Raw genomic sequence first — 115,343 nt, forward strand, 5'->3', positions numbered from 1 at the left:
CGTTCTGGCCATCGCTGCCTGCACAGATCAGGCATGCGTATGGCCGGCCGTTGATACGGTCGAGCACCGGGTAATAGCAGCGGTCGAAAAAATCCTTGAGCTGTCCGCTGATGGCGGCGAGGTTTTCCGGTGTCGCGAAGAGATAGCCGTCCGCCGCCAGCACATCGTCGGGGTCAGTCTGCGCCGCGTGCAGCAACCGCACGGCAACGCCGCCCTCTTCCGTGGCACCCGCCTGCGCGGCCTCGGCCATCTGGCGCGCACCGCCCGTCATCGAGTGGTAGACGATCAGCAGGGTTTTGGGCGTCATGAAGGCTTAGGCCAATCCCAGGATCACGCTCGATGCCTCAAAGACGGCCACGGCTTCCACGCCTTCGGCGAGTGCCAGTGTTTCCACAGCGGTACGCGAGAGCGTGGCCACCAGCACCGTTTCCCCCGCCGACGCGGCGTTCGCATCCAGCAGGCGCAGGCGCACTTCGGCTTGCACCGCGCCATCGCGGATTTCCGTGACCACGCACGGCAATTGGTTCTCTGCCGAGACGCGCCACGCGCCGGCGCCACGCATCAGCATCACGGCAGGCGCCTTGATGAGCGCGACGGCCTGCACGCCCGGCACCAGCCCCAGCACGCGCGTGCTTTCCTGCGTGATGGTGGCGGCGACAGCCTGGCCGCCGGGCAGGCGCAGCGTCACCACATCGTTGACGGCGCCCGGTGCGACCGATTCGACCGTGCCGAACAGCGTATTGCGCGCGCTCGTGCGCAGCATCAGGCGGCGCAACAGGTTGACGTCTTCACTGGCGGCTTGCGCGGCAGCATCCAGGCGCTCGACGAAGCGGCGGTGCTCGGCTTCCAGTGCGCGAAAGCTCTCGATCAGCCGTTGCGCGCGGGGCGTCAGCACACTGCCGCCACCGCCCTTGCCGCCCGTGGTGCGCACCACGAGGGGCTCGCCGGCTAGGTTATTCATGGTGTCGATGGCGTCCCACGCGGCCTTGTAGGAAAGACCCACGGCTTTGGCGCCTGCCGTGATGGAGCCGGTCTGTCCGATGGCAGCCAGCAGTTCGATCCGGCCGCGCCCGCCCCAGTTGTCTTCACCGGCGCGCAGCCAGATGGTGCCGTCGAGTTCCAGCATGTCGTCTCGTTTTGGATGGAGATTGCAACATGCAGGATGTTAACGCTGATTTATCGGCTCAAGCCGCCGCCAGGCGCGGCGTACGCACATGCAGCAGCACCGAGCGCGAGAGCAGCAGGCCGCCCAGAAAGCCGAACAGCGCGCTGAACATCGCCATGAAGCTGGCGGAGTGCGAGACCTCCGGGTGCATCGCCAGCATCACGTTGTAGGCATAGCGGGCGGCGAACAGGCCCACGATCACCACCATCGGCACCCAGCTTCCGGGCACGCGCACGGTGTCGGCGGTTTCAGACACGGCACCGTTGGGCGGCGACATGTACGTGAGCAGGAAAGCCACCAGAACGGCGACCAGCCACATCGTCAGCGCCAGCGCGCTGCCGTGGCTTGCCATCGACACGCCATAGAGCGAGTACGCGGCCACCACCAGCGGCAGCACGATCAGGCGGCGGCGCGAGACGATGCGGGGCTGCATCTGACGCACCCCAATGGCGATCAGCACGGCAAACACGACGAACACCCAGGCGGGCGTATGCGACACGATGGAGGCGATCGATTCGAGCATGGCGGTCTCCCTGTTGGAATGACGCCAGCTTAGGTGCCGGCCCCCGCACGCGGGAGCGGATTGCGACGAACGGCAGAAACGCCGGTGCGAACGGCTCAGTCAGCCATGCAGCCTGCCGGGCGGTCAGCCCAGCGCGGCGCGTACGCCGGCATCCACCACCGACAGGTGCGCCCGCAGCAAGCGGTCGAAACCTTCGGCCGTGACTGGCTTGCCGATGTAGTAACCCTGGATTTCCTGGCAGCCCGCCTTGGCGAGGAACTCCACCTGGTCGGCGTCTTCCACACCTTCGGCGGTGACCGTCATGCCCAGGGCGCGCGCCATGGCGACGATGGCCTCCGTCAGCGCCACGGAATCCGGATCGCCCGGAATGCCGGTGATGAACGAGCGGTCAATCTTCACGTTGCTGATCGGGAAGCGCTGCAGATACGACAGCGATGAATACCCGGTGCCGAAATCGTCGATGGAGATCCGGATGCCCTGCGCGGTGAGCGCATCGAACATCGGGCGGACTTCATCCGCACCGCCCATCAGCAGGCTTTCGGTAATTTCGACTTCGAGCGCGGTGGGCGGCAGGCCGGTGTCGGCCAGCGTCTGCTCGATCATCGGCACCACGTCGCCGGCCTGGAACTGGCGCGCCGACAGGTTGACCGCCATGCGGAAGTCGTAGCCAAGCGCCTCGTACCAGATCACGGCCTGCTCGCAGGCACGCCGCAGGACCCATGCGCCAATCGGCACGATCAGCCCCGTCTCTTCCGCCACCGGGATGAACTCCACCGGCGAGATCGCCCCGAGCTTGGCGCTGTTCCAGCGCAGCAGCGCCTCGGCGCCGACGATGCGATGGCTGGCCAGGTCGTACTTGGGTTGATAGACGAGCTGCAGTTCGTTGTTCTCGCGCGCGTCACGCAGCGCGTTTTCCAGCATGTAGCGGCGTTGCAGGCGGGCGTTCAGTTCAGCCGTGTAGAACTGCGCGCGGTTGCGGCCGTTCTGCTTGGCGCGATACATGGCGGCGTCGGCCGAACGCAGCAGGTCGGAACCCGAAATACCGTCGTGCGGATACAGCGCCACGCCAATCGACACGCCCAGGTAATACCGCCCGTTGACGGTATCGAACGGCTCGCGCATGGCCTGAAGCAAACGTTCAGCCAGCAGCGCGATGCGCTTTCCTTCGACACGCTGGTCGATCAGGATGACGAATTCGTCGCCGCCCAGGCGGGCGATCATGTCGCCAGGGCCGATGCAATCGGTCAGGCGGGCGGCGGCGCTTTGCAGCAGCGTGTCGCCGCAGGCATGGCCGGCAGTGTCGTTCACGCTTTTAAAGCGGTCGAGATCAAGGAAGAAAAGCGCCAGTTCGCGGCTCTCGTCGCGTGCGCTTTCAATGGCGCTTTCCAGGTGTGCGATGAAGAAGCTGCGGTTGGTCAGCCCTGTCAGCGCATCGTGGGCGGCCAGATGGCGCAGGCGCTGCTCGGCGCGCTTGATGTCGGTGATATCGGCAAACGACAGCATCACGCTGCTGGGCGTGGGCTCGGCGTGACGACGGATCGGAATGATGTTCTGCCGCACCCACATCAGTTCGCCCGTCTTGAGCAACAGCCCATACACGCGGCCGAAGATGGGTTCGCCAGTGCGCAGAACCTGCCCGGACGGCATCATGGTCAGGCCGACTTCCTTGCCGTCTTCATCCACGACGCGTTGAATCGGGTCGAGCCGGTTACGCCCGACAAGCTGCCCTGGACGCACGCGCAGGATGCGCTCGGCGCTGGCGTTGGCGGCCTGCACCACACCGTCCGGCGACATGATGACGACGCCTTCATGCAAGTTCGAGATCGCCAGGCGATAGCGTTCTTCGCTTTCGGCCAGGCCGCGCTCGACGTTGTCCTTCTGAATGGCAACGCCTGCCAGGTGGGTGACGTCGTCGAGGAAATGCTGTTCTTCTTCCACGGGCATGCACGGTTGTCGATAGAACAACGCGAGCACACCAAGCTTGTCCCCGCGCGATGAACGGATCGGCAACGCCCAGGCAGAAACAAAGCCCGCTGCCAGCGCGGCCGTGCGTTCACGCTGCCAGCGCGGGTCGGTCGCAATGTTGTCGATGAGGACGGTGTCGCCCAGGTACACGGCGCAACCGCACGCACCGGCGTCAGGGCCGACAGGGTTGTTCTCCAGTGTGGCGGCATAGGCCGCGGGCAGCGTGGGCGCAGCGGCCACACTCAGGGTCTGGGAGTCGGCGTCCAGCAGCAGCAGCGCCGACATGGCATTCGGGTAGACCTGCTCGACGTACAGACACAGGTGGCGCAGCACCGTCGACAGTGTCGCATTGGAGGCAAGTTGCGCAAGCACGGCATTCTCCGAAGCGAGCAGGCGGCGCGCATGCAGTGCTTCGGCGCGAGCCTGTACGGCGTGGCGCTCCAACGCATGGCGCGACACGGCTTCGCGCAGCACGATCATGACGGCGGGCTGCCCCTCGTGCTCGCACGCGGCGGCTTCGCTGGCAACCAGCACGTGCGTGTAGTCGGCGCGCACCAGACGGTGTTCGACCGGCTGTGCAGAGACGCCGCTGCTCACCATGCCCGCCAGGCGTGGAACCACCTGGGCAACGTCATCAGGATGAATCAGGCCGGCGAGTTGCAAGTCCGCCAGTTGCGCAGGATCCTGCGCGCCCAGCAAGCGGGCGGCGGCCGGGTTGGCTCGCACCACGCGCCCATCTACCGTCAGCAATACCGCGTCGGACGAAAGCCGCGACAGCGCGTCGAAATCGGTACCGCGCGCCTCAGTCATTGCGCCAGCCATGGCCGCCGGACGTTGCACGGCCCCAGGGCCCGGCGCAACGTCTGTAGGAGAGGCTCCAGCCTGGGCCGGAAGAAACTGGGTCATGGGCAATGCGATGGCTTGAGCAATAACAGCAACAGCAACGGCAATGGGAAAGCGAGACGTGAGATTACGCGTGTCTCGACCCTAACCACAACGGCGCGCCGGCAGAAAACTGAAGGGTGCTGCGTGCGATACCCCTGACGGGCGTGTGGCGGCCGTCCTACGTTGCATGCCCCAAGAAAAAACCCGCGCTCAGTTGACGAGGCGCGGGTTGAAATCTCTGGACCGTGTCGATCTGTTCCAGAGAGGAGAACCGACCCATGAGGCAAACGATGCAAAGTTGCATCGCATCGCCATGTTGTGAATCATAGTTGCCCCCTTGGAAAAACAAAGGGCGGAAAAGACCGGATATTTCGTCCCATTTTCATTTCCGCCGACCCATTTGTTTTGGCACTGCACGAACCCCTGTGCTGCTTGTCCCGTCTGCTTACATCGTCTGCATGTGCGAGCCTTATGGGCGGTTCGTTTCACGATGCCGACGATGCCGGAAAAATCTCCCCGGCATATCGGTTGGTCGCTACATTGGCGAGAATGTTCCAAGCTGCCCGATTATGTCGGTTCACGGGAAGTATTTTGCGCAGGCAAAATCACGCCGGAGTGGCTCATGAGGCAGATTGCCGCGTCAAGTTCGGGCGCGGCGTGCCGTTACTGGTCGAAAGAGCGCGCCTGTCCCGTGACCTAGCAGGCGCAATTTGGATGCCCGTGCCTGGACTGTCATGCCGTCTCTGTCTCCCCCCACTGGATCGCTTTCACGGCGCACGACGCGGTTGCTGATTGCCGTGAGCGTGCTGGCCGCCCTTGTTGCGTTGCCGCGCGCACACGCTTCAACGCCGCCTGCGGCCGCAGCTGCACCTACCTCCGGCCGGCCACCCGTTGCTGCTGCCCCGCCCGCACCGATTCCGGCCGCCAAGATGACCAAGGCGACGACCGTTGCCTCTACCGCCCCGACTTGCCAAGCGATCATGCGGCGCCTGTCGGGCAGCCTGGCTGCCACGCCGAGCACGGCCGACAAGCCGGGCACCGTGATGATCGACGTCGACAAGGCGGGCGTGATGATGGCCTGCAGCCATTCCGACTCCATTGCCATCCCTGTACCGGGTGGCAAGCCGCGATGACACCCATCGTCTTCGCACACCGTGTCATGGCCGGCATGCTGGCGGCGCTGGCAGCGCTGTCCATGCCGGCAGCCGGTGCTGAGCGCTGGATCAGGCTGGCCGATCAGCCGGACAGCTACGCATCGCTCGACGTCGGAAGCATCCAGCGCATGCCCAGCGGGCCGGTCAGCGCATGGGTGCGCGTAGAAGCGTCGAACCGCTCGGGCATGCGCTCGCTTCAACGCATGTTCGGCGCCTTTCGCGGCGACATGGCCGATTTTCTGTACACCATCGATTGCCGCAGCCGGCAGTTCTCTGTCTCGCAAGCCAAGCTGTATCAAGGCGCGCTGACCGTCAGTGAACGGCAGCTCGCCAACGATGCGGGCTGGCAACGCGTGGATGCCGTGGGCCTGGCCGGCGAGGTGGCACGCCAGCTCTGCAGCGGATAGCGTCCAGGCTTCTTGCATCGCATCGCAGTGCCATCGTTGGTAACATCGACGCGTGCGCCCCGCCCCCAAGTCCCCTTCGCCTCAACCTGCCGACCCTCGCGTAACCGCAGACGCGAGCGTCTTCGGCACGCTTGCACGCGGCTCACGCGCATCGCTCGAGCGCGTGACGAACCTGGGCGATGGCGTGACTGCCGCCATCTGGCGCAACGAGCACGATGAGGCGCGCTACATCCAACCCGAGCACCACACGCTGTCGGTCTATCTGCAAGGCGGCTACACCACGCACCGGCAAGATCTGCCACACCTGTTCGGCGCACCGGGTCGTGTGTGCATGCTGCCGGCCGAACATCAGTCAAGCTGGGTGATCGAGCAGCCGATGCGTTTCGTTCATCTGTATTTCACGCCTGACGCGTTGGCCGGGCACGCCGTACGTTTGCTCGACGCAGAGCCCCGCCTGTTCACGCTGCACGATCGCACCTTCATTGAAGATGTTCATCTCGCACAAGCGTGCGCGAACATCGCTCAGCTCGACTGGACCGACCTGGACGAGCGCATGCGCGCCAACGCGCTGGCCAACGACACGCTGTCGTATCTCGTGCAGACCCAGGGCCGCACGCGGGCGCTGGCCGTACGCGGCGGACTGGCGCCGCACGTATGCCGGCGCATTGCCGCGCGTATCGACGCCGAGCTGCATCTGCCCCTGTCGCTCGGGCAACTCGCAGCAGAAGCAAACCTGTCGGAGTTCCATTTCGCACGGATGTTTCGGGCATCGTTCGGGGTGGCGCCGCATGAGTGGGTGATGCAGCAACGCATGGCGCGCGCGCAAACGCTGTTGCGCACCACGACCCTTGCGCTGGCGACGATTGCCGAGCGCTGCGGCTTTGCCAGCGCCAGTCATTTCAGCCGGCGATTTGCTCTGCAGCTCGGCGCGTCGCCGTCGCGCTACCGGCAGGCGTGGCACGGGGCTAGGCCGTAGCCTGCCTCGTCAATATGCGAACGACCGTGCATCGCGATCGCCCGGTTCTCCATATCAGCCGAAAAGCTGCGCTGGACTAGCGTTTTCCACGATAGAGGCGCATCGGCGGGCGCAGTAACGTGGAGATGGGTTCCCCATGGAGACCGCCATGTTTACCCATATCCTCCTGCCGACCGACGGCTCCGAACAGTGCCGCAAGGCCATCGACGGCGCGCTCAAGCTGGCGCGCGCCACAGGTTGCCGCCTCACCGCCTACACGTGCATTGAAGAATTCCCCAACATGGCCTATTCGGCCGGCGTGGGCGAGTGTCCGCATGCGCACTACATGGAAACGGTGCAGGGCCACGCCAAGGCCTGCATCGACCGCATTGCAGAGCGCGCCCGGGAAGAAGGCGTGCAGTTCGACAGCGATGTGTCGCAGTTTCCCGAGCCCTATCTGGGCATCCTGGATGCGGCCAAGCGGCACGCGTGCGACGTCATCTTCATGGCATCGCACGGGCACCGCAGCCTGATGGGACGACTGTTGATCGGCAACGAGACGCGCAAGGTGCTGACCTACGCGCATGTTCCGGTGGCGGTCTACCGCTAGGCATCCGTTCACGGGCCGCCCGCTGCGGACCGAGAACCGATTCCATCTTTGGGTCAGTCCCGAATTACATCATCGGCGCAGGTTCCAACCCGCCTTCTCCGGGCTCGAGCTCGGCCACACGCTGAGCCTCACGGTCGGCGATCTGCTTACGCTGCTCCGGCGTGAGCACCTGCATGATCTTGGCGCCAGCCTGCGCGCGCAACTGCGCTTCGCGAGCCACGGCGCGGCCCAATGATTCAGTCAGGCTGCGCGCACGCGCTTCGTCATACTGACCCGAAGCCACCATCTGATGCAGATCGCGCCGGGCGTGCTCGATGGCCTTGCGTTGTTCGCGCGCTTCGGGCATCTGCGCATATTCGATGGCGAAGATCTTGTCACGCTGCTCTTCGGTCAGCTTCAGGCCGCGCAGGAAGGGCGCGCCGCCATGATGCGGGCCCATGCCACGCGGGCCGCCGGGGCCCATGCCTGGCCCGCGCTCCATCATGCCCGGACCATGTGGTGACATGGGTGACATGGGCGAGAGCGGAACAGCGCCGGGCCCAGCGGTCTGGGCCAGCGCGGCGCACGAAAGCAAAAGTCCGGCGGCAATACCGGCCACGCGGGAAGTCACAGCGGTCATGTTGAGGCTCCTGATGAGATCGTCGGCCGGACATGCCAGCCATACGCTCACTGTAGCCATCGACATCGCACCAAAGGTGGGCAAACAGAGGAGTTTTCTTGAACCTCAGGCGTCAAGGCGATAACCCACGCCATAGACGGAATGAATCAGATCGGTGCCCGGGCTCACCTGCTCCATCTTGCGGCGCAGGTTCTTGATGTGGGTATCGACCGTGCGGTCGGTCACGATGCGGTGGTCGTCGTAGATCTGCTCGAGCAGGTTCGAGCGCGACAGAATGCGCCCCGGTGCACCCGCCAGCGCGGCCAGCAGGCGAAACTCCACTGGCGTGAGGTCGAGGCGCTGCCCGCGCAGCGTGGCGGCATAGGCGGCACCGTCGATCTGCAAGGCGCTTTCCGGCATGCCGCCACCGCGCTGTACGCGGCGCAGGATGGTCTTGATGCGCGCCACCAGTTCGCGTGGGCTGAAAGGCTTGCAGACGTAATCGTCGGCGCCCAGCTCCAGGCCGAGCAGGCGGTCGATTTCTTCAACACGCGCCGTCACCATGACGATGGGCACCTCGCTGAAGGCGCGTACCTCGCGGCAGATTTCCAAGCCGTCCTTGCCGGGCAGCATCAGGTCGAGCAGCACGAGTTCGGGTACCGTCTCGCGAACGCGCTGCGTGGCATGCGTGCCATCGGCCAGCCACTCGGTCTCGTAATGAGCGGCGCGCAGATAGTCGGTCATCAATGCGGCCAGCTTGGGTTCGTCTTCAATGATCAGAATCATGGTCGGCTAGCGGATCAAGCACATCAAGAACAGGCAGGCGGATGGCGATCCACAGCCCGCCCAATGGCGAATGTCTGGCTTCAATGGTGCCGCCGTGTGCGGCAACGATGGTCTGGCACAGGCTCAGGCCCAGGCCGGCCCCGCCCTGCGCCCGGCTGCGCGAGGCATCCACGCGGAACAGGCGGTCGAAAATGCGCGGCAGCATCGCCTCGGGCACGCCCGGCGCGGTGTCCTGCACGTCGATCTGCTGCCAGTCACCGTCCTTGTGGACATGCACGCGCAGCGTGCCGCCGGCATCGGTGTAGCGCAGCGTGTTTTCCAGCAGGTTCTGCATGACCTGCCGCAGGCGCTGCGCGTCGCCCTTGACCAGCGTCTCGTGCGACGGCGCCTCCGGCAAGTCCAGCTGCAGCGCGATGCCCTTTTCCATCAGACGCGGCGTGAAGCCCTGCACGGCGCTGCACACGGTATCGGCCAGGTCGAGCGGCTCCATGTGGAAGGCGAGCGCGCCCACATCGGCCAGCGAGAGTTCGTACAAGTCGTCGATGAGCTTGTTGAGCGTCGCCACCTCCGCCTGCAATGAGGCGAGCGAGGTGGCCGTCAGCGGGCGCACGCCGTCTTCCAGTGCTTCCAGTTCACCGCGCAGCACGGCCAGAGGCGTGCGCAGTTCGTGCGAGATGTCGGCCGTGAGCTGACGCCGCATCTTCTGATTGGCCTCCAGCGATGCGGCAAGGTGGTTGAAATCCGCCGCGAGCCCGCCGAGTTCATCGCGCGAATGCACGTCGACACGGGTGGCGTAGTCCCCATCGGCCATGCGGCGTGCGGCATCCGTCAGCCGGCGCATCGGAGCGAGCAGACCGCGTGCGAGCAGCACCGCCACCAACGCCGCCAGCAGAACCGACAGCCCCGCGATGATCCACGTCGCGCGCAGCTGCTGCGCCTGGAATGCCTGGTCGGCGCCCTCGGGGACCCGCACGCGCGGGGGCATGGCCAGCCAGCCGATGGTCTGGCCGTTATGGTGCAGTTCCTGCCATCGCGCGTTCGGCCCGAGCGGCGGCCCGTCTCCAATGACGACGTTGCGCTGCGCATCAAGCAGCCAGATTGGCGAGTGCGGCATCGGCGGCTCGCCGGGCGGGTGCGAGGGCATGCTCCCTGCGGGAGGCGGCCCGGGCGGCGGCGGCATGTCTCCGTCGATGCCGCGGTCCGGGCCGGGAGGGAGCGGATCAAAGCGATGGCCCGGTGGCAGGTCGAAGCGGTCGCCGCCCATGCCGTTGGCGCGTGCCCGGGCGCCTTCGCGGCGCAGCAGGCGGAACCACGCCATGCGATCGTTGCGCAGGAAATCCCAGTTGCCGTGCTGCGTGTAGGCGGCCTCCACGCCCTGCGCGAGTACGGCCATGCGCTCGGATTCGCGCGCGTTCACGTAGTCGAGAAAATTGGCGTCAAAGCGCCAGCGCACCGCGGCGCCCATGGCGAGCGCCACAACGATGCTCAGCATGAACAACGCGACGAACAGCTTGGAGGTGATACCGAAAGACGGGCGCATGGATCAGTCAGGGGCTGCCGGGCTCCGCTAGCGGGAGCGGTTCCCGCACTGCCCCGGCAGCAGGCACGGCCTCATCTTACCGGGCGCGCTGCCGCAGAAAGCGCCAGCATACCAACCGCCTGTGGGCAAAAAATGAGCGAAATGCGAAGAAAGCGTATGCTGCTGCCACGCTACAGATCCATATATTTGCGTATCTCCCTCACAAGGAACCGCCCTTGCCCAGCCGGTCGGCCAACCTCGCGTTTTCGATGCATCGCTGCGCCATGCGCGGCGTGGAAGCCGTTGCAGCAGATTCCGGCCACGCCTTCCCGCGCCACACGCATGGGCAGTTCGGCATCGGCATCGTTGATCGGGGGGCGCAGAGATCCTTCAGCGGACGCGGCACGGTAGAAGCCGGCGCAGGCGACGTCATCACCGTCAATCCATTCGAAGTGCACGATGGCACACCCATTGGCGATGCCGGCCGCGCTTGGCGCATGCTTTACCTCGACCCCGGCGTGGTTGCCGAGTTGGCAACGGACCTGCAGCCCGGCCACTGCGGCGACGCCGAGTTTGACCGCCCTGTCATCCACGACGCAGACCTCGCCGCCCGCATGCGGCCGCTGTTTGCGCAGATGACGGTGCCCGCCGCGCAAAGCGATGCACTGCTGCGCGAGCAGTTGTTGCTGTCCGTCCTGGCAGACGCGCTGCACGCCTCCAACGACCGCACCAACCACCACGCCGACGCCGCCCCCGACGCCATCCAGCTTGCCCGCACCCGCATCGACGACGACCCCGCGGCCGCCATCTCCCTGCTCGACCTCGCGCACGAGACGGGCCTCAGCCGCTTCCAGGTATTGCGTGGTTTTGCTCGCGTGACCGGTCTCACGCCTCACGCCTATCAGGTGCAGCGTCGCGTGGCGCTGGCGCGCCGGCTGATCGCCCAAGGCCAGCCGTTGGCGGAAGTTGCCGCCGCATGCGGTTTTGCCGATCAAAGCCACATGACGCGGCAGTTCGTGCGCAAGTACGGCGTGTCGCCGGGCATGGTGGCAGCGGCGCGCTAGCCGCATCCTCCGCACCCTAGCGCTGCAATTTCGTTCAAGACGCGCGCATCGCGTGCGCCCATCCTGCGGCTTCCACCCACGCAGGATGCGATATGTCCAAACGACTCGAAGGTTGTCTCTACCTTGCCCTGGCGATGGTGCTGGTGGGCAGCACCGTGGCAGCCAGCAAGATCATCGCGGCGGGCCTGCCGCCATTTACGGCGACAGCGTTGCGCTTTGCGACGGCGCTGCCGCTGTTCCTGCTCATCATGCGCATGACGCGCACGCGCTGGCCCGTGCTCGCACGTCGGGATTGGGCGCTGCTTTTCGTGCAAGCGGCTGCCGGCAGCGTGGGCTATACAACGCTGCTCATTTCGGGGCTGCGGCACACGTCAGCGGCAGATGCGGGCGTCATCATCGGCACGCTGCCGGTCATGTCGGCGCTGATCGCCATCGTGCTGCTGGGCGAACGGCCTGGGCGCGCGGTGCTGGGGGCGATTGGGCTGGCCACCGCCGGCGTGCTAGCCATCGCCCTGCAGCCGCGCGGCGACGCGACACATCCGCTGCTGGGCAATCTGCTGGTGATGGGCGCAGTGGTGTGCGAGGGGCTCTTCATCCTGCTCAACAAACGCCTGCGCACGCCCGTACCGCCGCTCGCGCTATCGGCATTGATGAGTGCATTCGGTTTGCTGACAGCGCTGCTGCCCGCGCTGTGGGAAGCGCCGTGGCAGTTGCACGCATCGGTGCAAACCACGCAAGCACTGATGGCCGTGGCGTATTACGCCATCGTGCCGACGGTCGGTGGTTTTGTGCTCTGGTATGCCGGGGCCGCGCGCGTGAGCGGTGCAGAGGCATCGTTGTTTACCGCGCTGGCACCTGTGGCAGCCATGGTATTTGCAGCAACGCTGCTCGGCGAGGCCGTCAGCACGCGCCAGGTGGGTGGCATCGCTTGCGTGCTGGCGGCTGTGCTCAGCCTTGGCTTGGCGCGTGCACCACGGCCGGTCACATCGACGACGCCTTAGGCTTCCGCCTCGGGTGCCGTCACATCTTCCATGCGCTCGATGCGCACCCGCACGATGCGGCGGCTGGCGGCTTCGAGGATGACGAAACGCAGGTCGTGGCGCACCAGCGTATCGCCCACCTCCGGCAGGCGGTCCCATTGGTTGAAAAGGTAGCCACCGAGGCTGGTGGCGCCGCCGCCTTCGTCGAGCAGCCAGTCGACATGCAGGACATCTTCGAGCTGGCGCAGGTCGGCCTCGCCAGCGACTTCCCAGCAGCCATCGCTGACTTCCACCACGCCCAGGCGTTCGTCCTCATCGGGGAATTCACCCGCAATGGCTTCGAGCACGTCGATGGGTGTCACCACGCCTTGCACCACGTCCAGCGGGTCGGTCACCAGCAGCATGCGCCCGCGCGCACGCTTGAGCTGATCCATCAGGCGCAGGATGCCGATGTTGTCGGACACCTTGAGCGCAGGCTTCACGCTGCGGTCTACGTCGATCGAGCCGCGGGTGTCGAGATCGCCCATCAGATCCTTGGCGCGCGCAACGCCCACCAAGTCATCCAGACCGCCGCGGCAGACCGGGAACTGGTTATGCGGCACGGCCAGCAGCAACTTGCGCGTGACGGCCGCATCGGCGTCGATATCCACCCACGAAATATCGTGGCGCGGCGTCATGATCGAGCGCACCGAACGTTCGGCCAAATCCAGCACGCCGCTGACCATGCTGCGCTCTTCCGGGCGGAACACGGTCTCGGGCACGGACTTGCCGGTCTCGTGCGAAGCCGCCTCGTGCGATTCGGACTCTGCCGGCGCGCCACGGCGGTCGCCCAGCAAGCTCAGCACGGCATCGGCAGTGCGTTCGCGCAGCGGGCGCCGGCGCTCGTAGCGCACGGTATTGCGCTGGGCCACCTGGTTGAAGAACTCGATCAGGATCGAGAAGCCGATGGCGGCATACAGATAGCCCTTCGGAATATGAAAGCCCAGACCCTCGGCAACGAGCGAGAAGCCGATCATCAGCAGGAAGCTCAGGCACAACACCACCACCGTGCGATGCGCGTTGACGAATTCCGTCAGCGGCCGCGAAGCAAACAGCATGGCGCCCATGGCAATCACCACGGCCGCCATCATCACCGGCAAATCGTTGACCATGCCCACGGCGGTGATGACGGAGTCGATGGAGAACACCGCATCGAGAATTACCACCTGCGCGATCACGTTCCAGAACTTGCCGTGACCGCTGCCGTGGCTTTCGTCCTGCGGCTGGCCGTCCAGACGCTCATGCAGCTCAGACGTGGCCTTGAACAGCAGGAAGAAGCCCCCCAGCAGCAGAATGATCGATCGACCCGACAGGTCAACCGGCCCCAGCGTGAGCAACGGCTTGGTCAGCCCGATCAGCCACGACATGGCTGCCAGCAGCACCATGCGCATCAGCAACGCCAGGCCCAGACCGATCATCCGGGCACGATCGCGCAGCGCTGGCGGCAGCTTGTTGACCAGGATGGCGATGAAAACGAGGTTGTCGATGCCGAGAACAATCTCGAGCACCACCAGGGTGAACAGGCCGATCCAGATGGACGGGTCAGCAAGCCAGGTCATAGCGGGAAGTGGAAGACAGCACAAAGACGATCCGCCGATGATAACCGCAGCGCACGCGCGGCCTTGCGGGAATCCCGCGTTGAGTGTTGCAACAAACGGGCCGGGGGCTTGGAGCCGGCGGTTCAGCGCTGTGCAACGCGGCTGCCGCCCTGGGCGCCAGATTGCGCTGTCCGCACGGGGCGGTAGCCGTCGGAGAGCGTCTTGAGGAAGGCAACGATGTCGCGCACATCAGCTGCGGACAACACGGGCTTGTCGCCGGGCTTGCCGCCAAACGGCGGTTCCATGTTGACGTTGGCGCGGTATTGGGGCGGCAGGTCATCGAACTTGTCGACCGCACCGTCAGCCTTGCGCGGATACCACTTCTGCGGTTGCGTGTCGCGCTGGGCGTAGAAGCGCACCGCGTCTTCCAGCGAATGGATGGCACCGTTGTGGAAGAACGTCTTGCGCAGCGCCACGTTGCGCAGCGAGGGCGTGCGGAAGCGGCCGCAGTAGTCGGCGCGGTCTTTCAGATCGGTCCGGTCAGGCCCGCACAGGCCCAGATCGAAGAACTTCGGATCAGCATTGGCGGCCAGCGTGCGGTTGCGTGGAACGCCCACGGCAATGTGGCCGAAATCGGTGAAGGCCGGGAATGCACCGTCCTGCTTGATGGCGCTCACGTGGCATGAGGCGCAATTGCCCTTGGCCGGATCGGCAAACGCCTGCAGCCCGCGCATTTCCTGCGGTGAAAGCTTCGCCTGCTTGCGCAAAAACGCGTCGTACTTGCTGTCGTAGGGATAGAACTCGGACGGCGTTTCCTGGAAGACCTCCAGCACCATCAGTGCGGCGCGAAAGGCGGTGTCTTCGTTGTCGAGGATGTCGTTACCGAACACCTGACGGAACGTCTGTGCATGACGGCCATTGCGCAACTTGGCCACAACGCTGGCCTGCGTGCCATTGGCCATCTCGTGCCCCGACAGCAGCGGGATGCGCGCCTGGTCGTGTGTGGACGACACGCGGCCGTCCCATGTGTAGCCGCCGGTCGGGCCCTGGTCTTCAGAGTCGTTGCCGTCGCTTTCATAAAAGTGTTCGGAGAACGACGGCACGTTCTGCAGATAGCGCAGCGACGGCGCGGCACGCACGCCGGTCTTGTTCATGCCCGTGCCGCCAAGCTGCACCGACAGATCGTTCGGCGGGCCATAGGCATGCGTGGGGCTGTGGCAACTTGCGCAGGCCAGCTTGCCCGAGGCGGACATGGCCGGATCGAAGAACAGCGCCTTGCCCAATGCCGTCATCGCCGGAACCGACGGGTGTCGTGTCGCCATCATCGTGTAGAAGGCTCTTTCGTAAGCGGGCGACGCTGGTGCCTTGGCGGCCCGTGCTGCTGCCGCCGATGCCGCCACTACCGGTGCCGTTGCTGCATGTGCCGCCGCTGGTTCGCCTCGGTCGCAACCGCTCAATCCGGCCACCAGCCCGACAAGCGCAAGCGCAGAAACGGCGATCACGCGAAGAGTAGCTGCAGACAGAAGGCGGCGCATTTGCGATAGGCGAAATTTTGGGAGCCTTGCAACTTAGCATGACTCCCATGACACTTTCATGTCGTCAAACATGTGTCATGTCAGCCCTTGGAGAGGTCCCATGGTGGCAAATGTCTTCAAACGTTCGGTGGTGCCCCTGCTCATCCTGATGATGGTTATCACGCTGAACTGGGGCGAAATCGGCGCTACGCCTGCGTTTTCATCATCAACTTGTCACACACAAAGCACAGACTCCGGCTCGCTTTCGTCCCCCACACAACAATCCAGGGAAATCATGAGCCGAGCGCTTCGTCTTTTGCCGCTGACCGCGTTGGTTGCGGCCAGCATGTCTGCCTGTGGTGGCAGCGATTCGAACAGCAATGCCTCCGCGTCCACCTCGGGCGTCGTGACGGGCAGCTACTTCGAACATGCCAAGGTCTGTATCGACGCCAACAACAACGGCAAGTGCGATTCGGGTGAAACCAGCACCTATACCGATGCGAACGGCGCTTACACGCTGGCGGGCTCGGGCGCCATCACCGTGGAAATTGGCACGGACGCCTTCCGCAACGACCCGGACAAGGGTACGCACACAGCCATTACGCAACCGCTGGTGTTCCGCGCACCGGCCGGTGCCAACGCCGTTGTCAGCGCCATCTCGACCGAACTGGCCGTGCTGATGGACAGCAACGGCGGCGACATCAACGCTGCCAAGACGGCGCTCGCCGCACGCCTTGGGGTGACGATCGACAAGCTGCTGGAAGACCACAACAAGGAAACCGACGCCGGCACGAAGGCTGCCCTGCAGGCTGAAATCGACCAGGCCATCGCCCTGATCGCCGACGCCATTGCCAACGGCGGCGACGTCGGCAAGAGCCTGCGTGACGGCGTGGCCAAGCGCGTGGCGCTGGCCAACAACGTCAAGACGATCGTGGTGATCTACGCAGAAAACCGCGGCTTCGATAACCTTTACGGCCTGTTCCCTGGTGCCAATGGCATCCCTGGTGTGAACCCGACCTCGACGGGCACTGCCGTTGCGCAGAAAGACTTCGATGGCTCTGTGCTGCCGACGCTGCCGCCCACCTGGGGTGGCGTGACCGCAGCCGGCCAAAGCGTGCAGATCACGCAGGCGTCTACGGCCAACATGCCCAACCAGATGTTCCAGATCGACAGCGCGTCGGGCTTCGGCAGCACGGGCACGGTCGTCGGCCAGAACGTCATCACGCGCGATCTCTGGCACCGCTTCTACCAGAACCAGATGCAGATCAACGGCGGCAAGAACGACAAGTTCGCCGCCTTTGCCGATGCCGGTGGCCTGACCATGGGCTACTACGACGGTAGCAAGATGACCATGTGGAACATCGCCAAGCAATACACGCTGGCGGATAACTTCTTCATGGGCGCATTCGGCGGTTCGTTCCTGAACCACCAGTACCTGATCTGCGCGTGCGCACCGGTCTATCCGAACGCCGCAAACTCGCCGGCTTCGGGCAGCATCGCCTCGGTTACGACCGATGCAAACGGCTCACCCACGCTCACCCCGAGCGCCAGCTCGGTCATGGCGGGCGCCCCGACGTCATACACAGGCGGCACGAAGGACGGCAACCTGACACCGCTGGACAGCAACGGCAACTCGTACGCCGTCAACACGATGCAGCCGCCGTACCAGCCGTCGGGCAATGCCGTTGCCAGCGGCAACGCGGCTTACGCTGACCCGACCAAGGCCACCACCCTGCCGAAGCAGTCGAGCACCAACATCGGTGACCTGCTGACCGCCCGTGGCGTGGACTGGGCCTGGTACGCCGGCGCTTGGAACTCGGCCCTTGCTGACGCCCCGAACGCCACGCGCAGCGTGATCTACAGCGGCTCGATCCAGTTCCAGCCGCACCACCAGCCGTTCAACTACTTCAGCCGCTTCGACCCGGCCACGACCGCCGGCGCTGCTGAGCGTGCGGCCCACCTGCGCGACTACGACGCCGCCTTCCTGCAAGACGCAGCCGCAGGCAAGCTGCCCCCTGTCACGTTCTACAAGCCGCAAGGCAACCTGAACCAGCACCCGGGCTACGCCAACGTGGCTGACGGCGACGCGCACATCGCCAACGTGATCGCCCAACTGCAGAAGAGCCCGCAGTGGAAGAACATGGTGATCGTCGTGACGTATGACGAAAACGGCGGCTTCTACGACCACGCCACGGTGCCGAAGGCTGACCGCTGGGGCCCGGGCACGCGTATCCCGGCGATCGTTGTCTCGCCGTTTGCCAAGAAGGGCTTCGTTGACCACACCCAGTACGACACGGCTTCGGTGCTGCGCCTGATCACGCACCGCTTCGACCTGCCGACGCTGCCGGGTATCAAGCAACGTGACGACGCGCTCGTCTCCAACGGCAACAAGCCGATGGGCGACTTGACCAACGCGCTGGACTTCACGCAAGCGCAATAACGCTGCAACGCAGTCCTCACGAAAAAGGCGGCCGGAGCAATCCTGGCCGCCTTTTTCTTTGACCGCTATTTGCCCTTCTTCTTGCCGGCGGGCTTTTCGCTCTCCAGCGTTTCAAGCCGCATCCCCACCTTGATCGTCACCTGCCAGTGGGCGATTCTGCCGTCCACCAGGTGGCCGCGTGTTTCCAGCACTTCAAACCAGTCCAGATGCTTGAGCGTCTCGCCCGCTCGCGCGACGGCGTTGCGGACGGCTGCATCGCTGGAGTCGGGTGAAGAACCGACCAGCTCGATCATCTTGTAGGTATGGGAACCCATATCGCCTCCTTGTTGGCATGGTTGGAACGTCGGCAGGGTGCCTGCAAGGCGCGATGTGCATGCGATGCGCGCGCCATGGCACTTACCAGAATGGCACCTGTCCCTCCGCCTTGATAGCCCGGATTTGCACGGGGCCAAAAAATCCTGGCGGTTAATTGCGTTTACAAAGTTGACAAATCTCGTCAACGGACCGACGCGTGGCGTCAAACCCGCTCGCATGTCGAGCGCCTGACTGCAGTTGAGGTGCCACTTTTCGGGCGACCGCATGGCATGCCCGGGCCAAACGGAGCTGGTACGGAACCTGCGTTGGAGTGCACACCCGTTTCCCCCCAAGAGGAGGCGCCATGCGCCACCCAGAACAACAAGCATCCGCCTCATACTCGCCGCTGTCGGCCGTACCGCCCACGCCGCCGGCCACACAGGAAACCGCGCGCCTAGTCGCCGAGACCATCCCTTTCAATCTCGAGCGCGGCGGCCGGAGCATCGAGGCCACCTATTCGACCCGCAACGGCATCGTGACCGTCAAATACCGGGGCAAGACGCTCTCCACCTATTCGCCGCAGGGTGACGAGGCCAACTACAAGGCGGTCGCCCGCCAGCTGCTCAGCGTCATGCTGACCATCTGAGCCGCGCCGCACCTTCCCATCAATCCCGGGCCTTGGCCGCGCTATGCGCAGGGCGACCGAACTCGGCACGCAGCGCATCCTTGGCACGTTCGAGAATCCGGCGCCGGCCGGCGCTGAGGTTGTGCCCCGCCCGATTGATATAGAACGTCAGCATTGACATGGCCGATTGGAATGCCGTCCCCTTGCGCCGCCGGCTGTGCTCGGCCGATGCCTTGAGCGACGCTGCAATCCGCGCGGGGCTGCGCGACTTGAAGATGTCGGGTTCGATGTCCAGCGCGTCACTGGTTTCCATCACATGGTGCGACCAGCGCTGGGGCTTCGGTTTGGCCTTCGATTTGGCCGGCGCCGGCCTGGGCCGGGCGTGGTGGGTGGCCATGATGAAATCTCCTGTAATGGTGTACCGGCAGTTCCGCAAGCCACGTACCCGCGCGGGCAGCTACAAAGGGGCGACTTCCGTTACGATGACGGACGCTTCACGCCTCTTTTCCGCCTCCTTCATTGATCGCCGGGTTCCGGCGCACATCCAACGTGTCTGGCGACGCCGGTCTTTCTCCCGCTTCCTCTTCCGCATCCGCGCAAACGCTTTCACATGCGCCGTTTTCCTACCCCGCTTTCAGGCTGTTCTGGTTCGCCCGGCTGTCCACCACCTTCGCGTATCAGATGTTCGGGGTGGCCGTCGGCTGGCAGATCTACGACCTGACGCGCAGCGCCTATGTGCTGGGGCTGGTCGGGCTGGCGCAGTTCCTTCCGTCGGTGGTGCTGGTGCTGGCCTCCGGCCATATTGCGGACCGGTACGACCGGCGGTACGTCGTGCGTGCCTGTCAGGCCATCGAAGCCCTGGTGGCCCTCGCGCTGGCTGTGCTGGCGGCCAATGGGCACGCCGGTGTGCAGCCGATCTTCCTGTGCGTGGTGGTGATTGGCGCCATGCGCGCCTTCGAGACGCCGACGCTGCAAGCGCTATTGCCGACGCTGGTGCCACTGCAGGCATTGCCGCGCGCAGTGGCGCTGTCGAGCTCGGCCGGGCAGACCGGCGTCATCCTGGGGCCGGCGCTGGGCGGCTTTCTGTACGTGGCCGGTGCGCCGGTGGTGTATGCCACGGCAGCCGCGCTGTTTTTGCTCGCTCACGTGCTGCTGGCCCTGGTGCGGATGGAGCGCGCGGCGCCCGTCAGCACGCCGGTGAGCCTCGAATCGCTGTTCGCGGGTATCGCGTTCATCAAGGGGCGGCCGGTGGTGCTGGGCGCCATCTCGCTCGACCTGTTTGCCGTTCTGCTGGGCGGCGCGACGGCGCTGCTGCCGATCTACGCGCGCGACATCCTGGGCACAGGCGCATGGGGGCTGGGGCTGTTGCGCTCGGCGCCGGCGGTGGGGGCGCTGGGCATGGCGCTCTTCCTGGCGCACCGTCCGCTGGATCGGCATGTTGGCCGGGTGATGTTTGCTGCCGTGGCGGTATTTGGACTGGCGACGCTGGTGTTCGGGGTGTCGCGCTGGCTGCCGCTGTCGATGTTGGCGCTGGTGCTGCTGGGCGCGTCGGACATGATCAGTGTGGTGATCCGCACTTCGCTGGTGCAGCTCGATACGCCCGATGCCATGCGCGGGCGCGTGAGCGCCGTCAATTCGGTGTTCGTGGGTGCGTCCAACCAGTTGGGCGAATTCGAATCGGGCATGTTGGCCGGGCTGCTGGGGCCAGTGGCCTCGGTGGTGCTTGGCGGCCTTGGCACGCTGTTGGTGGTGGCAGCCTGGATGCGGCTGTTTCCCGCCCTGACGCAACGCGATCGCATGCGCGATCCGCACCCCAAGCATGCCGGACACCCCTCTTCAGGGGGATAAACCCGCGGGCCCGCGCTGCTGTTGGCCTGAGCAAGAATGGGGCGCTGTCTTGCAAGCGTGTCAGCGAAACCCCGATGGCATCGACGACGGCCAATTCGTATCCTGAGTCACCTTTGGCTGCCTTGTTCCACGCCCGGTATTGCGCCCGACTGTGACGTCCATTCCGCCCTCCTCGTCCCGCCCGTCGGACGCGCGCGCTGCCGCCCCTGCCCCGTTGCCGGACCCCGGGCCCTTCAGCACCAGCGGATTCAACGGTGCGCCGGCCATTCGTCCTTCGGCATGGCTCGTGGCGATCGGTGCTGCCGCAGTCGGCACGATCGGGCGGGTGCTGCTCGAATCGGCGATGGGTATCCATCTGCCGTTCTACCTGGCCTTTCCGGTAGTGACGATTGCCGCGTGGTATGGCGGCTTCTGGCCGGGGATGCTGGCCATCGTCTGCTATGCGGGGTTGTTCATGGCACTGGCCACGCTGCAAAGCTGGCCTGCCGCGATGCCCCTCACGTCAATCCAGATGACGGTGTTTGGGGTGGGCGCATTGCTCATCTGCGCCTTGTGCGAGCAGTTGCGCCGCGCCCGCGCCGGGGCTGAACGGCGTGCGCGGGCCGAAACCCAGCAACGCCTGTCGCAGCAACGCCTGCTGGCCGCACTGCAGGCCTCGCCCATTTCACTCTACGACGTCGACAACACGATGCACTTCACGTGGGTGCACAACCCCGTGTTCGGCCTGCAGCCCGAGCAGCTCATGGGGCGGACGGTGCGCGAAGTGTTCGGCCGCCGCGCCGCATCGCGCCTGACCGAAGCCGGCCAGCGCGTCATCGCAACCGGCACGCCGACGCGCGTGGAGTTCGCGTTCCGCCGACGCCATACGCAGCGCGTGGTCTACGACGTGGTGGTCATGCCGCTGCGCGACGACACCGGAGAGATCATCGGTCTGACCAACGCCGTGATCGACATCAGCGAGCGCCGCCAGGCCGAGGCCCGCCGCACGCAACTGCTCGAAGCCGAATCCCGCGCACGCGAAGAAGCCGAGCGCGCCAGCCGCCTGAAAGACGACTTCCTGGCCACCGTCAGCCACGAATTGCGCACGCCGCTCAACGCGGTGCTGGGCTGGGCCCAACTGCTGAACATGCGCGCCTACGATGAAGCGATGTTCAAGCGCGGCATTGAAGCGATCGAGCGCAGCGCCCGCACGCAAGTCCACCTGATCGATGACCTGCTCGACATGTCGGCCATCCTCTCGGGCAAGGTGCCGCTGGAGATCGGCCCCGTGGACCTGGCTGACGTGCTGGAGCGCGCGCGCGAGACCATCGAGCCCATGGCGCGCCAGAAGAACATCACCATCGATACCGAATTCCTGCCCGTGCCGATGCTGCAAGGCGATGCCGGGCGCCTGAAGCAGGTGTTCTGGAACCTGCTGGCCAACGCCGTCAAGTTCACGCCTGAGGGTGGGCACATCCGGCTCTCTGTGCACCCGTCGCCCGAAGGCGTGGTGGCTACCGTGCGCGACACGGGCATCGGCATCGAGCCGGCCTTCCTGCCGCATATTTTTGACCGCTTCCAGCAGGCCGATCTGTCCAGCACACGCCGCCACGGGGGGCTCGGCCTGGGGCTGGCGATTGCCAAGCAGCTTGTCGAGCTGCACCATGGCCGCATCACCGCCGCCAGCAGCGGTGCGGACCGTGGCACGACCATGGCCGTGTCGCTGCCGCTGCATGCCGCGCAACCGGGCGAACAGGCCAACCGCGCGCCGGGCCTGGTCGCAGGCACAGGCATGCCGACGCTGGATGGCATTCGCGTGCTGGCGGTGGACGACAACCCCGAATCGCTCGGCGTGATTGCGCTGATGCTGGAGCGCTACGGCGCCGAGGTTGTCACCGTACCGAGTGGTGCGGCAGCGCTCGATGCATTGGAGGAGGCGGCTGCCAACGCCTACCCCTTCGACGCGCTGGTGAGTGACCTCGCCATGCCGGGCATGGACGGCATGCAGCTCGTGCGGGCCGTGCGCGAACGCGGCTTGACCGACCTGCCCGCCATCGCCGTGACGGCATTTGCCGACCCGATCCGCCTGAAGGCAGCGAAGGAAGCCGGCTACCAATCCGTCATCACCAAGCCGATCTTCCCAGGCGAACTGGGCCATGTGCTGGCCGCCAATGTGCATCGCAAGACGGGGCCTGAAACGCTGGCATGACACACCGGTAACCATGCCTTGACGGAATGGTTGACCCAACAAAAGTCATTGGCGCAGGTGGCAAGACGTCCGCATACTCATCAGTCTGTGCCGATCGGTGGGCATCTCTCCCCTAGCAGTTGTCAGCACCAGCTCACTCGATCGGCCAGCTTGCCCTTCCCAATCAGCCGCGCTCGCGGTTGTCTGCCGTATCCATAAGAACGCCTGAATCCTCCCTGCCCATCTGGGCTGCGCTGGCATTCCGGGCTCAGAGAGGAGACTGCATCGCCATGCCTATCCGTTCGCTTCCCGTGCTGTTGTCTGCCGTTGCGCTTGGCATTTCTGCGCAGGCCGTTGCCAAAGACGCGCCCAAGGCGGCCACTCAGACCATCGCCGTACCTGGCCTGTCAAAGCCCGCCGACATCCTGATCGACCGCTGGGGCGTGCCACACATCTACGCCAAGAGCGAAGACGACGGCTTCTTCGCGCAAGGCTTCAACGCGGCGCGGGACCGCCTGTTCCAGATCGACCTGTGGCGCCGCCGGGGCCTGGGGCAACTTTCGGAAGTGTTCGGGCCCGCCTATGTCGAACAGGATCGCGCGACGCGGCTGTTCCTCTATCGCGGTGACATGCAGGTCGAATGGAATCATTACAGCCCCGATGCGCAGCGCATTGCCACGCGCTTCGTCGCCGGCGTCAACGCCTATGTCGACTGGCTGATCAAGCATCCGGAGCAGATGCCGTTCGAGTTCCGCAAGCTGAACTACACGCCCGCGCACTGGGCTCCGGAAGACGTTGTGCGCATCCGCAGCCACGGGCTGACGCGCAATCTGCAATCGGAAGTTGCACGCGCCAACGTGGCCTGCAAGGCCAACCTTGCTGAAGACACCGTCCGCTTCGGCCTGCAGCCCGCCTGGCAAACCCAGTTGCCCGAAGGCCTGGACCCGTGCCTGCCGAAGGATCTGCTGAAGGTCTTCACGTTGGCCACGCAGGGCGTGAAGCTCACGCCGGAAGCGCTCAAGGGCGTGGATATCGACAGCACGCGCGTGGCTGCCGCCGCCAACCTCGAAGAGTCGATGGAGGGCAGCAACAACTGGGTGATCGCGCCGGGCAAATCCACCACCGGCCGCGCCGTGATGGCCAACGACCCGCACCGCGCGTATTCGGCACCGAGCCTGCGCTACATCGCCCACGTCAGCACACCCACGCTCGACATCATCGGCGCCGGAGAGCCATCGCTGCCGGCCGTGTCGATCGGGCATAACGGGCACGTTGCGTTCGGCCTGACCATCTTCAACATTGATCAGGAAGACCTTTACGTCTACGAGCTGAACCCGGCCAACAATAGCGAATACCGCTACAACGGCGGCTGGGAGCCCTTCACCGTGCTGCACGAAGCCGTGAAGGTGCGCGGCGGTGAGTCCCGCCCCGTCGACCTGCCGTTCACGCGCCACGGCCCCGTCATCTACATCGATGCCGAGAAGCACCGGGCGTATGCCGTGCGCTCCGCGTGGCTGTCGCCGGGCATGTCGCCGTATTTCGGCTCGGTCGGGTACATGCGCGCACGCACCTTCGCGCAGTTCAAGCAGTCAATGATGAACTGGGGCGCCCCCACCGAAAACCAGGTTTATGCAGACACGAAAGGCAACATCGGCTGGGTGCCGGGCGGCCTCGCCCCGATCCGCCCGAACTGGGACGGCCTGCTGCCGGTGCCTGGTGACGGCCGCTACGAATGGGCCGGATTCTGGCGTGGCGATCAGCTGCCCAGCGCCTACAACCCGAAGTCTGGCTACTTCACCTCGTCCAACGAGATGAACCTGCCGCCGGATTACCCGTACCGCGAGCGAAAACTGGGCTTTGAGTGGACCAACGGCTCGCGCCACGCGCGCATCGACGAAGTGCTAGCCAAGCTCGACAAGGTGTCGATCGAAGATTCGATGCGCTTGCAGAACGACATGGTGTCGATCCCGGCGCGCAGGCTGATGGCACTGCTGTCGCCGCTGTCGTCCAACGACGCCGACACGCAGGCCGCGCTCAATCTGTTCAGGGGGTGGAACGCGACCATGCTGGCGGATTCTCCGCAGGCCGCGCTGCATGAGGTCTGGTTCACGCATCATCTTGGCCGCGCCTTCAAAAATGCCGTGCTCTCCAAGGCCGGCGCCGAGGCGATGACCGCGCCCGATACCGCTGTCATGCTCGACACACTGGAACACCCGCAAGGCAGCGATCGCAAGTTCGGCGAAGACCCGCAGCAGGCCGCTGCCAAGCGCGATGCCGTGCTGCTCGACAGCCTGAAGCTGGCGTGGAGCGACATGGTCAGGCGCCAGGGCCCGAACCCGCAGGCGTGGAACTGGGGCCAGTTGCACCACAACCTGAACGCCCATCCATTTGCCGCCATCGTCGACGAGGCGACGCGCGCCAAGCTCAACGTCGGCCCCACGCCCGAAGGCGGCAGCCCGTACACGCCGAATCAATCCACATATCGCGCGACCGATTTCCTGCAGACCAACGGTCCGTCGTTCCGCACGGTGGTGGACGTCGGCAACTGGGACAACTCCCGCGCCGTCAACCTGCCCGGTCAGTCCGGCAATCCCGACAGCCCGCATTACCGCGACCTGGCACCGCTATGGCTCAAGGGCGAATATTTCCCGTTGCTGTATTCGCGCAAGGCGGTGGAAGCCGCAACCGAGTCGCGCGTGCACCTGGTGCCTGGGAAGTAAGCACACGATGAGCAAAAAGAAGACGCCACCGCAAATACGCGGTGGCGTTTTTTTTTCCAACAGCTGAAACATCGACGCTAGCAACCCATCCACGATGGTGTGGCCGTACCCTGCCCCAGATGGCACCTTGGATTTTTGTTGCGGGGAGGAAAAAGGAAGGAGCCCTGTTTGAGCGCAGCGAGTTTGGCTCCTTCCCCTCCCCGTGACACAAATCCAAGGGGAAGTCGCCATCTCGGGCGCGCCTTTCTTTGCTTACTTTCTTTGGCAAGACAAAGAAAGTGAGTCAGCCCCGGCAGGGGATGAAACACCAGCGCACCAACAACATCCATTCAGGCAGTCTGCGTGGACGCCAACGCCGCCCGCACAACCTCAGCCCGAGGAATCGGCGCCACCGCGCTATACCCCGTCGTAGAAATCGCAGCCGCCACATTGGCATACCGCGCCGCCTCTGCAGGCGAATCCCCGGCAACAATCCGCGCCACAAACGCACCACCAAAACAGTCTCCCGCGCCGGTCGCATCGACGGCATTGACGGTATGACGGGGCACCAGCGTACGGGACTCCGGTGTGGCCACGTAGCAGCCTTCCGCGCCCATCTTCAGCGCCACCAGCTTCACGCCCCAGCCGAGCAGCGTATCGACAATGCCGTCACGGTCATGGCAGTCGAGCAGCACGGTTACATCGTCCCAACTCGGCAGGCACAGATCGCACGTGCGCATCGCTTCCTGCATCACGGCGCGGGCACGCGCGAGCGGCCACAGGCGCAAGCGCAGGTTGGTATCGAACGACACCAACACACCCGACGCCCGCGCATGCGCCATCGCTGCCAAGCCCGCGTCGCACGCGGTGTCGCTAATCGCGAGGCTGATGCCCGACAGGTGAAAGGCCTTGGCAGCCGAAATCGCCTGCAATGGCAGTTGCGCCGTCTGGAAGCGGCTGGCTGCCGAGCCTGCACGCAGGTAGTCGAAGTGGTGGCCACGTGCATCGTGCGAAACGAAGTACAGGCCCGTGGGCGCCTGCGTATCGGTGTGCACGTAGGTGTGGTCGACACCTTCGTCCTGCCACAGCGCGCGCAGCGCCTGACCGAAGCGGTCGGCGCCCACCGCGCTGATGTAGCCCGTGCGTGCGCCCTGCCGTGCCGCGGCAATGCAGAAGTTCGACGTATCGCCGCCGAAGCCGAAATTCCACGACGTGCTGCCGGGATCCGCCTGGTTGAACTCGATCAGCGCTTCGCCGTAGGCGAGGATGTCTGCCATGGGCGCCCCGCTCAGAAGTAGGTCTGCACGACGTCGACCACGTTGTAGGCGTCGTCAACAACTGAGATCTGGCGCCACTTGTCGAACGTGAGGCACGGGTGCGAGATGTCGAAGGCGATCATGTCGCCGACCTTGATGTCGTCGCCGGGAGCGATCTTCAGGTAGGCATGCTGATCCATCATGCCGGTGACTTCCCAGTGCGCCGGCGTGGCCGACGGCGTCTTGTCACCCGGGCGGAAATGCAGCACCGGCAGCGGCAGACCGGCGTCGAATGCGGCGTCACGTTTGCCCATTGCGATGATGGCGCGCTCAGCCTCAGGCACAGATTGCACATAGGCCCAAAGCTGGAGCGCCGGCAGCAGGCTCGAACGCATCTTGTGCGCGATGGGGTTGTTGGCGTCGATACGAGCCTGCGCCGCACGGTAGATGCCCACGTCGTGCGTCAGGTAGCAGCCCGGGCGCAGCACGACATCCAGCGGCTGGCCGATATTGGCCTTGGCGAATTCTTCGGCCACCACGTCGTACCAAGCCGACCCGGCGCCGGTCAGCACAGCCGGCGTGCGTTGCAAGCGACCCGCCTTCGCCAGATCCGCCATCACCTTCACGGCGCGCTGCAGGAACGCGCGGATATCCGCCTCCTCCTTGATCACGCCCTCATAGACTTCAACGCCTGCGAGCTTGACGGCGCCATCGGCACGCGTGAGCGCATCGAGCACCGATTGCAGTTGCGCGTCGTCGCGCACGCCCGTGCGACCGCCTTGCACGCCCAGTTCGATCAGCACCTGGATCGGACGCCCCGCCTTGCCGAAGAAGGCGGCAAGCTGATCGACCTGATCTGCCGCATCCACCAGACAGAAGAACTCGAACGTCGGGTCAGCCAGCAACTCAGCCAGGATGGCCATGTTGCGCTTGCCGACCAACTGGTTGGCCATCAGCACGCGACGCACGCCGTGGGCATAAGCAATGCGCGTCTGGTGCGCCGTTGCCAGCGTGATGCCCCATGCACCGCCGGCCAGCTGGCGCTGGAACAGGCGCGGGGCCATCGTCGTCTTGCCATGCGGCGCGAGCTTGGCACCGTATTCGCTCACGAAGCGCTGCATCCAGGCCAGGTTGTGCTCCACGCGCGATTGCGAGAGCACCGCCGCGGGCAGGTTCAGGTCTTCGTTCAATACATTCCAGCGCTGGGCAGCAATCTGCTCCGGCGCGCATGCGGTTTCCAACGCACCCAAGCCCTTGTCGAGCGGGTTGACGACGGCGTTGGCGTCTCCTTGGTACTTTGTATCACTCATGGGATTCGACTCGTGTTCCTTTGGGGGTAAACATCGGGTTGACACAATGATAGCGGCGAAACTATTCTCCGGGCCAGCCTGTTACAAAGTACCAAAGCACTCTCCAAGCCGCTATCCGGACGACTACCGGGGGCCAGAATGCGTGACCCTAAGCCCGACCCCATGCGTGAACCGATGGACATCGTGACCCGACTCTCCCAGCGTGCCGCTGAACTGCGCCCCGCCGAGCAGAAGGTCGCGCAGACTGTCCTGAGCGACATTGCAGAAGCCGCCGCAGGCAGCATCCAGACGCTGGCCGAGCGCGCTGGCGTGAGTGAGGCCAGCGTCACCCGCTTTGCCAAGGCGATGGGTTGCCGCGACGTGCGAGAACTCAAGCTCAAGCTAGCGCAGGCAGCCGCAGTCGGCCAGCGCTTTCTGGATGGCGGCGCGGACCGCCCACCTTCAAGCGCGGACGGCATCCTGGCCGACATCAGCAATGTGCTGGAGGCCAATCGCGCGCTGGTGCAGCCCGAGGCGTTCCGCACTGCGGCGCTCGCCCTGGTGGCGGCGCGCATGATTGCCGTGTTCGGCATGGGTGGCGGCTCGACCACCATGGCCGACGAAATGCGCTACCGCCTTGCGCGCCTGGGACGGCCGGTCACCACCTATCATGATTCGATGCTGCAGCGGATGGTCGCGGCCACGCTCAGCCCGGACGATGTGGTGGTCGTGTTTTCCGTCACCGGACACGTGCCCGAGGTGATCGACAGCGTAACCATCGCGCGCGAGTACGGCGCCAAGATCGTCGCCATTACGGCCATCGGCTCGCCGCTGGCGGCGCTGGCCGATGTCTTGCTGCCGATCCAGGCCATGGAAACCGATTTCATCTTCAAGCCGTCGTCATCGCGCTACGCCATGATGATGATGATCGACCTGCTGGCCACCGAGGTCGCACTGCAGCAGGCCGATCGCAGCAAGGAGCTCTTACGGCGCATCAAGTACGTGCTCGATGCGCATCGCGGCGGCGGCAATCGCCAGCCGCTCGGAGATTGAGCAGGAGCAGCACATGCAGCAGTACGACACCGTCATCCGCCAAGTCCGCATTGTGGACGGCAGCGGCCACGAACCCGAAGCCGCGCTGTTCGACGTCGCCATCACCGACGGCCGCATCGCCGCCATCGCCACATCGGACTCCACTGCCTGGCTGGGGGATGAGGAAATCGCCGGCGAGGGACGCGTCCTCGCCCCGGGCTTCATCGACGTGCACACGCACGACGATACCAACGTAATCCGCACGCCCGACATGCTGTGCAAGGTGTCGCAGGGTATTACGACGGTGATCGTCGGGAACTGCGGCATCAGCGCGTCGCCCGCCACGCTCAAGGGTGAACCGCCCGATCCGATGAACCTGCTCGGGCCAGCCAGCGCGTTTGCGTATCCGACCTTCGCGTCGTACGTGGATGCCGTCGAGCGTGCGCAGCCGGCAGTGAATGTCGCCGCGCTGATTGGCCACACGGCGCTGCGCAACAACCACCTGGACCGCCTTGACCGCCCCGCCACCGCTGATGAAGTCGAAGGCATGCGCGCACAGTTGCGCGAGGCGCTCGACCACGGCGCGCTCGGCCTATCGACCGGCCTCGCCTATGCCAACGCCTTCGCTTCCACCACCGAGGAAGTGATGGGCCTGGCCGAACCGCTGGCCGAAGCTGGTGCCATCTACACGACGCATCTGCGTACCGAATTTGCCGCGATTCTCGATGCGATGGACGAGGCGTATCGCGTCGGCAAGCACGCACGCGTGCCCATCGTGATCTCGCACCTGAAGTGCGCAGGCGCTGCCAATTGGGGCCGCGCGGGCGAGGTGCTGGAATCCATCGAAGGCGCGCAGCGCTATCAGCCGGTGGGCTGCGACTGCTATCCGTACACCGCCAGTTCGTCCACGCTGGACTTGAAGCAGGTGACGGACGAATTCGACATCTTCATCACGTGGTCGGAGCCCGAACCCAGCATGGCCGGGCAGACGCTCAAGGAGATTGCTGCCGCGTGGGGCACCGACCTGATGGACGCCGCGCGGCGCCTGCAACCGGCGGGCGCCGTGTACCACAACATGTCGGCGCAAGACCTGGACCGCATCATCACGCACCCCGCCACCGTCATCGGCTCTGACGGCCTGCCGAACGATCCGAAACCGCATCCGCGCCTGTGGGGCGCCTTCCCCCGCGTGCTCGGTTACTACAGCCGCGAGCGCAAGCTGCTCTCGCTTGCAGCCGCCGTCCGCAAGATGACGGGCCAGTCGGCCGAGCGCTTCGGGCTGAGCGAACGCGGCCTCGTGCGCGAGGGCTACTGGGCCGATCTCGTGCTGTTCGACCCGGAAACGGTGCGCGATGTCGCCACTTTTACCGATCCGCAGCAACCGGCAACGGGCATTGCGGCCGTGTGGGTCAACGGCCATCTGTCGTATCAGGGAGGCGCCGCGCAGCCCGCTGTGCGGACACCCGGCGCGGGTCGCTTCCTCAAGCGCGGCCCGCGTGCGCCGGCAACGGCGGCCGCCGAGGTCCACTGAATCTAAGTTTTGTTTGAAGGTTTGAAAGAAGGAACGTAGCGATGACGATTACCCGAATTGGCGTTGAAGGCGGCACCGGCACCGGCGGCCAGCACCTCCCCTTTGCTCGTGCAGCGGGCGCAGACGGCTGGCTGTTTGTGTCGGGCCAGACGCCCATGGTGAACGGCGAGGTGGTCGGCAACGGCATCGTCGAGCAATCGCACCAGACCATCAAGAACGTGCTGGCCATCCTGGCCGAAGCCGGCTACGGGCCCGAGCACGTCGTGCGCTGCGGCGTGTGGCTGGATGATCCGCGCGACTTCCAGTCGTTCAACAAGGTGTTCAAGGAGTACTTCGGTGCCAACCCGCCCGCGCGCGCCTGCGTGGTGTCGAGCATGGTCATCGACTGCAAGGTCGAAGTCGATTGCGTGGCCTACAAGAAGCCGTAATCCGCATTTTTCATAAGGGCGCCCTGCACGACGGGGCGCCCAGACAACAAGAGCCGTGAATATCCCTGAGGAGGAAACCCGATGGTCCCGATGCAAGGCAACTCGCTATTGCTGACCGCCGCGCTGGCGGTGGTCGCGCTGATCTACCTGATTGCTGTCCAGAAACTGAACCCGTTCGTCACGCTGATCGTCGTCTCGCTCGCGCTGGGCGTGGTGGTCGGCATGCCGATGGGCAATATCGTCAAGGCGTTCGAAACCGGTGTGGGCGGCACGCTCGGCCACATTGCGCTGGTGGTGGGCCTCGGGACGATGCTCGGCAAGATGATGGCGGAATCGGGGGGGGCCGAGCGCATCGCCAAAACGCTCATCAGTGCCTTTGGCGAGAAAAACGCGCACTGGGCCATGATGGTCGTGGCGTTCATCATCGGTTTGCCGGTGTTCTTTGAAGTCGGTTTCGTGCTGTTGATTCCGATTGCCTTTAACGTGGCCAAGCGCACAGGCACGCCGATCCTGCTGGTGGGCCTGCCGATGGTGGCCGGCCTGTCGGTGGTGCACGGCCTGATCCCTCCGCACCCGGCCGCGCTGCTCGCCGTGACGGCTTACCAGGCGGATATCGGCAAGACCATCATGTATGCGCTGATCGTTGGCCTGCCGACGGCCGTCCTGGCCGGTCCGCTGTGGGCGATGCTGGTCTCGCGCTACGTCAAGCCTGACGAGAACAACCCCCTGGCCGCGCAATTTGTTGAATCCGACCAGAAGCGCGAACTGCCGGGCTTTGGCGTGACGCTGTTCACGATCCTGCTGCCTGTGGTGCTGATGCTGATCGGCAGCTGGGCCGACCTGATCGCCGCGCCCAAGACGCTGGCAAACGACATCCTGAAGCTGGCCGGCAACTCGGTGATGGCCCTGCTGATTGCCGCCATCGTGAGTTTCTACACGTTCGGCAAGGCACGCGGCTTCAACCGCGACACCATCCTCAAGTTCACCAACGAGTGTCTGGCACCAATCGCCACGATCACGCTGGTGGTGGGCGCGGGCGGCGGCTTCGGCCAGATCCTGCGTGACTCGGGCGTGTCGAAGGCCATCGTGGCCGTCGCCACCGATGCACATCTGTCGCCGCTGCTGCTGGGCTGGGTGGTGGCCGTGCTGATCCGTATCGCCACGGGTTCGGCCACGGTGGCCATGACGACCGCCTGCGGTATCGTCGCGCCAATCGCCGCCGCCTCGGGCGCCGCCGTCAAGCCGGAGCTGATGGTGCTGGCCACGGGTGCCGGCTCGCTGATCCTGTCGCACGTGAACGACGGCGGCTTCTGGCTGGTGAAGGAGTACTTCAACCTGACCGTGCCGCAGACCTTCAAGACGTGGACGGTGCTGGAAACCATCATCTCGATCGTCGCGCTGCTGCTCACGCTTGCGCTGGCGACCGTCGTTTAAGCTTGTTCTGTTGAAGTTGATCTAGGAGAACGTTGTGGGTATCGATTCCGTCGTCAAGGCCGGCCCGGTCATTCCCGTGCTGCAGTTCCAATCTGTCGATGAAGGCGTCAAGGTGTGCCGCGCGCTATACGAGGGCGGTATCCGCACGTTCGAGATCACGATGCGCACGCCGGTGGCGCTGGATGTGATCCGTGCGGTGGTGAATGACCTGGGCGGCGATGCCATCGTCGGTGCCGGCACGCTCACGCGGCCGGAGCATTTCCAACAGGCGAAGGATGCCGGTGCGGTGTTCGCGGTGTCGCCAGGCATTACGCCCATGTTGGCCGTGGCGCAGGCCAAGACAGAACTCGATTGGCTGCCGGGCATCGCCACGCCGTCCGAGCTGATCCTGGCGCTGGAGTTCGGCCTGAACACGCTCAAGTTCTTCCCGGCCGAAGCGGCTGGCGGCATCCCGATGCTCAAGTCGATCTATGGACCCTTCGGCGATGTGCGTTTTTGCCCGACCGGCGGCATCACGCCGCAAAGCGCGCCCGACTACCTCGCGCTGCCCAACGTGGTGTGCGTAGGCGGCTCGTGGATGGTGCCCAAGGACAAGGTCGCTGCCGGCGACTGGGCAGGCATCACGGCGCTCGCCAAGGAAGCCGCCGCGCTCAAGCGGTAAATCAACGTCACCTCTTTCGCGCGGCCGGCTGTGGCTTTAGATGAAGCTGACCGCGCGCTCCATCTGCTCCCGATACTGAACGATGTCTTCAATGGTCAGCACCGGCAGGTTGTGCTGATCAGCGAAACGCACCGCTTCGTCCCGCCGCGCCATGGTGCCGTCGGGCAGCATCAGTTCGCATAGCACGGCAGCCGGCGGCAAGCCCGCCAGACGTGCCAGATCGACCGAGCCCTCGGTATGACCTCGCCGCGCCAGTACCCCACCCTCCTTTGCCACCAGCGGAAACACGTGCCCGGGGCTGACGACCGATTGCGTATCCGCATCTGCCGCGATGGCTGCGCGGATGGTCGTGATGCGGTCCGCCGCAGATACGCCGGTGCTCACGCCCGTGCGTGCCTCGATCGACACCGTGAACGCCGTGCCGTACTGGCTGCGGTTGTCTTCCACCATCGGGCGCAAGCCGAGCGATGCGCTCTTCTCCGCCGTCAGGCACAGGCAGACGATGCCGCTGCACTCGCGAATGAGCATGGCCATGCTGGCCTGCGTGAGTTTGTCTGCAGCGACGATGAGGTCGGCCTCGTTCTCGCGGTCGGCATCGTCAAGCACGACAACAGGAACGCCCAGCCGCACCGCATCGAGCGCGGCGGCCATGCGCGCAGGCATGTCGGCCGGATCAAAGCGGGCATCGATGGCGTCAAGCATCACATTGCTGGCAGGCAATGCGGGCGGGTGAACTACAGGGGATTGCTGAGTGGACAACATGGAAACGCTCCTCGCAAGATTGGCGACAAGACGTTCCAGGGCAAGCAGACAAACACGCGCGAGCCATGCAGCGGCGAAGCCCGGCACAAAGCCAGGCGCGCTCCTGTAGCCCAAGCGTGTTGTTCCGCACATCTTCTTCCATCCGGACTCTGACCGTCGGCCCCGGCATCTCACCGGATCTGCTGACCCTTGCATGCAGGCGCATGCAAGGCGCTCGCGGGCTCACGGACGCAAGGTCCGCATACCGCCGGTGGGGAATTCCACCCCGCCCTGAAGACGTACTGAACCGGCAGGATTGCCGGCAAGCGCCATGCTACCGCAACAAGTTGCAACGATTCGACCCTACTGACGGGTCGGGCAAAGCGCTATCTAGGCTTCGTGATGGCTGCGGTCGCTAATACACGGCGTGAAGATCAACGCTGATCCCGCATCGACTAGAATCCACCCTTTCCGACCGTGCCCGCGAAGTTCACCCCTGCATGGAATCCCGCCTTGTTTCCTCCCGCCGCTCGCCATGGATGGCGTTGCTTGTCATCGCGCTCATCGCTGTGTTCCTCGCGCTGTGGACGGATGACCTGTTCCAGCGCTCTACCCTGTTCCGGCCAGATGAAGGCCGCTATGCGGAGATCCCGCGCGAGATGGTGGTCTCGGGCGACTGGGTAACGCCGCGCCTGAACGACCTCAAGTATTTCGAGAAGCCGCCCCTGCAGTATTGGACGACGGCGGCCACGTTCCAGGCGTTCGGCGTCAATGCCTGGGGTGCGCGCCTGTGGCCAGTGCTGTTCGGTCTGGGCGGCATCCTGATGACGGCCTGGACGCTGGCGGTCTATCGCGGCGGGCGGGCCGCGGCAACCGGCGCGGCAATTCTCGCCTCGTCGCTGCTGTATCTGCTGTTCGGGCAGGTCATCACGCTCGACATGGGCGTGGGCTTCTTCCTGACCGTTGGTGCGTGCGGCTTCGCGCTGGCGCAGCGGCCCGGCGCATCGCGTGGCGGGCGGCTCGCATGGATGCTGGTGGTCTGGCTGGCGCTGGCCGGCGCGACGCTCACCAAGGGGTTGATCGGGCTGGTCGTCCCGGGCTTGATCGGCGTGGCCTATCTGCTGATGACGCGCGACTGGGCACTGATCCGCCGCATGCACTGGCTACCGGGCCTTGCGCTGTACCTGATCGCCACGGTGCCGTGGTTCGTGATCGTGCAGCAACGCAACCCGGAGTTCTTCAACTTTTTCTTTATCCACGAGCATTTCCAGCGCTTCCTGACCAATGAGCACCATCGCAGCGGCAAGTGGTGGTACTTCATCGCGGTGGGCGCGGCGGGGCTGCTGCCGTGGACGCCGCTGCTGTTTGCGGCCATCGGCCGGCGCATGGGTCGCGTGGCCGATCTCTTCGTAGGCACGCGACAGTTTGATTTGATGCGCTGGTCGATTGCGTGGGCGGGGATGATTTTCCTGTTCTTCTCGGCGTCCAGCTCGAAGCTGCCGGGCTACATCGTGCCGGCCTTTCCTGCACTGGCGATTGTGCTGGCTCTGGCGCTGGAGAAGATGCCCACGCGCGCCGTCGCATGGTCGCTGGGCGTCAATCTGCTGATCGCCATCGGCCTGTGGTTTGCGGTGCCGATGATCGGCGCCAAGGCCGGCGCGAAGATGCCGGCCGAACAGGTTGCGGTAGCCATGCCTGCGTTGCGTGAAGTCATGGCCATGCTGGCCGTCGGTACGCTGGCTGCACTCGTGGCGCTGCGCTGGCAGAAGCGCACCGTGGCCGTCATCGTGCTGTCGATCTCCGCCTTGTTCTGCTGGGATCGCGTGCTCAACGCCAGCGAGATCTTCCGCGACGCGCTGTCTGCCCGTGACGTCATCGAAAAAACGCTGAACGCAACGGGCCCGATTCCCGCGGAGACGCCGTTCTATTCGGTCGAGTGGCTGGACCAGACCGCCATCTACTACCTCGGTCGCCCGATGACGCTAGTGTCGGGTTTTGACGAACTGGAAATGGGCGCCGGCCTGGAGCCGAGCAAGGTGGTCGCCACCACTGACGAATGGGTCAAGCGTTGGACCGACGGCCCCCCCGCTTACGCATTCATGCGCCGCACCACGTGGCAGAAGCTCCAAGACGCCGGTGTGCCGATGCGCCTGGTGGCCGAATCTGCCGACAAGGTGGTGGTGGCGCGGCGGTAAGTGCCTCTCCAAACCCGTCGCGTCTTCCAAACAAAAAGGGCCGCAACATCTGCGGCCCTTTTTCATTGCCTGCGGCAACTGCCGGCGGTTACCACGTACAACTGCCGCGCAGGAACGCCCATTCCTCGCACTCATCGCCGCCGGGACTGACGCACGTTCCTACGTCAGCGCCGTTGGCACGCGTGGAAAACTCAAGTTGACCGCCGCGCTGCAGGCAATACGTGGATGCCGGGTTCGCCATGCCTGGCGTTGCGCGCGGGGGTTCGGTGTCTGCGGCAGGCGGTGGCGCGTAAGCCGGCGGCTGGGACGGCACCGGCTGCATGGCCGGTGACGGCGGCAGCGTGGTCACCGGCGCGGGTGCCGGTGCGGGTGCCGGCGGAGGTGCGGGCTCGATGGTCATGCGCGGCGGCTGCCACGGAGGCATCGGCGACGAGCAGGCCGCCAAGCCCATCGCCAGCACACAAGCGGCAACGGCGGCGACCATGCGGGCCTGGCCAGCATCCTTGACGAGACAGACAGCGCGATCCATGCGTTTTCCTCCCGGAGTTCTGGTGAGCGCACGCAACAAGCGTGCTTGCGCCGCCTAGGATAGCTTACGCAATCGCTTGCTCATATGTCAGTCGGGCGAACAGTCGAGCGCTCCGGCGATCAAGCCGCCGCAGTTGAGACTGGAAACCGCATCGTGACGCGAAAACCCGGTGATGGCGCGTCCGCAGCCGCCGGTCCGACTGCGAGATCGCCGCCCAGGTGGCGCACCAGCCGATCGACGATCGCCAGGCCGAGCCCGCAGTGCGCATTGCCGCCGCGGGCCGGGTCCAGGCGCACAAAAGGCCGCATGACGCGGTCAAAGTCAGCCACGGGGATACCCGCGCCGTGGTCTTCCACCGTCAGCGTATAGCCGGTTTCGTCCACTGCGGTGCGCACGTTGACAGGCTCGGCGCCATACGCGAATGCGTTGTCGAGCAGGTTGACGACGATGCGCTCCAGATGCGTCGGCTTGAGGCGAAAGCGGTCTCCCGCATGCAGATCGAGCGCGACATGCTTACCCTGCTCGGCAAACGGCTGCACCAGGCTGCGCAGATGGCGGTCGACCGACACCTCGCGCGCCTCGCTGTCGCCGCTTTGCGCATAGGCGAGAAACTGCTCGACGATGGCCGACATGGACTCGACATCGCGTTCGATACCGGCGCCGGCTTTTTGGTCAGCCAGCATTTCGGCACGCAGGCGCAGGCGTGACAGCGGCGTCTTCAGGTCGTGCGCAATGCCGGCCAGCATGGTGTTGCGCTCTTCGTCGGCGGCCGACAGGTCAGCAGCCATATGGTTGAACTGGTCGGTCAACTGGCGGAGTTCGTACGGGCCACGCTCCTTGAGCGGGGCCACATAGCGGCGCCGGGCCAACGCCCCGGCAGCATCGGCCAGCTCGCGCACGGGGCGTTGAATCTGCCACGCCGCAAACAGCGAGAACGCAATAGCAATCGCCAGTACCACCATCACGCCCGGCACCACGGCCGAGATGGTGGGCGGCGCATGCACCCAGACCAGCGGCATGGCGATCCACTTGTTGCGCTGCGGAAAGCGCACGAACACGCGCGGCGTGGGGCCGGGTTCCAGCCGCAATTGCGTATCGGATGGCAAACGACGCGCGAGCTGTCGCACCAGTTCGGCAGACTTGTCCGATGCGGATGACGAATCCCCCGCGGGCGGCTCAGCGGTTTCGGTCACGAGGTCGGGCAGTTTGACCTTCAGATGGCCGTCCATCGCTGCCTGGAAGGCCTGCAATTGGAATGCCATCTGATCGACCGAAGCCTGGAATTGCCGCTCGCGCCGCTCCGCGCGCAGCACGCCCAGCCATGAGAAGTGGCTCAGCACGAGCACCACCACGATCAGCACCGCCAGCCGGCCGAACAGCGTGTCGAATCTAGCCTTGAACTTCATTGACCTCTTCCCGCTCATCCGGCACGAAGGTGTAGCCGCGGCCACGCACGGTCTGGATGTACCGCGGGCGCTGCGCGTCTTCTTCCAGCACGCGGCGCAGGCGCCAGATCTGCACGTCGATGCCCCGGTCGGACACACCGCTGCCCGGCCCGTACATGAGCTCGACGATGTGCTCGCGCGTGAGCACCTGCATCGCATGCCCGATCAGCAGCTTGAGCAGCGCGAATTCGGTATCGCTGATGGACAGTGCGGTATCGCCACGAAACAGCGTGCGCATGCGGAAGTTGAGCTTGAACGGGCCGAAACTGAAGCTGTCGCGGTCTTCCGGAGCCGATGCCGGCACGGCCAGGCGCCGGCGCAGCACCGCGTTGATACGGGCGAGCAACTCGCGCGGCGAGAACGGCTTGCCGAGATAGTCGTCTGCGCCGATTTCCAGGCCGATGATTCGGTCGATCTCGTCGCTGCGGGCCGTGAGCAGGATGACGGGCACGTCGTCGTTGCGGGCGCGCAGATCACGCAGGGCGGACAGGCCATCCACCTTGGGCATCATCAGGTCGAGCACGACGAGTGCCGGACGCTCGCGTTCGAGCCGGGCGCCCAGCCCATCACCGTCGTGCAGCACGGAAACGGCAAAGCCCTGCTGGGTCAGGTATTCGCGCAGAAGGTCGCGCAGGTCGACGTCGTCATCGACGACCAGGATCTTGGTGCCGCTCATCTGTCTGGTGGAGTCTCTGGTATGCGCAGGAAGGTGTGCTCATGATAGCGATTGTGGGCACCACGAATTGCGTGCACTTTCACCATATTGTTTCGCCCGGTAACACCGCGATGGGTTTGTAATCCGCCGTAATAGAAGCCGCTGCGCGACTAATTCTGCGCAAAGGCGTTGCCTTTAAGCTGCGGTCTGACTGGCACGGGCGCCAGCTATCATGTGCGCTCGTCCCCATATTGCTAAGAACAGGAACGCCAACATGTCCGATCCCAAGGACCAGAAGCCCGGCCAGTTTGACGACGCCGGCCGCCGTACGCACGACGGGCAAGAGACGCCCAACGAGGTGTCTCCAACGCTGTTGCCGCCCCCGCGCGAGGGTGGCAAGCGCCGCCGCTGGGGCATCTGGGTGGTGATCATTATCCTGGTGCTGATCGGCTATGCGGTCTATCACGCGAAGTACCGCAACACGGGCGGCCAGGGCGGGCGTGGTGGTCCGGGTGGGCGCGGGGCAGCCATGGCGGGCAAGCCGATGCCGGTGATGGTCGGCACGGCCGTCAAAGGCGACATCAACGTGGTGCTGTCGGCGCTGGGCAATGTCACCCCGGTCAACAACGTGACGGTCAAGACGCGTGTGGACGGCCAGCTCGTGCGGCTGGCGTTTACAGAGGGGCAGACCGTCAAGGCCGGCGACCTGCTGGCCGAGGTCGACCCGCGCACCTATCAGGCACAACTTGCCCAGGCGGAAGGTCAGCTTGCGCGCGATCAGGCGCTGCTGCAAAACGCAAAGCTCGATCTGCAGCGCTATCAGACGCTGCTCTCGCAGGATTCGATCTCCAAGCAGCAGGTGGATACGCAAGCCGCGTTGGTGCGCCAGTACGACGGCACGGTCAAGCTGGACCAGGGCAACGTCGACAACGCCCGCGTGCAGCTTTCCTATACGCGCATCACTGCGCCGGTGTCGGGCCGGGTTGGCCTGCGCCAGGTCGATCCGGGCAACATCGTGCACGCCTCGGACACCAACGGCATCGTGGTCATCACGCAGATCGACCCGATCACCGTTATCTATTCGATTCCCGAAGACAGCCTGCCCAAGGTCATGCCGCGCCTGCAGTCCGGCGACAAGCTGCCGGTGGAAGCGTGGGACCGCGGCCAGACCACGCAGCTCGCGCGCGGCGTGCTCATGACCGTGGACAACACCATCGACAACACCACCGGCACGGTCAAGCTGCGTGCGCAGTTCCCGAACCAGAACGCCATGCTGTTCCCGAACCAGTTCGTGAACGTGCGCATGCGTGTGGATACGCTACGCGACGCGGTAATCGTGCCGAGCGCAGCCATCCAGCGCGGCACGCAGGGCACCTTCGTCTACGTGATCGGCGAAGACAACAAGGTGGCGCTGCGCGTGGTCAAGCTGGGCGTGACCGAAGGTGAGCGCGTGTCGGTGGCGCAAGGCCTGCAGCCTGGCGAACGCGTGGTGATCGACGGCGCAGACAAGCTGCGCGACGGCTCGCCGGTGGAGGTGATCCAGCCGGGCGCCGCCGCTGCAAGCGCACCCGCGGCCGGCCAGGCCCATCAGGGCGGGCGTCATCGCCGTGGCCAGGGTGGCGCTTCGGCACCCGCCGCGAGTGCCCCGGCTGCCAAGCCGTAAGCCCTGAGTCGTGCATTGCGTGCACTCGCCTGACGAAGTCTTCTGTTCCGAGCTGGCATGAATCCCTCCCGAATCTTCATCCTCCGGCCCGTGGCGACCACGCTGTTGATGGTCGCCATCCTGCTCTCGGGCCTGGTGGCGTACCGGATGCTGCCGCTCTCTGCGCTGCCCGAGGTCGACTACCCGACCATCCAGGTCACGACGCTGTACCCGGGTGCCAGCCCCGACGTGATGACATCGTCCATCACCGCGCCGCTGGAGCGGCAGTTTGGGCAGATGCCGGGCCTGAAGCAGATGACGTCGTCCAGCTCGGGCGGCGCGTCGGTCATCACGCTGCAGTTTGACCTGTCGCTTTCGCTCGACATTGCGGAGCAGGAGGTACAGGCGGCCATCAACGCGGCCGGCAACCTGCTGCCGAACGACCTGCCGATGCCACCGATCTACAGCAAGGTGAACCCGGCCGACGCGCCGATCCTCACGCTGGCGATCACCTCCAACACGATGCCGTTGCCCAAGCTGGAAGACCTGGTCGACACGCGCATCGCGCAAAAGCTGTCGCAGTTGCCGGGCATTGGCCTGGTCAGCATCAGCGGCGGGCAGCGGCCGGCCGTCCGCATCCAGGCGAACACGTCGGCGCTGGCGGCGCTCGGGCTGTCGATTGATGACATCCGCACCGCCATCGGCACCGCCAACGTGAACGGCGCCAAGGGCAGCTTCGACGGCCCGATGCGCGCCTCCACCATCGACGCCAACGATCAGCTCAAGTCGGCCGCCGAGTACGGCAAGATGATCGTCGCCTACAAAAACGGCGCGCCCATCCGGCTGACCGACGTGGCGCAGATCGTTGACGGCGCCGAAAACAGCAAGCTGGCCGCGTGGTCCAACACCACCCCCGCGATCATCCTGAACGTACAGCGCCAGCCGGGCGCCAACGTGATCGAGGTGGTGAATCGCGCCAAGGCGTTGTTGCCGCAACTCAAGGACACGCTGCCCGGCAACGTTGAGGTGTCGCTGCTGACCGACCGCACCACCACGATTCGCGCCTCGGTCTCGGATGTGCAGTTCGAACTGATGCTTGCCGTGGCGCTGGTCGTGATGGTGATCTTCCTGTTCCTGCGCAACGTGCCGGCCACGGTCATTCCGGCGGTGGCGGTGCCACTGTCGCTGGTGGGTACGTTCGGCGTCATGTACCTGGCGGGTTTTTCGATCAACAACCTCACGCTGATGGCGCTCACGATTGCCACCGGCTTCGTGGTCGACGATGCCATCGTCATGATCGAAAACATCGCCCGCTACATCGAAGAGGGCGACCCGCCAATGGAGGCCGCACTCAAGGGCTCCAAACAGATCGGTTTCACCATCATCTCGCTCACCTTCTCGCTCATCGCCGTGCTGATTCCGCTGCTGTTCATGGGCGACGTGGTTGGGCGGCTGTTCCGCGAGTTTGCCATCACGCTTGCAGTGTCGATCCTGATCTCGGCCGTGGTGTCGCTCACGCTCACGCCGATGATGTGCGCACGCTTGCTCAAGCACATTCCCGAAGCCGAGCAGTCGCGCTTCTATCACGCTGCGGGCGCGTTCTTCGACAACGTCATCGCGCGGTACGGCCGCATGCTGCAATGGGTGCTTGATCGGCAGAAGACCACGCTGCTGGTGGCCATCGGCACGCTGGTCCTGACGGCCCTGCTCTATGTGGTGGTGCCCAAGGGTTTCTTCCCGGTGCAGGACACCGGCGTGATCCAGGGCATTTCGGATGCGTCTCAGTCCATTTCGTTCTCGGCCATGGCCGAGCGGCAGCAGAAGCTGGCCGAGGTGGTGCTCAAAGACCCCGCGGTCGAGAGCCTGTCGTCATTCATCGGCGTGGATGGGGTGAACACGACGCTCAACAGCGGCCGCATGCTGATCAACCTCAAGCCGAAGGATAAACGCGACGCCGACGCCACCGAGATCATTCAGCGCCTGCAACCCGAATTGGCCAAGGTGGCGGGTATCTCGCTGTACATGCAGCCGGTGCAGGACCTGACGATCGAAGACCGTGTCAGCCGCACGCAGTACCAGTTCACCGTGGAAGATCCGGACCCGAACAACCTTTCGAAGTGGGTGCCGAAACTCGTTGAACGCCTGCAGCAGACCAACGAACTGCGCGACGTGGCGAGTGACCTGCAGGACAACGGCTTGCGCGCCTACGTACAGGTCGACCGCGACAAGGCGGCGGTGTACGGCATCACGATGGCGGCGGTGGACAGCGTGCTGTACAGCGCCTACGGCCAGCGCCTGGTTTCGACCATCTTCACGCAATCGAACCAATACCGCGTGGTGCTCGAAACGGACCCAAAGATGCAGCTTGGGCCGCAGTCGCTATACGACCTGCACGTGGCATCGAGCAGTGGCCAACAGATTCCGTTGGGCGCGTTTGCCACGGTGGTGGAACAACCGGGCTCGCTGGTGGTGAACCACCAGGGGCAATTCCCGGCGGCCACCATTTCGTTCAACCTGGCGCCACGTGCCTCGCTGGGCGCAGCGGTCGACACGATCAACGCCGTCGAACAGGAAATCGGCTTGCCAGCCAGCATGCAGACCAGTTTCCAGGGCGCGGCGCTGGCGTTCCGTGCGTCGCTGTCGAATCAGTTGTGGCTGATCCTGGCGGCTGTCATCACGATGTACATCGTCCTGGGCGTGTTGTACGAAAGCACGATCCACCCGGTGACGATCCTGTCGACACTGCCGTCGGCCGGCGTAGGTGCCCTGCTGTCGCTGCTGGTGTCGGGCAAGGACATGGGCATCATCGCCATCATCGGGATCATCCTGCTGATCGGTATCGTCAAGAAGAACGCGATCATGATGATCGACTTCGCGCTGGAGGCCGAGCGCGAGCAAGGCATGGCCCCGCGCGATGCCATCTACCAGGCGTGTCTGCTGCGCTTCCGCCCGATTCTGATGACGACGATGGCCGCCCTGCTGGGTGCCCTGCCGCTGATGCTGGGCACCGGCGTGGGCTCCGAGCTGCGTCAGCCCCTGGGGATCACGATGGTGGGCGGCCTGCTGGTCAGCCAGGTGCTGACGCTGTTCACCACGCCGGTCATCTATCTGGCCTTCGACAACCTTGGCGAACGCCTGCGTGACTGGCGCGCCCGCCGTGCTGCCCGACGCCACGGCGCCGCAGGCACCAACCAGTCTGGCGGACCGCGATGAATCTGTCCGCCACCTTCATCGCCCGGCCGGTTGCCACGGCGCTGCTGACCATCGGCGTGGCGTTGGCCGGTATCGCGGCGTTCCGCTTGCTGCCGGTATCGCCGCTGCCGCAGGTGGACTTTCCGACCATCTCGGTCAACGCGTCGCTGCCGGGCGCCAGCCCCGAAACCATGGCGGCCACCGTGGCAACTCCTCTGGAGCGATCTCTCGGCCGCATCGCCGGCATTACCGAGATGACGTCTTCCAGCTCGCTCGGTTCGTCACGGATCACGCTGCAGTTTGATCTGTCGCGCGATATCGATGGCGCTGCCCGCGACGTGCAGGCCGCCATCAATGCTTCGCGCAGCCTGCTGCCTTCGGGCTTGCCGAGCAACCCGACGTATCGGAAGGTCAATCCGGCCGATGCGCCAATCATGATCGTGGGGCTGACGTCCGACACCAAGTCGCGCGGCGAGCTGTACGACGCGGCCTCGACCATCCTCGCGCAGAAGCTGTCGCAAGTGAACGGCGTCGGCCAAGTCACCATCGGCGGTGCGTCGCTGCCGGCGGTGCGGGTGGAGCTGAACCCGATGGCTCTGAACAAGTACGGCATCTCGATGGAGACCGTGCGCACCGTCATCGCCAGCACCAACGCGAACAAGCCCAAGGGCATGATGGAATCCGGCGAGCGCGTCTGGACCATCTACGCCAACGACCAGGCCAAGAAGGCTGTCGAATACCAGTCGCTCATCATCGCGTGGCGCAACGGCTCTCCAGTGCGCCTGGCCGACGTGGCGGACGTCACTGACAGCGTGCAGGACCTCCGCAACTACGGCTCGGCCAACGGCAAGCCATCGGTGCTGCTGATCATCAGCCGCCAACCGGGCGCCAACATCATCGACACGGTCGACCGCATCAACGACATCCTGCCGTACCTGCGCAACACCATTCCCGCGCAGATCAATCTCGATGTGATGATGGACCGCACCCCCACCATCCGCGCTTCGCTCAGGGATGTGGAACGCACGCTGGTGCTGTCGATCGCGCTGGTGATCATGGTGGTGTTCCTGTTCCTGCGCAACGTGCGGGCAACGCTCATTCCCAGCGTGGCGGTGCCGGTCTCGCTCATCGGCACATTCGGGGTGATGTACCTGTGCGGCTACAGCCTCGACAACCTATCTCTGATGGCATTGACCGTGGCGACAGGCTTTGTCGTGGACGACGCCATCGTCGTGCTGGAAAACGTCTCGCGCCACATCGAGAACGGCATGCGACCCATGCAGGCGGCGCTCAAGGGCGCGCGCGAGGTCGGTTTCACCGTGGTGTCGATGAGTTTCTCGCTGATTGCCGTGTTCATCCCGCTGCTGATGATGGGCGGTATCGTCGGCCGGCTGTTCCGTGAGTTTGCGGTGACGCTGTCGGTGGCCATCCTGGTGTCGCTGGTGGTATCGCTCACGACTACGCCGATGATGTGCGCACGCTTGCTCAAGCCCGCCGCCGAGGAAGAACACGGCTGGTTCCACCGCAAGACTGAAGGCTTTTTCACCTTACTGCTCGACATCTATCGCAGCTCGCTGGCGTGGGCGCTGCGGCACAGCTGGCTCACGCTGCTGATCCTGTTGGCAACGATCTGCCTGAACGTCTATCTGTACATCATCGTGCCCAAGGGATTCTTCCCGCAGCAGGACACAGGCCGGGTGATCGGCAACATTCAGGCAGACCAGGCCATCTCGTTCCAGGCCATGCGCACGAAGGTGACCGATTTCATCCACATCATCCAGCAAGACCCTGCGGTTGAAAACGTCGTCGGCTTCACGGGAGGCAGCCAGCGTAACAGCGGCTTCATGTTCATCCAGCTCAAGCCATTGGCCGACCGAAAACTCTCTGCCGATCAGGTGATCAATCGCCTGCGGGGCAAGCTGGCGCGCGAGCCAGGTGCGAGCCTGTTCCTGCAATCGGTACAGGATATCCGCGTGGGGGGCCGGGCGAGCAACGCGCAGTACCAATACACGTTGCAGGCCGATGACCTGAATGAGCTGCGCGCGTGGGACCCGAAGATCAAGCAGGCCCTCACGCAGGTGAAATCGCTGACCGACGTGAACACCGATACGCAGGACAAGGGCTTGCAGACCTCCCTCGTCATCGACCGCGATAAAGCGAAATCGCTCGGCATCAATCCGAGCGATGTCGACAACGCGCTGAACAACGCGTTCGGACAGCGCCAGGTCTCGACCATCTACAACCCGCTCAACCAGTACCGCGTGGTGATGGAAGCCGCGCCGCAGTACTGGCAGAACCCCGACGGCCTGCGGGACATTTACCTCATCACCTCGGCGGGTGCGCAGGTGCCGCTGTCGACCTTCTCGCACTACGAGCCGGCCAACACGGCGCTGGCGGTCAACCATCAGGGGCAGTTCGCGGCGAGCACGATCTCGTTCAACCTGGCCCCGGGAGCATCGCTGTCAGGGGCCACGCAGGACATCCAGGACGCGATGAACCGCATCGGCGTGCCGTCCTCCGTACACGGCAGTTTCCAGGGCACCGCCAAGGCGTTCCAGGATTCGCTCTCCAGCCAGCCGGTGCTGATCCTGTTTGCGCTCATCACCATCTACATCGTGCTGGGGGTGCTGTACGAGAGCTACGTGCACCCCATCACGATTCTGTCGACACTGCCCTCGGCCGGTGTCGGGGCGCTGCTGGCGCTGATCATCACCGACACGGATTTCTCGATCATCGCGCTGATCGGCGTGATTCTGCTCATCGGCATCGTCAAGAAGAACGCGATCATGATGATCGACTTCGCGCTCGAGGCTGAGCGCAGCCAGGGCATGAGCCCCGCTGACGCGATCTTCCACGCCTGCGTGCTGCGCTTCCGGCCGATCTTGATGACGACGATGGCCGCGCTGCTGGGCGCCCTGCCCCTGGCGCTCGGCCATGGCGACGGCGCGGAGCTGCGCACGCCGCTGGGCATCTCCATCGTTGGCGGGCTGCTGGTCAGCCAGATCCTCACGCTCTACACCACGCCGGTGGTCTACCTGGCGCTCGACCGGCTGCGCCTGCGTCGCGCCGGCCGCAGCAAAGACGCACCGCTGCCCGCATTGGATTCGCAAGGAAGCTGAACATGACAAGAGGCACTCAAGCCCTTCGTACCTCGTTGCTCGCGCTGGCCGCGTGCGCGCTCGTCTCGGCCTGCGCGGTCGGCCCCGATTACAAGCGTCCCGACGCTGAAGTGCCGCAGCAATACAAGGAAGCCGGCGACTGGAAAGTCGCCGACCCCAGCGACGCCATTGCCCGCGGCAAGTGGTGGGAGATCTTCAACGACCCGCAACTGAACACGCTCGAAGAACAGGTGGCCGCGGCCAACCAGAACATCCTGGTGGCCGAGGCGCAGTACCGCCAGGCCCAGGCGCTGGTGCAATCGGCCCAGGCTTCGTTCTTCCCGACGCTGGGCGCCAGTGCGTCAGCCACGCGCAGCCGTTCCGTGCGCACCTCGGTCAACCCGGACGGCAGCCTGTCGACCGGTAACCCGAGCCTGCTGAATTCGCAAAACCTGTCGCTCAACGCCAGTTGGGAACTGGACCTGTGGGGCCGCATCCGCCGATCGGTGGAGTCGAACAAGGCCAGCGCGCAAGCCAGTGCCGGTGATTTGTCGTCCGCTTTGCTGTCCGCGCAGGCAACGCTTGCGCAGAACTATTTTCAATTGCGTGTCACGGATACCCAAAAGGCTGTCTTGCAACGCACGGTTGCAGACTACGAGCGCTTCCTGAAGCTCACGCAAAACCAGTACGCCGTTGGCGTGGCGCAGCGTTCGGATGTGCTGACTGCGCAGACGCAGCTCAAGCAGTCGCAGGCGCTGCTGCTGGATACTGAAGTCACGCGCGCGCAGCTTGAGCACGCCATTGCGGTGTTGATCGGCAAACCGCCGGCGGAGTTCTCGCTGGCCCCGGCCACCGCTGCCAGCGTGGCCGACTTACCGGCTCTGCCTGCCGTTCCGCTGGAAGTGCCATCGGCCGTGCTGGAGCGCCGCCCCGACATTGCCGCCGCCGAGCGCCGCATGGCCGCTGCCAACGCGCAGATCGGCGTGGCCAAGGCTGCGTACTTCCCCACGCTCACGCTGGGCGCATCGGCCGGTTTGGCGGCCAACACGCTGACGCGCCTGGCAACGCTGCCGAGCCGCGTCTGGTCGATCGGCCCGACATTGGCCGCCACGCTGTTCGATGGCGGCGCGCGCGCGGCCGCCGTCGACAAGGCCGGCGCTGCTTACGACGCGTCGGTCGCAACATACCGCCAGACGGTGCTGGGCGCGTTCCAGGATGTCGAAGACAACCTCGCCGCGCTTCGCTGGCAGACGCAGGAATTTGGCGTGCAGGCCGATGCCGTCAAGGCCGCGCAGGAAGCCGCGCAACTCAATCTGAACCGCTATCGCGCCGGCACGGTGAGCTTTCTGGAAGTCATCACCGCACAAGCCACGGCCTACAGTGCCGAGCGCACGCTGCTGACGCTGCAGGGCAAGCAGTATTCGGCAGCGGTGCTGCTGGTCAAGGCGCTGGGCGGCGGGTGGCACGGCGAAGTGCCGGTGGTCGGCAAAGCGGCGCTGCAACCGGCGTCCGCACCGGCCGCGCAATAACCCTTCTCTTGTTGCCGGTGGCCGACAACGTTTCGCCACCGGCAATGTCCCCTTGTGCGTAAGCCCGCACGCAGTCGGATAGTTCCCCCTATAATCGACGGAATTTATTTCAGACCGCCCCGACCATCCGGGCCGGCTGATGCAGCATCGGGCGCGCAAATTGCGTCGCCCGGTGCCTTGCAAGCCCGCCCGGTGCCGTCCAGACCGTCTGTTTGCCAGCCACCATGTCCGCCGCGCGCGTGGTTGCCGACGCAGTTGCCCCGATTCACGCGCGCCGCCCAACTGATTCTGCTCCCTCTGATGATCCGATCCGCGCTTCCCCGTTCTGCCAAGCTGCTGGCCACCGCCCTGGGCGCCGCCACGCTGTTCGCCGCTCTGCCTGCCCAGGCCGATCCGTCCGTGCGCGTCATCTACGGCAAGGACAACCGCCACGGCATCGAGAAATATGGGGTCGATCTGGATTTCGATTCGGGCTTCCACTGGGGCAACCCGGAAGGCTGGTTCGTGAACCTGGATTGGGAAGTGGCGCTGGGCCAATGGCGCTCGACCAAGGGCACCAACCGCCAGAACCTGACCGAATTCGGCGTGACGCCGCTGTTCCGCATTGAAAAGCGCGGCGGCTCGTGGGTGCCGTTCATTGAAGCTGGCGTTGGCCCGCGTCTGCTCTCGCACACCCGCACGTCGGATGAGCACAACTTCAGCACGGCCTTCCAGTTCTCCGACATGATCGGCGTGGGCGTGGCCTTTGGCAGCAAGCAGCAATTCCAGATGGGCTATCGCTTCGAACACCTGTCGAACGCGTCGATCAAGCGCCCGAACCCGGGCACGGACCTGAATGAGCTGTACCTGCGCTACACGTTCTAAGACTTGAGCGTTTGCGACGCTTGAAGAAAAACGGCCTGCCTTTCGGCGGGCCGTTTTGTTTGGGTGCGCGGTAGCGGATCAGCGTGCGCCGGCTTCGCCATCGAGATCACGATCGCGCGATCGCATGCCCATCAGCCGCTCGTAGTTGAGCGAGGCATGGAAACCCAGGCCGTTGCCGCCGGCACGCTTGACCTCATACATCGCAGCGTCGGCATTGCGAATGAGCGTCTGCGCGTCACGCCCGTCGGGTGGATACAGCGCCACGCCGGCGCTCACGCCCATCGACAGCACGTGGCCTTCCACGCGGAATGGCGCCTGCAATTGCTCGATCAGGCGTTCCACGGTTTGCGTCACATCGTCGCGCGTGGCGCAGTGCGTGAGGACCGCGACAAATTCATCGCCACCCAGGCGCGCTACCGTGTCCGAAGCGCGCAGACCGCTGCGCAAGCGCATGGCCGTGGCCTTCAGGACGAGATCTCCCACGGCGTGGCCATACTCATCGTTGACCGGCTTGAAGCGATCGAGATCAATGAACACGACGGCGACCTGGCCGCGCGCGCGACGTGCCGCCTGAATGGCTACGAACAGGCGATCACGAAGCAAACGCGCGTTGGGCAAGTCCGTGAGCGGATCATGCAGCGCGAGGTGGTGCGCCTGATCCAGCGCCGCGCGCCGCTGCGTCACGTCGAGCAGCGTTCCGCTTACACGCGTGGCCACGCCGCGGGCATCGCGTTCGGTCACGCGCCCGCGCGCAGCCACCCAGATCCATTGGCCATGGCGCGCGCGCATGCGCTGCTCGATCTCAAAGCTGTCGGCATCGCCCCGCATATGGCGATAGATGCGTCGCGCGCTCAATGCGGCGTCTTGCGGGTGCACCATGGCGTACCACGCATCCGGATCGTTGGACAGATCCGCCGCCTCGTAGCCGAGCATGTCGGCCGTCCGCCGGTTGAACGACACATGCCGTGTACGGGTAGACCAGTCGAACGTACCCAGCCCCGCGCCATCGAGCACATAGGCCAACCGTTGCTCCGACGCGCGCAGCGATTCCAGCGCCAGCCGGCGCGCGGTCACGTCCTGCATCTGCACGACGAGGTGCTCGTTGCCTTCGTCGCGCGCCACCGCCACGTCGGTCTGCACCCACACGGTGCTGCCGTCCTGACGGACCAGGCGCGTTTCCATCGACAGCGCATCGCGCTGACCGGCGAGCAGCGACTCCACACCATGTCGTGCGCGTTCAGTGTGATCGGGGTGGCAAAGGTCGAACAGATCGCGCGAACGCAGGGCCTGTGCTTCGTGACCAGTCAGCGCGCACAGCGCACGGTTCACGTCGAGGAAGCGACCCTCCGGCGCGCACAGGCCGATTCCTATCGGCGAATGTTCGATCGCAGCCTTGTACAAGTGGTGGTCCTCAAGCATGGCGATGCTGTTTCGCGAATGCGGCAGTCCCGGGGGCGTGGCTGATGTGATGGCCATCGCGCCTCCGGTGCCCTTTGACGCAATGGTTGCGTCAGGCGCGCGGTGGCGGTTGGCGTGATCCCCGTAACCGGTCTCGTGGTCTGCGTGGCCCAGTTGGCGGCCGGTAATGGCAAACCTTGGTGCGTTACAAGCGCACGAATCGAGGCGGACTATAGAAGCCGCGAGTTAACGGGGCAATCCCTTCCCGCGAGGGGACATGGACCACGTGCCCGCTTTGGGTCCCCTCGTGCGCGAAATGACGCGAAGGAAACGCGCCCCGCGTCATTCCCGTCTGCGTTTGTCGACCTTGATTGTCGACAGCTGCCCGGCGTCGCCGGACACCCGAGCACTCTACACCGGGCCCCGCTGCGAAGCAGCTAGCCGTTTGGCTAGGTCGCGCAGGCGCTGCCGACAAGCAACCGTTTGCTACGTAGGTTGTCCACGATCTCCACATTGTGAATGTCTTAAGGTGAAGACAAGGCCCCTCAATCTCATCCGGAAGGACGAAACGCGCAAACGGGCGGCTCCGTTACTATTCTTCAATATCGCTTCGGGGGGCGAATTCAAACACGGCGAAGCCGCGGCACCAGCGCACGCGGCTGTGGGAGGTCGTATGGAATTGAGTTTTGTCGCCCCCGGCACGCAGACGCATCGGTATGCGCTCAAGCTCGCGGGCCTGCCCGAAGGCGCCGAACCGGGTACGCCAGTCGATCCGGCTTGGGTGGACGATGCCCTGACTGCTGCTGTGCGCGTATTCGATGCGCACCGCGTGCACTTTGCCGACGCGTACTTCGCCTATCGCGCCCGGGAGACCGCGCAGCACCCCACCCGCGCTGCCCACCAAAGCTCGCCCGCACGCGTGGCAGGCGATCTCCATGACGACACGCCGCTGCTGGCGGATACGTTTGCGATTGCGCAGCTGGCCGCACTTGTTTCGCTAGAGGCAGCCGGCGTGGCCGATGTGATCGATGTGCGCTTGGTGGTGGAGCGCTTGCGCGACGATGCCCCCACCCCGCCCGCCGACGGCATCGGTGAAGTGACACTCGTCACGGAAACCGCGACCGGCCTGCAAGGCGTAGCCAGCCGGCATTAACGCGGCGGGACCGCTCAACGCCCGTGGTGCGTGGGCCGCTCCGGCACGATGGTCGGCTGCGGCTCAGTAGGCGCGCCGACTGCGTCGGCGTCACGAAACGTCCAGTACCGGTGCACCACGAAGTTGAAGATTGCCGTGATGGCCGAGGCGAACATCTGCGCGATCAGGTAATACAGGCCAATTCCCAGGCCGATGGCCATGATGGTCGCGTTGCACCCCAGCGCGAGAAAGGCCACCAGGCCGAACCGCACCATCGCGCCCACGTGCCCCCGCGTGCTGTTGAAGACGGCCTGCCGGCTGATGAAGTAATTGAGCGTCGCACCGATCACGCTGCCCGCCACGGACGCGCGCCAAGGCGAGACGCCGACTTGCACCAGTCCGAACAGCACGACATAGTGCGCCAGCGTTGCGCCGCCACCGATGACCACATAGCGCGCAAATTGCTCAACCGCCGCCCAGAAATGCTGCCGAGACGCCATACGCGCGCTCACCCCGTCCACTTTGGAACCGACATTGTGCTCGATCATGGCTGCGAGGCTGCAACTCGCGTGCCACGGTCCCTGCACAATAAGTGCGCTTAAAGTTGTGCAACATTTGGCCGTATAGAAACGTGGGGCCCTGCGCGGCTGTTGGCTCCCCATTGCCATGCTCGAACTTCAACCTCTCGACATTCCGCTTGCGATCCCCCTTCCGTGGCCGATGCTTGACGCCGACGGGCAGTTGCTCATCCCGAAGGGCGACGTCATCCACTCCCCGGAGGAGATCGACCTGCTGTGCACGCTGCACCGCCCGCATCGGCTGGCGGACGGCACGCCCGCGCCTGCGCCCGTGTTTGCAAATACGCAGTTCCCGAACACGATGTTCCCCGACATGGGCGACGACCCTGAGGGCGAGCGCACGATCGCCATGGAGCTGCTGGGCCTGCGCCCCGGCGGCATGCTGACCGTGCGCCTGACTGCGGGCGCCGGCCAGACCAAGGGCGCCGCGCGCGTGATGGGCTACAGCCCGCAGCGCCATCTGCTCATCACCATGCCCACCGAAAGCGGCCGTACGGTCATGCCGGTCAAGGACGAACTGGTGGAAGTGCACGCCTTCTCGGGCGAGGGCATTGCCAGCTTCGAATGCACGGTGATGGCGGTGTGCCGCATCCCGTTCGAATACGTCGTGTTGTCACCGCCGCGGCGGATCAAGAACCGCACGTTGCGCAAATCGCTGCGCGTGCGCGCCAACGTGGTCGGCAAGATGCTGGTGAGCGGCGACCCGCCGCGCATGATCCATATCTCCGACATCAGCACGACGGGCGCGTCGTTCCGCTCCGCGCATCGGCTGGAAGTGAGCGGTGCACCGGCGCGTCTGCGCTTCCGGGTGAAAACGCGCGACTACCACTCCGAACTGGTGGCTGCAGCCCTCGTGCGCAGTGAAAAGCCGGCCGACCTGCCCAACGTCTACCAATACGGCGTGGAATTCGTCGAATTGGTCGCGGCCCAGAAAATGCTGCTGCAATGCTTTATCTATGAACAGTTGCTGTGGGGCGGCCAGCGCATGGTGTAACGTGCCGACCGACCTGATATTCGTAGCTCTTTGATCAGAATTAATTGCTGTTAAACGTTAAAAAGGCCCGCCGGACTCACGCGAAAACATGCCGGCAATCGGCCACTGTGGCCGATTTTCGGCTTATGATGCCGCAGGCTTGCTTGTGACAAAGCTATACAATTGACAACGTATCAAGTGCACGTATATCCGTTTTAAAGGCATTTGCAGGACGATCCCCATTTATGAGCCGCGCAAGGTCTGCCGCGCCATCGAGTCTGGATCCGATCTCCGGATTGCCGGGCCGCGAACGATTCGTCCAACTGCTGGCTGCCATGCCGCAACCCGCACGCCAGGACGCGATCGGCGCCCTCCTGCTGATCAGCTTCGACCATTTTGCCGAGGCGACCAACACGCTCGGGCCGCTCGCCGCGCGCGAGGTCATCGTCGAATGTGCATCGCGGCTTGAAGCGCTGAGCGTGCCGCCCGCGGATGGCATCGCACCCATCGTCGGGCGCGTCGGCCATGAGACCTTTGCCGTTGCCTGCGCAGATTTCGTCTCGGCACAGGATGTGCACGATCTCGCGCGGCGGATTTCTGCTGCGCTCACGCGGCCTTACATCACGCATGGTTATGAGCTGGTCTGCTCGTGCAGCATCGGCATGACGCTTTTCGAGGGCATGCCCTCGGATGCAGCGCGGTTGATCGAACAGGCCGACCGGGCACTTTACGGTGTTCAGCACGGTGCCGAACGAAGCCCGGCGCTATACGCCCCGGCGGCCATGCCTCCACGCAGTGGCGTTCACGTCGCCGAGGACGGTGGATACGACCCCGTCACCGAGCATCCGCGCCTGGCCGCCCAACTACGCCACGCGCTGGCCCGCCGCCAGTTCAGCCTGAACCTGCAGCCGCAACTGAGCCTGACCGACGGGCGGATCGTCGGCTACGAATTCTTGCTGCGCTGGATTTCACCCGAACTGGGGGGCGTGGCACCGGCCGATTTTCTGCCGATCCTGGAGCAGACCGGCGACATCCGGGAGGTGGGCCACTGGGTGCTCGACAACGCCGCCCAGATGCTGGCCGGGCTGCTGCGCGAAGAATCCCAGCGCGCAGGACGCAACAGCCGGCATCAGCCAGGCGTGCATGCAGCCGTCAACTTGTCGGTTGCGCAGTTGCTCGATCCGCAGTTGAGCGACGTCGTGTGCGACATTGCCGCGCGCCATGCAGTGCCCACCACGCGCCTCGTTTTCGAGATCTCAGAACACACGCTGCAGCGTGCCAACGGCTCGGCGCAGAAAGCCGTGGAAGCCCTGCACGCCTGTGGCGCACGCGTGGCGGTGGAAGACTTTGGCGCCACTGCGCACAGCCTCGATTGCCTGGCAACGTTCCGCCCCGATCAAGTCAAGCTCGATCAGGCCGTGGTCAACGCAGTGACCAACGCAAGCGATCACGCGGTGCTGCAACGCCTGGTGACTGCGGCGCATGGTGCGGGCGTGCCCGTCACCGCCACGCGCGTGGAAACCGCCGCGCAGCTCCATGCATTGCGTGCCTGCCGGTGCGACGTGATCCAGGGCTACCTGCTCTCGCAACCCTTCCCTGCCCGCTGGATCGACGACACGCAAGACGTGATTGCCGAGCGCGCACGCAATCTGATGCCGTAAAAGAAAATGCCCTCCAGCCTGCAAGGCGGAAGGGCATTGGTGCTTGCGCTCGTGCTGCTTATGCGTGCTCGACGCGGAAGACCGACACCGCGCTGCGTAGCGCCTCGGCCTGTTCTTCCAGCGATTCCGCCGCAGCCGCAGCCTGTTCGACCAGCGCTGCATTCTGCTGCGTCACCTGATCCATCTGCGTAACGGCTTGATTGACCTGTTCGATGCCGCTGCTTTGCTCTTCCGACGCAGCGCTGATCTCGCCCATGATGTCGGTCACGCGGCGCACTGCTACCACCACCTCGTCGATCACCGTGCCGGCTTCAGCCACCAGCGTCGAACCGTTCTGCACGCGGCCCACCGAATCGCCGATCAGCTCCTTGATCTCCTTGGCCGCCGTGGCGCTGCGCTGCGCAAGGCTGCGAACCTCTCCGGCAACGACGGCAAAGCCGCGGCCCTGCTCGCCGGCGCGTGCGGCTTCCACCGCAGCGTTCAACGCCAGGATGTTGGTCTGGAACGCGATGCCTTCGATCACGCCGATGATGTCGGCAATCTTTCGGCTGCTTTCATTGATGCCGGCCATCGTGTCCACCACGCGGCCCACGACTTCCCCACCCTTGACCGCGATATCCGACGCATTGACGGCCAGCGTGCTCGCTTGACGCGCGTTATCGGCATTCTGCTTCACGATGCTGGTCAGCTCTTCCATGCTCGACGCGGTTTCTTCCAGCGACGATGCCTGCTGCTCCGTGCGCTGCGAGAGGTCGGCATTGCCGGCAGCAATCTGCTTGGTAGCGCTGGCGATCGAATCCGAGCCCGTGCGCACCTGCCCGATGATCTGCTGCAGGCTCGTCTGCATGGACGACACCGCATGCATCAGGCGTGCGGTTTCATCGCGGCGGCCCGCGGCGGTCTGGCCTTCCATACGCGTGGCAAGGTCGCCCGATGCCATGCGCTCGAACACCTGAATGGCGCGCTCCAGCGGACGCACCACCGTACGGCCGAGCACGCCGCGCGCTACCACCGACAGCACCAGCGCGGCGGCCAGCAAGCCACCCGAGATCCAGATGCTCATCGCGTAACGCGACTGGGAATGGTCAAAGCGTTGCTGGCCGTACTTGAAACGCGCCCCGACCAGGGGCCCGAGCGCCGAGTCGTAATCCACAAACAGCTTGGGCACCAGGTTCGTGTTCAGTTCGCGATACGTGGTGAGGTCACTGCGTTCCAGTGCGGCAATGGCCGGCTCCAGCGCCGTTTTGACGAACTTGGTGCGTGCCGCGTCGGCTGCTTGCAACTGGGCGCGGTCGGCTTCCGGAATCGGCAGCTTCATGAACTGGGCCCAGGCATCGTTGGCCGAGTTGACCATGCCATGCGCATCGGACAGCAGCTTCTTCAGTTCTTCAGGCGACGAAACCGAATCGAAATTGGTCAGGTGAATGCGCGCCCACAGCAGGTTGATGGTGTCTTTGGCCAGCAGATCCAGGCCCTTGGCATCTTCCAGATACACCGCACGCAAATCGTCATTGGTCGCCCGCCCGGTGGTGATATCCGCGAAGCCCACCACGGCAATCATCACCGCAAATACCGCGACCAGGAACGTCAGCCGCGTGCGAATGCTCGTATCCATCCACTTCCACATGTGTTTTTCCCCTGCATGGTTGAGCCGTGTGGCGCCGAGATCCTCTTCCCGCACCCCTCTTCAGGCACCCTGTTCACTCCCAAAGGTGCTAACGGCAGGGCACGGCGGAAATAGAGGGCGTGACCGCGAATGTCCGGGATACGCCGCAAGTGATATGCAAGAAGGTAAAAAAGATGCGGCTGACGCACCCCACGTGCGCGGGGTCGCACTAAAATGCGGGTTGCGCCACCGCTCGGGTGGCAATCACGCGAACATCGTGCGGGATACCGCACGGCTCACAAGGGGATCGAGATGAAGAAACTGATCGCACTGCTGGCCCTGGGCTGCGCCGTCCTGGCGGGCTGCAACACGATGGCAGGCATGGGCAAGGACATCCAGACGGGTGGCCAGAAGCTGGAAAACGCTGCTGACAATACCAAGCAGAAGATGTAATGAAGCGACGGCCGGGCGAGCGCCTGGCCTGAGTCAAGAAACGCCGCAATTCGCGGCGTTTTTCTTTTGGAACCGCTACAGCAGTTCTTCCGGGGTAAACGGCGCCAGCATCTGAATCCACGTCCGGCGGCCCAGGCCCACTTCCGGTTCATGATCGACAACGACCTCCTTGCCGTTCTCATGCGTGGTCCAGCGCAGGTGGCCATCTTCCTTGGTCACCCGGTAGGCGCTGTCGCGCACCGAGTCGTCAAACAGCTTGGCCACCGCCTCTGAAAGCACCGGGCTGCGGATGATCAACCCTGTTTCCGTATTCAACCCGATGGAACGCGGGTCGATGTTCATTGAGCCGACAAACAGCGTGCTGCGGTCCACCACGATCGATTTCACATGCAGGCTTGCCTGTGACGAACGGAACGTCCCGATCACCTTGGGGCGATCCCCCAGCGTCGGACGCAGTTCGTACAGTTCAACGCCGTCATCGATCAACTGGCTCCGATATCTGGCATAGCCCACATGCACGATGGGTGCGTCGGTCGCTGCCAGCGAGTTGGTCAGCACCCGCAGGCGCACGCCACGATCCTGCATGCGCTTGGCCACCTCGATACCGCGCTTGCCCGGCACGAAGTACGGCGAGATCAGCACGACCTCCCGCTTGGCCTCGTCAATCAGACGCAGAAGCGTCTGGGCGAGGCGCTCGCCGCCGGGTTCCACCTCATCGCCCGACACCTTGGCTGGACGATCGACGATCACCTGCGCGGGCGCCCATTCCAGGCGCAGACGGCCCCGGGCAATCTGGTCAGCCAGGAACCAGTCGCCCGGTGCGGGCTTGAGCGGCAAGGGCTGCTCCGGCGCCGGGCTGGCGAGATCGGTCTGGTTGCGGCGCTGCTCGAGCTGCGAGATGGTCTTATCGGATGCCGGCTTGGCGGAACCGGAGCCCATGTTGATCGGCCGGGTTGGCACATCGATATGCTGCGGCGGCCCTGCCGGCCGATCCGGCATCGTCACCGGCGGCGGGTAGCTGCCCTCCTTCGGCTCGGGCGGATGTGCCGTGCTCGGCTCGGGCGCCAGCGCCTGCACCGGATAGGCAAATTCGCTATTCCAGTACGCGTCGAACGCCGACGACAGCTGACGCACCGCCGGCCCCGCGGCCAGCACGTCCAGATCGACGAAGTTGGTGGTCTGGTTCTGCGTGAAATACGCGGCGCCCAAGTTGCGCCCGCCCGTCACGGCCAATGCGTTGTCGGCAATGAAGGCCTTGTTGTGCATGCGCCGATTGACGCGGCGGAACTCAGCCGCGCCGCTCAGGTACCGTGTGACGTTCGACATCCGCCCGCCCGGAAACGGGTTGAACAGCCGCACGTCGATGTTCTTGTGCGACGAAAACTTCAGAAATGCCAGATCGCGCCCATCGCTGTGCAGATCGTCCACCAGCATGCGCACGCGCACCCCGCGATCCGCGGCGGCCCGCACATGGCGCATCAGTTCGCGCACGCTGTTGTCGCTCGCAATGATGAAGTACTGCAAGTCGAGCGTGCGCTCGGCCCGGTCAGCCAGCGTAAGCAACGTGGCGTAGGCTTCTTCGCCCGACGGGATCAGCCGAAAGCCGGACACATCGGGCGACGGCGCATTCGTCTGCACCAGGCGCCCCAGCGAGGTGGCCGATTCGGCATTGGGCAGCGCTGTCGTCACAGGCCGATCGACGTGCTCGGGCAGGCTTGCGCAGCCCGTCAGCAGCGAGAAGGCCAGCCAGGCAAACCAGGCGCGCAAATACGCGGTCGGGAAGTTCCTCGGGTGCCCTTGCATATTCGATGTCGTGTTGGGTACAGCGGGTCGAGAGGACGTCGACTTCACACCAGCATGCGACGTGCCTGAACGAACGCCACGGCCAGACTACGCGAGATGTCAGCCGGGGCAGTATCCGTGTTTGTCCGACGCCACGTGGGGCGTGTCAAAATGGCCAACGGTGTGCTGTTTTCCCCCGTTGCTTTCCATGCTGACCAACACCACGGCATTTGCCACCTTCCTCTTTCTTGTGCACTGCGTGGGCGTCCTTGCCGCCATGCATGCTGTGCTGACCGTGCGCACGTCGCAGGGCGCCATCGCGTGGGCCATCTCACTGGTGACGCTGCCGGAGTTCACGCTGATCCCCTATCTGATCTTCGGGCGAAGCACCTTTGCCGGCTACGTGGATGCGCGGCGCTTTCACAACGCCCGCCTGCGCGAAATCACCCTGTCTGACGACTGGCGCCGACTGCGCGACCATGAATCCAGCGTGGTCGCACCGCAGCACACCTGCATGCAGGCCTTGCCGCGCCTGACTGGAACGCCGTGCCTGGCGCGAAACCGCGTGCGGCTGCTCGTCAACGGCGCGGAAACCTTCGATGCCATCTTTGCGGCGATTGCGCAGGCGCGGCGCGTGCTCATCGTGCAGTTCTTCATCGTGCATGACGACACGCTCGGCCGCCGCCTGGCCGAACTGCTGCTCGACCGCGCGCGGGCCGGGGTGCGCGTGTACTTTCTCTTCGACAGCATCGGCTGCCACGCGCTGCCCCGCCACTATGTGCAGCGGCTGATCGAAGGCGGCGTGCACGCCAAGCCGTTCTCCACGCACGCCGGGTTCGTCAACCGCTTCCAGCTCAACTTCCGCAACCACCGCAAGCTCGTCGTGGTGGATGGCGAGCGCGCTTACGTTGGCGGCCACAACGTCGGCAACGAATACATGGGCGAAAAGCCGCCGCTTGCCCCGTGGCGCGACACGCATATCGAGATCGTCGGTGCCGCGGTGATGGACTTGCAGCTGACCTTTGCCGAAGACTGGTACTGGGCCGCGCACGAAGTGCCGCAGCTGATCGTTCCCGAACTGCGGCCCGAAGAAGACATGGTCTGCCAGGTGGTCGCCAGCGGCCCGGCAGACAAGCAGGAAACCTGCTCGCTGTTCTTCATGGAAGCCATCCAATCGGCACGCAAGCGGCTGTGGATCACGTCGCCGTACTTCATTCCAGACGAAGCTGTATTTGCCGCGCTGCGTCTGGCCGTGCTGCGCGGGGTGGACGTGCGCATCCTGATCCCTTCGCGGCCGGACCATCACATGGTGTTCCTAGCCTCCACGCTGTATGCATATCAGGCGATCCGCGCCGGCGTGAAAATCTACCGCTACCTGCCGGGCTTCCTGCACCAGAAGGTCGTGCTGATCGACGACGAGGCCGCCGCCGTGGGCAGTGCCAACCTCGACAACCGTTCGTTCCGCCTGAACTTCGAGTTGATGATCATGACCGCCGATTCGCGCTTCGCCAACGACGTCGCGCAGATGCTCGAAGCCGATTTTGCCGAAGCGGCCCGCGTTGGCCGTGACGAATACGAACACGCACACCCGCTGCGCCGCGTGATCATGCACGTCGCCAAGCTGTTCGCCCCCATCTTGTAATCACGCTCCGAATTCCGAGTTCCGAGTTCGCCCGCAAGAAGCGGAGCGCATCGAGGCATCGCCGTCCCTACCCTGAAGCGAACATTTTCAGGAGTGTGCGATGTCTGATTCCCATGATCTTGCTGCCGACCGTCTGCCGCCGGGCTTCAACCGGCTCGCGGCCTCGAACCTGGCCGCGCAATCAGCCGAGCAAATTGCGCTGGCCGCCATGCCAATGGTTGCGGTGCTCACCCTGCATGCCGACGCCAGCACGGCGAGCTGGCTGCAAGTGGCGCTCACGCTGCCGTTCGTGCTGTTTGCCATTCCCATTGGCATGCTGGCGGACCGTTGGCCCAAGCGTGCGTTGATGGCCGGCGCAGAGGCGGTGCGCGCGCTGGCGTTGTTTGTTGTGGCGGGCTTGCTGGTGGCCGGGCGGTTGAACCTGGCTGCGCTGGGCGGGCTGGGTTTCATTGCCGTGTGCGGCACGGTGGTGTTCAGCGTGGCGGCGCCTGCGCTGGTGCCGTCGCTCGTGCCGGCAGCGATGCTCGCGCGCGCAAATGGCCGCATCGAATTGGCACGCACGATTGCTTTTGCGTGCGGCCCCGCCATCGGCGGTGCGTTGGTCGGCTGGACCGGCTCGATGGCGGCGTTCGCGCTGGCGGCGGCGTTGTCCGCCATGGCTGCGGCACTGCTGGCCGGCGTGGCCGCTCCGGTGCCCGTGGCGCGGCACGCGGCGCATCCGCTGCGCGACATTGCCGAGGGCGCCCGCTTCGTGTTTCACCATCCGCTGCTGCGGCCGGTGTTCATCACGCAGTGCGTCTTCACCATGGCGTTCTTCATGGTGATTGCCATCTTCGTTCCGTATGCGGCGCATCGGTTGAACCTCTCTGCGCAAGCGATTGGGCTGACGCTTGGCATGTACGGTGCGGGCATGGTGATCGGCGCGCTGCTGGCCGCGCGCATTCTGGCGCGCTGGCGCTTCGGTCATGTGGTGGCGACCGGCCCGGTGTGCGGGCTGGCAGGCGGTGTTCTGCTTGCGGCCACGCTCTGGCAGCCGTGGCCTGCGCTGGCACAAGCGGGGTTCTTTCTGCTGGGTTGCGGGCCGATTCTGTGGGTGGTGAGCACGACGACGCTTCGGCAGACGGTAACGCCGCCCACGCTGCTGGCGCGCGTATCTGCAGTGAATGTGATGTCGTATGGCGCCCGGCCGATCGGCGCCGCAATGGCCGCGTGGCTCGCCGCACACGCCGGTGCGGGGGCGTGCCTGCTGATGGCGGTGGCGGGCTTTGCGCTGCAGTTGCTGTGCATCCTGCAATCGCCCGCGGTGCGGCTGGCGCGTCAGCCGCGTGCGGATGATCCGTCGGCCGGGCTGGAGCCTGCCTGAGCTGCGTCGCCACCCCGATCACCGCGCTGCACATCGCGCCACGCACGCGGCGTCATGCCAAAGTGGGCGATGAACCAGCGCGTGAACGAAGCCTGCCGCGTGTAGCCGAGCAACGCGGCCACCCGCCCGATCCGGTAGCTCGGGTTCGCCATGTAGCGAACGGCGAGGTTGTGCCGGACCTCCTCCACCAGGTCAGAAAACGTCATGCCGGCCGCTTCCAACTGACGTTGCAAGGTCCGCACGCTCAGGTGGAGGTGATCAGCCACCTGCTCCACCGAGGCACGCTCCAGCGGCAGCAACAGGTAAATCGCGCGACGCACGTCCTGCACCACCGCCTCTTGCGCCGACACGTTGAGCGGCTCGGCAAGGCTTTCCGCGTAACGCACGAGGGCCGGGTCAGCGGCAGGGTTGGGCGTCTCCAGATCGGCCGCCGCGCAGACGATGCCGTTGAAGTCGCTGCCGAACACGATGGGGCAACCGAACACGCGCCGATGCAGGCTGACGTCGCTGGGGGCGGCATGTGAGAAGTGGATGCTGCGCGGCTTCCAGTGAACCCCCAGCAGCGCGCTGCACGTCCGCGCCAGCACGCCGACGGCCAGCTCGTTGGCCTGCCGCAGCGGCACCGGCGTCTCGGTGATGACCTCTTCGCGAATGACCACCATGTCGCCATCGGATTCCAGGTAGATCGCCAGCGCCTCGTTCAGCAGGTGGCGGTACTGGATGATGGCCTGCAGTGCCTCGCGCAGCGTGCGCTTGTGGGCCAGCAACAAGCCAAGCACACCAAAATCCAGCTCCTGGCGCGCCTCGGCCATCTGCAACCCTAGCGTCGGGCACGGGGCGCTCGCGGCGGTGATCTCCATCAACTGGCACGTCGCCACGACGGACACTGGCTGCTCTGGATCGGTCAGTCTGGCCGGGTCCAACCCCACCTGCCGCAGCGCTTCCTGCGGGTTGAAACCAAGCCGCCGCACGACCTGGAAATAGCCGTTGAGCGAGCGGGCACGCACCATCGTTTCCATAGGTTTCAGTGGGCTTCGAGCCGTCTTGGTGTTTACACGGAATGGCGCCAAAAGAGAAAAACTTGGCGCCAATTGAGAAATTCAAAGCTACCGCTTCCCTATAGTGAAGTCCAGCCGAGACATCCCCTACAGGAGCCCCCAACATGCAATTCCTCGATGATTCGCTGCACCCGGAAAACCAGGACAAAGTCGTCATTACCGTTGCGCCGTACGGCCCCGAATGGATGCCGGAAGATTTTCCCGAAGACATTCCGGTCACGATGGAAGAACAGGTGCAGAAGGCCGTCGATTGCTACAACGCCGGCGCGACCGTGCTGCACCTGCACGTGCGTGAACTGGACGGCAAGGGCTCCAAGCGGCTCTCGAAATTCAACGAGCTGATTGCCGGCGTGCGTGCGGCGGTGCCCGACATGATCATCCAGGTAGGCGGCTCGATTTCTTTTGCGCCGGAAGACGAAGGGCAAGCCGCCAAGTGGCTGTCGGATGACACCCGCCACATGCTGGCGGACCTGACCCCGGCACCCGATCAGGTGACCGTGGCCGTCAACACCACGCAGATGAACATCATGGAGCTGCTGTATCCGGCATATCTGGAGGGCACATCGCTGGCCAATCCCGCGCTGGCTGCAGCCTATGCAGAAATGACCGTGCCCGCCGGCCCCGCCTGGCTCGAGGAGCACCTGCGTCGTCTGCAGGCCTCCGGCGTGCAGCCGCACTTCCAATTGACCGGCATCCACGCGCTGGAAACGCTGGAGCGCGTGGTCCGGAAGGGCGTCTACAAGGGCCCGCTCAACCTGACCTGGATCGGCATTGGTGGTGGCTTCGACGGCCCCAATCCGTTCAACTTCTTCAACTTCATCCACCGTGCGCCGGATGGCTGCACGCTGACGGCCGAGTCGCTGCTCAAGAACGTGCTGCCGTTCAACATGATGGCCATGGCGATGGGCCTGCACCCGCGCTGCGGCATTGAAGACACGATCATCGACCAGCACGGCAACCGCATGACGTCTGTACAGCAGATCGAACAGTGCGTGCGCGTGGCGCATGAACTGGGCCGTGAGATTGCCAGCGGCAAGGAGGCGCGCGCCATCTACCGCATCGGCGTGCAATATGACAGCGTTGAAGAAACGCTGGCGAAGAACGGCATGTCCCCCAACCGTGCCCCGAACGTGAAAAACCTGCCGCTGCGTGCGGCCTAAACTAGAAGCCGCAGTATCACCGGGCCCAACACAGGCGGCGCTCAACGCAAGCGCCGCCACTCGGAGACAACCATGAATCTGCATGCCGCCGACCCGCGCGCAGACCACGACGACTACCTCGTCAGCCGACCCCAGGCGTGGTTTGCGTTTGCAATGACCTTTGCACTGATGCTGTTCGATTACATCGACCGGCAAGTCATCGTGTCGCTTTTCCCGCATCTGAAGACCGCCTGGGCGCTGTCCGACAAGCAACTTGGCGCGCTCGTCTCGGTCATCTCGATCGTGGTGGCGGTGGGAGGCCTGCCGGTGGCGCTGTTGGCCGACCGCTACAGCCGCGTCAAGAGCATCGTTGTGATGGCCACCGTATGGAGCCTGGCAACGATCTCCTGCATGTTCACGCGCAATTACGGACAGCTCTTTACCGCGCGCGCCATCGTGGGCGTGGGTGAAACCGGCTACGGCTCGGTGGGCGCGGCGCTCATTGCCAGCCTGTTTCCCAAGCGGCTGCGCGCCACGTTGATGGGCGCCTTCTTTGCCGCGGCATCTGTCGGTTCGGTATTGGGTGTGTTGCTCGGTGGCGTGATTGCAGCGCGCTGGGGCTGGCAGGCGGCATTTGGCGTGGTGGGCGTACCGGGTCTGGTGCTGGCGCTGCTGTATGTGTTCGTGCCGGACTACAAGACGGTGGCGATGGCGGCTGGGGGCCCGCAAGTGCGGCAGCCCGCAGGCACGCTCCTGCAACGCGTTGCGGGCGCGCTCACCAGCTCGCGCACGCTGTGGTGGACGTGCCTGGGTGCAGCCTTCCAGTTGATCGTCGTGTCGACCATCTGGGCGTGGCTGCCGAGCTACCTGAATCGCTATCACGGGACACCGCCGGATCGTGCTGCCATGCAAGCCGCACTGGTGGTGCTGTGCGGTGCGTTGGGCGCCTTCGTGTGGGGTGTGGTGGCCGATGTGGTTGCAGCTCGCCGCCAGCGCAACCGGCTGATTGCCGTGGCTGTGCTGGCCGTGGTCACGCTGCTGGTCTTCATGGCGGCGTTCGGCATGAGCATGCCGGCCAACCAGCAGTTCCTCATGATCGCCTTCGGCGGCTTCTTGATGACGTGCACGGTGGCGCCAGCTTCCAGCGTGGTATTCGACGTGGTGCACCCCGGCGTGCGCTCAACAGGCGCTGCGGTGCTCTCGCTGTTCCAGAACCTGTTCGGCCTGGCCATCGGGCCGTTTGTGGGCGGCGCCATGTCCGACGCGTGGGGTCTGCAGACCGCTCTGGCAGTGATGCCGATCTTCGGCGTGGTTGCAGCAGGCTGCTTCTTGCTGGCCGCACGCAGCTACGAAGCTGAACTCAAGCGCGTGGCCAACGTGTCGATCGACGCCGCGCCCACCGCCGCACCAGCCGCCGTGGCTTCCGCATGACGGCCTGACTCCGCTAACCGCGCGCCGCCACAAGGCATCTCCCCTCTCCCGCCTTGACCGCGTCTCGCCAAGCGAGCCGCGCGGGCGGCGCGCACCCCAAACATCTGAAAAAGAATCCAGGAGATATCCATGGCAACCGCAGTCCGCTTTCATGAAACCGGCGGCCCCGAGGTCTTGTGCTGCGAGACCGTCGAAGTGGGCCAGCCCGGCCCGGGGCAGGTCCGTCTGCGCCACGAAGCCGTCGGCCTGAACTTTGCCGACACCTACTTCCGCTCGGGGCTCTATCCCGTACCCCGCCCCGCCGGCATGGGCGTGGAAGCGGCGGGCATCGTTGAAGCCGTGGGTGATGGCGTGAGCAACGTCGCCGTGGGCGATCGCGTGACCTATACGGGCTTCATCAACACGCTGGGCGCGTACAGCACCGAACGCCTCATTCCGGCTGCACCGCTCATCAAGCTGCCCGCTGCCATTGCCTGCGAAACCGCCGCCGCCATGACCATGCGCGGCCTGACGTCGGCCTACCTGCTGCGCCGCATCTACCCGTTTGCGAAGGGCAACACGATCCTTCTGCATGCGGCCGCCGGCGGCGTGGGGCTGATCGTCTCGCAGTGGGCCAAGCTGCTTGGGCTGACCGTGATCGGCACGGTATCGAGCGAAGCCAAGGCCGACATCGCCCGCGCGCACGGCTGCGACCACGTCATCAACTACGCGCACGAAGACGTTGCAAAGCGCGTGCGCGAACTGACCGACGGCGTGGGCGTGAACGTGGTGTTCGACAGCGTGGGCAAGGCCACCTTCGATGCCTCGCTCGATTCGCTCAAGCGACGCGGCCTGATGGTGTGCGTGGGCACGGCTTCGGGCCCGATCCCGCCGTTCAACCCGCAACTGCTGGCGATGAAGGGATCGCTTTACCTGACGCGCCCGGCCCTGGCCGATTACATCGCCGATCCGGCCGAGAAAGCCGAGCTTGCCGGCGAGCTGTTCGATCACGTGGCGGCCGGTCGCATCAAGATCGAAATCCACCAGCGCTACGCATTGGAAGACGCCGTGCAAGCCCACCGCGATCTGGAATCGCGGAAGACGACGGGCTCGTCCGTCTTCGTCATCTGAGGGGCCGCCATGCGTATCGAACAACTGACCAACGCCCTGGGTGCCGAGCTGACCGGCCTGCAACTGGCTGACGCAATCGAAGACGAAGGCCTGTTCGGCGAAATCCGCAACGCGCTCCTCAAGCACCGCGTGATCTTCCTGCGCGATCAGGACTTGAGCCGCGCACAGCACGTCGCGTTCGCCCGCCGCTTTGGCGATCTGGAAGACCATCCCGTCGCTGGCAGCGACCCCGAGCACCCCGGCCTGGTGCGCATCTACAAGACGCCCGACCACCCGAACGACCGCTACGAGAATTGCTGGCACGCCGACACCACGTGGCGCGAGGCACCGCAGTTTGGCGCCGTGCTGCGCTGCGTGGAATGCCCGCCCGTGGGCGGCGACACCATGTGGGCCAACATGGTGCTGGCGTACGAAAATCTGCCGGAAGACGTCAAGCTCGACATTGCAAACCTGCGCGCCCGCCACAGCATCGAGGCCAGCTTTGGTGCCGCCATGCCCATCGAAAAGCGTCTCGCACTCAAGACGCAATATCCTGATCCGGAACATCCCGTGGTGCGCACGCACCCCGAAACTGACGAGAAGGTGCTGTACGTGAACGGTTTCACGACCCACTTCACGAACTATCACACCCCTGGGCGCGTGCGCTACGGGCAGGACGCCACGACAGGTGCATCGGAGCTGCTGCGCTACCTGATCAGCCAGGCCTACATTCCTGAATACCAGGTGCGCTGGCGCTGGAAGCCAAACAGCGTGGCCATCTGGGACAACACCGCCACGCAGCACTACGCGGTCATGGATTACGCGCCGTGCCATCGGAAGATGGAACGCGCCGGCATCATCGGCGGCAAGCCGTTCTAACGATCGACGGGACACATCGGACCCGTCGGCGATAACACCAAGAGGAGACCCTGCAACATGAAGACGAAGCACATCGCCCCCGCTGCACTGCTGGCCTGCGCTGGCGCGGCCTGCGCGCAATCCGGCGTCACGCTGTACGGCGTGGTGGATACCAACATCGAATATGCGACCAACCTGGCGGGCGCCACGCCGGGCAGCTCGGGCAACCGCGTGTCGATGCAAAGCGGCGGCCTGTCGGGCTCGCGCTGGGGCCTGCGCGGCGTGGAAGACCTTGGCGGCGGCCTGAGCGCGCTGTTCGTGCTCGAAAGCGGCTTTGCAAGCGACACGGGCCAATCGCAGCAAGGCGGCCGGTTGTTCGGACGACAGGCCTACGTTGGGCTCAAGAGCAGCACGATCGGGCAGTTCACCTTCGGCCGCCAGTACACGACGCTCTTCCAGTTGCTGGCCAACTTCGAGCCGATGGCGTACTCCACGCAGTACGAACCGGCCGCCGTGCAGACCGGCGTGAATTTCCGGTCCGACAACACCGCCATGTACACGGGCAACTTCGGCCCGGTGGCTGCGCAGGCGCATTGGTCATTCGGCACCGGTGCACCGAGCGCCAACCCCACCGGCGGCGGCAACGGCGAGGTGCCCGGCCAAGCCCGGCGCGACAGCGGCTACGGCGCGGGGGTGGCGTACTCGGCTGGCCCGCTGGGTGCCACGCTCGCGTATGACCAGTACAACCCCAGCACCCCGCTGGGCGGTGGCGCGTTCAGCTCCGGCACGGTGCGCAAGGCGGCGCTGGCCGGAAGCTATCTGGTGGGCGATGTGCTCAAGGTCATGGGCGGCTACCGCTGGGGCCAGAACAAGAACGCCAACGGCAGCGTGGCGCTGCGCGACGACTACTTCTGGGCCGGCGTGAACTATCAGGCGACGAACGCCGTGATGCTCTCGCTCGAATACTCGTACCAGAAGATCAAGACCATCAACAGCGCGCCGTCCACGCAGGCCAACCCGTGGCAGGTCGCGTTCATTGCCGACTACACCCTTTCCAAGCGCACCGATCTGTACCTGACCACGGCCTATGCGCGCAACGCGGGCCTGGCGCTGGACCAGGCCACGGTGGACCTCAACGCCACCGGCTACGGCCTGGGTGCTGGCAAGACCAGCATGCTTGGCGCGGCCGTCGGTATTCGCCACAAGTTCTGAGCGGCCCACACCACGGGAGGCGGACTCCGCCGTCTCCCCGGTCGGCATTCGAGGAGGGTGACCTCCTCGTTTTTTCTTCATGGCGTTCCATCATGACGTTGCCCAACATTTCTCCCACCATCCTCATCGTGCCCGGCCTGCGCGACCACGTGGCCGAACACTGGCAGACGCTGCTCGAAGCCAAACTCCGGGCGGCAGGCCACAAGGCCGCGTCGGTCCCGCCGCTGGAAGCCGACAAGTTGAGCTGCGCGGCACGGGTGACGGCGTTGGACAAAGCCGTCAGCGCCATCGACGGCCCGGTGATCCTGGTGGCGCATAGCGCAGGCGTGATGATCACCGTGCACTGGGCCAAGCGGCACGCGCGCAAGATCCACGGTGCCCTGCTGGCCACCCCGGCCGATCTTGACACGCAGTTGCCGTCGGGCTACCCCACGCAGGACGTGCTGCAGAAGAATGGCTGGCTGCCCTGCCCCCGGCGTCCGCTGCCCTTTCCAAGCATCGTCGCCGCCAGCCGGAACGATCCGCTGGCATCGTTCGAACGCGTGGCCGGCATGGCCGCCGACTGGGGCAGCCGTCTGGTCGATCTGGGAGACATCGGTCATTTGAACCCTGCCGCCGGCTTCGGCCCGTGGCCCATGGCGGAAACGCTGATCCATGAACTCGATTGACTCGCCCGCGCAGGCGAAAGCCGCCGAGGCGAACCGTCGAAGCACCGGGCTCACGGTCGATGTCTTCTTCGACTTCATCTGTCCGTGGTGCTGGATCGGTACGCGCCATCTGGCGAGCGCGCTGCGCACGTTCGCGACGCTGTATCCGCAAGTGAAGACCAAGGTGCGGTGGCGCCCATATCCGCTGCTGCCGGACACCCCGGCGGAGGGATTGCCCTACCAGGCGTTCTATCTCAGCCGCCTCGGCAGCCCCACTGCCGTGTCGATGCGGCGTACTCAGGTGCAGCGCGCCGGGCAAGCGGCCGGCATCGACTTCGACTTCACACGCATCAACGTCCTGCCCAATACCGAGCGCGCGCACGATGTGGTTCGGAAATATCGCCGGATCGACGCGGGCGGACAGCCAGCCCAGCTCATCGAGCGCATCTTCAGTGCCTATTTTTTGGAAGGCGCCGACATCGGTGACGAAGACGTGCTGCAGCGCCTGGAGTTCGAGCACGACATCGCCCAGGCGATGGCGCCCGGCGCGTGCCCACCGAGCGTCTGCAAGCCAGTGGGCCGCGGCGTGACCGTTTCCGGGGTGCCGCATTTCATCTTCAACTCGGACGTGGTGATTTCCGGCGCGCATCCGGCAAGCACGCTGGTGCGCGCCATGCAGAACGCGCTGTCGCTATCGCCACTGCAATCGCAAGAGGACGCGCAGTGAACACCATGGCGTCCAATGTCACCGTGGCCTCGGCCGGCGAACTGAGCGCCGGAGAACGCAAGCTCGTCTTCGTCAACGGCCGCAGCATCGTCCTGTTCAACGTTGAAGGCCAGCTTCATGCTATCGACAACAGTTGCCCGCACAACGGCGCATCGCTGGCGGGCGGGCGTCTGAACGGCAGCGTATTGCAGTGTCCGGCACACGGCCTGCGCTTCGATCTCGCCACCGGTTGCATGCCTGGGCCCGGCGGCCTGTGCCTGAAAACCTACCCCGTTCAGGAGACCGACGGCCACGTCGTTATCCAGCTGGAAGACGCCAGCTGATTCGCCACGCGCGATTCGAACCTGCACACTGAACGAGACCATTCAACATGCATGCGAACCTCATCACCCCGACACCTTCGGCCTACACGTATCCGCTGCTCGTCAAGCACTTGCTGACCAATGCGCAATGTCTCTACGGCGAACAGGAAATCACGTATCGCGGTGCGCTGCGCTACAGCTATCGCACGTTTCGTGAACGCATCGGCAGGCTCGCATCGGCACTGAGCGCGCTGGAGGTCCAACACGGCTCGACCGTGGCCGTCATGGACTGGGACAGCCACCGCTACCTCGAGTGCTACTTTGGCGTGCCGATGATGGGCGCAACGCTGTTCACCGTGAACGTGCGGCTCTCTGCTCAGCAGATTCTCTACACGCTCAACGATGCACAGGCCGAGGTCGTGCTGGTACACGCCGACTTCCTGCCGCTGCTCGAAGATATCTGGGACGGACTGACGAGCGTGCGCCACGTTGTGGTGCTGGCTGACAACGCCCCCATGCCGCACACCACGCTGCCCGTGGCAGGCGAGTACGAAGCGCTGCTCGCCCATGCATCGCCCGATTTTGCATTTGCCGACTTCGACGAACGCACGCGGGCCGCAACCTTCTACACGACCGGCACGACTGGTGACCCCCAAGGGCGTGAGCTACAGCCACCGCGACATCGTGCTGCATACCATGGCGACCGCCACCACGCTGTGCGCACCGCGCGATGGCCAGCGCCTGCACCGTGAAGACGTGTACATGCCGATCACGCCGATGTTCCACGTCCTGGCGTGGGGCATGCCGTACATCGCCGTCATGCTGGGCCTGAAGATCGTCCTGCCGGGGCGCTACGCAGCCGATCTTCTCCTCAAGCTGCACGACACGGAGCGGGTCACCTTCTCGCACTGCGTGCCGACGCTGCTGCAGATGCTGCTGCAGGCAGCGGAAGGCGGCATGCACGATCTGTCGGGATGGAAGGTCCTCATTGGCGGCTCGGCGTTGTCTCCGGCGCTGTGCGAGGCGGCGCTCGCGCGAGGCATTGATGTGTTTGCCGGTTATGGCATGTCGGAAACCGGCCCCGTGGTGGCGCTGGCGCAACTGCCGCCGGGCCGCAAGCCCGCAGACAGGCAGGAAGATATCCGCATGCGCTGCGCCACAGGGCGCCCGGTGCCGCTGGCCGAATTGCGCATCGTCGACGAGCATCTGCGCGATGTGCCCCACGACGGCAAGCATCAGGGCGAGATCGTGCTGCGTACGCCGTACCTCACGCAGGGTTACTTCAACAAGCCGGCAGCATCGGAAGAGCTGTGGGCGGGCGGCTACCTGCACACGCAGGACATCGCCGTCATGACGCCCGATGGCTTTGTGCAGATCGTCGACCGCATCAAGGACGTCATCAAGACGGGCGGCGAGTGGGTGTCGTCGATTGAAGTGGAAAGCCTGATTGCCCAGGTGCCGGGCGTGCAGGAGAGCGCAGTGATCGGTGTGCGCGACGCCAAGTGGGGCGAACGGCCGATGGCGTTTGTCGTCGGCAAGCCGGGGGCGCGCCTGAAGGCGGAGGCCATCCGCGATTGCCTGCTCGCACACGCTGAAGCCAAACGCATCAGCAAATACGCCGTGCCGGAGCTGGACCGTATCGCCTTCGTGGCGGAGATCCCGAAGACGAGCGTTGGCAAGATCAACAAGAAAGCCTTGCGCGAGAACGTGGCGTAAGCCACACGCGCTCCACCGCCGGCCGCACCTGTGGCAGCCGGCGGCGGTGCGTCAAACCATGCGGCGGATGCCGAACCGCTGCGCGCGGCGGCGCCACACGAACGCGTAGTACAGCCCCTGCATCACGAACATGGCAAGGAAGGCGGCCGGGTATGCAGCCCAGATGCCGTCGGTGCCGATATGCCGGCTCAGCACCCAGGCCACCGGCACTTCCACCGCCGCGATGGCGAGGATGGAAATCGCCGTGGGCGCCATCACCGTGCCGCTAGAACGCATCACGCCCGAGAAGACGCTCGCCATGCCAAAGATGACCGAGCTCCACAGCGAGATATGCAGCAGGTTCTGGGCAAGGCTCATCACCTCCGTGTTCGTGGTGAACCAGCCGATGACAGCGCGCGAGAACAGCAAGGCCATCACCACCAGCACGCCGGTAATCGCCACGTTGAGCCACAGCCCGGTGCGCGTGATGGCGTCGAGCCGCTCCGTATTGCCCGAGCCAATGGCTTGCGCGCCAAGGATGGACGCCGTAATCGCAATCGACATGGCGGGAAACTGCACGTAGCTGATGATCTGCGTGCCGGCGCCGTAAGCGGCCGTTGCATCGGAGCCGAAACCGTTGACGAATGACAGCAGTGCCAGCTCGGCAATCGAGATCACCACAAGCTGCACGCCCGTCGGCACGCCAATCTTCAGCACGGTTTTGAGCACCCCGAAATCAACCCACAGGTGCCGCGCCAGCACGGCATCCGGCGCGAGCGGATGATTGCGCCGGCGCAGGAAGAAGGCGAGCCACACCAGCGCGACAGTGAACGAGATGATGGTGGCCACAGCGCCGCTCGCCACACCCAGTTGCGGCAAGCCAAACCAGCCGCGAATGAAGGTGGGCGTCAGCACCAGCCCGATCGACGTCGACAGCGCGAGCGTACGCAGTGGCGTGCGCGTGTCGCCCACGCCGCGCATCATCGCCGTGGCGAGCAGGTAGACGAACAGCCCCGGCATGGCATAGAGCATGACGCTGGCGTAGAGCGTGGCGTCTTGCAGGATGTCGGCCGGCGTGCCGAGCCAACCCAGCAGCGCGTTGGCGAAGGGGCCACCCAGCAGTGCCACCGCCAGCCCGACGATGAAGCCCACCGACAGCGTGGTACCCGCAACGGTCTTAACCGCCTCGGGCTTCTTGGCGCCCCAAGCCTGCCCAATCAACACCGCCGCCCCGGAGCCCAGTCCGATGATGAAGGCGATGAAGAAGAACAGGATCGGGAAGAACGCCGACACCGCGCCGAGCGCCTTCACGCCCAGCATGTGTCCGACATAGACGTTGTTGAGCGTGCCCGACAACGATTGCAGGATGTTGGCCAGGATCAGCGGGCCGAGGAATGCAATGAATGTTCGCCACAACGGGCGAGCAGCAGGCGCTGTCATGCAGCCTCCTGTTGAGGGTTGAATGCCTGGCTCGCCAGTTCGCGCGCAAAGTCGCGCACGTCGGCAGGCCAGGATTGAGTAAGGGATTCGAACGCCATGGCATCTGCGGCAAACAACGCACGGGTGGCATCTTCAAAGCCTGCGGCGTTGCCGGCCATGGCGGACATGAAGCGATACGCCGCCTCTTGCGCAACACGGCGGCGGTCTGCGCCTTCGGCGGCGCGGCGCGCATCTTCCACCAGCTTGCGCAGCGTAACCGACGCCCCGCCCGGCTGCGCGGCCAGCCAATCCCAGTGGCGCGGCAGCAAGGTCACCTCGCGCGCAATCACGCCCAGCTTGGGGCGGCCAGGGCCACGCGGGCGGCTTTCGGATTCGGTGGGTTCAACGGCAGATGGGACGGCGCGATCGAGCCGCGCCAGCACGTCTTCAACCGTGCCGCGCAAGTCGAATTCCACGGGCTGTGCGCTGGTGTTGTCGAACACCAGCACTTGCGATTCGGGATGCGCATTGAGGTGCGTCTTGACGGCCCGTGCGACATCGCGGACGGGCCCGCCGGCCAGGCGTTGTGTGCCGGCAAAGGCCGTGCACGCGTGGATTGCTGCGGCATCCATGAGAAGCGCTCCTGCTGAAGTTTCAACAGGAACGCATTCTACCCGGGTTTAATTGGATGTCAATATTACCCGGGCATAAAAGCGGTCTAGCGCGTAACGTGATGCAAAGGTCATGCGGCCTGCTGCACGCTCGCCTCCACCAGCAGCCGCTTGAGTTCCGGCACGCACGAGCCGCAATTGCCGCCCGCCTTCAGGCAAGCCGTGATCTCGCCGGTGGTTTGCAGGCCCTTGGTGCGGATGGCATCGCAGATGGTGTTGCGACCCACGCCAAAGCACGAGCACACGGTTGGCCCCACATCGACGCCCGCTTCGATCGGCTGGCCGAGCAGCACGCCCGCGCGATCGACGTCTTCCAGGCGCTCTTGCGCGAACAGGCCTGCGAGCCAGTTGCGCGACGGCAGATCCGGACGCGGTGACAGAAACACGCAGGCTTCGATGCGGTCGTCCACCACGTGCACGGCGCGGTAAACACGCGCGGTGGTGTCTTCATATTCGAGCCAATCGGCATGTGGGTCGGTCACGCCCAGCAGCGCGCGCGCCCAATCATGTACAGAGCCAAGATGCTGGCGGCCGGCCAGCTCATAGCGCACGAATTGCTTGCCTTGAATGCGCGTCCACCACGTTGCATCGTCGGTGTTGAGCGCGCGGCGCGAGAGCACAAAGCCGTGCCACGCCACATCGAACGGTTCGACCATCACCGGCGTGTGCTTGAACTCCGGCTCGCCGGACACGGGGTCGACCACCGGATTGACGACCGCGCCCACGCGCGCATCGGAAGCAAACTGGCCGTTCCAGTGGATCGGTACGAACACGTTGCCGCGCGCGATTCCGCCCGTCATGCGCACACGCGCCACCACACTGCCCCAGCGCGACGACACACGCGCCAGGTTGCCTTCGCGCACGCCGGCCAGGAGCGCATCGTGCGGGTGCAGATCGACGAACGGTTCGGGCACGTGGTCCGCCAGCTTGGGCGCGCGGCCGGTGCGCGTCATGGTGTGCCATTGGTCGCGCACACGGCCGGTGTTGAGGATGAGCGGATATTCGCCATCTGCCGCATGCGCGGGCGCACGGGCAGGCGTCGGCACGAAACGCGCGCGGCCATCGGCGTGGGCGAAACGGCCATCGCTGAAGAGGCGCGCTTCGCTGTTGCCTGACGTTGCGATGGGCCATTGCACCGGCGACATGTCGTTGTATGCATCGGCATCGAGCCCCGTCAGGCCGCCCAGATGGAAGGCACGACGCGTGCCGCTCGCATCGTTGGCGTAGGCGGACAGGCGTGCGTGTTCATCAAACACATCGCCCGGGCTCTTGAAGTCGAAGCCGTCGTAACCCATGCGGCGGGCAACGTCGGCGATGATGTCCCAGTCGGCACGCGCCTCACCGGGAGCCTGCAGAAAGGCGCGCTGGCGCGAGATGCGACGCTCGGAGTTCGTCACGGTGCCGTCTTTCTCGCCCCAGCCCAGTGCGGGCAGCAGGATGTCGGCCAGTACGGTGGTGTCGGTGGCTTCAACGATGTCGGAAGCGACGACGAGCTCGCACTTGGCCAGCGCACGGCGCGCCTGGTCCGCATCGGGCAGGCTGACCACGGGGTTGGTGCCCATGATCCACACGGCCTTGATGCGCCCGTCCTCAATGGCGTTGAACAGATCGACCGCCTTGAGGCCCACCTTGTCGGCCATGCGCGGTGCGCCCCAGAACGTCTGCACGAGGTCGCGATGCGAAGGCTCGTTCAGTTCCATGTGCGCGGCCAACATGTTGGCCAGACCGCCCACTTCGCGTCCGCCCATCGCATTCGGCTGGCCGGTAATCGAAAACGGCCCCATGCCCGCACGGCCGATGCGACCGGTGAGCAGGTGGCAGTTGATGATGCTGTTGACCTTGTCCGTACCCGCTGTCGATTGGTTGACGCCCATCGAGAACGCCGTGATGGTGCGTTCGGTATCGGCAAACCAGCTGTAGAAGGTCAGCAGATCGTCTAGCTTGAGCTTGCAGGCCTTGGCGATGGCTTCGACGTCGTGGCTCTCGGTGCCGGCGGCTTCCAGTGCTGCGTCCGGGCCGTTGGTGTGCAGCGTGACGAAGTTCCGGTCCACCACACCGCGTCGCGAGAGAAACGACAGCAGGCCATTGAACAGCCACACATCGCTGCCGGGCTTGATGGGCAGATGCAGGTCGGCCAGCTCGCACGTGGCGGTGTGGCGCGGGTCAACCACCACCACCTTCATCGCAGGCCGCGCTTCCTTGGCGCGCACGATGCGCTGGAACAGGATCGGGTGGCACCACGCCGTGTTGGAGCCCACCAGCACGACGAGGTCTGCCGCTTCCAGATCGTCATAGCAGACGGGCACGAGGTCTTCGCCAAACGCGCGCTTGTGCCCGGCCACGGCTGACGACATGCACAGCCGTGAGTTGGTATCGATGTTGGCCGTGCCGATAAAGCCCTTCATCAGCTTGTTGGCGACGTAGTAATCCTCGGTCAGCAACTGGCCGGAGACGTAGAGCGCCACGGAATCCGGGCCGTGCTCTTCAGCGATGCGGCGAAAGCCGTGCGCGACCGCATCGAGCGCGGTGTCCCACGACACGGGTTGCAATGGCGCCGGCTTGGTGAGCTGCGCAGCGTCCACATCATGCGAGCGATGGCGCATGGCCGGGTGGAGCAGCCGGCCGTCCAGGCTGACGGTCTCGCCCAGCGCCGAGCCTTTCACGCACAGGCGCCCTGCGTTGGCGGGATGCGTCGGATCGCCTTGAATGCTGACACTGCCATCCGCCTGCGGGGTCGCAAGCACACCGCAGCCAACACCGCAGTACGGGCAGGTGGTGCGCACCGTGTTGGCTGCGGTATCGATTGCCGGGTGGATGGGGATGGTCGTCATCGTCATGAGATGGCCTTGGGTGTCAGGCAGATCAGAGATCAGGCGGCTTCTGCTTCGCACAGCGCGCGGCCAAACAACAGGCGCTGGCGAATCGGTGTGATGGGGGTCTGGCGCTGGATCATGTCGAAGTACCACGGGCCATCGGCTACGTCGCCGTATAGCACTGCGCCGACGATGCGGTCTTCCTTCAGCACAAGGCGCTTGTAGACGCCGCGGCGCGGGTCGCGCAGCACGATGTCTTCGGTGCCGTCGCCGCCGATGAAATCGCCCGCCGAATACAAATCCACGCCCGTGACCTTCAGCTTGGTTGCCGTGGCCTGCTGGATATAGCGGCGGTGTCCGGCGCCAGCCAGGTGCGCGGCACACACGCGGGCCTGGTCCCAGATGGGTGCAACCAGACCGAACGTTGCGCTGCGGTGTTGCACGCATTCGCCCACGGCGTAGATGCGTGGGTCATAGGTTTGCAGCGTGTCGTCGACGATGATGGCGCGTTCGCAATGCAGGCCGGCGGCCTTGGCAAGCTCAATGTTCGGGCGCACACCGGCAGTCATGACGACGAGGTCGGCGGGAATCTGGGTGCCATCCTTGAACCGCACGGCGGTCACACGGTCGGTGCCAAGCAGCTCCGCGGTGTGCGCGCCCAGCAGGAAGCGCAGGCCCTTGGCCTCCAGCGCCTTCTGCAACAGCTTGGCGGCCGGCTTGTCGAGCTGGCGCTCCATCAGGCTGTCGGGCAGGTGCACCACGGTTACGTCCATGCCCTGACGCATCAGGCCGTTGGCGGCTTCCAGCCCAAGCAGGCCACCGCCGATGACGACCGCATGCCGGTGGTTGCGGGCCGCCTCCAGCATCGTCTCCACGTCCTGAATGTCGCGAAAGGCGATCACGCCGGGCAGCAGATGCCCCGGCACCGGCAGGATGAACGGCCGCGAGCCCGTAGCGATCAGCAGGCGGTCGTAGCGCACCTCCACGCCGTCGCGCGAGCGCAGTGTGCGGCGCGGGCGATCGATAGCAACCACCGGGTCGCCCGCGTGCAGCGTGATGTGGTGCTGGTCGTACCACTCGCGCGTGTTGAGCATGATGTCGTCAACCTGCTTCTCACCCGCCAGCACAGGCGAGAGCAGGATGCGGTTGTAGTTGCCGTGCGGCTCTTCGCCGAACACGGTCACGTCGTACAGGTCCGGCGCCAGCTTGAGCAACTCTTCGACCGTGCGCATGCCGGCCATGCCGTTGCCGATGACGACCAGCTTGGGGCGTACGGTCTTGGCGTTCATGCTGCCCTCTCCTGAAGGTTGTCGGTCATTTGATTCACTCAGTGCCGGTGGCCATCGGCATTTGCCGCCGTGTGTCTGCCCACTGCGCAGGGCAGCCGATTACGGCTCATGCCGCTACCCAGACCTTGCCGTCTTCCACCTTGGTTGCGTAAGCATGTACGGAGTTGGCGGGCGCTTCCAGGCACTCGCCCGTGGTCAGGTCGAAATGCTGCTTGTAGATCGGCGACGCGACGACAATGCGCTCGCCCAGGTTGCCGACCAGCCCGCGCGAGAGCACGGCGGCATCGGAGTTCGGATCGTAGTTGCCGATGGCGTACACGCCCTGCGGTGTGTTGCCGCCCACACGGAAAACGGCGACCTGGTCACCTTCCACCAGCGCACAGACGCCGGTGTTGGGAACGATGTCGTCCAGGGCACAGATCGGGGTCCAACGGGATGCTTGCATGGCGTCCTCCTCTTCCTCTATCAAGCTCAAGCAGCTTCAGCAACAACGGGAATGCGCACGGGCCGGGTCTTGGCGCGCTCTTCCACCGTGGCTGGGCGGATCTGGCCGCGCTCCTCTACAAAGACGACATTCGCATCCTTCGCCTCGCTGTTGACGAAGTGACGGAAGCGCTTGCGCACCTCGGGGTTGGTCACGGCCGTCTTCCATTCGTCTTGATAGGTATCGACCACGTGCTGCATCTCGGCCTCGAGTTCTGCCACGATGCCCAGCTTGTCGTTGATCACCACGTCCTTCAGATAGTCCAGGCCGCCTTCCAGGTTGTCGCGCCACGTGCTGGTGCGTTGCAGGCGGTCGGCCGTGCGCACGTAGAACATCAGGAAACGGTCGACATACTTGATGAGCGTTTCCTGGTCGAGGTCTGCCGCCAGCAGTTCAGCATGACGGGGCTTCATGCCGCCGTTGCCGCACACATAAAGGTTCCAGCCCTTCTCGGTGGCGATGATGCCGACATCCTTGCCTTGTGCTTCGGCGCATTCACGCGTGCAGCCCGACACGCCAAACTTCAGCTTGTGCGGCGAGCGCAAGCCCTTGTAGCGGTTCTCCAGCGCCACCGCAAAACCCACCGAATCGCCCACGCCATAGCGGCACCATGTGGACCCCACGCACGACTTCACCGTGCGCAGCGATTTGCCATAGGCATGGCCCGACTCGAAGCCTGCCGCAATCAGCTCTTCCCAGATCAGCGGCAGTTGCTCCAGGCGTGCGCCGAACAGGTCGACACGCTGGCCGCCGGTGATCTTGGTGTACAGGCCGTATTTCTTGGCGACCTGGCCCACGGCGATCAGGCCCTCTGCCGTCACCTCGCCGCCGGGCATGCGCGGCACCACGGAGTACGTCCCATCCTTCTGGATGTTGGCAAGGAAGTAGTCGTTGGAATCCTGCAGACCGGCGTGCTCTTTCTTGAGCACGAAGTCGTTCCAGCACGAAGCAAGGATGCTCGCCACGGCCGGTTTGCAGATGTCGCAACCCATGCCGCTGCCGTGGGCTTCCAGCAGCGCCTCGAACGACTGGATGCGGCCCACGCGCACCAGGTGATAAAGCTCCTGGCGCGAATACGGAAAGTGCTCGCAGATGTGGTTGTTGACGGCCAGGCCTTGCTTCTTCATCTCGGCCTTCATCACCTGCGTCATGAGCGGCACGCAGCCGCCGCACGAGGTACCGGCCTTGGTCGCGTCCTTGAGCGCGCCCACGGTGGTGGCGCCGGCACACACGGCCTGACACAGCGCGCCCTTCGATACGTCGTTGCAGGAGCAGATCTGCGCGCTCTCGGGCAGCGCATCCACACCCAGTGCGGGGCGTGCGTTGCCATCGGCTTGCGGCAGGATCAGGAATTCGGGCGCCTCGGGCAGCTCGATCCGATTCAGCATCATCTGCAGCAGCGTGCCGTATTCGGCCGCATCACCCACCAGCACACCGCCCAGCAGGTACTTGCCGTCTTCCGACACCACCAGCTTCTTGTAGATCTGCTTGCGCTCGTCGGTGAACTGCACGCTGCGGCTGCCTGGCGTCACGCCCTGCGCATCGCCCAGGCTGGCGACATCCACGCCCATCAGCTTGAGCTTGGTGCTCATGTCGGCGCCGCTGAACTCTGTCACATCGTCGGCGGCCAGGATCTGCTTGGCGGTGATCCGCGCCATCTCGTAACCCGGTGCGACCAGGCCGTAGACCTTGCCGCCCCACAGCGCGCATTCGCCAATCGCGTACACGTCCGGCGCCGAGGTACGGCACTCGGAGTCGATCACGATGCCGCCGCGTTCGCCCACTTCCAGACCGCAGGCGCGCGCCAGTTCATCGCGCGGACGGATGCCGGCCGAGAAGACGACCATGTCGGCTTCCAGGTGCGTGCCGTCGGCAAAGTTCAGGCGATGCGTCGCCGTTTCGCCGTCGACGATCTCCGAGGTGTTCTTCTGCGTGTGAACGGTCACGCCAAGATCTTCAATCTTCCAGCGCAGCATGCGGCCGCCGCCGTCGTCCACCTGCATCGCCATCAGGCGGCCGGCAAACTCGACCACGTGCGTTTGCAGGTTCATGTCGCGCAGCGCCTTGGCGCATTCCAGCCCCAGCAGGCCACCGCCGATGACGACGCCGGTCTTGGCGCGCTGGCCGCATTCAGCCATCGCTTCGAGGTCTTCGATGGTGCGATAGACGAAGCAGTCTTTGCGGTCCTTGCCTGGCACGGGCGGCACAAACGGCGACGAGCCCGACGCGATGACGAGCTTGTCGTATGGCAGCACTTCGCCGGTGGAGGCCGTCACGGTTTTGGCGGTGATGTCGATGGCCGTGGCGCGGGCGTTGAGCTTGAGCACCACATCATCGCGGTCGAAAAAGCCCGGGGCCACAAGCGAGAGATCTTCCGCCGTCTTGCCCGTGAAGAATTCCGACAGGTGCACGCGGTCGTATGCGGGGCGTGGCTCTTCGCACAGCACCGTCACCTCAAGGTGATGGCCCGGCGCATGCAGCAGGCTTTCCAGAAACTTGTGGCCCACCATTCCGTGGCCAATGACGACGATCTTCATGGTCATGGTGATGTCCTCTTTCAGGCGTTGCCGGCGGCGGCCAGCGTGTTGTCGTACAGCGCTTGTTCGCGTGCCTTGTGCTCGGCCGAGAAACGCACGGCGACGGCGCAGATGGCCGACAGCGCCACCAGCACGCCGAGGATGGACAGCGTGGCCTGCGTATCGGCCATACCCTTGAGCAGGAAGCCCGCCGCCACCGCGCCGGCGTTGCCGCCCGCGCCGATGATGCCGGCCACGCCGCCCAGCGCGCGACGGTCAATGAACGGCACCAGCGCATACGTGGCACCACACGCCATATGCGTGAACAGGCCGAAGCCGAGCATCGCCAGAATGGCCACCGGCACGCTGCCAGCATGGGCAAAACCGAACAGACCGAGGCCCTCACCCAGCATCAGCAGGCATAGCAGTTGTGCGCGTGCATCCAGGCCGCGCTTGGCTGCCACGCGATCCGACACGATGCCGCCCAGCGCGCGGGCAAACAGCGCCAGCAGGCCGAAGCTCGCCGCAGCCATGCCCGCAGCCGACAGCGACAGGCCAAAGTGATCGACGTAGTAGGTCGCGGCAATGTTGTGGATGAAGATCTCCACGCCAAAGCATGCGCCATAAGTGATGAACAGCAGCCACACACGGTAATTGCCGGCGGCGGCCACGAAGCTGCCCCAGCCGCCCTTCTTCCCGCCTTCGATGGTCTTGCCGGCAGCGCGCAGCGCGCTGTAGTTGCCTTCCGGGCAGTCCTGCGTATAGCGCCAGTAGAGCGCCGCGACGATCAGCATCGCCACGCCCGGCACCACCATGGCGAGGCGCCAGCCCATGCTCTGCGTCACACCCATCATCACGATGGCGGTCAGCAGCAGCGGCATCGTGCCCTGTGCCACACCGCCGCCCGCATTGCCCCAGCCTGCAGCCGCCGCGTTGGCCGTGCCCACCACGTTGGGCGCGAACATGACCGACGTGTGGTACTGCGTGATGACGAAGCTCGCGCCAATCGCGCCAATCGCCAGGCGGAAGAACAGGAAGGTTTCGTAGCTTTGCGCGAGCGCCACGCCCAGCACCGGGATGGCGCCCAGCAGCAGCAAGCCGGTATAGGTCTTGCGCGGCCCGAAGCGGTCGCACAGCGGGCCGACAATCAGCCGCACCAGGATCGTCACCGCCACTGCCGCGATGTTGATGTTGGCGATCTGGCCGGGCGTGAGGTGGAACTCGCCCTTGAGCACCGGCATGAGCGGCGCACAGGCAAACCATGCGTAGAAACACACGAAGAACGCGAGCCACGTCAGATGGAAGGCGCGCATCTGCGGCGTACGCAGGCTGAACAGGTCGATTCGGGTGGCTTTGCCGGTCATGTTGAATCCCAATCAGGGGCCGAAAAAAAAGAAAGGCGTCCGAGAGCCCGACTGCAGTAGCCGGGTCTGGGACGCCGTTGTCCAAGTAGCCCTGAGCACCAGGGCCTTCACCACGAAGAGCACGAATCGCCTTTGACCCGCGCAATGGTGCTATGCAACAGGTATGCCAAGGAGGCGAAGCCTTGAGCTATCGCGGTTTGCGGGAAATTTCCCAGAAATCGGGCGGGGCGCTTGCCTCATGCGCGGGCGCCGCACCGCACGGTTTCGGTGCAGATGCGATTCGGGATGGTGCGGCACAGCAAATGCGTCGGCCGCCGCCACTGGCGACCGGTGCATCACATGCAGGACCGATTTGAGGGAGGCCGCCGGATCAGATGCCGGCAGGTATCGGCGTCAGTAGCCGTGCGTCACGATCGACAGCACCGACAGATCCGGATGCGTGCCGTCGACAATGCTGCGCGCCACGTGCACGGCTTCCTCCATGGCCTCTTCGGGGCTGCGGAAGGTGTCGTCCCCGTCGGCATGAAAGGGCACGACGTGGCCGGGCAACTGCGGATCGGCGCCAGGGTGGCACACGTAGCCGGTGTAGGTGTAGCGCGTGGAGTTTGCCCGCGTCGGGCTTGGCACAACGTGAATCTCGAACCCTTCGTAGAGTTCTTGCGGTGCGGTGGTGAGCTGGTCAGACATGGTGGCCTCGCTGGGTTAGCGTGTACCGGCCGCGCTGGTGCTTGTGGCGTGGCGCGACTGCCCTTGGTTCAACCAGTCTAGGTGATGGGGTGCGTGTTGAAATCCGGCGGTTGGATGACATCCGCATCCACCGCCGTTCTTGAGTCTGGTGTTGTCTCGCGCTATGCGCGCTTGATCAGCCGAATGATGAACAGCAGGATCACCGCGCCGATCACCGCCGTGATGATCGAGCCGATCCACCCGCCGCCCAGCGAGATGCCCAGCACCCCCGCCAGCCATCCGCCGATGAAGGCACCGACGATGCCGACCACGATGTCGACGAAGATGCCGAAACCGCCACCCTTGACCAGGATGCCGGCAAGCCAACCCGCCACCGCGCCGATGATCAACCAGGCAATCAAACCGTGTGAGGCCATGTTCGCGCTCCAAAGAATGTGCGTTTTTAGGGACGTTACCGCACAGGCATAGTAGGCGAAGACAGCACAATCGCGATGTGGCGCTCACTCGGTTTTTGCAATTGCATCGTGCTCAACGGAACACGTTGACCGCCTCCACCAGGCGCGTGGCCTGAATGCGCAAGCCCTCGGCCGCCGCCGCGCTCTGGCCAACCAGCGTGGCGTTCTCTTGCGTGACCTGATCCAGATGGTTGACCGCCTGGCTGACCTGCGTGATGCCCTCGGTCTGCTGGGCCGTCGCCAGGCTGATATCGGCGATCATGGCCGAGACCTTTTTGACCTGCTCGACGATGTCATCCATGGTCTTGCCGGCATCGTCCACCAGCCGCGAGCCCGATTCAACCTTGTCGACACTGGTGCCGATCAGCTCCTTGATCTCCTTGGCTGCACCCGCGCTGCGCTGCGCAAGCGCACGCACCTCGCCCGCCACGACGGCAAAACCCCGACCTTGTTCGCCAGCACGCGCGGCCTCCACGGCGGCATTGAGTGCCAGGATGTTGGTCTGGAATGCAATGCTGTCGATCACGCCGATGATGTCGGCAATCTGCTTGGCACTCTGCGTGATGGCGCCCATGGTGGCCACCACCTGCTCCATGGCACGGCCGCCGTTGACCGCCGCCTGCGTGGCCGCGCCCGACAGCGTATTCGCCTGCCCCGCCGTCTCTGCATTGCTGGCCACCGTGGCGGTCATTTGCGTCATGGAGCTGGAGGTTTCTTCCAGGCTTGCGGCGGCCTGCTCGGTGCGGGTGTTGATGTCGCCGTTGCCCTTGGCGATCTCCTGGCTGGCAGATTGCACATTGATGACCTGCTCGGCCACGTCGTCGATCAACCAGCGGAACATCAGCCCGAGCTGGCTGACCGTGCGCAGCGTCATGCCGATCTCGTCCACGCGGTCTGCGATGGCGACTTTCCGGCTCTCGCCCGAGGCCACGCTCAGCGCAAGTTCCTGCAGTTTTTCCAGCGGCGTGGCGATCTGCACCTTCAATGACCACGAGGCCAGCGCCAAAGCCACGAGCAACGCGCCGGCAAAACCGCCGAGCGCCGCGCCGGAGAGACCAAACGCCCACGCCACCGCCAGCAACGCGGGCAGCAATGTGAGAAACGTGAGCCGAATGCGCCAGCGCACCGGCATCACCTGGAACACCGAACGCCAGGCCATCAGCCCGGTTCGCACGATCAGGCCCTTGTGAAACTTGCGGCTGCCCGCCTGGCCGGTGCGGAAATCTTTATAGAGCGCCTCGGCCGCCGCGATTTCCTCGCGCGTGGGCTTGGTGCGCACCGACATATAGCCGCTGGCCCGACCGTTACGCACCACGGGCGTGGCGTTGGCACGCACCCAATAATGGTCGCCATTCTTGCGGCGGTTCTTGACCAGCGCCGTCCAGGGCTGCCCCGCCTTGAGCGTGGCCCACATATCGGCAAATGCCTCGGTTGGCATATCTGGGTGGCGCACGATGTTATGTGGCTGGCCTTCAATTTCTTCGCGGGAAAAACCGCTCACCTCCACAAACGCTGCATTCGCATAGGCGATGTAGCTCTGGGTGTCGGTGGTCGACATGAGCGTGGCGTTGTCCGGGAACTCGTATTCGCGCTGGGTAACAGGTTCGTTGACACGCATGGGGATCTCCTTTGATGATTTACTTCGCAACGGATTATCGGCACATAACTGGATTTATTAAGACCCGATAACCTTGTTTTGCGACGCCCCGCAATTCAACTGCCCTAGCAGATACTGCATTTTGAAAATGATTCTTATCTGCTTTACCCGCCTTCTTTCTTGCCTCCGCGGGCTGGCTATGCGGATTACTTCCGCACGTCGCCCCCAGTAATACCCTATTTGCGTTAAATATTGACGGATAAACAAGATAAAAGGCACGATATTGACGCGCCACACGTTTTCTTGTGAGCTGTTCTCACACTTCTGACACCCTCCGGCTGCTGCCAACGCCCCACACGTCCCGCGACAGCGCGTCACATCCCAAGGGCAGCAACGGAGGCTAAACTTTCAGAAATTCCTAAAAATTGAGAAAGATCAAAACAATGCAACTCTCCCCCTTGAAACAGCGGTTCGTTCTGCATTTCGGCGAGATGGGCAGCCGCTGGGGCATCAACCGCACCGTTGGGCAGATCTACGCCCTGCTCTACGCCGCGCGCGAGCCGATCAACGCGGACGAGATCGCCGAGGCGCTGGGCTTCTCCCGCTCAAACGTGAGCATCGGGTTGAAGGAGCTGGAGTCTTGGAAGCTCGTGCGGCTGTCGCACAAGCCGGGCGACCGGCGCGAATACTTCTCCGCCCCGGACGACATCTGGACCATCTTCCGCACGCTGGCCGAGGAGCGCCGCAAGCGCGAGATCGACCCCACGCTCACGCTGCTGCGCGACGTCATGCTCGAATCCCCCACCGATCCGGATGACCGACACGCTCAGGCGCGCATGAAAGAGATGTATCAGCTCATCACGCTCATGACCAACTGGTTTGACGACGTGCAGAAACTCGACGCCGAATCGTTGCAGCAACTCATGAAGATGGGCTCCAAGGTGCACAAGCTGCTGGAGATGAAGAACAAGCTTGCCGTGGTCGTTGGCGGCAAATCGAAGTAGCCCGTATCAAGAAAAACCATGTCGCTCGATCCCGTTGTCCTGGCGCGCATCCAGTTTGGCGCCAACATCACGTTCCACATCCTCTTTCCCACCATCAGCATCGCGCTTGCGTGGGTGCTGCTGTTCTTCAAGCTGCGCTATCGCAAGACCGGTAACGAGGCCTGGATGGCCGCATACCGCCTTTGGGTGAAGGTCTTTGCATTGACGTTCGCGCTGGGCGTGGTGTCCGGCGTGACGATGAGTTTTCAGTTCGGCACGAACTGGCCCGGCTATATGAATACCGTCGGCAACATAGCCGGGCCTCTGCTGGCGTATGAAGTGCTGACCGCGTTCTTTCTGGAGGCCAGCTTTCTCGGGATCATGCTGTTCGGCACAGGCCGCGTGAGCCCACGCATCCATACATTTGCGACGTTCCTGGTTGCGCTGGGCACGACCATCTCGGTGTTCTGGATCATCGCGCTCAACTCTTGGATGCAGACACCCGCCGGCTACGTGATGATCGACGGTCGCGCACATCCGCAAAGTTGGCTTGCGATCATCTTCAACCCGTCGTTTCCGTATCGGTTCACGCACATGCTGCTGGCCTCGGGGCTGACGGTGTCGTTTCTGCTGGCGGGCGTATCGGCCTACCGCTGGCTGCGCAACGACCGAGGTGGCGATGTGCGTGCGGCGCTCAAGACAGGCGTGGTGCTCGCCGCCATGCTGATCCCGCTGCAGATTGCCGCCGGCGACGCGCACGGTCTCAACACACTGGAGCAACAACCGGCCAAGCTGGCCGCGATGGAAGGCATCTGGCAAACCGAACGTGGCGTGCCCGCCGTGCTGTTCGGCATTCCCGATACGGCCTCGCACAGCAACCGCTACGAAATCGCGGTGCCGAAGTTGGCGTCGCTGTATCTCACGCATTCGCTCGACGGCGAGGTGCGGGGGCTCGATCAGTTCGACCAGCACCCGCCCGTGCTGCCGGTGTTCTTCGCCTTCCGCCTGATGGTCGGCGTGGGGCTGCTGATGCTGGCGGTGTCGTGGACAAGCGCCTGGCGCCTCCGCCGCCACGGAGAACTGCCGAACTGGCTGGCACGCGCCCTCGTCGCCATGACGTTCTCAGGCTGGGTGGCCGTGGTGGCCGGCTGGTACGTCACTGAGATCGGCCGGCAACCGTGGCTTGTCTACGGCGTGCTGACCACCGCGCAAGCTGCGTCGTCCGTGCCCGCACGGATGATCGGCAGCACGCTGGCGATGTATCTCGCGCTGTACGCGTTCCTCATCGCCTCCTACATCGGCGTGGTGTTCTACCTAGCCCGCAAGGCCGGTGGCGCCATCGACCCGACGGATGCCGATATCCCCGGCAAGCACACCTCCCAATTTTCTGCGCCCCTCGCGAGCCACGCATGAGCACCATCCCTGACCTCACCCAACCCGCCGGCTGGCTGCCGGTGGTCTTCATGGCCCTGATGGGAATTGCCGTGCTCGCCTATGTTGTGCTCGACGGGTACGACCTGGGCGTCGGCATCCTGCTGCGCCGCGCCGATGACGCCGAGAAGGACACCATGATCGCCTCCATCGGCCCGTTCTGGGACGCCAACGAAACCTGGCTCGTGCTCGGGGTCGGGCTGCTGCTGGTGGCGTTTCCGGCTGCGCACGGTGAGATCCTGGGCGCGTTGTATTTGCCGGTGGCGCTGATGCTGTTCGGCCTCATCCTGCGCGGTGTGGCCTTCGACTTTCGCGTCAAAGCGCGCGCGCACCACAAGCCGTGGTGGAACCGCGCGTTCTATGCCGGCTCGGTCATCGCCACCGCAGCGCAGGGCCTGATGCTCGGGCTGTACATCACGGGGTTCCAGTACGACGCGGCCAACGTTGTCTTTGCGATCTGCACGGCGGGCGGCCTGATTGCGGGCTACCTGCTGCTGGGCGCCACGTGGCTCATCATGAAGACGGAAGGTGCGCTGCAATTGCGCGCGGTGCAATGGGCGCGCGGCAGCCTGTGGTTCACCGCGCTCGGCGTAGCCGCCGTGTCGCTGGCAACGCCGTGGGTCAGCACACGCGTGTTCGACAAGTGGTTTGCGCTGCCGAACATCATCCTGCTGGCGCCCGTGCCGCTGGTGACGATCGTGCTGTTCCTGCTGATCGACTGGGTACTGCGCCGCCTGCCACAGCAGATTGCCAAGGGCGACGAACACCTGATCTGGGCGCCGTTTGTCGGCACCGGCGCCATCTTCCTGCTGGCCTTCAATGGCCTGGCCTACAGCCTCTTTCCGTATCTCGTGGTGGACCGGCTCGACATCTGGCAAGCGGCCAGCGCGCCGGAATCGCTGGAGTTCATGCTGGTGGGCGTGGCGATTGTGCTGCCGACCATCGTCGGCTACACGATCTACTCATACAAGGTGTTCCACGGCAAGGCGACGGAGCTGCGCTACTACTGAACACGCCGCCCGCATGCAGCATTGACCGGACTGCGGGCGGACGGTTAGGCTGGTGCGTTCACGACCTCACCACACGCGCCATGATCACCTGCTACCTCCGCTACATCATCAACCCGGCACGGCTTGTCGAATTCGAAGCCTACGGAAAGATGTGGATTCCGCTCGTCGAGAAATTCGGCGGCCAGCACCACGGCTACTTTCTCCCATCGGAAGGGGCGAACAACGTCGCGCTGGCCCTGTTCTCGTTCCCGAGTCTGGCGGCCTACGAGGTCTATCGGGAGCGTGCCAAGACCGACCCCGATTGCACGGCGGCCTTCCAGTACGCCGAAGAGACCGGCTGCATCGTCAGCTATGAGCGCAGCTTCTTCCGTCCGGTATTTTCCTGACAGCCGTCTAGCCTTGCGGCCTGCGCTGCGACAGCACCCACAGCATTGCGCCCACGGCCTCCGCCTGCGAGCGCGTGCAGGTCTTTTCAAAGATAGCCCGTAGCTGCGAACGCACGGTGGACATGGCGACGTTGGCGTTGGCCGCATATTCGTCAGGCGTCTTGCCGGCGATCAGCGCTTCGCCCACCGCCGCCTCTGCCGCTGACAGACCGAACGCCTGGCGCAACTGCATGGCTGTCACCGGCGCCGCATCGCCCTTGCGCCGGGCCGTGACCAGCATGGCGGCATCCCCAAACGCGGCATGCGCGGCATTGGCGGGCAATTGCGAGATGCCGAGAAAGATCTCGTGTGGCGCCCCAAGCGCCGGCCGCACAGCAAAGCTCTCGCCCTTGCGTGACTTTGCCACCCGCGCCAGCGCGGCTTGCAGGCCATCGTTGTCGGCAGCAAACGCGGCTGTCATTCGGCCGTGCTCCAGCCGCAGGCAAGTCGATGCGCGCAGCAGCGCTTCGGCTTGCGCATTGGCAAACAACACGCGCTGGTCCCGCCCGAGCGCGAATACGGCCAGGCCAAGCTGCTCCATCAGTTCGGCGCCGAGTGCTGCATCGCGATGCAGCACGCGTGTATCCCGCCAGAGGTTGATCGTGCGCTGCAGGTGGTCGGTCATGCCGGCCGCGTTGAAACGATCCTCGTCGGAAAAGGGCGTTCGGCCGTGTGCGCGCAACATGCCGAGCAGGATGTCGCTGCTGCCGGGACGCTCCAGGCGCACGCCCATCAGGTAACGGAAGCCCGCCGGAATCTGGTAGTCCTGGAAGAACTCGCTGCGCTCAACATACGCATCGGACAGGTAATCCTGGCAGAACGCAAACTCGCGCACACCCGCACGTTCGACAAAACCGCGGCGGGGGTCCAGTGCACCGTAGTACCTGTCATACAGCCCGATGGTGTCGTCCAGCCCCCGCTTCGGGGAGTAGACCGAAAGTTGAGGCGCATTGCGCACGGCGTCCCAACTGAACATGTGGAACAGGTCGGCACCAAGCGATTCCGTCACGCCCTGGAACACGTCCAGAAACCCTTCCTGCGTTACCGCAGCTTCGTACAGATCACCGATGAGCTGGTCTTTGAGCACGCGTCCCTCCCCCGAAGGATGGCTGTCTGGCCTTGGCGTCTGCCATGCTCACCCCGTGAAAACTGAGTGGCGGCGGACATGTTGTGCGCTCAAACGTAGCACGTGTGTGCGTCGGTCAACATCGTTCATTTGGCGACGCTTTCCTCCAAATGAATGATGCGGGCGCCTGGGGCGTGCTTCGAGAATCTCCGTGCCGAATAACGGCGTCGCACGCACGGCGCACCCACGAACCAGGGAGGACTCCATGAAACTCACCCCCATTTCCATCGCACTCGCCACGCTTGCGTTGTCGGCTTGCGGCGGCGGCGATTCCGGTAGCAACGCCAGCACAGCGCCGGGCACCAACGTTCCGGCAGCACAGACCGTCAGCGGGGTCGCTGCCACGGGTGCAGCCATGCAAGGCGCCACAGTCACGCTAATGGATGCGAGCGGCAAGTCGGTCGACTGCCCCGCTAACGCCACTACGGGCGCCTTCCAGTGCACGGTCACGGGCCTTGCCGCGCCGTTCGTGCTGTCGGCGGCCGGCAACGTAGCCGACTCGCAAGCCACGCTGATCGCGCTGTCCGCCAGTGCCGGCACGCAGACGATCAACATCACGCCCATCACAAACGCCATTGCCGCCACGATCGTGGGCGATAACCCCAGCAAGCTCCTGGGCAACACGGGCCTGCTGCAGAGCAAGGTGACCGCGCAAACCGTCTCAAGCACGGTGGCCGCCTATGCCGCTGCCCTGGCCGACCTGTTGGCCGCCACCGGCAATACCGGGGTGGATCTGATCTCGGGGCCGTTGACGGCCGGTGCTCCAGGGCTGGATCGCCTGCTCGATCAACTGAAGGTAAACGTGCTGCCGGACGGCAGCGTGCAGATCAGCTCCGTAGCGGGCGCATCGAGCGATACGCCTGCGCAATTGCAGCTCGGGCCGGGCGTCGCTCCTCAGCCCAGCGACAAGGCGAGCCTGCCCAGCGTGGCGACCATCAATGGCAACCCCGTCTCCAACCTGCCGACCGCCTCGGATCTGGCTGCGCTGCAAGCGGCGCTGAACCAATGCTTTGCCGGCTCCACGGGGGCGGCGCGCACGGGCGGCAGCGTGCCCGTTTGCGGCCAAATCTTCGTGGATGACGTGGCCAACGGTGCGCTCATCAACGGCGTGCCGACGGCCTACCTGAACAACGGCATGACGGCCGACCAGGAATTCGGGCCGGCATCGGGCGGCGGCAACCCAGGCCTGTTCGCCGATGATGCGATGAACAATGCCAGCTTCAGCCTGCCGGAGATCATCCGCATAGCATCCAGCAGCGGGGACACGCTGTGGGTCAAGCTCGCCTGGACCCGCGCCGATGGCCTTCGCGACGGCATGCAGCAGCATGTGCAAGTGGCGGTACAACCTGCCTCTCGCGCCAGCGGCGACAACGGCTGGCGCATCGTCGGCAATCAGCGCGCGGTGCTCACGAAAGTCAACGCCAACGCGCAGAAGTGGGATTGGCTGAACAGCGCCACCGCAATGACGGGCACCAACGCGTTTGTCGATTCGATCAACATGCAGGTGGGCATCGCGGATGCGGCCGGCACGCCGGTCGACTTTGCGATTGTTACCGGGCCCGGTCTGCGCAATGGCGTGTTCCTGCAGCCGTCTTCGGGCACGTGCGACACGCTGAATATCCGTGCGCAGGTTGGCGCGAGCCAGACTCCGGCGCAGCTCGCTCTGCTTGCCAAGCAAAGCTCCTGCCGCAACAACTTCCGCCTGGCAGGCGTGGCACAAGACACAGCCAACCAGGGCAGCTTCACATGGCCCGGTGATGCACCGCGCAATAACACGGCATGGGCCAAGCCGCAACTGACGGCATCGGAGCTGGCGACCATCACGCCGTTCAGCGCCTACACGATCGCCATCTATCAGGGCGGTGTCACGAGCCAGCCGTCCAAGACGTACACGGTGCGGTTGCGCACGCCGTCGCCCTCGCCCGATGCGCTGCGCCAATACACGTGGCAGGACATCTCACAGGCCACGCGCGACATCCTCACTCCGGGCACGGCATCAACGTTTGCAGGCGGCGCCACGCTGCCCGTCACGTGGACGACCAAGGCGGGCGTGCCCTTCGTGAAGCGCGTCAACGTGCAGATCCGTTCCACGATGTCGGGCCAGTCGACGGTGTTCGTGAACGGTGTGGGCCGTGCCTCACCGGCAGCGCCCGGGACCACGCTCACCGTGAATGTGGCGGGTGATCAGGGTGTGGCCTTCCCCGCCGTGACGGGCTGGACGGGCGCGCAGGACATGTCGTTCACCAACATGTCGTGGGCCGACCCGCTGGATCTGAACTTCACCACGTCGGTCGAGTACGACCGCTAACACGCAGGACCGCAGGGCACACACGGGGAAGCGCGGTGATCGGGCCCGCAAGGCGTCATGGCTGACGCCCTGCGGGCCACGATCAACCCACCGTCGCCTCAAACACACGCCGGTAGTTGCCACCCAGAATCTGGCCTGTTTCCACTGAGGTGAATCCCGCTTTCACCAACGCCGTGGCCAGCGCGGGCAACTGCGTATAACTAGTGAACACCGGCGGCCGGATAAAACCGAGCATGTCGGTGCCCAGCCCCACGTGTGCCACGCCGACCACGTCGGCCATGCGCTTGATGCCCAGCGCCATGGCATCGAGGTTCGGAAAATCCCCCGCATTGGGCCACACGCCAATCACGCCGCCCGTGTCTGCCACCGCGCGTGCATGGTCGGCCGAAATCAATCGACTGCGCGGCCTGGGCAGCCCTGACAGCGCCGTGTGCGACAGCACCAGCGGTTTCGTGGTCGTCGCCGCTGCACGCTTGACGAGGTCATACGTGCCATGGGCCACGTCCACCACAATGCCCAACGTATTGCAGCGACGCACGACCTCCGCCCCGAAATCCGTCAGGCCACCATGCACGGGAGGCTCGGTCTGGATATCGCCCAGTTCATTCACGCGGTAATGCGTGAGCTGCAGGTGCCGCAGACGGTGCTGTGTGTAGGCCTCGTCCACGCGCTCGATTCGGCCTTCCAAAAAATCTGCGCCTTCAGACGCGATGATGACGCTCGGCCCCCGCGTGCCCATGGCTGCCAGCGACGCGGGGTCCGTCACAACATGCAGTTGTTCGCGCTCGATCAACCGCTGTGCGCGGGCAACTTCCGTCATGCCAAGTTGATACAACTCACCCGGGTCTGGCGTACGGAATGCCTCGAAACGATTGCCGCCAGCGCCCACGTGTACGACGGTGGTGTCGGTCACGATGGCAAGGCAGATGACGTTCATGCCCCCGGTGCGCATCGACTCGGCCGCCGGCAAGAATGGCCGATTGGCGCCGATCTTCGGGTCGCGAGAAATGATGACGCGCCCGGCGTGGGAATGCATGTCGATGGTCAGTGCGCCGGGTGGCGGTGTCCACTTGGAAGCTGTGTCGGACGGTGCATCGGTGTAGTTGGCAAAGCGCCCCGGCGCGCAGGCCGCCAAGCCCATCGCCGCACCCGCGGCCAGAAACACGCGACGGCTGACGCAGGGCGATCCGGCAGCAGGGCCCCCGGGCGCAAGCGACGCGTCCACCAATTGATAGCGCCAGCCTGCGGGGTCGTCCCGCAAACGGATCAGCCGGCCGCGCACGCGCGTCATATCGCCTACAGGCATGGGCGCGGCTGCCAACACCTCAATGCTGGAGGCGGGGTTGCGTGGCAAGCAACCGCCGCAGCACGGCGCTTCGGCGCTCAGCAGGAAGTAATCGGCAGACTGGGCGGCAGCGTCCAGCGGCATCGCCCAGCCATCCATGTCGACAACAGTGTCGTGCAGCGCGTCAGCCTCGCGCGTGGCGATGAGGGACCAATCGATGAGCATGCGCATCCCGCAAAATTGAGCTGCGGTATTGTGCGCGCGATCGGCCCATCGCTCTATCGCCGTTGCTTACATGGCCCTACAAAACACGACGATCTTGAACGTTCGTGGCGCTCACCCCCAGAAGCCGATGTGCGATTGCGCAGCCTCGTCTTCGATAAGCGGACCGTGCACGTCGATGTGGCGCTGGCCGCGTACAAACACCTCCCGGCATGGCAGCGAAAACGTCGGGTTCTCGGGGTGGTCGCCGGTGAGCGTCAGCAGATGGTGCTCAGACAACGCATAGACCACGCGGCCGATGTTGCACCAGTAGATGGCGCCCGAGCACATGCAGCAAGGTTCGGCACTGGTGTACAGCGTGCAGCGCGCGAGCTGCTCGGGCGACAGGACCTTGGCCGCTGCCGCCGCGGCAGCCAGCTCGGCATGCTGCGTGGGGTCGCCTTCGGGCGGCATCGAGTTGTTGCCAGCGGTGGCGATCACGTTACCGCGCTCATCGGCCACCAGCGCGCCGAACGGATGGCGGCCGCGCTTACGCGCGTCGTCGGCCACCGCAATCGCCTGGCGCAACAGTGCCATGTCGAGTTCGGTCAGTTGGGATGGCGTGTGGGGCTCAGGTACGGTCACGATGAAATCCTTGGCATGAGAATCGACGAAAAACGTGGGGGCAATTCAGCGGATGCGCGGCCTGGGCCAAATCGAGCACGCTCGGGCGCGGCCTTGGGGGCTCCGGGCTGCCCGGCACGCCACAAGATGCTGGAAAGTCACCGCAACGGCAATCCCACCACGCTGTAACCAGGCCATTTGCGCTACGCTTACGACCTTTCGCTTGCCCTCGCCTTCATCGCTTTTTGCGTCACCTCATGCCCACGCTGCAACACGTCGATCTGCGCACGGACCCCGCCGCCCGCCCCTTCGTCAAGGACGAGACCGTCCACGTCGACTTTGCCGCAGAAGCCGGCGAGCTGATGAGCCTGGAAGGCCCCAACCGCTACGCCCCCGGCGATGCGCTGATCACCGGCTCGACAGGGGACCGTTGGGTGGTCTCGCGCGAACGTTTCGATACGAAATACGTTCCCGCCGATGCATCGCTCGCGCATGGACAGGCCGGCGCCTACCGCAACCGCCCCAGCGTGGTGCTTGCCAGGCAGATGAGCGAAGCGTTCTCGATGGCGCGCTCCGAAGCCGGCGATGTGCTGCACGGCCAAGCCGGTGACTGGGTGCTCCAATACGCCCCGGGTGACTACGGCGTCGTGCAGGCGCAGCGCTTTGCCAAGGTCTACCGGCCGGCCTGAAGCGTTACTGCGCCGCCTGCTGGCGCTCAACTTCGTGGTGTTTCATCTGCAGATAGTCCTGCCGTTCCACTTCATGCAGTTGGCGCGGGTACTGCTCGGTGGCGTTGAACCACGTGTTCAGCCGCTGCTGCAAGCGCTTGTCCGGGGGCGCCGACAGCGACTTCAGATAGGCGTCGATGGCCAAGTAGTAGCGCATCGTGTTGCGCTCGAGCAGGCCGCGCACGCCGCCCACATATTCCGGCTCTGCGCCCGATGACGAGTCCGCCGCCTTGGTAAAACCGACTTTGCCGCTGCCCACGGTGGCGAGGTACGTGCGCATCGCCAGGCGGCCGGCCGTACCGTAACCGTACGCGTAGGTCAGATGCAGGAACGTGTGGTTACCCCCGCCCGGCGCGGGAATGGCCTCCAGCATGATGTGATAGTCCCGGGTGCTGAGCGGGCCGGAGGCCGCGCTGAGTTCCACGCGAAAATAATCCGCACTGCTGGCAACTGGGTGATAACCAAACTCCAAGCGATAGCTGCTGGAGAGCGAGTCTTCCACCTTGCGGCCCAGATTCACGTTCAGCACGCCGCCATCCGCACCCTGCGTGGCGTGGCAGTACTTGATATTCAGATGCAGGATCAGCACGTCGCACCAGTTCGCAGCGCCGTGCTCCGGATCGCCCAGTGCATTCTTGACGGTCGCGAAGGGGTAATCGAGCACGCTATAGATGTCGCTCTTGAGCCGGTCAGGCGCTTCGGTGGATTCCAGGACCAACGGGCGATGGAACACGTTATCGGTCAACTGGGGCGCCACGGTCTGGTATTTGTCGCGCAGACCTTGCGCACTGTCCGCCGCACGCACGGGGAGGCTCAGGCATAGGCCTGCCACCAAAGCAAGAGCGGCAAGCGAGCCCGACCAGGCGGTATGTCGATGGGAGGTCATAGGCATGGCGTTCTCGTGGAATCGTTCTTCATTCTAGGAGGCCCGGATAGACATGCCGTCGCAACAAATGGTCCTGCGAAGGCACATCGGCCATGCGGCGTTCTGTCATCACGATAGGTGCAGTGTGCCTCGATGCGGCTCGGTAAAATGGATGCTCCTTCGCCTCGTGCTTCCCGGCACTTCCGGCACCATGCCCTCGCCCCTCGTCGCCATTCGCGAACGCATCGCCAACCAGGTCCGCGGCCTTACGCGTGCCACCGGCAGCCTGACCCTCGACATTGCCTCGCCGCCGGGCGACCCCGGCCTGTTCGGCCCCGACGCCGTCTGCTGGAAAGTGCATGCCGATTTTCCGGCGATGATGGCCGGCGGCATCAGCGCGCTGTTGTTGCAGGCGCTGCACCCCCGCGCGCTGGCCGGCGTGTGGGACCACTCCAACTTTCGCGAAGACCTGCAGGGGCGCCTGGGCCGCACCGCGCAGTTCGTAGCCGGCACCACGTACGGCAGCCGCCAGGATGCGCTGGCGCTCATCGAGCGCGTGAAGACCATCCACGACCGCGTGCATGGCATCGCGCCCGATGGCAAGCCGTATTCGGCCAACGACCCGGACCTGCTCACCTGGGTGCACGTGGCGGAGATGTCGAGCTTCCTGGCAGGCTATCTGCGTTACGTGGATGGCAATCTGAGCAGTGCCCAGCAGGATCGTTACTTTGAAGAGACTGCGCTGGTGGCCGAGATGCTCGGCGCACGCGACGTGCCGAAATCGCGGGCGGCCGTGCAGACCTATCTGAATGCGATGCGCGCCGAGCTGGTGGCCAGCGATCGCACGCGCACGGTGGTGGAGGTGTTGACGACATGGCAGGCGCCGCGCCCGGGGTTGCGGCCCGCGGTACGCCTCTTCCTGGACGCGGGCATCCAGCTGCTGCCGCCGTGGGCAATACAAATGCTCGATCTCAAGCGGCCGCCGCTGCAGGCGGCCATTGCGTCGGCAGCCATGCGCACCGTGGCGCCCACGCTGCGCTGGGCGCTATACGAGGGCAGCGTGGCGCGCCGGGCCAGGCACCGCGCACTGGCGCCCGCAACGACCTAGTGCGTCCACACGCTACTCGATGGCGTCGGCAAGCGACACCTTGCCGCGCAGCGCCTTCTCTTCCAGCCGGATGATCAGCAGCGGCGAGACCACCGACACCGCAGCCGCAAAGAAGAACAGATGCCTGAAAGCGCTTTCGCCCGCGCGCTGCAGAGCCTCGGCATCGGCACCGCTGCTGGCAAGCGCAGCGTGGAAGAGGTCCATCAGCACATCGCCGCCGGCAGCCACATGCGCTTCAGGCGCAGCCTGGCGCAGCAACGCAATCAGCACGGACGTCAGCACCGCCACGCCCACCGCGCCACCCAGGAGGCGTGAGAAGGCCGTCAGCGCCGTGGCCAGGCCCACTGTCTGCGGCGGCACGGCGTTTTGCGTGGCGACCAGGCCGGTCGGAAACTGCACGCCAATCGCCAGGCCGAGCACGATCATCGCAAGGGTCAGCGCCAATACGCTATGTGGGTCCAGCAAACCCAGCGAAGCCACGGCAAACGGCACCACGCATGCGCCGCCCAGCATGAGCGGCTTGTAGCGGCCGCTGTGTGTCATCCACTTGCCGGCAATAAAGGCGCCAAGCGGAATTGACAGCGTGAGGGGCACGAGGCGCAGCGCCGCAGCATCGGGGCTGGCACCGGCCACCATCTGGAAGCGCAGCGGCATCAGCACCGACGTGGCAATCAATTGGAAGAAGCAGAGGAACAGCGCGAGGCAACAGATCGTGACCGTGCGAACCCGGAACATCGACAGCGGAATGATCGGCTCGACGGCACGGCTCTCTTGCCAGACAAACGCGCCCAGCAGCACCACCGCGCCCGCCAGCAGGCCCAGGTTTTCGGGTTGCGTGAGCGGCGTGCCCTGCCCCACACGGGTAATCATCAACAACAGCGCAGTCAGGCCCCCGGCAAACAGCACCACGCCCGGCACGTCGATGGGGCGACGCTGATGTGCCACTGGCAAATGCCGCAGCGTGCGGCGCACGACCAGCAGCGCGACAATCCCCAGCGGCAGGTTGATCCAGAAAATCCAGCGCCACGACAGGTAATGCGTGAGATACCCGCCAATCACCGGGCCGGCGAGGCTGGCCATGGCCCACATGCCGCTCACGTAGCCCTGGTAGCGGCCCCGCTCGCGCAGCGGCACCACATCGGCAATCGTGGCTTGCGATACCGAAATCAGGCCGCCGCCGCCCAAGCCCTGGAGCACGCGGGCAAGCAGCAGCATCGGCATGCTGGTTGCCAACGCGCACGCCACGGAGGCCAGCACGAACAGGACGATGGCCGTCGTCAGCATGGCGCGGCGGCCGTAGAGGTCACTCAACTTGCCGTAGATGGGCGTCACCACGGTAGACGCCACCAGGTACGCCGACACCAACCACGCCATCAGCGCAAAGCCGTTGAATTCGCCCGCGATCACGGGCAACGCCACCGCAACGATGGTTTGCTCCAGCGCGCCCAGCAAGATGGCGAGCATCAGCCCGCCCATCACAGCCATCACCGGAATGTCGGCCACCGGCGGCGTATCCAGCGGGCTGGATACCGCCGCGATGGGCGCGGTCGGCGTGTCTGGCTTGGGCGGTTCGATGCTCGGGCGGGAGGACATGGGAATGTGCGCGAATGCCGCTCAAGGCACCAGCGCCAATAGGAGAAGCGAAGCCGTTGATGATACTGCCGATTCCCATTCGTTGCAGAGTCAACGATCGGGTTGCCGGACGATGTCCTCATAACAACGGCTGACATTTGCCGTCATGCCGGGCAACTCTTCTGCAAGGAATTCGATGAACGCGCGCACGGCCGGTACAAGCCCGCGGCGTGATGGAAACACCGCGTGAAACTGGTGCACCGGCAAGCGGTATTCCGGCAGCAGCACGACCAGCCGGCCATCGCGAATCGGCTCCGCGCACAGGTTGAACGGCAGTTGCGCAACGCCAACCCCAGCGAGCGCCGTCTGCCCCATCAGATACAGATCGTCCGTCACCAGCGCAGGGGTGTATTCGATATCAACTGCGCCGCCTTCCGGGGCGGTCAGGCGCCAGCGTGTCCGCTCGCCGGCTGCACCTTCAGCGCCAACGCCAATCGCGCCGCGCATCGCTTCCGGCGTCTCGAACGGGCCATGCTCGGCAACAAACGAAGGGCTGGCGACGAGCACCTGATCGCTCACGCCGAAGCTGCGCACGACGAGGTTGGAGTCGTCCAACGCCGAGCGCACGCGCAGCGCCACATCGTAGCCGTCGCCGATTACGTCGACACGGCGGTTCGTCACGTCCAGCTCCAGCCGTACATCGGGCTGGGCGCGCAGGAATTTCGACAGCACGGGTGCGATGAACACGTGCGCCACGCCAACGGGACAGCTCACGCGCAGGCGGCCGGAAGGTTTTTCGCCTGCGTGCTCGGCCACCTCGAAGGCAGCGCGGGCGGCCTGCGTCATCGATTCGCAATGCGTAAAGAACGCCGAGCCAACGTCCGTCACATGCACTGCCCGCGTTGAACGCTGCAGCAGCCGCACACCCAGACGCGTTTCGAGATCGGCCACGCGGCGGCTCACGCGCGATTTGGGGATCCCCAGCGCCCGCGCGGCACCGGAAAAACTGCCGTGCGTCACCACGCTGGCAAATAGGACGAGGTCGTTCAGATCTTCCATGGCCGTTCTCCAAAGCACGGGCGCATTGTCTCATCCATAGAACGATGTGTGTCGATTCGACCCACTACTGGAACTCGCTGCATCGCACTATCTTTCCAGCAACCCACCTTTTTCTTGGAGAGACACCATGCAAGTCCTTCACATTGATTCCAGCATCCTCGGTGACGCCTCGGCCTCGCGCATCCTGAGCGCCGCCATTGTTGATGAGCTGCGCCACGAAAACCCCAGCACCACCGTCGTCCACCGTGACCTGTCGGTCGAAGCGATTCCGCATCTGGACGGCGCCATTGCCGCCGGCTTCCGCGCCACAGGCGCCGATGATTTTGACGACGCGACCCGCGCCGAGCACGCCCGCTCGGAAACGCTCGTCAACGAACTGCTCGCCAGCGATGTGATCGTGGTCGGCGCGCCGATGTACAACTTCTCGGTGCCGAGCCAGCTCAAGGCCTGGATCGACCGCGTGGCGCAAGCCGGCCGCACGTTCAAGTACACGGAAAACGGCCCGGTTGGCTTGGCCGGTGGCAAGAAGGTGATCGTTGCATCGACACGCGGCGGCATGTACTCCGCCGGCCCGGCAGCCGCCATGGATTTCCAGGAGGCGTATCTGAAGACCGTGTTTGGCTTCTTCGGCATCACCGATGTGCAATTCGTGCGCGCAGAACGCCTGGCGATGGGCCCGGACGCCCGCACGCAAGCCTTGGAAGCAGCACACGCCGCCATGCGCGACGTTGTGAGCCAGGCCGTGGCAGCCTGAGCGAGCACAGTTGCGGCGCAACGGGACGCGCCGCAACCCGCCCCGCAAAATGCCAAACGGGCGCCAGCAGCAATGCGGCGCCCGTTTTCGTTTTTTACTGGCGTGGCAAGAAGATTGGACCGGCGCAGATGGCCGATCGGCAAATCACTCGTCGCGGTGTTCGCGTGCCTGGTGCATAGCTTCGAGCAGACGGCGCGTACGCAGCTTGCTCCACATAACAGGCACGACGATCGCGGTAGCGATCAGGCACGGTACAGCCCAGGCGATGGTGGATTCCAGAAAATTGGTCATGATGCGTCCCCCCGATGTGTTGCCGATGCGCACGGTTGGGCGGCGCGCATCGCGTAATCCCCGCAGGGCTTTGCTATCTCGACTGGGCCGAGATGCCCTGACATCTATATGAACGGCTATCGGCGCTGTGCGTTCAAACTTGAAGCCCAACGTTTGCCGTTTGTTGTATTTCCCGTCAGTCTCGACGATCTGTCAATAGTGTGGCGATAAGTTCGTGGAACATTGTGGCGCTGCGCTGACAGTGCCCGAAGACGCCCGAACTGCTCCACAGTCCGATCGCAAAGGTAACGGCAAATTACTGCGGCCATGACGCAAGCGTTGCCAACCCGGGGCGGGCCGTCGATTACCGGCCTGGGCGTCACAGTTTTTCTTACAAACGGTAAAGCGCGGTTGCGAAGCGTTTCCATACAGTGAGGCCAAGTCCAACGATAACCACGGAGCCTCACCATGAAACGCACCATCGCCCTGCTCATCCTTGCTGCTGCCGCTACCTCTGCGCTGAGCGCATGCGTGGTGGTGCCGGCAGGCGGCTATTACGAACGCCCGCATTACTACCATCCGTATTACCGCGGCTATTGATCCACGCGGTGCGCGGCGCGGCCTGCATGCCCGCCGCTCAAGCCTTGCGCGCCTGCAGCATGCGGATGCGCGCGACGGCTTGGTGGTCGGTCGTGGCAGCGTCGTAAAGACGCGCCAGGTCGGCCTTCAATGCCGTGCGCGAACCACCGTCCAGGTACACCATGTGGCCCGACGGATAGAACCCCGCCGAGAGGTTCTTGCGCACGCCGGCATCCAGCAACGGCATCGCCTTCAGGTCTAGCATGGTCTGGTAGAACGGCGTGACGAAGTCGTAATAGCCGTTGGCGGAGAACACTTTCAGATCCACGTTGAGGCTCATCGTGGCCGCCAGGTCACCCGCGGTGTAGAGCGCGACATTGCCGTTGGCGTCGAGCCCCTTCTGCGCGCCGGTCGGGTCGGTGTGGCGGAAGTCCCAATGGCGGAAGGCCTGGTCGTTCAAATCCGTAAAGGCGGAGTTGGACGTGAACTTCAGGTCGTCGTTCAGGTAGGTGTTCCACATGGCGGTGTAGACGCCGGACACCGCCGTCATGGTCGGATCGTTGCCGCCGGAGTTCGGATCAACGCTAGCCGCAATGCCGGTGTGGATGCCCGTGACCCGACCGTCATACGCACCCAGCGACAAGCCCTTGTCGGCCAGCAGCGTGGTCAGGAACAGCGACGTGCCCGCGCCGTCAGACGCCGCCACATCCAGCCGCCAGCCTTGCAACGTAGCCGCATCGATGCCGGTGTAGGCAGACAACGTCTTCAGTGCGGCCGGATCGGCATGCGTGGGCTTGGCGAGCGCTTTTTCGTAATCGGTGCTGGCAAATACGGCAGCAGCTTCTGCAAAGTCGCCCACGTCAGCCGGCAACGGGCCGCCTTTGGGTGAAGCTGCACGCTTGTGGAACCACGCATCCGCCGCGCACGTCGGCAAGAGCCCGACCGGGTTGCCCGCCTGCGTGTAGTCGAGGATGGACGACTGCAGCGTGATGCCGTTCAAGTCGACCCCGTCTTCATGCAGCACATACGAGAGCACGCAGGAACGCGCCGTGCCGTAAGACTCGCCAAACAGAAACTTGGGCGAATTCCATCGATCATTGGCCGTCAGCCAGCGCTTGATGAGCTGCGCGATGCTGCGGGCGTCTTGGTCAACGCCCCAGAAATCGAGGTTGCGCTTGGGCGCAATGGCCGTCGAATAGCCGGTGCCGACCGGATTGATAAAAACCAGGTCGGAGCGATCGAGCAGGCTGTCGGGGTTGTCTTCCATGCGATACGGCGCTGGCGGCGTGAACGACGGCATCGACGTCACGATGCGGCGCGGTGCAAACGACCCAAGCAGCACGAACACCGCCGAAGACCCAGGCCCGCCGTTATAGAAGAACGTCACCGGTCGCGCCTGCGCGCCGCCCGCTGGCGTATCCGCCACAAAGGCCACGTGGAACATCTTGGCCGCCGGCTGCGAGCTGCTCGGGTCTACCGTGACGAGGTGGCCGGCATGCGCGGTGTAGGCGATGTCGCGTCCGCCAATGCGCACGGTGTGATGCGTGATCGCCATGCCCTCGCTGGTGTCGGTCACGCTGTCGTCGGGGCCGTTGCCGTAAGCGGTGGGGTCGAAGAATGGCTGGTCGGTGGTGGTCATGCGTGCCTCGCTGCTAGAAAAGGTTCGCGATCGCGTCGCCCTTGGGGCTGCCCAGGCCGGTGCAGGCGTCCCAACCGGGCGCGGCGGCAAAGGCGCCGTTGTTGCCCTGCTTGATGTCGTTGAACGCGCCGGGGTTCTGATACAGCCGCGCATGCAGATAACCCGCCGGGCGCCCCTTGATGGCGTTGATGCGCGCGATGAGCGCGGCCCACAGCGGTGCCGCGGCGCTGGTGCCGCCCACCACGCCGGACTCGCCATCCACGCGGACGACATAACCGGTCAATGGGTCGGCATCGGCCGAGACATCGGGCACGCCGCGGCGCGCCAGCGGCACACTCACGCCGCCGGTCTGCTGCGCGGCCAGGCCCTGCTGCCAACTCGGCAGTGCAAAGACGGTGCTCACCCCGCCGCCGCCCGCGCCACCGCGTGCGCCGTCGTTCCAGACGGTTTCCTCTGCGATGCGGTTTCCGCTGGCACGCACGCTGGTGCCGCCACATGCCAGCGCGTACGGGCTGGAGGCCGGAAAGTCGACGTGATCAGCGCGATCAGGCTGGCCATCGCTGGAGCCGCTGTCGCCCGAGGCCGCACACACCGTCACGCCCATCGTTGCGGCGCTCTGCAGCGCGGCGTTGACGGCTTGCATGGCCTGCGGCGTCCAGGCGCTTTCAGGCGCGCCCCAACTGATGGAGACCACGGAGGGCCGCAGCTTGGTGTCATGGATGGCGGCGTTGATGGCCTGCACAAAACCGGCGTCGGTATTGACCGTGAAGTACACGGCCAGCGTGGCGCCCGGCGCAGCGGCGCCTGCCACTTCCAGGTCAAGCATGACTTCGCCGTCGGGACCGCCGGGGTCCCCCGTGGGACGGTTGGCGCCTTGCCCGACCGGTATGGCCGTCACTGTCGGCATCGGCACGCCCAGTTCCTGGAAGTACGCACGCAGATCGTCTTCTCGGTAGCCGCCGCCAAGTTCAATAAACGCAATGCACTGACCCGCGCCGTCGCCCTGCGGAAAGCCGTAGAGCTGCGCGAGCTGAACCGGCGTGTACGACGCGGTGGGCGCCGCACGCGCGGGCCGTATACCTCCCGGCTCAACCGGCCCGGTCGGCAGCGGCACGAAGCGGAAATGCGGCGCCGCCTGCGGGCGCGAGTCGAGCCCCAGCACGGCCACGACCACGTCCTGCAATGCGTCCGGCAACCGCAGCGGGCCGGAGCGCCCGCGGTATTCGCAGTCGCCATGTGCCACGCGGTGCAGATGCGTATCGAAGGCCCTGCAAAATTGTTCGACGGAGCCTTCGAGCGTGACGGTGGCCGCCGCGACGTTCACTTCGACCACTTGCAGGCCATGTTCGCGGGCAAACGTGCGGACGGCGTCGATGTCGTCCGTGGTGGCGCCGAACTGTGCGGCCCACTCTTCGCGGGTCAGGGGTGTGGGCGATGGCGTTCCTGCGGCATGCGCGTGGACAAATCCGGACAGGCGCGCATCGAGTTCAGCCTCGTTGGGGCGACGCAATTGCACGAGCGCCCGGATCTGCTCTGCCGGATGCGCATCGCCGAGGATGCGTGCGTCTTCAGGAATGGTGCGCTCGCTGCCGCGCAGGGTGTGCCGGACCATGGGCCATCTCCATGTAGGTAGGTGGCCCGTGCGTCGCAACCGGCGTGCCGAGGGTGCCGACAGGATGCGGCGCCACCTCCAACCACGTTAGGCGATGGCTTGCCCGCTTGATCTGCGAGGTTGGTCAGTCGGCAAAATCGGCGGCGCCCCCGCCTTCTGCGGGATGCTGCGGCTTGCCCTCGGCAAAGGCACGGCGGATCAGTGCGCCGCATGCCGCGCTGCGCACATAGGCGCGTGGGGCAAGGGTCTCGCGTACGAGCATGCCGTAATGGCGCTTGTCAGCGGTGATCCAAGGGTAGAAGCCGAACGCGCCGGCCGAGCTGAACGCACCGTCGCCGCCTGGCTGGTCTTCGATCCAATAGTTGAGCGCGTAATGCCACGGCAGGGCGGCCGGGGTGCTGACAGCAGTCGAGCACGTGCCCGGCTCGGTGCAAACGGCATGCTGACCGAGCATCTTGCCGAGCTGGTATTCCCCGCGGATGAGACGACGCAAGAACTGACCATAAGCAGCCGGCGTGGCGATCATTCCGCCGGCAGGCTCCGGTGCGAGGTAACGGATGCCCAGGGGCTGGCCGGCATCGCGCATGCCTGGGGTATTGGCAAGCTGGCGATCGAGGTCGTTGTTGAGCGCATCGGCATCGGCACGGCCCAGACCGAGATCGATCAACAGCTTCTGATCATGGCCGCCGTTGTAGCTGAAACGGCCGACGTGGCCCGGCGTGAAAGTCGCGTTGCGCCCTCGCTCAAAGCAGCTTTGCACGGTGTCGTTGCGATTGCACAGCAGAGGGTTGAGCCCGTCGTACCCTGAGCGCATGGTGAGCGCATCGATTTCGCCGGGCGTCGGCTTGCCTTGCGCACGCTCGACCACGTAGGCGCCAAACACCCATTTGGATGCCGATGCCAGCCGCACCGTCTTGTTCGCGCCGATGCGCTGGCCCTGCTGCCCGTGCATCAGCTCGCCATGCGCGTCCCCAATTTCCCAGTAGTAATCGCCCAGGCGCTGGCAACTGCCTGCATGCGCCAGCGTCGATTCCACGGCAGCACGGCGCGTTGCCAGGCTCGGCGCGGCGGCTTGGGCCGCGGCGGTGGCCACCAATACTGCCGATGCCACCAAAGCGGCCCGCCCCCCTCGCCCGATCCCTGCAGACGCCCTGATGTTCCGGACGTGTCTTGCTTGCGTCATATCGATGTCCCGCTCATTCTCTGCTGCCTTGCCAGCCCGGCGGCACTGTACCGCAGCGCGCGTGGCATTTCGCTGTTTTCCGCAGGGCGTCGATCGTTGTGCAGTCTTGCAACATGCCACCCGCGAAATGCGCATGACTGTATCGGCGGCACCTTGCAGGCAGTTTGCGAGGCGCGAGCGGCGCCCGTTTCAAACGTAAGCGTTTGCGCATCGATTAATCATCTCGGAAGGTGATGAAAATCGTTTCATATTCGATCCCCCAATATGTCCTAAACCTCCCGTTTATGAGCCAAATGGACGATAAGAATCATGCCAAGGGTCGCTAGCGGTCTGCAGAGAGTGTCCTAGAATGCAATCGAAGAAAAGCAGAATTAAATAAAAGTAAATACGCGGCAGCGGCGAGCCTTCGGGAGCGGACCATGGGAACAATCAAACGGGGAACAGCGAGCTTGACCGCTCGTTTGGGGTGGGAACGTCACACTGCCAATTGGCAGGTGATTCCTACGCGTCGGCGCCTTTTTCAAACACGCCTTCCGGCGACGCGCGCCTCCACCGTTTTGCTCTGGCTGGTAGCTTTCTCGATTGCCATCGGCGTCGGGCTGCTGCACAGATTGTGGTAACCAAAAAACATAACTGAAATTTGTACGGGGAAGGTCGCAGCGCGAGAGCGAACCCGCAGTCAACTACCGAATTAACAGACCGTATAACGGCACCGAGGGATAGTCCGACCCGCTTCACTGGGTCAATCGCATCCGGATGGATTCAACATCTGGAGCATCGTCATCCCTCCATTCGGAAACACGCTCCCGCATGTGATCATTTGCGCCGCGAAAGCGGCATGTGGGGTATGCCGCTCAAACGGCACGCCTGATCAATGGGGGGAGCATCATGAACATTTCATTCACCGGCAAGACCTTCAGGTCCGTAGGCGACCTGTTCTTCCAAGCCATTGTCGACGGCAAGGTCGTGAGTTGTTTCGTCACGTCTGAAGCGCTGTCGCTCTGCGATTGCGCGCATCAGAAGATCACAGCCGAAGAGGTCTATCGCAATTACCGCGACTGGATTGAGCTGGCTGCATCGGACCTGATCCGCGCTGGCTCGCTCGCACCGGTCATCGTGCGCGGCCGCGACTTGGCCGCCTCACGCGCATCGCTGCCGCACGGTGGCGTGCCAGCTTACGATCTGGATCGCGCGCGCCAACTGCGCCTGGTCCCGCGTTCGTCGCGCTGATATCTGTCAGCGCTGGCGCAGCGGAACGTGCGGTCGGGGGGCTGCACGTTCCGTGGGTGCCAAGCACACCGCGCAAATCAATCGGCCGGGAAATCCTCTTCCCAATATTCCTGCAGGTTGCGTACGCCCGCGGCGCTTTCGCTGCGCGCGGCTTCGCGCATGCGCAGTTCGACACGACGGATCTTGCCCGAGATGGTTTTGGGCAGATCGGCAAATTCGATGCGGCGCACGCGCTTGTAGGAAGCCAATCGGCTGCGGCAAAACCCGAGGATGTCGCGCGCCAGTTCCGGGGTGGCTTCGTGCCCCGCACGCAGGACCAGAAACGCTTTCGGCACGGCCAGGCGCAACGGGTCGGGACTTGGCACAACGGCGGCCTCAGCGATGGCCGGGTGTTCGATCAGCACGCTCTCCAGCTCAAATGGGCTGACACGGTAATCCGATGCCTTGAATACGTCATCGGCGCGGCCGACGTAGGTCAGGTAGCCACTGGCATCGCGCGCGGCAATGTCGGAGGTGTGATACACGCCGCCGCGCATGGCTTCGGCGGTTTTGTCGGCGTTGCCGGCGTAGCCCTCCATCAGACCTGTCGGGCGTGAATTCAATTCGATGCAGATCTCGCCCTCTTCCGCCTCGCGGCCGTCGGGGTCGCGCAGCGTGATGCGGTAGCCCGGCAGCGGCCGGCCCATCGAGCCCGCCTTGACCGGTTGCCCGGGGCTGTTGCCGATCTGGCAGGTGGTTTCGGTCTGACCGTAGCCGTCGCGAATGGTGATGCCCCACGCCGCGCGCACGCGTTCGATCACCTCTGGGTTGAGCGGCTCGCCAGCGCCCACGAGTTCGCGCAGCGCGGGCTTCCATGCGGCCAGATCTTCCTGGATCAACATGCGCCACACCGTGGGCGGTGCGCACAGCGTCGTCACCTTGGCCCGGCAGAGCACATCGAGCGCCGCCTTGGGTTCGAAGCGCGCGTAGTTGTAGATGAAAACGGTGGCGCCGGCATTCCACGGCGCGAAGAAGCAGCTCCACGCGTGCTTGGCCCAGCCCGGCGAACTGATGTTCCAGTGCACATCACCCGGGCGCAGGCCGATCCAGTAAAGCGTGGACAGATGCCCGACCGGATAGCTCGCATGCGTATGCATCACGAGTTTGGGTTTGGACGTGGTGCCCGAAGTGAAATACAGCAGCAACGGATCGTTGGCCTGCGTTGGCGCGTCGGGCATGAATTTGGCGGATGCATCGTAGGCGTCTTCAAAGCGGTGCCAGCCGGGCGGCGCCTTGTCCGCCCCCACCGCAATGCGTGTGAACGAGCCAGATACGACGTCGAGCTTGGCGCAATCCGCCGCGCCCACCACGACGTGGCTCACCTCGCCCATGGCAATCCGTTCACGCAAGTCTTCGGCGGTGAGCAGTGTCGTGGCTGGGATGATGACCGCGCCAATCTTGATGCTGGCGAGCATCACATCCCAAAGACCGGGCACGTTGCCGAGCATGAGCAAGATACGATCGCCGCGCTGCACACCCAGCGCCCGCAAGTGGTTGGCCACGCGCGCCGAGCGCTCGGCCATCTGCGCGAACGACAGCCGCGTTTCGTTGCCCTGATCGTCGACCACCCAGAGGGCGATGGCGTCGTTGCCGCGCGCCATGGTGTCGAAATAATCGAGCGCCCAGTTGAAGCGGTCCAGCTCGGGCCATGCAAAATCGCGCACGGCGGTGTCGTAATCCTCACGGTGCGCGAGCAAAAAGTCGCGGCACCGCAGGAAAGCGTCCAGCGATGTCATGCCTGTCTCCTGGGGTTCGGAGCGTGGCGTTATGCACGCTCCAACTGCACGCGCCTCGTCCGGGCGCTACGGAAACGCACCTGCAACCGACAACGCCACTTATAGGAGGAATTCGTCCGCCAGACCAGCCCGGATTGTCCCGAGCCATGCACTCATTGCGAGCGCGGCGGAAAACGCAGCGAGCGGCCGCCACCCAGGCTCAGCCATGCCCAGGCCGTTGCGGCAACCACGACACCCAGCACGACGATCCACTGGGCGCTGACCAGCATCAGCTCAATCGTGCCGGCCATGTCCGGCAGGATCTGCGGCCAAGCGGGCGCAAGCCAGCCGTCGGCGTCGAACCATGCGCCGCGTCCCGCACCCGTGGCGAGTTCCACCGCCAGCAGCGCCGCATTGATGGCCGCGAATGCCATGCCGCTGTGTGCCAGCAGGCGGCTGAACACCGGCAGTTCATACAGGGGCTTCAGATATTGGATGTGCCGCGTGAGCGACCACGCGCACACGATGAGCAACGCAACGCTGATGGCGACCATGGGCGCCGGGCTGCGCAGGCACACGCCCAGCGCGATCCACGCCAGCGCATTGATCTCGTGGCGCCGATAGATGCGCAACGCACGCGCCGCGTGCAGCAGGCCAATCGGCGGAACACCAGGGGGAACACCGGCAGACGCCATGATGTGCTCCATGAGCGGAGGGTTGATGCGGCGCCGCACGTCTGTGGCGCTGTGCGGCCCGCAACTGCTTGCAGTGTACCGACGCGTTTTCACACGCGCGAGTTCAAACAACATCCCTCCGCCAAATGACGGACGCGCAACGCACTCAGGCCTCGCGCAAATGCTCGATCAACTGGCGTGCGAAGACGGGCAGATCTTCGAAATGGCGCACGCAGATGCGAAGCAGGCGCGTCGCCCAGGCGTCGGTCAGGCGCACACGGCGGATGCCCATGGAGCGCTGCAAACGGATTGCCGCGTGCTCGGGAATGACGCCAACGCCCACGTTGCGTTCCACCATACGGCACACGGCGTCGAAGCTGCGCAGCCGCACGCGGTATTTGAGCCGATGGCCGGCGCGCGCGGCATGCCCGGCCAGATACGCCTGCAAGGCGTTGTCGCCCGTCAGGCCCACAAAATCTTCCTGCAAGGTTTCAACGAAGGCCAGTTCACGGCGCTCGGCCAGCGGGTGGTCGCGCGCGGTCACCAGCACTAGGCGATCGTGGCGGAACGGAAAGGTCTCCAGCCCGGACAAGTCCACCGCGTCGTTGACGATGCCGATGTCCGCACGCCCCTGCGCAATCGCTTCGACAATCTCGTGGCTGACCAGCTCTTCCAGGTCGATATCCACTTCAGGATGGGCAGCCAGGAAAGCGCTGAGCGTTTCTGGCAAGAACTCGGTCATGGCTGCCGTGTTGGAAAGCAGCCGCACGTAGCCCTTGAGGCCACGCGCGTATTCGCCCAGCTCGCCGCGCATGCGATCCATCTGCTGCAGGACAACGCGGGCGTGATGGACGAGCGTACGGCCGGCGGCGGTCGTTTCCACGCCACGCCGGTTGCGCGTGAGCAGCGGCACGCCGAGGGTGTCTTCCATGCCGCGGATGCGGGCACTGGCCGACGCCAATGTCAGGTGCGCACGCTCGGCCCCCGCCGTGATGCTGCCGGCTTCGGCGGTATGGAGGAAGAGTCGCAGGTCGGTCAGGTCAAAGCGCACGATGCATCTCAAAATTGGCATGAGCCTCAGTTTCACCCTGAGGCAGGGTCAATGTATCGCAGATTGCGGCGCAATTCCCAGTGCCGGAAACTGAGGCATCCCAAAAACAGAACACCCCCAAATTCGCCCCCAATGGAATCCGCCACGCTGCTGCTTTTTGGCGCGGGCCTGCTCGCCGGCATGATGAATGCGCTGGCGGGCGGCGGCTCGTTTGTCACCCTGCCCGCGCTCATGTTCGCGGGTGTGCCATCAGTCTTTGCCAATGCGTCGAGCACGGTGGCGCTGCTACCCGGCGCGGCCACCTCGGCGTGGGCGTATCGCGCGGACTATCGCGGGTTCGGACACGTCTCGATGCGGGCCATGGTGGGGATCAGCCTGGTGGGCGGCCTGCTCGGCGCGCTGCTGCTGATGAACACGTCGTCTCGCGCGTTCGATTTCATCGTGCCGTGGCTGCTGCTGATCGGCTCGCTCGCATTTACCTTCGGCAAACAGGCCGGTGTGTGGCTGCGCCAGCGCATGCAAATCGGGCGGACCACGCTGCTGGTCTCGCAAGGTGCGTTGGCCATCTATGGCGGCTATTTTGGTGGCGCGGTGGGAATCATGATGATGGCCGTCTGGGCACTGTTCGGCCACGACGACATCAAAGCATTGAACGCCTCCCGCACGCTGCTCGTGGGCACAACCAACCTCGTGGCCGTGGTCTGTTTTGCCCTGGCGAAGATGGTGTGGTGGCCGCAGACGCTGGTCATGCTGGTGGCTGCTGCGCTGGGCGGCTATCTGGGCGCCCATGTGGGCAAGCGTTTGCCGGTTCCGGTTGTGCGGGTGCTGATTTCCACCTTCGGCTTTTCGATGACGGCGCTGCTGTTCTGGCGCGCCTGGTCACACGTTTGAGCATGGGGAGAACCGCCATGTCGCACATGCAGCCTCATCCGACGCACCGCACGCTCGCGCCACGCGCCTATCGTGATCCGCATCCCCATCGGGATCGGGCAGCGCGCAATGCCGGGCGCGCCCATCTTGCTGAAACCACCTCTGCCAAGCCGGACATGGCGGGGGCTCAGGCGGTGTTCTACATCGCGCGTGGTGTGGCTCTTCTGCTGGCCGCCGTGGCGGTGGGCCTGGGTGCGGCATCCGATGATGCGGAGCGCCCTTCCGCGCAATACCCCTCTTCTTCGCACGCGACAACGCGCTGAGGGCGCGTTATCATCCGCCCCCCGCAGCACAGGCCCGTTCAATACAAATCCAGTATCGATCGGGCAAAGAAAAAGCCCGCGGGCCGGGGGGCGGGCGGGCTTAACATCTTCAGCCTTTGACGACGAAAGATGGTCGGGTGTGCTTTGTGAACGAGCAATGCGCCGGAATTCACAAAGCGATGCCATTATAAAAAGTGCGCGCCCCCCGCCATACCCCAACAACGAGGGGGGTCCGCGTCATTTTCTGATTAATCCCTGAGCGCTGTGTCCAGTGCCTGCGGTGTCAGCAACCCGCTCGATGCATGGCGCTTGCCGTCCGGGCGCAGGATGATCGTGCGCGGCATCTCGCCCTGCCAGCCAGGGTCGAGCGCGGCGCGCAAGCGCTCCGGCATGTCTTCGGCATTGGCATATTGCGGCACACGCGCAATGCCGACCTTCCTGTCGCGGACCAGCGGCGCCAGGGCGCGGTTCAGCATCTCGGCCTGCTCGGGGCCGTCCATCGACACCATCACCACATCGACGTTCTTCTTGGCGGTGCGCCGCCATTGCGCGATGCGGGCGATGTTCTCGCGGCAGTAACTGCATTCCAGTGACCAGATTTCGACGATGAGCGGGCGCGCCTGTGGCGTCTGCAGCAGTGCCGGCACATCGCGCGCATGCAGCGGCTGAAATTGCAGGGCGCCCGCGGCCTGCGCTGCAAAAGCGGCTGCGGCCAGCGCCACGCCCATCGCAAACGATTTCCATCGTCCCTTCATTTCAATGCCTCCAATGATGGATTGGACGGGCTGACATTGCCGATATCGATCAGCCGGTAGCCCTCGGCCTGCGTGCGCCACGACAGGTAGACACGGCCGTCGCGCGTGAGCAGTTGCGGGTGATCGCTGCCGCCATTGGTATTTGCCACGCTGGCGGGCGCTGCCCAGTGCGCGCCACCGTCGGTGGATTTGCGCAGCAGGATCTGCATGCGGTCTTCGGAAAACTGTTTCCACACCAGCCACAGCGCACCGTCCGCCGCGAGCAGCGCGGGGTGCGATGCCTGCGCACCAGCTTGTGCCGAACCGGCAAAGGACCATGCGCCGCCGATCGGCTTGCCGTCGGCCGAGAGCCGGCTGTAGAACAGGCCAGGCTTGTCCTGCTGCACAGAGAACCACGCCATGTGCTGCACGCCATCCGCCGTAACGACCAACGCGGGGCCATGGTGCGGACAGGCATCAACGCGCCATTCCGAGAACGTCGCGCGCGTGACGGCAAGCGGCGTGTTATCGATCGGTAATGTCGCCAATGCGTGGTCGCGAATCTGCCCGGCAAACACGTTGCGCCACAGCGCGAGCATGTGGCCCTCGACATCGGGCGCCAGCGCAATGCGGCAGCATTCGCAGGTCTGGTCGATGACCTTGCGCTCGGGTGCGAAGGTGGCGCCGCGGTCGGTCGAAACGGTGTAATACACCGCTGCGCCGTCGTACGGCTGCTTGGCTGCCTGCGCGCGCTGCAGATCGCGCTTGTCGATCCACGTGACGAAGATGCGGCCGGCGCTGTCGACGGCAATCGAATCGAAGCGGTGCGTGATTGGCTGGCGATCGTGGTGGACGGTGACCGGCACGCTCCATGTCTTGCCACCGTCGAGCGAGCGCGAGAAACGCACGAAGCCCGTATACGGCGCGTCAAGCGGGCGCGACCAGCTTACATACAGCGCACCGTCCGGGCTGGCGATGACTTTCGGACGGTTCTCGCCGTCGGTGTAGATCGGCTCGGGTTGCGGGTTCACGCGCTGCGGCGCGGACAGCGTCTTGCCGAGATCGTCGGACGAGGCGACCACCACGTGCTGTCCTTCTGCCCACGTCACCCACAGGCGCCCTGCCTTGTCGAACGCGGCCGTCGTGGCGAGCTGCGGTTTGGCGGCCGGCTTGGCTGCCATGGCGCCGTGGTCATGGCCTTCGTGCGCGAGCGCCACCGCTGCCGCAAGAGCCAGCAGCGCACCGGCAAGGAATCGAGGAATCGACTGCATTACAGACGCCATTTCAGTTGTCCATAGAAGGTGCGCGACGGATACGGGTGGTACACGAAATACCGTCGGTCGGTCAGGTTGTCGACGCCCAGCGCCAGCGTGATGTGCTTATCGATGCGGTAGCTGGCCTTGAGGTCCACGGTGAAGAAGCTGCTGGTGCCACCGTAGACGTTCGGCAGCACATCGGTGTTGTCAAGCGTGCCGTATTGGCGGCCCGAATAGCGCACGCCTGCGCCCACCGTCCAGTCGGGCGTGGCATGCCAACTCGCAAAGAGATTGGCGCGCACGCGCGGCATGCGCGGCCAGGTCTTGTCGACGTAGGTTGGGTTGGCAGCGTCGGCCAGCGTCTTCGATTGCGTGAAGGCGACGTTGGCCTCAATGTCCACGCCGCGCACACCCGCATCCTGCAGAACGTCCTGCCCCGAATACGCCAGTTCGATGCCGCGCGTGCGCACGCGATCGACGTTCTGCACGTTCGTCACGTTGGGCGTGACGGTGATGTTGGTCTGCGTGTAGATGCTGTCGCGCACGTCGCTCTGGAACAGGCTGGTACGCAGCACGCCGTAGGCCACAGCCTGCTCGACGGTGAAGTCGAAATCATTGGCGCGTTCAGGCTTGAGATTCGGGTCGTTGTTGACGATCGTGTTGCCGCTGATCGTGCCCTGGAACAGCTCCGCCACCGTCGGGAAGCGCACCGCACGGCCATACGACAAGCGCAGCAGCGTGTCTTGCGTGGCCTGCCATTGGATGGCGGCCTTGGGCGAAAACGCGTCTTCAGTACGGCTGGCGTAGCCCAACGTGCTCGCGCCGTTGCCCAGTTGGCCGTTGTAGGCGCGCCAGCTTTCATAGCGCAGGCCCAGCGTGGCGAGCCAGCGCGGCGCAAACGCCCACGCGTCCTGCAGGAAGACGGCCTGCGTTTGCGTGTCGCCCTGGTAGCTGGATTTCAACGTGGACAGCGTTTCCGTCGACCAGTTCGTCGCGTTGAAGGTCTGGTTGCGCAGGTGGTATTGGTCGTAGTGGTAGCCGGTCGTGAAGGTATGGCCGGACACCGTGGGCGACGTCGCCTTGATGTCGAAGTTGGACCAGCCGGTGCCGTCGCCGTAGAACACCGTGCCGGGCCCATTGCCGGCCGCCGTGTTCGACGCGCGGAGGATGTCGCGCGAGACGTTGTAGGCCGATGCGTTGGCGTCGATCTTCCAGCCACCGATCTTGCCCTTCACGCCCAGGCCGTAGAGCCAGTTTTCCTGGTCGCCGTTTTGTGGGGCGAAGGTGTTCGGAGCAATTGTGTACGGCGTGCCGTTGATCAGCACATTGCCGCCCGTGACGGTGTTGCCGGC

General features: G+C 64.8%; 96 protein-coding genes, 1 pseudogene and 1 riboswitch (2 of these 98 cut by a window edge). Of the genes and pseudogenes, 49 read left to right on the plus strand and 48 right to left on the minus strand.

Going from position 1 to position 115,343, the window contains the following annotated elements; all coding sequences use genetic code 11:
• From NG898_RS21005 to NG898_RS21020, 4 genes are all read right to left on the minus strand, one after another.
• Positions 1-307, minus strand: partial view of a flavodoxin family protein gene (locus tag NG898_RS21005; RefSeq protein ID WP_252694252.1) — the 5' portion only. Its footprint begins 191 nt before the window's first position; only the first 307 of its 498 coding nucleotides appear in the window; the start codon lies at positions 305-307; the stop codon falls past the left edge of the window.
• A 6-nt stretch (positions 308-313) separates the two neighbouring features.
• Positions 314-1,126 (minus strand): TOBE domain-containing protein, encoded by an 813-nt coding sequence (locus NG898_RS21010; protein ID WP_252694253.1) that lies wholly within the window; start codon positions 1,124-1,126, stop codon positions 314-316.
• Between the two features lie 58 nt (positions 1,127-1,184).
• Positions 1,185-1,688 (minus strand): DUF6622 family protein, encoded by a 504-nt coding sequence (locus NG898_RS21015; protein WP_252694254.1) that lies wholly within the window; start codon positions 1,686-1,688, stop codon positions 1,185-1,187.
• A 123-nt stretch (positions 1,689-1,811) separates the two neighbouring features.
• Entirely contained in the window at positions 1,812-4,559 is a 2,748-nt protein-coding gene (locus tag NG898_RS21020) for a sensor domain-containing protein (protein ID WP_252694255.1), read from the minus strand.
• A 713-nt stretch (positions 4,560-5,272) separates the two neighbouring features.
• Here NG898_RS21020 and NG898_RS21025 point away from each other — a divergent pair.
• The 4 genes from NG898_RS21025 to NG898_RS21040 all read left to right on the plus strand — a co-directional run bounded on the left by NG898_RS21025 (position 5,273) and on the right by NG898_RS21040 (position 7,664).
• Positions 5,273-5,671, plus strand: a complete 399-nt coding sequence (locus NG898_RS21025) for a glycoprotein (RefSeq protein ID WP_252694256.1) — start codon at positions 5,273-5,275, stop codon at positions 5,669-5,671.
• Positions 5,668-6,099, plus strand: a complete 432-nt coding sequence (locus NG898_RS21030; protein WP_252694257.1) for a hypothetical protein — start codon at positions 5,668-5,670, stop codon at positions 6,097-6,099. The genes NG898_RS21025 and NG898_RS21030 overlap by 4 nt, the downstream gene beginning before the upstream one ends.
• 52 nt (positions 6,100-6,151) lie before the next feature.
• Complete coding sequence (locus tag NG898_RS21035) at positions 6,152-7,075, plus strand: helix-turn-helix domain-containing protein (protein ID WP_252694258.1); 924 nt, start codon at positions 6,152-6,154, stop codon at positions 7,073-7,075.
• 148 nt (positions 7,076-7,223) lie between these two features.
• The gene (locus tag NG898_RS21040) at positions 7,224-7,664 is read left to right on the plus strand and encodes a universal stress protein (protein ID WP_252694259.1); all 441 of its coding nucleotides are present in this window, start codon (positions 7,224-7,226) and stop codon (positions 7,662-7,664) included.
• Positions 7,665-7,728: 64 nt separating this feature from the next.
• Here NG898_RS21040 and NG898_RS21045 read toward each other — a convergent pair whose 3' ends face one another.
• The 3 genes from NG898_RS21045 to NG898_RS21055 all read right to left on the minus strand — a co-directional run bounded on the left by NG898_RS21045 (position 7,729) and on the right by NG898_RS21055 (position 10,588).
• Positions 7,729-8,283: a Spy/CpxP family protein refolding chaperone gene (locus tag NG898_RS21045; RefSeq protein WP_252694260.1), complete on the minus strand. Its 555-nt coding sequence runs from the start codon at positions 8,281-8,283 to the stop codon at positions 7,729-7,731.
• A 105-nt stretch (positions 8,284-8,388) separates the two neighbouring features.
• Positions 8,389-9,048 carry a response regulator gene (locus tag NG898_RS21050; RefSeq protein ID WP_252694261.1) on the minus strand — a complete coding sequence of 220 codons (660 nt, stop codon included), beginning with the start codon at positions 9,046-9,048 and terminating at the stop codon, positions 8,389-8,391.
• The gene (locus NG898_RS21055) at positions 9,032-10,588 is read right to left on the minus strand and encodes an ATP-binding protein (protein ID WP_252694262.1); all 1,557 of its coding nucleotides are present in this window, start codon (positions 10,586-10,588) and stop codon (positions 9,032-9,034) included. Before NG898_RS21055 ends, NG898_RS21050 begins: the two co-directional genes overlap by 17 nt.
• Positions 10,589-10,851: 263 nt before the next feature.
• Here NG898_RS21055 and NG898_RS21060 point away from each other — a divergent pair, with 263 nt between their 5' ends.
• Together NG898_RS21060 and NG898_RS21065 are read left to right on the plus strand one after the other, a co-directional pair.
• Complete coding sequence (locus tag NG898_RS21060) at positions 10,852-11,631, plus strand: AraC family transcriptional regulator (RefSeq protein ID WP_252694761.1); 780 nt, start codon at positions 10,852-10,854, stop codon at positions 11,629-11,631.
• 92 nt (positions 11,632-11,723) lie between these two features.
• Positions 11,724-12,632 carry a DMT family transporter gene (locus tag NG898_RS21065; protein ID WP_252694263.1) on the plus strand — a complete coding sequence of 303 codons (909 nt, stop codon included), beginning with the start codon at positions 11,724-11,726 and terminating at the stop codon, positions 12,630-12,632.
• Here NG898_RS21065 and NG898_RS21070 read toward each other — a convergent pair.
• Positions 12,629-14,209 carry a TerC family protein gene (locus NG898_RS21070; RefSeq protein ID WP_092971993.1) on the minus strand — a complete coding sequence of 527 codons (1,581 nt, stop codon included), beginning with the start codon at positions 14,207-14,209 and terminating at the stop codon, positions 12,629-12,631. The genes NG898_RS21065 and NG898_RS21070 overlap by 4 nt on opposite strands.
• Before the next feature lie 122 nt (positions 14,210-14,331).
• Positions 14,332-15,723, minus strand: a complete 1,392-nt coding sequence (locus NG898_RS21075) for a cytochrome-c peroxidase (protein WP_252694264.1) — start codon at positions 15,721-15,723, stop codon at positions 14,332-14,334.
• A gap of 274 nt (positions 15,724-15,997) precedes the next feature.
• Between NG898_RS21075 and acpA the strand changes: the two genes are divergently transcribed.
• Positions 15,998-18,142: an acid phosphatase gene (gene acpA / locus NG898_RS21080; protein WP_252694265.1), complete on the plus strand. Its 2,145-nt coding sequence runs from the start codon at positions 15,998-16,000 to the stop codon at positions 18,140-18,142.
• A 65-nt stretch (positions 18,143-18,207) separates the two neighbouring features.
• On the opposite strand, the gene NG898_RS21085 is transcribed toward acpA, so the two are convergent.
• Complete coding sequence (locus NG898_RS21085; protein ID WP_252694266.1) at positions 18,208-18,456, minus strand: dodecin; 249 nt, start codon at positions 18,454-18,456, stop codon at positions 18,208-18,210.
• Positions 18,457-18,800: 344 nt separating this feature from the next.
• On the opposite strand from NG898_RS21085, the gene NG898_RS21090 reads away from it, so the two are divergent.
• Complete coding sequence (locus tag NG898_RS21090; RefSeq protein WP_092971996.1) at positions 18,801-19,082, plus strand: hypothetical protein; 282 nt, start codon at positions 18,801-18,803, stop codon at positions 19,080-19,082.
• 19 nt (positions 19,083-19,101) lie between these two features.
• Here NG898_RS21090 and NG898_RS21095 read toward each other — a convergent pair whose 3' ends face one another.
• On the minus strand, positions 19,102-19,458 hold the full coding sequence (locus NG898_RS21095) for a DUF3175 domain-containing protein (protein WP_252694267.1): 357 nt from the start codon (positions 19,456-19,458) through the stop codon (positions 19,102-19,104).
• Between the two features lie 152 nt (positions 19,459-19,610).
• Here NG898_RS21095 and NG898_RS21100 point away from each other — a divergent pair, with 152 nt between their 5' ends.
• The 3 genes from NG898_RS21100 (at position 19,611) to NG898_RS21110 (ending at position 25,796) form a co-directional block, all read left to right on the plus strand.
• Entirely contained in the window at positions 19,611-20,909 is a 1,299-nt protein-coding gene (locus NG898_RS21100; protein WP_252694268.1) for an MFS transporter, read from the plus strand.
• A gap of 151 nt (positions 20,910-21,060) precedes the next feature.
• Positions 21,061-23,097: an ATP-binding protein gene (locus tag NG898_RS21105; protein WP_420803713.1), complete on the plus strand. Its 2,037-nt coding sequence runs from the start codon at positions 21,061-21,063 to the stop codon at positions 23,095-23,097.
• Between the two features lie 269 nt (positions 23,098-23,366).
• Complete coding sequence (locus NG898_RS21110) at positions 23,367-25,796, plus strand: penicillin acylase family protein (protein ID WP_252694270.1); 2,430 nt, start codon at positions 23,367-23,369, stop codon at positions 25,794-25,796.
• A 329-nt stretch (positions 25,797-26,125) separates the two neighbouring features.
• Here the strand turns inward: NG898_RS21110 and NG898_RS21115 are convergent, their stop codons facing one another.
• Together NG898_RS21115 and NG898_RS21120 are read right to left on the minus strand one after the other, a co-directional pair.
• On the minus strand, positions 26,126-27,052 hold the full coding sequence (locus NG898_RS21115) for a sugar kinase (RefSeq protein ID WP_252694271.1): 927 nt from the start codon (positions 27,050-27,052) through the stop codon (positions 26,126-26,128).
• 11 nt (positions 27,053-27,063) lie between these two features.
• Complete coding sequence (locus tag NG898_RS21120; protein ID WP_252694272.1) at positions 27,064-28,341, minus strand: amino acid deaminase; 1,278 nt, start codon at positions 28,339-28,341, stop codon at positions 27,064-27,066.
• A 162-nt stretch (positions 28,342-28,503) separates the two neighbouring features.
• Between NG898_RS21120 and NG898_RS21125 the strand changes: the two genes are divergently transcribed.
• The 5 genes from NG898_RS21125 to NG898_RS21145 all read left to right on the plus strand — a co-directional run bounded on the left by NG898_RS21125 (position 28,504) and on the right by NG898_RS21145 (position 33,406).
• The gene (locus tag NG898_RS21125) at positions 28,504-29,373 is read left to right on the plus strand and encodes a MurR/RpiR family transcriptional regulator (RefSeq protein WP_175537132.1); all 870 of its coding nucleotides are present in this window, start codon (positions 28,504-28,506) and stop codon (positions 29,371-29,373) included.
• Between the two features lie 13 nt (positions 29,374-29,386).
• Positions 29,387-30,883 (plus strand): D-aminoacylase, encoded by a 1,497-nt coding sequence (locus NG898_RS21130; protein WP_252694273.1) that lies wholly within the window; start codon positions 29,387-29,389, stop codon positions 30,881-30,883.
• Between the two features lie 41 nt (positions 30,884-30,924).
• Positions 30,925-31,311: a RidA family protein gene (locus tag NG898_RS21135; RefSeq protein ID WP_009240594.1), complete on the plus strand. Its 387-nt coding sequence runs from the start codon at positions 30,925-30,927 to the stop codon at positions 31,309-31,311.
• Between the two features lie 81 nt (positions 31,312-31,392).
• Entirely contained in the window at positions 31,393-32,745 is a 1,353-nt protein-coding gene (locus NG898_RS21140) for a GntT/GntP/DsdX family permease (protein WP_252694274.1), read from the plus strand.
• A 34-nt stretch (positions 32,746-32,779) separates the two neighbouring features.
• The gene (locus NG898_RS21145; RefSeq protein WP_092972008.1) at positions 32,780-33,406 is read left to right on the plus strand and encodes a bifunctional 4-hydroxy-2-oxoglutarate aldolase/2-dehydro-3-deoxy-phosphogluconate aldolase; all 627 of its coding nucleotides are present in this window, start codon (positions 32,780-32,782) and stop codon (positions 33,404-33,406) included.
• A 36-nt stretch (positions 33,407-33,442) separates the two neighbouring features.
• Here the strand turns inward: NG898_RS21145 and ribB are convergent, their stop codons facing one another.
• Positions 33,443-34,168 carry a 3,4-dihydroxy-2-butanone-4-phosphate synthase gene (gene ribB / locus NG898_RS21150; protein WP_252694275.1) on the minus strand — a complete coding sequence of 242 codons (726 nt, stop codon included), beginning with the start codon at positions 34,166-34,168 and terminating at the stop codon, positions 33,443-33,445.
• Between the two features lie 126 nt (positions 34,169-34,294).
• Positions 34,295-34,450: riboswitch (FMN riboswitch) on the minus strand.
• A 197-nt stretch (positions 34,451-34,647) separates the two neighbouring features.
• On the opposite strand from ribB, the gene NG898_RS21155 reads away from it, so the two are divergent.
• A complete protein-coding gene (locus tag NG898_RS21155; RefSeq protein ID WP_252694276.1) occupies positions 34,648-36,342 on the plus strand; it encodes an ArnT family glycosyltransferase in 1,695 nt (564 codons plus the stop codon).
• Positions 36,343-36,430: 88 nt separating this feature from the next.
• On the opposite strand, the gene NG898_RS21160 is transcribed toward NG898_RS21155, so the two are convergent.
• The 3 genes from NG898_RS21160 to NG898_RS21170 form a co-directional block, all read right to left on the minus strand.
• Positions 36,431-36,871 (minus strand): putative hemolysin, encoded by a 441-nt coding sequence (locus tag NG898_RS21160; RefSeq protein ID WP_252694277.1) that lies wholly within the window; start codon positions 36,869-36,871, stop codon positions 36,431-36,433.
• Between the two features lie 119 nt (positions 36,872-36,990).
• The gene (locus NG898_RS21165) at positions 36,991-38,277 is read right to left on the minus strand and encodes an ATP-binding protein (RefSeq protein WP_252694278.1); all 1,287 of its coding nucleotides are present in this window, start codon (positions 38,275-38,277) and stop codon (positions 36,991-36,993) included.
• Positions 38,261-38,992 (minus strand): response regulator, encoded by a 732-nt coding sequence (locus NG898_RS21170; RefSeq protein ID WP_252694279.1) that lies wholly within the window; start codon positions 38,990-38,992, stop codon positions 38,261-38,263. Before NG898_RS21170 ends, NG898_RS21165 begins: the two co-directional genes overlap by 17 nt.
• A gap of 253 nt (positions 38,993-39,245) precedes the next feature.
• On the opposite strand from NG898_RS21170, the gene NG898_RS21175 reads away from it, so the two are divergent.
• The 5 genes from NG898_RS21175 to NG898_RS21195 all read left to right on the plus strand — a co-directional run bounded on the left by NG898_RS21175 (position 39,246) and on the right by NG898_RS21195 (position 49,296).
• Complete coding sequence (locus NG898_RS21175) at positions 39,246-40,634, plus strand: MdtA/MuxA family multidrug efflux RND transporter periplasmic adaptor subunit (protein WP_252694280.1); 1,389 nt, start codon at positions 39,246-39,248, stop codon at positions 40,632-40,634.
• Positions 40,635-40,691: 57 nt separating this feature from the next.
• Complete coding sequence (locus NG898_RS21180; protein ID WP_252694281.1) at positions 40,692-43,826, plus strand: MdtB/MuxB family multidrug efflux RND transporter permease subunit; 3,135 nt, start codon at positions 40,692-40,694, stop codon at positions 43,824-43,826.
• Positions 43,823-46,924 carry a multidrug efflux RND transporter permease subunit gene (locus tag NG898_RS21185; protein WP_252694282.1) on the plus strand — a complete coding sequence of 1,034 codons (3,102 nt, stop codon included), beginning with the start codon at positions 43,823-43,825 and terminating at the stop codon, positions 46,922-46,924. Before NG898_RS21180 ends, NG898_RS21185 begins: the two co-directional genes overlap by 4 nt.
• Before the next feature lie 2 nt (positions 46,925-46,926).
• Complete coding sequence (locus NG898_RS21190; protein ID WP_252694283.1) at positions 46,927-48,432, plus strand: efflux transporter outer membrane subunit; 1,506 nt, start codon at positions 46,927-46,929, stop codon at positions 48,430-48,432.
• Between the two features lie 300 nt (positions 48,433-48,732).
• The gene (locus NG898_RS21195) at positions 48,733-49,296 is read left to right on the plus strand and encodes an acyloxyacyl hydrolase (RefSeq protein WP_252694284.1); all 564 of its coding nucleotides are present in this window, start codon (positions 48,733-48,735) and stop codon (positions 49,294-49,296) included.
• Positions 49,297-49,374: 78 nt separating this feature from the next.
• Here NG898_RS21195 and NG898_RS21200 read toward each other — a convergent pair whose 3' ends face one another.
• A complete protein-coding gene (locus tag NG898_RS21200; protein WP_315862505.1) occupies positions 49,375-50,715 on the minus strand; it encodes a diguanylate cyclase domain-containing protein in 1,341 nt (446 codons plus the stop codon).
• A gap of 652 nt (positions 50,716-51,367) precedes the next feature.
• Between NG898_RS21200 and NG898_RS21205 the strand changes: the two genes are divergently transcribed.
• Positions 51,368-51,847 carry a hypothetical protein gene (locus NG898_RS21205; protein WP_252694286.1) on the plus strand — a complete coding sequence of 160 codons (480 nt, stop codon included), beginning with the start codon at positions 51,368-51,370 and terminating at the stop codon, positions 51,845-51,847.
• Positions 51,848-51,861: 14 nt separating this feature from the next.
• On the opposite strand, the gene NG898_RS21210 is transcribed toward NG898_RS21205, so the two are convergent.
• Complete coding sequence (locus NG898_RS21210; RefSeq protein WP_252694287.1) at positions 51,862-52,374, minus strand: GtrA family protein; 513 nt, start codon at positions 52,372-52,374, stop codon at positions 51,862-51,864.
• A 118-nt stretch (positions 52,375-52,492) separates the two neighbouring features.
• Here NG898_RS21210 and NG898_RS21215 point away from each other — a divergent pair, with 118 nt between their 5' ends.
• Positions 52,493-53,398, plus strand: coding sequence for a flagellar brake protein (locus tag NG898_RS21215; protein ID WP_252694288.1), 906 nt, complete (start codon positions 52,493-52,495; stop codon positions 53,396-53,398).
• Between the two features lie 224 nt (positions 53,399-53,622).
• Positions 53,623-55,038 carry a bifunctional diguanylate cyclase/phosphodiesterase gene (locus NG898_RS21220; protein WP_252694289.1) on the plus strand — a complete coding sequence of 472 codons (1,416 nt, stop codon included), beginning with the start codon at positions 53,623-53,625 and terminating at the stop codon, positions 55,036-55,038.
• 58 nt (positions 55,039-55,096) lie between these two features.
• Here NG898_RS21220 and NG898_RS21225 read toward each other — a convergent pair whose 3' ends face one another.
• Positions 55,097-56,665: a methyl-accepting chemotaxis protein gene (locus tag NG898_RS21225; protein WP_252694290.1), complete on the minus strand. Its 1,569-nt coding sequence runs from the start codon at positions 56,663-56,665 to the stop codon at positions 55,097-55,099.
• A 291-nt stretch (positions 56,666-56,956) separates the two neighbouring features.
• Here NG898_RS21225 and NG898_RS21230 point away from each other — a divergent pair, with 291 nt between their 5' ends.
• Positions 56,957-57,097, plus strand: coding sequence for an entericidin A/B family lipoprotein (locus NG898_RS21230; RefSeq protein WP_009240575.1), 141 nt, complete (start codon positions 56,957-56,959; stop codon positions 57,095-57,097).
• A gap of 75 nt (positions 57,098-57,172) precedes the next feature.
• On the opposite strand, the gene NG898_RS21235 is transcribed toward NG898_RS21230, so the two are convergent.
• The gene (locus NG898_RS21235; RefSeq protein WP_252694291.1) at positions 57,173-58,900 is read right to left on the minus strand and encodes a phospholipase D family protein; all 1,728 of its coding nucleotides are present in this window, start codon (positions 58,898-58,900) and stop codon (positions 57,173-57,175) included.
• Positions 58,901-59,087: 187 nt separating this feature from the next.
• On the opposite strand from NG898_RS21235, the gene cls reads away from it, so the two are divergent.
• Together cls and NG898_RS21245 are read left to right on the plus strand one after the other, a co-directional pair.
• Positions 59,088-60,521, plus strand: coding sequence for a cardiolipin synthase (gene cls / locus NG898_RS21240; RefSeq protein ID WP_252694292.1), 1,434 nt, complete (start codon positions 59,088-59,090; stop codon positions 60,519-60,521).
• A gap of 100 nt (positions 60,522-60,621) precedes the next feature.
• The gene (locus NG898_RS21245; RefSeq protein WP_252694293.1) at positions 60,622-61,884 is read left to right on the plus strand and encodes an MFS transporter; all 1,263 of its coding nucleotides are present in this window, start codon (positions 60,622-60,624) and stop codon (positions 61,882-61,884) included.
• Here NG898_RS21245 and NG898_RS21250 read toward each other — a convergent pair.
• Entirely contained in the window at positions 61,839-62,903 is a 1,065-nt protein-coding gene (locus NG898_RS21250) for an AraC family transcriptional regulator (protein ID WP_252694294.1), read from the minus strand. The genes NG898_RS21245 and NG898_RS21250 overlap by 46 nt on opposite strands.
• A gap of 143 nt (positions 62,904-63,046) precedes the next feature.
• Here NG898_RS21250 and NG898_RS21255 point away from each other — a divergent pair, with 143 nt between their 5' ends.
• The 9 genes and pseudogenes from NG898_RS21255 to NG898_RS21295 all read left to right on the plus strand — a co-directional run bounded on the left by NG898_RS21255 (position 63,047) and on the right by NG898_RS21295 (position 72,063).
• Positions 63,047-64,102, plus strand: a complete 1,056-nt coding sequence (locus NG898_RS21255) for a beta-keto acid cleavage family enzyme (RefSeq protein ID WP_024978576.1) — start codon at positions 63,047-63,049, stop codon at positions 64,100-64,102.
• 72 nt (positions 64,103-64,174) lie between these two features.
• Positions 64,175-65,512, plus strand: coding sequence for a spinster family MFS transporter (locus NG898_RS21260; protein ID WP_252694295.1), 1,338 nt, complete (start codon positions 64,175-64,177; stop codon positions 65,510-65,512).
• Between the two features lie 129 nt (positions 65,513-65,641).
• Entirely contained in the window at positions 65,642-66,622 is a 981-nt protein-coding gene (locus NG898_RS21265; protein ID WP_252694296.1) for a quinone oxidoreductase family protein, read from the plus strand.
• A 9-nt stretch (positions 66,623-66,631) separates the two neighbouring features.
• Positions 66,632-67,480, plus strand: coding sequence for a TauD/TfdA dioxygenase family protein (locus tag NG898_RS21270; RefSeq protein ID WP_252694297.1), 849 nt, complete (start codon positions 66,632-66,634; stop codon positions 67,478-67,480).
• 57 nt (positions 67,481-67,537) lie between these two features.
• On the plus strand, positions 67,538-68,671 hold the full coding sequence (locus NG898_RS21275) for a porin (protein ID WP_252694298.1): 1,134 nt from the start codon (positions 67,538-67,540) through the stop codon (positions 68,669-68,671).
• A gap of 92 nt (positions 68,672-68,763) precedes the next feature.
• Positions 68,764-69,339 (plus strand): RBBP9/YdeN family alpha/beta hydrolase, encoded by a 576-nt coding sequence (locus tag NG898_RS21280; protein WP_252694299.1) that lies wholly within the window; start codon positions 68,764-68,766, stop codon positions 69,337-69,339.
• Positions 69,326-70,045, plus strand: a complete 720-nt coding sequence (locus tag NG898_RS21285; protein ID WP_252694300.1) for a DsbA family oxidoreductase — start codon at positions 69,326-69,328, stop codon at positions 70,043-70,045. The genes NG898_RS21280 and NG898_RS21285 overlap by 14 nt, the downstream gene beginning before the upstream one ends.
• 5 nt (positions 70,046-70,050) lie before the next feature.
• Entirely contained in the window at positions 70,051-70,368 is a 318-nt protein-coding gene (locus NG898_RS21290) for a Rieske (2Fe-2S) protein (protein WP_252694301.1), read from the plus strand.
• 47 nt (positions 70,369-70,415) lie between these two features.
• Positions 70,416-72,063, plus strand: a pseudogene (locus tag NG898_RS21295) (fatty acid--CoA ligase).
• Positions 72,064-72,114: 51 nt separating this feature from the next.
• Here the strand turns inward: NG898_RS21295 and NG898_RS21300 are convergent.
• The 10 genes from NG898_RS21300 to NG898_RS21345 all read right to left on the minus strand — a co-directional run bounded on the left by NG898_RS21300 (position 72,115) and on the right by NG898_RS21345 (position 85,358).
• A complete protein-coding gene (locus tag NG898_RS21300; protein ID WP_252694302.1) occupies positions 72,115-73,482 on the minus strand; it encodes an MATE family efflux transporter in 1,368 nt (455 codons plus the stop codon).
• Positions 73,479-74,093 carry a DUF2239 family protein gene (locus tag NG898_RS21305; RefSeq protein ID WP_252694303.1) on the minus strand — a complete coding sequence of 205 codons (615 nt, stop codon included), beginning with the start codon at positions 74,091-74,093 and terminating at the stop codon, positions 73,479-73,481. The genes NG898_RS21300 and NG898_RS21305 overlap by 4 nt, the downstream gene beginning before the upstream one ends.
• Before the next feature lie 110 nt (positions 74,094-74,203).
• The gene (locus NG898_RS21310; RefSeq protein ID WP_252694304.1) at positions 74,204-76,969 is read right to left on the minus strand and encodes a nitrate reductase; all 2,766 of its coding nucleotides are present in this window, start codon (positions 76,967-76,969) and stop codon (positions 74,204-74,206) included.
• Between the two features lie 32 nt (positions 76,970-77,001).
• Positions 77,002-78,234, minus strand: a complete 1,233-nt coding sequence (locus tag NG898_RS21315; RefSeq protein ID WP_252694305.1) for an NAD(P)/FAD-dependent oxidoreductase — start codon at positions 78,232-78,234, stop codon at positions 77,002-77,004.
• A 106-nt stretch (positions 78,235-78,340) separates the two neighbouring features.
• A complete protein-coding gene (nirD, locus tag NG898_RS21320) occupies positions 78,341-78,679 on the minus strand; it encodes a nitrite reductase small subunit NirD (protein WP_252694306.1) in 339 nt (112 codons plus the stop codon).
• A gap of 26 nt (positions 78,680-78,705) precedes the next feature.
• Positions 78,706-81,261: a nitrite reductase large subunit NirB gene (gene nirB / locus NG898_RS21325; RefSeq protein ID WP_252694307.1), complete on the minus strand. Its 2,556-nt coding sequence runs from the start codon at positions 81,259-81,261 to the stop codon at positions 78,706-78,708.
• 14 nt (positions 81,262-81,275) lie between these two features.
• Positions 81,276-82,598 carry an MFS transporter gene (locus tag NG898_RS21330; RefSeq protein ID WP_252694308.1) on the minus strand — a complete coding sequence of 441 codons (1,323 nt, stop codon included), beginning with the start codon at positions 82,596-82,598 and terminating at the stop codon, positions 81,276-81,278.
• A gap of 393 nt (positions 82,599-82,991) precedes the next feature.
• Positions 82,992-83,285 (minus strand): hypothetical protein, encoded by a 294-nt coding sequence (locus NG898_RS21335; RefSeq protein ID WP_252694309.1) that lies wholly within the window; start codon positions 83,283-83,285, stop codon positions 82,992-82,994.
• 161 nt (positions 83,286-83,446) lie between these two features.
• Positions 83,447-83,701 (minus strand): GlsB/YeaQ/YmgE family stress response membrane protein, encoded by a 255-nt coding sequence (locus NG898_RS21340; RefSeq protein WP_004627540.1) that lies wholly within the window; start codon positions 83,699-83,701, stop codon positions 83,447-83,449.
• Between the two features lie 112 nt (positions 83,702-83,813).
• The gene (locus NG898_RS21345) at positions 83,814-85,358 is read right to left on the minus strand and encodes a methyl-accepting chemotaxis protein (RefSeq protein ID WP_252694310.1); all 1,545 of its coding nucleotides are present in this window, start codon (positions 85,356-85,358) and stop codon (positions 83,814-83,816) included.
• A 422-nt stretch (positions 85,359-85,780) separates the two neighbouring features.
• On the opposite strand from NG898_RS21345, the gene NG898_RS21350 reads away from it, so the two are divergent.
• The 4 genes from NG898_RS21350 (at position 85,781) to NG898_RS21365 (ending at position 89,147) form a co-directional block, all read left to right on the plus strand.
• Entirely contained in the window at positions 85,781-86,341 is a 561-nt protein-coding gene (locus tag NG898_RS21350; RefSeq protein WP_252694311.1) for a GbsR/MarR family transcriptional regulator, read from the plus strand.
• 18 nt (positions 86,342-86,359) lie between these two features.
• Complete coding sequence (locus tag NG898_RS21355; RefSeq protein ID WP_252694312.1) at positions 86,360-87,733, plus strand: cytochrome ubiquinol oxidase subunit I; 1,374 nt, start codon at positions 86,360-86,362, stop codon at positions 87,731-87,733.
• Positions 87,730-88,761, plus strand: a complete 1,032-nt coding sequence (locus NG898_RS21360; RefSeq protein WP_232039824.1) for a cytochrome d ubiquinol oxidase subunit II — start codon at positions 87,730-87,732, stop codon at positions 88,759-88,761. The genes NG898_RS21355 and NG898_RS21360 overlap by 4 nt, the downstream gene beginning before the upstream one ends.
• A gap of 80 nt (positions 88,762-88,841) precedes the next feature.
• On the plus strand, positions 88,842-89,147 hold the full coding sequence (locus tag NG898_RS21365) for an NIPSNAP family protein (protein WP_252694313.1): 306 nt from the start codon (positions 88,842-88,844) through the stop codon (positions 89,145-89,147).
• A gap of 7 nt (positions 89,148-89,154) precedes the next feature.
• On the opposite strand, the gene NG898_RS21370 is transcribed toward NG898_RS21365, so the two are convergent.
• Positions 89,155-90,273 (minus strand): helix-turn-helix transcriptional regulator, encoded by a 1,119-nt coding sequence (locus NG898_RS21370; RefSeq protein ID WP_252694314.1) that lies wholly within the window; start codon positions 90,271-90,273, stop codon positions 89,155-89,157.
• A gap of 244 nt (positions 90,274-90,517) precedes the next feature.
• On the opposite strand from NG898_RS21370, the gene NG898_RS21375 reads away from it, so the two are divergent.
• Entirely contained in the window at positions 90,518-92,620 is a 2,103-nt protein-coding gene (locus NG898_RS21375) for a hypothetical protein (protein WP_252694315.1), read from the plus strand.
• An 82-nt stretch (positions 92,621-92,702) separates the two neighbouring features.
• Here the strand turns inward: NG898_RS21375 and NG898_RS21380 are convergent, their stop codons facing one another.
• Positions 92,703-94,130, minus strand: coding sequence for a dipeptidase (locus NG898_RS21380; RefSeq protein ID WP_252694316.1), 1,428 nt, complete (start codon positions 94,128-94,130; stop codon positions 92,703-92,705).
• A gap of 111 nt (positions 94,131-94,241) precedes the next feature.
• Complete coding sequence (locus tag NG898_RS21385) at positions 94,242-94,703, minus strand: nucleoside deaminase (protein ID WP_092972046.1); 462 nt, start codon at positions 94,701-94,703, stop codon at positions 94,242-94,244.
• 284 nt (positions 94,704-94,987) lie between these two features.
• On the opposite strand from NG898_RS21385, the gene NG898_RS21390 reads away from it, so the two are divergent.
• Positions 94,988-95,419, plus strand: coding sequence for a PGDYG domain-containing protein (locus NG898_RS21390; RefSeq protein ID WP_252694317.1), 432 nt, complete (start codon positions 94,988-94,990; stop codon positions 95,417-95,419).
• A gap of 4 nt (positions 95,420-95,423) precedes the next feature.
• Here NG898_RS21390 and NG898_RS21395 read toward each other — a convergent pair whose 3' ends face one another.
• Entirely contained in the window at positions 95,424-96,350 is a 927-nt protein-coding gene (locus tag NG898_RS21395) for a hypothetical protein (RefSeq protein WP_252694318.1), read from the minus strand.
• 184 nt (positions 96,351-96,534) lie between these two features.
• Here NG898_RS21395 and NG898_RS21400 point away from each other — a divergent pair, with 184 nt between their 5' ends.
• A complete protein-coding gene (locus NG898_RS21400; protein WP_252694763.1) occupies positions 96,535-97,431 on the plus strand; it encodes an oxygenase MpaB family protein in 897 nt (298 codons plus the stop codon).
• A gap of 12 nt (positions 97,432-97,443) precedes the next feature.
• Here NG898_RS21400 and NG898_RS21405 read toward each other — a convergent pair whose 3' ends face one another.
• Both NG898_RS21405 and NG898_RS21410 read right to left on the minus strand, forming a co-directional pair.
• Entirely contained in the window at positions 97,444-99,024 is a 1,581-nt protein-coding gene (locus tag NG898_RS21405) for an MDR family MFS transporter (RefSeq protein ID WP_252694319.1), read from the minus strand.
• Positions 99,025-99,114: 90 nt separating this feature from the next.
• A complete protein-coding gene (locus NG898_RS21410; RefSeq protein WP_252694320.1) occupies positions 99,115-100,062 on the minus strand; it encodes a LysR family transcriptional regulator in 948 nt (315 codons plus the stop codon).
• A gap of 127 nt (positions 100,063-100,189) precedes the next feature.
• Here NG898_RS21410 and NG898_RS21415 point away from each other — a divergent pair, with 127 nt between their 5' ends.
• Positions 100,190-100,816 (plus strand): FMN-dependent NADH-azoreductase, encoded by a 627-nt coding sequence (locus NG898_RS21415; RefSeq protein ID WP_252694321.1) that lies wholly within the window; start codon positions 100,190-100,192, stop codon positions 100,814-100,816.
• Between the two features lie 144 nt (positions 100,817-100,960).
• Here NG898_RS21415 and NG898_RS21420 read toward each other — a convergent pair whose 3' ends face one another.
• Positions 100,961-101,107, minus strand: coding sequence for a hypothetical protein (locus NG898_RS21420; RefSeq protein WP_252694322.1), 147 nt, complete (start codon positions 101,105-101,107; stop codon positions 100,961-100,963).
• A 447-nt stretch (positions 101,108-101,554) separates the two neighbouring features.
• Between NG898_RS21420 and NG898_RS26140 the strand changes: the two genes are divergently transcribed.
• A complete protein-coding gene (locus NG898_RS26140; protein WP_024978542.1) occupies positions 101,555-101,686 on the plus strand; it encodes a hypothetical protein in 132 nt (43 codons plus the stop codon).
• A 37-nt stretch (positions 101,687-101,723) separates the two neighbouring features.
• Here NG898_RS26140 and NG898_RS21425 read toward each other — a convergent pair whose 3' ends face one another.
• The 3 genes from NG898_RS21425 to NG898_RS21435 form a co-directional block, all read right to left on the minus strand.
• Positions 101,724-103,394, minus strand: coding sequence for a S10 family peptidase (locus NG898_RS21425; protein ID WP_252694323.1), 1,671 nt, complete (start codon positions 103,392-103,394; stop codon positions 101,724-101,726).
• Entirely contained in the window at positions 103,318-104,916 is a 1,599-nt protein-coding gene (locus tag NG898_RS21430; RefSeq protein WP_252694324.1) for a S53 family peptidase, read from the minus strand. The genes NG898_RS21425 and NG898_RS21430 overlap by 77 nt, the downstream gene beginning before the upstream one ends.
• A 124-nt stretch (positions 104,917-105,040) precedes the next feature.
• Entirely contained in the window at positions 105,041-106,099 is a 1,059-nt protein-coding gene (locus tag NG898_RS21435; protein ID WP_252694325.1) for a serine hydrolase family protein, read from the minus strand.
• An 888-nt stretch (positions 106,100-106,987) separates the two neighbouring features.
• On the opposite strand from NG898_RS21435, the gene NG898_RS21440 reads away from it, so the two are divergent.
• A complete protein-coding gene (locus NG898_RS21440) occupies positions 106,988-107,329 on the plus strand; it encodes a DUF1488 family protein (RefSeq protein ID WP_004627574.1) in 342 nt (113 codons plus the stop codon).
• A 77-nt stretch (positions 107,330-107,406) separates the two neighbouring features.
• Here the strand turns inward: NG898_RS21440 and NG898_RS21445 are convergent, their stop codons facing one another.
• The 3 genes from NG898_RS21445 to NG898_RS21455 form a co-directional block, all read right to left on the minus strand.
• Positions 107,407-109,104 carry an AMP-binding protein gene (locus tag NG898_RS21445; RefSeq protein ID WP_252694326.1) on the minus strand — a complete coding sequence of 566 codons (1,698 nt, stop codon included), beginning with the start codon at positions 109,102-109,104 and terminating at the stop codon, positions 107,407-107,409.
• A 152-nt stretch (positions 109,105-109,256) separates the two neighbouring features.
• Positions 109,257-109,778 (minus strand): hypothetical protein, encoded by a 522-nt coding sequence (locus NG898_RS21450; protein WP_252694327.1) that lies wholly within the window; start codon positions 109,776-109,778, stop codon positions 109,257-109,259.
• 145 nt (positions 109,779-109,923) lie between these two features.
• A complete protein-coding gene (locus NG898_RS21455) occupies positions 109,924-110,808 on the minus strand; it encodes a LysR substrate-binding domain-containing protein (RefSeq protein ID WP_252694764.1) in 885 nt (294 codons plus the stop codon).
• A 132-nt stretch (positions 110,809-110,940) separates the two neighbouring features.
• Between NG898_RS21455 and NG898_RS21460 the strand changes: the two genes are divergently transcribed.
• Both NG898_RS21460 and NG898_RS21465 read left to right on the plus strand, forming a co-directional pair.
• Positions 110,941-111,699: a sulfite exporter TauE/SafE family protein gene (locus NG898_RS21460; RefSeq protein ID WP_252694328.1), complete on the plus strand. Its 759-nt coding sequence runs from the start codon at positions 110,941-110,943 to the stop codon at positions 111,697-111,699.
• Between the two features lie 17 nt (positions 111,700-111,716).
• The gene (locus tag NG898_RS21465) at positions 111,717-112,001 is read left to right on the plus strand and encodes a hypothetical protein (RefSeq protein WP_252694329.1); all 285 of its coding nucleotides are present in this window, start codon (positions 111,717-111,719) and stop codon (positions 111,999-112,001) included.
• A gap of 248 nt (positions 112,002-112,249) precedes the next feature.
• On the opposite strand, the gene NG898_RS21470 is transcribed toward NG898_RS21465, so the two are convergent.
• The 3 genes in view from NG898_RS21470 to NG898_RS21480 are tightly spaced (each overlapping or abutting the next) and all read right to left on the minus strand, a layout consistent with a single transcriptional unit that may run on beyond the window.
• On the minus strand, positions 112,250-112,756 hold the full coding sequence (locus tag NG898_RS21470) for a redoxin domain-containing protein (RefSeq protein ID WP_252694330.1): 507 nt from the start codon (positions 112,754-112,756) through the stop codon (positions 112,250-112,252).
• Positions 112,753-114,006 (minus strand): sialidase family protein, encoded by a 1,254-nt coding sequence (locus NG898_RS21475; RefSeq protein ID WP_252694331.1) that lies wholly within the window; start codon positions 114,004-114,006, stop codon positions 112,753-112,755. Before NG898_RS21475 ends, NG898_RS21470 begins: the two co-directional genes overlap by 4 nt.
• Positions 114,006-115,343 carry the 3' portion of a TonB-dependent receptor gene (locus NG898_RS21480; protein ID WP_252694332.1) on the minus strand. Its footprint extends 981 nt past the window's final position, so 1,338 of the gene's 2,319 nt are visible here — the last part of the coding sequence; its start codon lies off the right edge, out of view; its stop codon occupies positions 114,006-114,008. Before NG898_RS21480 ends, NG898_RS21475 begins: the two co-directional genes overlap by 1 nt.

Origin of the sequence: Ralstonia mojiangensis, assembly GCF_023955645.1 — a bacterium.
Classification (GTDB): Bacteria; Pseudomonadota; Gammaproteobacteria; order Burkholderiales; family Burkholderiaceae; genus Ralstonia; species Ralstonia mojiangensis.

What these genes read in the sequence shown, in the direction of transcription:
- NG898_RS21010 (WP_252694253.1), bottom strand. Translation starts at nt 1,126, where the DNA reads ATGCTGGAACTCGACGGCACCATCTGGCTGCGCGCCGGTGAAGACAAC.
- NG898_RS21015 (WP_252694254.1), bottom strand. Translation starts at nt 1,688, where the DNA reads ATGCTCGAATCGATCGCCTCCATCGTGTCGCATACGCCCGCCTGGGTG.
- NG898_RS21020 (WP_252694255.1), bottom strand. Translation starts at nt 4,559, where the DNA reads ATGACCCAGTTTCTTCCGGCCCAGGCTGGAGCCTCTCCTACAGACGTT.
- NG898_RS21025 (WP_252694256.1), top strand. Translation starts at nt 5,273, where the DNA reads ATGCCGTCTCTGTCTCCCCCCACTGGATCGCTTTCACGGCGCACGACG.
- NG898_RS21030 (WP_252694257.1), top strand. Translation starts at nt 5,668, where the DNA reads ATGACACCCATCGTCTTCGCACACCGTGTCATGGCCGGCATGCTGGCG.
- NG898_RS21040 (WP_252694259.1), top strand. Translation starts at nt 7,224, where the DNA reads ATGTTTACCCATATCCTCCTGCCGACCGACGGCTCCGAACAGTGCCGC.
- NG898_RS21045 (WP_252694260.1), bottom strand. Translation starts at nt 8,283, where the DNA reads ATGACCGCTGTGACTTCCCGCGTGGCCGGTATTGCCGCCGGACTTTTG.
- NG898_RS21050 (WP_252694261.1), bottom strand. Translation starts at nt 9,048, where the DNA reads ATGATTCTGATCATTGAAGACGAACCCAAGCTGGCCGCATTGATGACC.
- NG898_RS21055 (WP_252694262.1), bottom strand. Translation starts at nt 10,588, where the DNA reads ATGCGCCCGTCTTTCGGTATCACCTCCAAGCTGTTCGTCGCGTTGTTC.
- NG898_RS21060 (WP_252694761.1), top strand. Translation starts at nt 10,852, where the DNA reads ATGCGCGGCGTGGAAGCCGTTGCAGCAGATTCCGGCCACGCCTTCCCG.
- NG898_RS21065 (WP_252694263.1), top strand. Translation starts at nt 11,724, where the DNA reads ATGTCCAAACGACTCGAAGGTTGTCTCTACCTTGCCCTGGCGATGGTG.
- NG898_RS21070 (WP_092971993.1), bottom strand. Translation starts at nt 14,209, where the DNA reads ATGACCTGGCTTGCTGACCCGTCCATCTGGATCGGCCTGTTCACCCTG.
- NG898_RS21075 (WP_252694264.1), bottom strand. Translation starts at nt 15,723, where the DNA reads ATGCGCCGCCTTCTGTCTGCAGCTACTCTTCGCGTGATCGCCGTTTCT.
- acpA (WP_252694265.1), top strand. Translation starts at nt 15,998, where the DNA reads ATGAGCCGAGCGCTTCGTCTTTTGCCGCTGACCGCGTTGGTTGCGGCC.
- NG898_RS21085 (WP_252694266.1), bottom strand. Translation starts at nt 18,456, where the DNA reads ATGGGTTCCCATACCTACAAGATGATCGAGCTGGTCGGTTCTTCACCC.
- NG898_RS21090 (WP_092971996.1), top strand. Translation starts at nt 18,801, where the DNA reads ATGCGCCACCCAGAACAACAAGCATCCGCCTCATACTCGCCGCTGTCG.
- NG898_RS21095 (WP_252694267.1), bottom strand. Translation starts at nt 19,458, where the DNA reads ATGGCCACCCACCACGCCCGGCCCAGGCCGGCGCCGGCCAAATCGAAG.
- NG898_RS21110 (WP_252694270.1), top strand. Translation starts at nt 23,367, where the DNA reads ATGCCTATCCGTTCGCTTCCCGTGCTGTTGTCTGCCGTTGCGCTTGGC.
- NG898_RS21115 (WP_252694271.1), bottom strand. Translation starts at nt 27,052, where the DNA reads ATGGCAGACATCCTCGCCTACGGCGAAGCGCTGATCGAGTTCAACCAG.
- NG898_RS21120 (WP_252694272.1), bottom strand. Translation starts at nt 28,341, where the DNA reads ATGAGTGATACAAAGTACCAAGGAGACGCCAACGCCGTCGTCAACCCG.
- NG898_RS21125 (WP_175537132.1), top strand. Translation starts at nt 28,504, where the DNA reads ATGCGTGAACCGATGGACATCGTGACCCGACTCTCCCAGCGTGCCGCT.
- NG898_RS21130 (WP_252694273.1), top strand. Translation starts at nt 29,387, where the DNA reads ATGCAGCAGTACGACACCGTCATCCGCCAAGTCCGCATTGTGGACGGC.
- NG898_RS21135 (WP_009240594.1), top strand. Translation starts at nt 30,925, where the DNA reads ATGACGATTACCCGAATTGGCGTTGAAGGCGGCACCGGCACCGGCGGC.
- NG898_RS21140 (WP_252694274.1), top strand. Translation starts at nt 31,393, where the DNA reads ATGGTCCCGATGCAAGGCAACTCGCTATTGCTGACCGCCGCGCTGGCG.
- ribB (WP_252694275.1), bottom strand. Translation starts at nt 34,168, where the DNA reads ATGTTGTCCACTCAGCAATCCCCTGTAGTTCACCCGCCCGCATTGCCT.
- NG898_RS21155 (WP_252694276.1), top strand. Translation starts at nt 34,648, where the DNA reads ATGGAATCCCGCCTTGTTTCCTCCCGCCGCTCGCCATGGATGGCGTTG.
- NG898_RS21160 (WP_252694277.1), bottom strand. Translation starts at nt 36,871, where the DNA reads ATGGATCGCGCTGTCTGTCTCGTCAAGGATGCTGGCCAGGCCCGCATG.
- NG898_RS21165 (WP_252694278.1), bottom strand. Translation starts at nt 38,277, where the DNA reads ATGAAGTTCAAGGCTAGATTCGACACGCTGTTCGGCCGGCTGGCGGTG.
- NG898_RS21170 (WP_252694279.1), bottom strand. Translation starts at nt 38,992, where the DNA reads ATGAGCGGCACCAAGATCCTGGTCGTCGATGACGACGTCGACCTGCGC.
- NG898_RS21175 (WP_252694280.1), top strand. Translation starts at nt 39,246, where the DNA reads ATGTCCGATCCCAAGGACCAGAAGCCCGGCCAGTTTGACGACGCCGGC.
- NG898_RS21180 (WP_252694281.1), top strand. Translation starts at nt 40,692, where the DNA reads ATGAATCCCTCCCGAATCTTCATCCTCCGGCCCGTGGCGACCACGCTG.
- NG898_RS21185 (WP_252694282.1), top strand. Translation starts at nt 43,823, where the DNA reads ATGAATCTGTCCGCCACCTTCATCGCCCGGCCGGTTGCCACGGCGCTG.
- NG898_RS21190 (WP_252694283.1), top strand. Translation starts at nt 46,927, where the DNA reads ATGACAAGAGGCACTCAAGCCCTTCGTACCTCGTTGCTCGCGCTGGCC.
- NG898_RS21195 (WP_252694284.1), top strand. Translation starts at nt 48,733, where the DNA reads ATGATCCGATCCGCGCTTCCCCGTTCTGCCAAGCTGCTGGCCACCGCC.
- NG898_RS21200 (WP_315862505.1), bottom strand. Translation starts at nt 50,715, where the DNA reads ATGCTTGAGGACCACCACTTGTACAAGGCTGCGATCGAACATTCGCCG.
- NG898_RS21205 (WP_252694286.1), top strand. Translation starts at nt 51,368, where the DNA reads ATGGAATTGAGTTTTGTCGCCCCCGGCACGCAGACGCATCGGTATGCG.
- NG898_RS21210 (WP_252694287.1), bottom strand. Translation starts at nt 52,374, where the DNA reads ATGATCGAGCACAATGTCGGTTCCAAAGTGGACGGGGTGAGCGCGCGT.
- NG898_RS21215 (WP_252694288.1), top strand. Translation starts at nt 52,493, where the DNA reads ATGCTCGAACTTCAACCTCTCGACATTCCGCTTGCGATCCCCCTTCCG.
- NG898_RS21220 (WP_252694289.1), top strand. Translation starts at nt 53,623, where the DNA reads ATGAGCCGCGCAAGGTCTGCCGCGCCATCGAGTCTGGATCCGATCTCC.
- NG898_RS21225 (WP_252694290.1), bottom strand. Translation starts at nt 56,665, where the DNA reads ATGTGGAAGTGGATGGATACGAGCATTCGCACGCGGCTGACGTTCCTG.
- NG898_RS21230 (WP_009240575.1), top strand. Translation starts at nt 56,957, where the DNA reads ATGAAGAAACTGATCGCACTGCTGGCCCTGGGCTGCGCCGTCCTGGCG.
- NG898_RS21235 (WP_252694291.1), bottom strand. Translation starts at nt 58,900, where the DNA reads ATGCAAGGGCACCCGAGGAACTTCCCGACCGCGTATTTGCGCGCCTGG.
- cls (WP_252694292.1), top strand. Translation starts at nt 59,088, where the DNA reads ATGCTGACCAACACCACGGCATTTGCCACCTTCCTCTTTCTTGTGCAC.
- NG898_RS21245 (WP_252694293.1), top strand. Translation starts at nt 60,622, where the DNA reads ATGTCTGATTCCCATGATCTTGCTGCCGACCGTCTGCCGCCGGGCTTC.
- NG898_RS21250 (WP_252694294.1), bottom strand. Translation starts at nt 62,903, where the DNA reads ATGGAAACGATGGTGCGTGCCCGCTCGCTCAACGGCTATTTCCAGGTC.
- NG898_RS21255 (WP_024978576.1), top strand. Translation starts at nt 63,047, where the DNA reads ATGCAATTCCTCGATGATTCGCTGCACCCGGAAAACCAGGACAAAGTC.
- NG898_RS21260 (WP_252694295.1), top strand. Translation starts at nt 64,175, where the DNA reads ATGAATCTGCATGCCGCCGACCCGCGCGCAGACCACGACGACTACCTC.
- NG898_RS21265 (WP_252694296.1), top strand. Translation starts at nt 65,642, where the DNA reads ATGGCAACCGCAGTCCGCTTTCATGAAACCGGCGGCCCCGAGGTCTTG.
- NG898_RS21270 (WP_252694297.1), top strand. Translation starts at nt 66,632, where the DNA reads ATGCGTATCGAACAACTGACCAACGCCCTGGGTGCCGAGCTGACCGGC.
- NG898_RS21275 (WP_252694298.1), top strand. Translation starts at nt 67,538, where the DNA reads ATGAAGACGAAGCACATCGCCCCCGCTGCACTGCTGGCCTGCGCTGGC.
- NG898_RS21280 (WP_252694299.1), top strand. Translation starts at nt 68,764, where the DNA reads ATGACGTTGCCCAACATTTCTCCCACCATCCTCATCGTGCCCGGCCTG.
- NG898_RS21285 (WP_252694300.1), top strand. Translation starts at nt 69,326, where the DNA reads ATGAACTCGATTGACTCGCCCGCGCAGGCGAAAGCCGCCGAGGCGAAC.
- NG898_RS21290 (WP_252694301.1), top strand. Translation starts at nt 70,051, where the DNA reads ATGGCGTCCAATGTCACCGTGGCCTCGGCCGGCGAACTGAGCGCCGGA.
- NG898_RS21300 (WP_252694302.1), bottom strand. Translation starts at nt 73,482, where the DNA reads ATGACAGCGCCTGCTGCTCGCCCGTTGTGGCGAACATTCATTGCATTC.
- NG898_RS21305 (WP_252694303.1), bottom strand. Translation starts at nt 74,093, where the DNA reads ATGGATGCCGCAGCAATCCACGCGTGCACGGCCTTTGCCGGCACACAA.
- NG898_RS21310 (WP_252694304.1), bottom strand. Translation starts at nt 76,969, where the DNA reads ATGACGATGACGACCATCCCCATCCACCCGGCAATCGATACCGCAGCC.
- NG898_RS21315 (WP_252694305.1), bottom strand. Translation starts at nt 78,234, where the DNA reads ATGAACGCCAAGACCGTACGCCCCAAGCTGGTCGTCATCGGCAACGGC.
- nirD (WP_252694306.1), bottom strand. Translation starts at nt 78,679, where the DNA reads ATGCAAGCATCCCGTTGGACCCCGATCTGTGCCCTGGACGACATCGTT.
- nirB (WP_252694307.1), bottom strand. Translation starts at nt 81,261, where the DNA reads ATGACCATGAAGATCGTCGTCATTGGCCACGGAATGGTGGGCCACAAG.
- NG898_RS21330 (WP_252694308.1), bottom strand. Translation starts at nt 82,598, where the DNA reads ATGACCGGCAAAGCCACCCGAATCGACCTGTTCAGCCTGCGTACGCCG.
- NG898_RS21335 (WP_252694309.1), bottom strand. Translation starts at nt 83,285, where the DNA reads ATGTCTGACCAGCTCACCACCGCACCGCAAGAACTCTACGAAGGGTTC.
- NG898_RS21340 (WP_004627540.1), bottom strand. Translation starts at nt 83,701, where the DNA reads ATGGCCTCACACGGTTTGATTGCCTGGTTGATCATCGGCGCGGTGGCG.
- NG898_RS21345 (WP_252694310.1), bottom strand. Translation starts at nt 85,358, where the DNA reads ATGCGTGTCAACGAACCTGTTACCCAGCGCGAATACGAGTTCCCGGAC.
- NG898_RS21350 (WP_252694311.1), top strand. Translation starts at nt 85,781, where the DNA reads ATGCAACTCTCCCCCTTGAAACAGCGGTTCGTTCTGCATTTCGGCGAG.
- NG898_RS21355 (WP_252694312.1), top strand. Translation starts at nt 86,360, where the DNA reads ATGTCGCTCGATCCCGTTGTCCTGGCGCGCATCCAGTTTGGCGCCAAC.
- NG898_RS21360 (WP_232039824.1), top strand. Translation starts at nt 87,730, where the DNA reads ATGAGCACCATCCCTGACCTCACCCAACCCGCCGGCTGGCTGCCGGTG.
- NG898_RS21365 (WP_252694313.1), top strand. Translation starts at nt 88,842, where the DNA reads ATGATCACCTGCTACCTCCGCTACATCATCAACCCGGCACGGCTTGTC.
- NG898_RS21375 (WP_252694315.1), top strand. Translation starts at nt 90,518, where the DNA reads ATGAAACTCACCCCCATTTCCATCGCACTCGCCACGCTTGCGTTGTCG.
- NG898_RS21380 (WP_252694316.1), bottom strand. Translation starts at nt 94,130, where the DNA reads ATGCTCATCGATTGGTCCCTCATCGCCACGCGCGAGGCTGACGCGCTG.
- NG898_RS21385 (WP_092972046.1), bottom strand. Translation starts at nt 94,703, where the DNA reads ATGGCACTGTTGCGCCAGGCGATTGCGGTGGCCGACGACGCGCGTAAG.
- NG898_RS21390 (WP_252694317.1), top strand. Translation starts at nt 94,988, where the DNA reads ATGCCCACGCTGCAACACGTCGATCTGCGCACGGACCCCGCCGCCCGC.
- NG898_RS21395 (WP_252694318.1), bottom strand. Translation starts at nt 96,350, where the DNA reads ATGCCTATGACCTCCCATCGACATACCGCCTGGTCGGGCTCGCTTGCC.
- NG898_RS21400 (WP_252694763.1), top strand. Translation starts at nt 96,535, where the DNA reads ATGCCCTCGCCCCTCGTCGCCATTCGCGAACGCATCGCCAACCAGGTC.
- NG898_RS21405 (WP_252694319.1), bottom strand. Translation starts at nt 99,024, where the DNA reads ATGTCCTCCCGCCCGAGCATCGAACCGCCCAAGCCAGACACGCCGACC.
- NG898_RS21410 (WP_252694320.1), bottom strand. Translation starts at nt 100,062, where the DNA reads ATGGAAGATCTGAACGACCTCGTCCTATTTGCCAGCGTGGTGACGCAC.
- NG898_RS21415 (WP_252694321.1), top strand. Translation starts at nt 100,190, where the DNA reads ATGCAAGTCCTTCACATTGATTCCAGCATCCTCGGTGACGCCTCGGCC.
- NG898_RS21420 (WP_252694322.1), bottom strand. Translation starts at nt 101,107, where the DNA reads ATGACCAATTTTCTGGAATCCACCATCGCCTGGGCTGTACCGTGCCTG.
- NG898_RS26140 (WP_024978542.1), top strand. Translation starts at nt 101,555, where the DNA reads ATGAAACGCACCATCGCCCTGCTCATCCTTGCTGCTGCCGCTACCTCT.
- NG898_RS21430 (WP_252694324.1), bottom strand. Translation starts at nt 104,916, where the DNA reads ATGGTCCGGCACACCCTGCGCGGCAGCGAGCGCACCATTCCTGAAGAC.
- NG898_RS21435 (WP_252694325.1), bottom strand. Translation starts at nt 106,099, where the DNA reads ATGACGCAAGCAAGACACGTCCGGAACATCAGGGCGTCTGCAGGGATC.
- NG898_RS21440 (WP_004627574.1), top strand. Translation starts at nt 106,988, where the DNA reads ATGAACATTTCATTCACCGGCAAGACCTTCAGGTCCGTAGGCGACCTG.
- NG898_RS21445 (WP_252694326.1), bottom strand. Translation starts at nt 109,104, where the DNA reads ATGACATCGCTGGACGCTTTCCTGCGGTGCCGCGACTTTTTGCTCGCG.
- NG898_RS21450 (WP_252694327.1), bottom strand. Translation starts at nt 109,778, where the DNA reads ATGGCGTCTGCCGGTGTTCCCCCTGGTGTTCCGCCGATTGGCCTGCTG.
- NG898_RS21460 (WP_252694328.1), top strand. Translation starts at nt 110,941, where the DNA reads ATGGAATCCGCCACGCTGCTGCTTTTTGGCGCGGGCCTGCTCGCCGGC.
- NG898_RS21465 (WP_252694329.1), top strand. Translation starts at nt 111,717, where the DNA reads ATGTCGCACATGCAGCCTCATCCGACGCACCGCACGCTCGCGCCACGC.
- NG898_RS21470 (WP_252694330.1), bottom strand. Translation starts at nt 112,756, where the DNA reads ATGAAGGGACGATGGAAATCGTTTGCGATGGGCGTGGCGCTGGCCGCA.
- NG898_RS21475 (WP_252694331.1), bottom strand. Translation starts at nt 114,006, where the DNA reads ATGCAGTCGATTCCTCGATTCCTTGCCGGTGCGCTGCTGGCTCTTGCG.